Here is a 110,813-nt window from a genome sequence, read left to right on the forward strand (position 1 = left end):
GATCGCCGCCGGATCGCGCAAGGGCCGCGAGATGCGTTCGGCCAGCGCCCGCGCCCCGCCCGAGGTCACGGTGCGGTCGATGGCGTGCAGCAGACTGCCGTCGCGCTCGCCCCGTTGTGTGCGGTCGATCTCTAAGCTGAGGCGCGTCGCCGGATCGATAGCGAGAAAGCCGCTCTCGCCCGAGCGGCGCGGCGGGGTCAGGGCGGGAATCCTGCCCGCCTGCGTCGTCTCCAGATAGGCGGCGATCAGGCCCAGGGCCGAAATCTCGACCTCTTCGAAGGCCCCGAAACCGTCCAGCGCCGAGACGCCGTAGAGCCGCTGCACCCGGTCCTTCGCCCCGACCGGCTCGGCCAGGGCCTGGGGCATGGCCTGGACCACCCCGCCGGAACCGTCCAGCGCCCCTTTCATCGTCTCGTCCGAGAACAGGCGGTCGGGAACCAGCACCTCGGACGGCCGGAACGCCGCCAACGCCGCGCCCAGATCGTTGAGTTCGCAGGCGACCGAATCCACCACGCCCGCCGACAGCTCGACCACCGCCACGGCGGCCCTGCCCTTGCGGATCGCCACGGCCGCCAGCCGGTTGGCGCCGCGCGCGTCCAGCAGCGTGTCCTCGGTCAGTGTGCCGGGCGTCACCACCCGCACGATGTCGCGGTGGACCACGGCCTTGGAGCCGCGCTTCTTCGCCTCGGCCGGGTCTTCCAGCTGTTCGCAGACGGCGACCTTGAAGCCCTGACGGATCAGCCGCGCCAGATAGCCGTCCATGGCGTGGACCGGCACCCCGGCCATGGGGATGTCCTCGCCCTGGTGCTTGCCGCGTTTGGTCAGGGCGATGCCCAGCGCCGCCGCCGCCTTCTGCGCGTCCTCGAAGAACAGTTCGTAGAAGTCGCCCATGCGGAAGAACAGCATGGCGTCGGGCTGTGTAGCCTTGACCGACAGGTATTGGGCCATGACCGGCGTGGTTCCGGCGTCAGGCTTGAGGTCGGTTTTGGCCAAGGTCTTGGGGGGATGGGAAAGCGGCGCGTTCATCTGACCCGCAGGGTGGCGGATCGGGACGGCGGCCTCAAGCGCGGGCGGCGCCCCTCATGCACAGGCGAAGGACCGCCTGTGGACAGCTTTGTGGATCAGGCCGCGCTGACGAGGCGCAGGCGCGGGCGCGAGGCCAGGGCGGCGGGGGTCTCGTCCAGCGCCAGGGCGTCCCAGTCGATGTCGGGGCGCGGGGCGTGGGAGGCGGCGATGATGGCGCGCAGTTCGGCTGATGAGGCCACGCTGGCGATGACCGAGGCCACGCCCGGCAGGGTCAGGGCGTAGGCCAGGGCCGCCTGCATCGGATCGACCCGCGCCTCGGCCAGACGGCGGCGCGTGCGGGACAGGGCTATGCCGTGGGCGGCCAGTTCGGGCGGCAGGCTCTCGCGGTTGGCGAACAGCAGGCCCTGCGCAAAGACCGAGGCCAGATGCACTTCAATCCCTTGGCTGGCCAGAGCGGCGATGACGCCGGAACGCGCCGCGCGCTGATCCAGGATGTTGCAGGTCAGTTGCACCACGTCGGGCTGGAAGCGGCGCGCCAGCAAGGCCGGGCCGTCCTCGACCGTGGCGATGAAGCCGACCTTGCGGAAGACGCCGCGATCCTTCAGCGCCTGCAGCCGGTCCCACAGGACGCGGCCCTCGGCGCCGGCCAGATCGCCAGCGTTCTGCACCAGAACAGCGTCGCCGCGCGGCAAGCCCATACGCTCCAGCGAGCGGCGGGCGCGCGCCTCGACCCGGTCCAGACCGTCGGCCAGGGGCACGGTGCGCACGGTGACGCGGAAGGGCGAGGGGAAGGGCCAGGCCTGGCCCAGCATGCGCTCGACATCGCCTTCGGGCCGGGTGGCCACCAGGCCGATCCCGGCGTCGCCTGCGGTCTGCAGCAGATGGCGCGTCGCCTCCTCCCGCTGGCCGGGCGGCAACGGGCGAGACCGATCAGGCTCGACCACCAGGGCGATGGCGAGTTTGTCGGCCGGAGAGGGCGGAACGGCGAATCTCACGACCCCGATCATCCGTCTCAAAGCTTAAGGGAGATTGACCGAAATCAAGGTCGTTGGTGAACGAAGACGCTTAATCCGCATCCGGCTGGTTTTCCGGCAGGGCGGCGATGAAGGCGGGGTGGACTTCGGCGCGCGCCTCGATCTCCAGCAAGCGGGGGAAGGCCGCCAGATCGACGTGGAACCGCCGCGCCGAATAAAGCTGCGGGATCAGATAGCAGTCCGCCAAAGTCGGCGCCCCGCCGAAGCACCAGCCGTCGCCGTGGCGCACGACCAGGGTCTCGAGCGCCGTGAAGCCGTCGATGATCCACTGACCGGCCCAGGCGTCCACACTCGTCTGATCGGCGCCCATTCCATCGGAGGTCAGGCCTCGCACCGCCTTCAGAACCCGCAGATTGTTGAGCGGATGGATGTCGCAGCCGATCAACGCCGCCATCGCCCGCACCTGCGCCCGGCCCGCCGCGTCCGACGGCAGCAGGGGCGGCTCAGGATGGGTTTCCTCCAGCCACTCCAGGATGGCCGAGCTCTGGGTCAGCACCAGCCCGTCGTCGGTTTCCAGCGCCGGGACCAGCCCCTGCGGATTGAGCCTGAGGTAGGCGTCGGACTTCTGCGCGCCCGTGCGCAGGTCCAGCGGCGCCTGTCGATACTCCAGCTTTTTCAGATTGAGGGCGATGCGGGTGCGGTAGCTGGTGCCCGAGCGCCAGTAGCCATGCAGGATCATGATTGCACCGTGAAGCTGAGCGGGGGCAGGCCCACGATGACCGCCTCGACCCGATCGCCGGGGCTCAGGGGACCGACCCCTTCGGGCGTTCCGGTGAAGATCAGGTCGCCGGGTTTCAGCGTCCACAGTTCGGCCGCCTTGGACAGGACGCCGTCGACGTCCCAGATCATGTCCGACAGCCGACTGGACTGACGCACCGCGCCGTTGACCTTCAGCTCAATGACCGCATCCGGCGCGGGCGGCGTCAGACTTAGGGCGCCGCAGGGCGCCGACTGGTCGAAGGCCTTGCCCGCCTCCCACGGCCGCCCCTTGGCTTTCGCTTCCGCCTGAAGATCGCGCCGGGTCAGATCGACGCCGACGGCCCAGCCGATCGGCCGGGCGTCTTCGCCGAGCGCCACGACCAGTTCGACTTCGTAATGCAGGTTCTGCGTCGCCGGCGGATAGGCCGGGTCCGCCCCGTCCGCGACCAGGGCGTCGCTCGGCTTGGCGAAGAAGAAGGGGGCGGGCTTGGCCGGGTCGGCCCCCATCTCGCGGGCATGGGCGGCGTAGTTTTGGCCGACGCACAGGATGCGCCGCACGGGCAGGCGGCGCGCCTCGCCGTCGATCGGCAAGGAAGGCGTCGGAGCGGGAGGGACCAACCATTGGGTCATGGCGCTGTTCTAGAAGCGTGGCGCGCGGCGCGCCAGATGGGAAGCCGCGCTGCAGGAACCTTGATCGTCGGTGTGGCGTTCCGGGCAGGGCTTCTCTATTTAATCGTCAAGCTTACACAAGGAGCGGAGCGCGCATCATGGCCACGTCCAAGGCTCGTGAAGACATCAAGAACGACCTCAAGACCCTGAAGGAGGACCTCAAGGCCGGCGCCCGTGAGGAAACCCAGCGTCTGAAGGAAAAGGCCTCCGAGGCCGAAGCCCGCCTGCGCGAGCAGGGCGAGGAACTGCGCGAAAAGGCGCGCGGCTACTACGACGACGCCAAGGTGCGCGGTCGTGAATATTACGACGACGCCGCCGAGAAGTTCGACGAGGCCCAACGCTATGTCGTCGAACGGGTGCAGGAGCGTCCGATTCAGTCGACGGCCATCGCGCTGGGCGTCGGCGTCGTGCTGGGCTTGCTGCTGGCCGGGCGTCGGCGCTGATGATCGGCCGGGGGCTCATCAACCGCGCGGTGGCGACGTTCGTCGCCGCCGGCGCGGCCTTCGTGTCCATCGTCGCCTTGGGGGCCACGGTCTACTACCTGCTGTTGCTGGTTGTGATCCCCGTGATCGCCGCTGCCCTGACGGCGTTGCTGTTCGCCCTCATCGCGGCGATCGTCGCCCTGGTGTTCGTGCGCCGCGCCCGCGGCGACGACGATGATGAGGAAGACGCGGAGCCTGAGGGTTTGGGCGCTCGCGCCCTGCATCTGTTCCAGCAGCGTCCGGTTCTGGGCGCCGTCGCGGCCCTGGCCGGCGGCTTCATCTTCCTGCGCAATCCCGCGCTGGCGACAATGGTGGCGGCCGCCTTTACCGAAAAAAGCAGGGTTCGCCGTCGGCGCTAACGGAACAGCCAAGCCTCCGCCGCGTTGTTTCAAGCAAGCGGCGCTGACGACGGGAGTGGTCGAAAGCTCGCTCCCGTCAACATCTTAAGGAGGGTTCGCCTATGCTTCGCTGGGCTATTATTTTCTTCATCATCGCCTTGGTCGCAGCCGTTCTCGGCTTCGGCGGCATCTCGGGCATGTCGTTTGAAATCGCCAAATTCATCGCCATTATTGCGGTGATCCTGTTCGTCGTCTCCCTGGTGGTGGGCGGCATCAGGGGCCGCGGCGGACCGCGCATCTAGCGCCCGCTGCTGCTTAGAAAATCAGGGCCGCGACCTTGGCGTCGCGGCCCTTTTTCGTGGCTGGACCAGCTTCAGGACTAGAGCTTCAGGGGCTAGAACTTCAGGGACGACGACGCGGCAGGCGCCAGGTCTGATGATCGGCGAACCGCCGCCCGTCCCAGGCCACGGCCGACACCGTCACGGCCTCCTCATCCCATTCGATTCGGTTGAAGCTGGGCGGCGCCCCGCGCTCCCGATGCGACAGGGTCCCGCAGCCGACGGCGTAGGAGCAGTTGTCGCCCACGTCGACCGGCAGGGCGAACGGCACATGGACGTGGCCGGTCACGATCAGGTCGACGCCTGCGTCGGCGAAGATGCGGGCCGCCCGCTCGCCGCGCTTGACCTCGCCGGTCATCGGCGCGCCGATCATTTCAATGAGCGGGTGATGACAGGCCAGCACCCGCAGGGCGCCCGGCGACGCCTGGCGCAGGGCGTCCGCCGCTCGGCGCGTCTGGTCCAGGTCGATCACCCCCTTGGACCAGTTAAGACGGGCCTGCCAGCCACGCGCTGTGGTGACCCCGCGGACCATCAGGCGATCCGAGCGGAACTCATGATCGTGCGCAGGGTGGCCCGTCGCCTGTTCAAACGCCCGCCAGGGCCAGAACAGCCGCGCCATCACGTCCCAATAGGGCACGTCGTGATTGCCGACGGTGACGAAGACCGGCTTGGGCAGCGCCCGGATCCATTCCCCGGCCGCCGCGAACTCGGCCGGATAGCCCTTTTGCGTGATGTCGCCGGTGATCAGGGTCAGATCCGGCGCGACAGCGTGGGCGTAATCGGCGGCGGCGGCCACCGCATGTTCATGCTCGCAACCGAAATGAATGTCGGAAAACTGGAGGACGACCCCCACTAGACGCTATCCTCGGCGGCCGCAGGCTTGGGCGCCAGCGCCATGAAGGCGCGCGGCAGGAAGCGCACCGCCGCCTCGCGACCCAACAGCATGGGTTCGCCGTCGATCACCGCCGGGACGCGCGAACGGGCCTCGACCACGATGCGGCGCGCCGGGCGCGTGGTGACGTTGGGATCATGACGCCAGTCGTCGAACAGAGCATGGGCGGCCAGGCGGAAGGCCTGGGCCGCGTCCCCCGTATTCATGGCCGCAGCCTCCAGCCCGTCGTTCTTCTGCATCGCCTTGGAGATCAGCGGACTGATCAGCACCAGCGCCTCGGCCTTTTGTTTCTGGCCGCCGTCCAGGGCATAGCGCACCCGGCCGGAAAAAGCCTTCTTCAGCGCCCGCCGACCATAGGTCCAGGCCATCTTCAGCTTGCCCTCGCGAATGGCCTCGCGCGCCGGGGCCCACAGGGCGGGCGAGCCCAGGATGGCCGCGCAATAGAAGGCCTCGCCCTCGACCTCTCCGCCGGCCACAGCCAAAGGCGCCCCTTCCTCCAGCGCCAGGCGCAGCGCCTTCTTCCAGTCGCCGGTGCCGTACAGAGCCTTGGGCAGCATGTTCATCGTCCCGCCCGGCAGGGGCGCGATCAGGGGGCCGTCGGCGCCGGCTCGGGCGGCGACAGACCGCGCCGTCCCGTCGCCCGCCAGGATGAACAGCACGTCCGGCTTGGCCGCCAGCGCTTCGGCGATCTGCTCGGCGATGCGCGCGCCCTCCAGCACCACCACCTCGGCCTCGAGGGGGTATTCGGCCAGGATGGCGCCGGCTTCTTCGGCCGCCTGACCTCCAACACCGCCCGACAGCGGATTGACCAGGATGACGACCCGCTCCAGCCGGGCCTCCCCCGTCAGCGGCCGCCGCCCCTGCGCCGCATCGCCGGGCGGCGGCGCTCCGGTTTCAACCGCGTTCGGCGCAGGCGAGGCGTCGTTCTGAGCGTCAGTGTTCATGGGCGGCGAACGCCTGCGCACACGGGCGGTTCCCCTTCTGCGAACCCACGCCGCGATTCAAAGTAAAGCTTACGCCGTTCGGCCTCGGAACCGCCTTGTTCGCCCTGCGTTATCGAAGCTTCAGGGGTGCCCCCTAAGGGATGAAGGACAGAACCATGAACAAGGCGATTCTCGCCATTGCCGGCGCCGGTCTTCTGGTGACCGCCTGCGCCAGCGACCCGTATTACGGCGGCGGCGCCGGCTCGAGCCAGGCCGTTCGCCAGGGCGCCGTCGGCGCCGGTCTGGGCGCCGTGGCCGGCGCCATCATCGGCAACAACGTCGGCGGCGGCAACGCAGCGACGGGCGCGGCCATCGGCGCCCTGGCCGGCGGCGCCGCCGGCGCCATCCGCGGCTCCAGCCAGGACCGCAACAACCAGCAGCGCTACCGCGACAATCAGGGCCGCTACTACTACTGCTACGACAACCGCCAGAGCGAGTGCTACTGGGAGAACGGCCAGCGCCGTTACTGATCCCGGCGTATAGCCTCTGGCGCCCGAAGCGTTTTCGGGACAATCTTGAAAGGGCGATCCGCACGGCGCGGGTCGCCCTTTTTTGCTGAAGGCAGCGCACGCCGCACGGCGCGCGCGAGGGGGCTGAGATGAAGCGTGTTTCCGCAGTCGTTATGATGGCCCTGGGCCTGACCGCCGCCGGTTGCGCCGCCACCAGCGGTTATAAGCAGCGCAGCGATCTGGTCAGCGACCCGTCGGCCTGCGCCGACAAACGGTTCGAAGTCTATTTCGTCCCCGATCAAGCCACCCTGACCGACGCCGCCCGCATGGCCATCGGCATGACCGCGACCCAGCTTCAGGGCTGCCAGATCAAGCACGTCAAGGTGACCGGCCTGGCCGACGCCCGCAGCGGCACGGCGGCCGCCAATCAGAGCATTTCCGAACGGCGCGCCCGCGCCGTCGCCGAGGCCCTGGCCGGCGCCGGCCTGCCCGCCCCCGCCTTCGACATTGAGGCCGCCGGGGCGGACGGCGCGGTCGTGGGCGGGGTCAACGACCCCTTGCGCCGCCGCACCGAGGTGCTGATCGAGGTCGTCGCCCCGCGATGAGGCCTTGGGCCGTCCGCTGCGGCCCGCCGTCGCGGGTCGTGGCTAGGCGGGGCTCAAGGGTCTAAGCTCGCGCCTTTCCTTTGATCCTGTTTCTGGCCTCGCCCTTGCGCATCCTGTTTCTGCTCCTGACCTGGCTCGCCCTTGGCCTGACCTCGGCCCTTCCGGCGGCGGCGAGCGTGCCGGCGTCCGAGGCCGCCTTGCGCGACGCCCTGGCGGCCGGGGCCGCGCCAGTCGCCAGGGCCTCCGCTGCGCCGGGCCCGCAGCGCACCGAGCGGATCGAGGCGGAACTGGTCCCCATGAGCGCCTGGGCCGTCCCCGGCTCGACCGCCGTCGTCGCCATCCGCCAACAGATCAAGCCCGGCTGGCACACCTATTGGCGCAATCAGGGCGATTCCGGCGGACCGACGACCCTGAGCTGGTCCCTGCCTGCGGGCGTCGCGCCAGGCGACATCCTGTGGCCCCTGCCCGAGCGTCAGCGGCTGCAGAGCCTGATGAACTACGGCTATTCCGGCGCCGTCTTCCTGCCCGTCCCGATCGAGATTCCGGCCGACGCCGCGCCGGGCCGCAGCCTGCCCTTGCGCGTCACCGCCCACTTCTACGTCTGCAGCGACGAGATGTGCGTGCCCGAAGACCTTGATTTGGCGCTGGACCTGCCGGTGCGCGAGGGCGCCGCGCCGCTGGACCCGCGCTTCGGTCAGGCGATCCAGGATGTCGTCGCCGCCGCTCCGCGTCCCGCCGGGATCGAGGCGCGCGTCGCCCTGGCCGACGGCCGTCTGGTGCTGACGGCCAGCGGCGGCCCGTTGGCGGGCGCCGCGCCCAAGTGGGCCTATTTCCATCCCTTCGAGGGCGGGGTGATCGACCACGCCGCCGCCCAGTCAGGCGAGCGCGGGCCGCAGGGCCTGACCGTCACCGTCGCCGCTGGGCGCGGCCTGGCGTCCAATGGATTGAAGGGGCCGATCAGCGGCGTCCTGTCCACCGATCTGGGCGCCTGGGAGATCACGGCCGAGCCGGGCGCCGCCCTGACCGGCGTTACAGGCGACGGCGCGATCGGCGACGGCGAGGGCGCGCAGACAGCCGCCGTCGCTCCCGCCCTGCCCGACTTCGCCAAGGCGGCCCTGTTCGCCCTGCTGGGGGGGCTGATCCTGAACCTGATGCCCTGCGTCTTCCCCATACTGGCGATGAAGGCGGCCTCGCTCAGCCGCGCCGCCCATCAGCCGGCTGAGGCGCGCCGCGACGGCCTGGCCTTCCTGGCCGGCGTGCTGGCGACCTTCCTGGCGCTGGCGGGCGCCCTGCTGGCCCTGCGCGCGGGCGGTCAGGCCCTGGGCTGGGGCTTTCAGCTGCAGTCGCCGGGCGTGGTGGCCGCGCTGGCCCTGCTGATGCTGGCGGTGGCGCTCAACCTGTCGGGCGTCTTCCACATCGGCGCCGGGCTGCAGGGCGCCGGGCACGGCCCGCTGTCGCGCCTGCCCGGCGTCGCGGGCGCCTTCTTCACCGGCGTGTTGGCCGTGGTCGTGGCCGCCCCCTGCACCGCTCCCTTCATGGCCTTTGCCCTAGGCGCCGCCCTGTTCATGCCCTGGCCGATGGCGCTGGCGGTCTTCCTGATGCTGGGGCTGGGGCTGGCTCTGCCCTATGTGCTGATCAGCCTCAATCCGCGCCTGCTGGCCCGCCTGCCCAAGCCGGGGCCGTGGATGGAGACCCTGCGCAACCTGCTGGCCTTCCCCATGTACGGCGCCGCCCTGTGGCTGGCCTGGGTCTATGGCCGCCAGACCGCCGACGCGCTCGCCGTGCTTTTCGGCGCGGGCCTGATGCTGGCGCTGGCGCTGTGGCTCTATGGCCGGGCGCAGGCCGCATCGGGCAAGGCCCGAACGGCCGCTATCGGCGCTCTTCTGGCCGCGATCGCGGCGCTGGGCCTGGGCGTGCTGGCGGGCAAGGCCCCCGCCGCTTCCTCTGAGAGCGCCGCCGCCGCCTCCCGCCTGTCGTCTCAGCCCTGGTCCGAGCAGGCGGTTCAGGCCGCCCTCGCCGAAGGGCGTCCGGTTCTGGTCAACTTCACCGCCGACTGGTGCGTGACCTGCAAGGTCAATGAGAGCACGGCCCTGTCCTCGGCCCGCACGGCCCAGGCGCTGGAACAGGCCAACGCCGTCTATCTGGTCGGCGACTGGACGCGGCGCGACGACGCCATCACCGCCGAACTGCAGCGCCACGGCCGCTCGGGCGTGCCGCTCTATTTGGTTTATGCGCCGGGCCGGGCCGAGCCGCGCATCCTGCCGCAACTTCTGACCGAAGGCGTCGTCATCGACGCGCTGAAGGACGCCATCGACTGAACTTCATCTCTGGGGAGACCGCCATGTTCCGCCTGCTGACCGCCGCTTCCGCCTCGCTTTTGTTGCTGGCCGCCTGCCAGCAGCCGCCTGCCGCATCGCCCGAGCGCACTGAGAACGCCGCCGTGGCGCCGGAAGCGACCGAGGCGCCGGGCCCCGGCGAAATGGCCCCCGCCTTCACCCTGGTCGACGCGCAGGGGCAGCAGCGGTCCCTGGCCGACTTCCGCGGCAAGACGGTCGTTCTGGAGTGGACCAACGAAGGCTGTCCCTTCGTGAAGAAGCATTACACCGGCGCCATGCAGGCCCTGCAGCGCGAGGCGACGGCCGACGGGGTGGTCTGGCTGACCATCATCTCCTCGGCGCCGGGCACGCAGGGCTTCGTCGAGGGCGAGGAGGCGCAAGCCTGGAAGGCCAAGCACAAGGCCGCCTTCACCCACCTGCTGCTCGATCCGACCGGCGAGGTCGGCAAGCGCTATGACGCCAAGACCACGCCCGACATGCGCATCATCGACCCGGAAGGGCGGCTGATCTACGTCGGCGGCATCGACGACCGGCCGACCAACAAGGTCGAGGACCTGAACGGCGCCAACAACTTCGTCCGCGCCGCCTTGGCCGAGGCCAAGGCCGGACGCCCGGTCCAGACCGCCTACGCCGCGCCCTACGGCTGCGCCATCAAATACCCGGAGACAGTCGAGGGGTGATCGCCCCTCTCCAACTTGGCCTCAAGCAACGCGACGCGCGGTAGGCCCAAAAACCGGCCTCAAGCAGCGCGAAGCGCGGTAGGCCCAAACATCAAGCCTCGGGCTGTGGCGGCGAAGTGATGACCTCGACGTTGTCGTTCAGCAGGTAGGACAGCTCGTCCAGCGCCAGCTTGCGGGCCGAAGCGTCGGCGGCGCTCTCCAGCGCGGCGACCTTCAGCGGAATGTCTTCTGAGATGCCGCGCAGGATGCATTTCAGGTCGTTGTCCGTGCCGCGTTCCTTGAGGATCAGATGACCCTGCATGTCGCGCTGGGCCAGGTCCGCCGCCTGCCCCTTGAACGCCGCCCAGGCCGCGCCGGTGAAGAAGCCCGAGCGGTCCGCCTCGCCCGAGGCCATCCAGCCGTCGACGATCGACTTCAGCGCGCCCGAACGGGCGACCAGATCGGCGAACAGAGGCTCCTGCGCCACCGACACCGGAGCCGCGGGGGCGACGGGCGGCAGGGCGGCGGCTTCGGCGACGGCGGGATCGGCCAGCATCAGGGCGACCGCGAGGGCTATTCCGCAGGACATGGCGTGCCTTTCACAAAGGACTGGGGGACAATCGGCTTCCGGCTGGAAATCCAGCTTGACCCCATCTCGGATTGAACTCTTCTCGGCCTGAGCCGTAAACCAGAGCCTGCAAACCCCGGGCCAGAGCGCGGATCGCTTCCGAGCACGGCCCCCTATGGGAGACCAAGATGCCGCATGTCGCCTGGACTGAACTGGAGGCCGCCGCCCGTCAGGACGCGCAGTCCCGCATCCAGGACCAGTTCGCCGCCGACCCCGACCGGCTATCGCGGATGACGCTGGACGCGGCAGGCCTGCACCTGGACCTGTCCAAGCAGAGCTGGTCCCGGGCCGGGTTCGAGGCCGCCCTGGCGCAGGCGCGGGCCTGCGACGTCGAGGGCCGCCGCGCCGCCCTGTTCGCGGGCGAGGCCGTGAACCTGACCGAAGGGCGGGCGGTGTTGCATCCGGCCCTGCGGGCGCCGGACGGCGCGTCATTCCATGCGCTGGGCGAGCCGGTGTCGGCCGAGGTCGAGGCGGTGCGCGCCGAAATGAAGACCTACGCCCAAGCTTTGCGGTGCGGAAATGAGACAGGCGCCACGGGACGCCGGTTCGAGGCGGTGCTTCATATCGGCATCGGCGGCTCGGACCTGGGGCCGCGCCTGATCTGGGACGCCCTGCGTCCGCTGGACCCGGACATCGACCTGCGCTTCGTCGCCAACATCGACCCGCGCGACATGGCCGAGGCCCTGGTCGGGCTGGACCCAGAAACCACCCTCGTCGTCGTAGTCTCCAAGACCTTCAGCACCCAAGAAACCTTGACCAACGCCGAGGCCGCCAAGGCGTGGCTGGCGGCCTCCCTGCCGGGTGAGGGGCTGGCCAAACACTTCATCGGCGTCACCGCCGCGCCGGAAAAGGCGCAGGCCTTCGGCTGCGGCCGCACCTTCGCGTTCCGAGACTGGGTCGGCGGTCGCTATTCCCTGTGGTCGGCGGTCAGCCTGTCGTGCGTCCTCGCCCTGGGGTGGGAGGTGTTTCAGGCGTTTCTGGACGGCGCCGCCGAAATGGACCGCCACTTCCTCGAGGCCCCGCTAGAGAAGAATGCGCCGGTGCTGCTGGCGCTGGCCGAGATCTACAATGTCGACGGCCTGCATCGCGGGGCCCGCAGCGTCGCGCCCTACGCCCACGCCCTGCGCCGCCTGCCCGCCTTCCTGCAGCAGTTGGAGATGGAGTCGAACGGAAAACAGGTGCGCCGCGACGGATCGGCCGCCGGGCGCCAGACCTGTCCCGTCGTTTTCGGCGAACCCGGCTCCAACGGCCAGCACGCCTTCTTCCAGCAGTTGCATCAGGGACCGCAGGTCGTTCCTATCGACTTCATCGTCGTCCGTCGCACCTGCGAGAAAGCATCGGCGACCGCCCTGTGGGCCAACGCCCTGGCCCAGGCCCAGGCCCTGATGCTGGGCAAGAGCGAGGCTGAGGCGCATGCTGAACTGATCGCCTCGGGCGCCTCGGAAGCAGAGGCCGACCGCCTGGCGCCGCACAAGACCTTTCCCGGAAACCGCCCGTCGACGACAGTTGTGATGGAGCGGCTGACGCCGCAGGCCCTGGGGGCCCTGATCGCCCTTTATGAGCACAAGACCTTCGTCGAGGGCGTGATCTGGGACATCAACAGTTTCGATCAGTGGGGCGTGGAACTGGGCAAGGTTCTGGCCAAGGCCCTGTTGAAGGACGTCGCCAGCGGCGCGCCGTCGGCTGATCTGGACCCGTCCACGGCCGCCCTGCTGAGCCGGCTGGCGCCTGCGCGCTGACCGCGCACAGGCCCAAGGACTGCGTCTCCCAACGAAAAAAGGCCCGGTCGCGAGACCGGGCCTTTCCTTAGCGCGCCGTCCGCTTACCAGCGGCGGTCGTAGCGGTAGTCGCGATCGCGGCGGTTCTGGTAGCTGCGCCACTCGCCGTGGTTCCTCCAGTAGCGGCCATCGCGGTAATAGCGCCCGTTGTTGCGCTCATAGCGACCGTTATTGCGTTCATAGCGATCGTTATAATAGCCGTCGCGGCTATTGATGCCGTGCTCACGCTCCCAATGGCCCTGGTTCCGGTAGCAGCGGCCGCCGCGGTAATATTCACAGCCGTCGCCGCGGTTCGAGGCCGCGCCCAGGGCCGCGCCGGCTAGCGCGCCCCCCGCGACATAGCGTCCATCGCCCTGGCCGATCAGCGCGCCGGCGACGCCGCCGACCACGGCGCCCAGAACGGCGTCACGGCCGGTGTTGTCGCGATCGCGGTCACGATAATTCTGCGCGGCGGCCGGGGTCGTGGCCAGCATCGTCACAACCAGAGCAGGGGCGATAGCGCCGGCGCCGATCTTGAACAGGGTCTTCATGGCGGGCTCCTTTCGAAAGCCGGTTGATCCGTTGTCCCCCTTTTAGCGAAGCCTGTCTGAACGACCCCAGGGGCCTCTGTTCATTTTCGCTTCATCCAGGCGCCTAATTTGGCGCCGCCTCGCCCTTGACGCCTGCGGCTCCCCTGCCTAACTCCCGGGTCGTTAGCACTCGGGGAGGGCGACTGCCAAAAGTCGCGGGCTCCGAGGGCTGAAACCAACATCCTAACGGGAGTTACTCAGATGGCGTTTCGTCCGCTCGGCGACCGCGTGCTGGTCAAGCGCGTTGAAGAAGAATCCAAGACCAAGGGCGGGATCATCATCCCCGACACCGCCAAGGAAAAGCCCCAGGAAGGCGAAGTCGTCGCCGTGGGCCCCGGCGTCCGTGACGAAGACGGCAAGTTCGTCGCCCTGGAGCTGAAGGCCGGCGACCGCGTCCTGTTCGGCAAGTGGTCGGGCAGCGAAGTGAAGATCGACGGCGAAGACCTGATCATCATGAAGGAAACCGACGTCCTGGGCGTGCTGTCGTAAGACGCGTCCTGGTTTCCGGTTTCTCGCGTAAAAACATCTAGATAGGAGCAGCCCGCATGGCCGCTAAAATCGTAAAGTTCAACACCGACGCCCGCGACAAGATGCTCAAGGGCGTCAACATCCTGGCTGACGCCGTCAAGGTGACCCTGGGGCCGAAGGGCCGCCACGTCGTGATCCAGAAGTCCTTCGGCGCCCCGCGCTCGACCAAGGACGGCGTCTCGGTGGCCAAGGAAATCGAGCTGGAAGACGCCTTCGAGAACATGGGCGCCCAGATGATCCGCGAAGTCGCCTCCAAGGCGAACGACAAGGCGGGCGACGGCACCACCACCGCCACCGTCCTGGCCCAGGCCATCGTCCAGGAAGGCCTGAAGGCCGTGGCCGCCGGCATGAACCCGATGGATCTGAAGCGCGGCATCGACAAGGCTGTCGAAGCGGTGCTGGAAGAGGTCAAGTCGAACTCCAAGCCGGTCTCCAACAACTCGGAAATCGCCCAGGTCGGCACCATCTCGGCCAACGGCGACGCTGAAATCGGCGACCTGATCGCCCAGGCCATGGCCAAGGTCGGCAACGAAGGCGTCATCACCGTCGAAGAAGCCAAGACCGCCGAAACCACCGTCGACATCGTCGAGGGCATGCAGTTCGACCGCGGCTACCTGTCGCCCTACTTCATCACCAACCCGGACAAGATGGAGGCCGTCCTCGAGGAGCCGCTCATCCTGCTCCACGAGAAGAAGCTGACCTCGCTGCAGCCGATGCTGCCGGTGCTGGAAGCCGTGGTTCAGTCGGGTCGTCCCCTGCTGATCATCGCCGAGGACATCGAAGGCGAAGCCCTGGCGACCCTGGTCGTCAACAAGCTGCGCGGCGGCCTGCGCGTCGCCGCCGTCAAGGCTCCGGGCTTCGGCGACCGCCGCAAGGCCATGCTGGAAGACATCGCCATCCTGACGGGCGGCCAGGTCATCTCGGAAGACCTCGGCATCAAGCTGGAAACGGTCACGCTCGACATGCTGGGCAAGGCCAAGAAGGTCCAGATCACCAAGGACGACACCACCATCGTCGAAGGCGCTGGCGAGAAGGACGGCATCGAAGCCCGCGTCGGCCAGATCAAGCGTCAGATCGAGGACACCACCTCGGACTACGACCGTGAGAAGCTGCAAGAGCGCCTGGCCAAGCTGGCCGGCGGCGTCGCCGTCCTGCGCGTCGGCGGCTCGACCGAGGTCGAGGTCAAGGAGAAGAAGGACCGCGTCGACGACGCCCTGAACGCAACCCGCGCCGCTGCCGACGAAGGCATCGTCCCGGGCGGCGGCGTGGCCCTGCTGAAGGCCTCCAAGGTGCTGGCCGCGCTGAAGGTGGACAACGCCGACCAGACGGCCGGCGTCAACATCGTCCGTCGCGCCCTGCAGGCTCCGATCCGTCAGATCTCGGAAAACTCGGGCGTCGAAGGCTCGATCGTGGTCGGCAAGGTGCTGGAGTCGGACAAGGCCAACTTCGGCTTCAACGCCCAGACCGAGGAGTACGGCGACCTGGTGGAGATGGGCGTCATCGACCCGGCCAAGGTCGTCCGCTCGGCCCTGGCCTCGGCCGGCTCGGTCGCGGGCATCATGATCACGACCGAAGCCGCCATCGCCGACGCGCCCAAGAAGGCCTCGGCCGGCGCCCCCGACATGGGCGGCATGGGCGGTATGGGCGGCATGGACTTCTAAGGAAGTCCATCGTGACGCCCATCACTCAAAGTGGCTGGACCGACTGACGTCGGTCCAGCGGGCGGCATGGACTTCTAAAGAGGTCCGGCTTCTTAAAGCTCAGACGACGGAAGGGCGGGATCGAAAGGTCCCGCCCTTTCTCTTTGGGCTGCGCCTTCCCGATCGCGCGGACCCGGCGCGACAAGGCGTCGCGCCCTTCCGTCAGCGGAGCGGTTGCTCCCACGCGACGGTCCCGCCCATAAAGGCGCCTTCATCGTCACAGAGGGGGCCCTGATCGATGCGCCGCACCACCCGTATTCCGTCCTTCGCCGCAGCCGCGCTGATCGCCGCCGCCGGTCTGAGCGTCGCCGTCCCGGCCGAGGCGCAATCGCGCCGCGCCGCGCCCGCCGCCGAGCGTTCCGATTGGCCCGCCCGCGCCGCCCCGGCTCAGGCGCGCGCCGTGACCTTCGCCGCCGCTGCTGCGCCGTCTGGCTCTCTGGTCCTGCCTCTGGCGTCGGAGGCTGAGCTCAACGCGCGCGGCGCGTCCCTGGACGCCGCCACGCGTCAGGCCATCGCCTCGGCCATCAGCGCCGCCCGCTTCGACTATAAGCCCCGCCAGACCCTGAACCTGCACGGCGTCGGCGGCTGGGATCGCATCCTGATCGTGGGTCTCGGCGAAGCGCCAAAAGCCGCCGACATCCAGACCGCCGGCATCGTCGCCGGCCGCGCCCTGAACAGCCAGCCCGGCGCCCTGACGGCCCTGGCGACCGGCCTGACGGCGGATATGGCGTCGGAGCTGGCGACGGGGCTGGGCATCGGCCACTACCGATCGGACCTCTATGTCACCACCGGCCGCGACCGCCCGGCGCCCGGCGCCCTGACCGTGGTGGCCGACGACGTTGGCAATGCTCAAGCGCACTATCGTCGCGGCGCGGCTCTGGTCGAGGCCATGGCCTGGACCCGCGACGTGTCCAATGAACCGGCCAACGTCATCTATCCCGAGACCTTCGTCGAGCGCGCCCGCGCCGCCTTCGCCGGCGTGCCGGGGGTCGAGATCACCGTGCTGGACGTGCCGGCGATGCAGCGGCTGGGCATGGGCGCCATCCTCGGCTCGGGTCAGGGATCGGCCCGTCCGCCGCGTATGCTGGCCGTGCATTATCGCGGTCAGGGCGCGCCGTCGGCGGGGCCGGTGGCCCTGTTGGGCAAGGGCATCACCTTCGATTCCGGCGGCATCTCGCTGAAGCCCGGTTCGGGCATGGGCAATATGAAGATGGACATGTCCGGCGCCGCCAGCGTCGTCGGCGCCGTCCTGGCCCTGGCCAAGGGCGGAGCGCCGGTGGATGTGGTCGCCGTCGCGGCCCTGTCGGAAAACATGCCGGGCGGCAACGCCATCCGCCCCGCAGACGTCCTGACCGCCATGAACGGCAAGACCATCGAGATCGTTTCGACCGACGCCGAGGGCCGCCTGGTGCTGGCCGACGCCGTGGTCTGGGCCGACACGACGATGAACCCGGCCGCCATCGTCGACGTGGCCACCCTGACCGGCTCGGTCGGCGGCGCACTAGGGGGCGACTATGCGGGCCTGTTCAGCCGTCACGACGCCCTGGCCGATCAGCTGAAGACGGCGGGCGAGGCGACGGGCGAAACCCTGTGGCAGTTGCCGCTGCACCCGTCCTATGTGCGGGCCACGTCCTCGACCATCGCCGACATCAAGAACTCGGGCGACGGCGGGGCGGGCGCGGGCACCGGCGCCCACTTCATCGGCTACTTCGCCCGGCCCGAGACGCCCTGGGCGCACCTGGACATCGCCAACATGGCCTTCGGCGGCGCCAATGACGTCAAGCCGGCCGGTTCGGCGGGCTACAGCGTCCGTCTGCTGGAGCGCTTCGTGCGCGACTTCCAGCCGGTGGCCAAGGAGAAGGGCACGGGCGGCTACTAAAGCCGCCCCCAGCCTCAGCCTTCCTTGATGGCGACGATCTCGACCGCCTGGCCCGCGACCGTCGCCTCATCCCCCTCGCGCCGGCCCATCAGGGCCTGGGCCAGGGGCGAGACGTGGCTGACGCTGCCCTGGGCCGGATCGGCCTCGTCCTCGCCGACGATGCGCCAGGTCTGGGTGCGGCCGTCCTCGCGCACGATCGTCACCGTATCGCCGAAGCGGACCTGGCCGTCCGGCGGCGCCTCGACCAGCTGGGCCGTGCTGCGCCGCGCCGACCAGTAGCGCAGGTCGCGCGTCGCCCTCGCCATGGCGGTGCGGTCGGCCTCGATGGAGCCTGCCGCCTGCGCCGCCGTATAGGCCGCCCGCGCGGCCGCCAACTCGGCCTCGATCTGGGCCAGCCCTTGCGGGGTGACCAGGTTGGGATGCGGCGAAATCGGCCGGTCCGGCAGGTCCGCCGCCGTGGCTTCCAGATCTTCTTCTCGGGTAAAGGCGACGCTCATGACCATCAACATAGGCCCCGGCGCCCATTCCCGCTAGGAAGACGGCGATGACGCCCTCCCCTTCCACAGTCGCCGTGATCGGCGCCGGTCCCGCCGGGCTGATGGCCGCCGAACGCCTGGCGCAGGCGGGCCTGCGCGTGGTCGTGCACGAGCGCATGCCCTCGGTCGCCCGCAAGCTGCTGATGGCCGGGCGCGGCGGGTTGAACCTGACCCATTCGGAACCGCTCGCGCCCTTCCTGAACCGCTACGACTCCGCCGCGCAGGCCCGCACCAAGGGCTGGCTGGACGCCTTTTCGCCCGCCGACCTGATCGAATGGGTCGAGGGGCTGGGCCAGCCCACCTTCATCGGTTCGTCCGGCCGCGTATTTCCAAGGGCGATGAAGGCCTCGCCCCTGCTGCGCGCCTGGTTGGCGCGGCTGGAGGGTCTGGGCGTCGAGATCCGCACACGCTCGCGCTGGACCGGCTGGCAGGGCGAGGCCCTGACCTTTGACACGCCCGATGGCGAGCGGATCGAGCGCCCGGATGCCGTGATCCTCGCCCTCGGCGGCGCCAGCTGGGCGAAGCTGGGGTCCGACGCCGCATGGGTTCCGACGCTGGAGAACGCGGGCGCTGAGGTGGCCGCCTTCCGTCCCGCCAACGTCGGCTTCGACGTCGCCTGGTCGCCGAACTTCCGCGACCGCTTCGCCGGAACGCCGCTGAAAGGGGTCTCCCTGACGCACGGCGTCCGCACCGTGCGCGGCGAGGCCATGATCGCCGCCTATGGGATCGAAGGCGGCGGAATCTACGCCTTGTCCGCCGGTCTGCGCGAAGCGGTGGAGCGCGACGGATCAAGCGTGCTGACGCTCGACCTGCGGCCCGATCTGAGCGTCGAAGCCCTCGCTCAGCGTCTGTCGAAACCGCGCGGCAAGGACAGCCTGTCGAACTGGCTGCGCAAGGCCGCGCGGCTGGACGCCGCTTCTGTCGCCCTGCTGCGTGAAGGCGGTCCGCTGCCCGCAGACCCGGCCGAACTGGCCGCACGGATCAAGGGCGTCGCCCTGACCTTGACCGGGGTGCAGGGTCTGAGCCGCGCCATCTCGTCGGCCGGGGGCGTGGCGCTGGACGCCGTGGACGACCGGCTGATGCTGAAGGCGCGGCCCGGCGTGTTTCTGGCCGGCGAAATGCTAGACTGGGAGGCGCCGACCGGCGGCTATCTGCTCCAGGCCTCCTTCGCCTCAGGCGTCGTCGCGGCGGACGGCGTGCGCGCCTGGCTGAACGGGCGCTGAGGCCTTTCAGGGTCGACAGCGGCGCCCTCAGGGGGCAGCGTGGCGCAAATCGTTCAAGAGCCGAGCCCGCCCATGACCCTCGCCCGTTCCGCCGCCGTCGGCCTGATCGCCGCCCTGATGTGTGCGACCTCTGCGCTGGCTCAAGCCGGCGCCCCGTCCGGCCGCATCGACCCGGCCCGACTGAACGAAGCGACCCGCGTGCTGGCTTCCGACGCGTTCGAGGGCCGCGCCCCGGTCACGCCCGGCGAGGACCGCACCATCGAATGGCTGAGCCAGCAGTTCCAGGCGCTCGGTCTCGAGCCCGGCGGCCCGAACGGCTCGTGGGTTCAGGTCGCCCAGGTCAGCCGCACCAGCCAGGACGGCCCCGCCGCCATCAGCGTGTCCGCCAAGGGCCGCACGACCGAGCTTCAGCGCGCCAAGGACGTGATCGTCTCGTCCGACCGGCCGGTGGAGCGCATCAGCCTGACCGATGCGCCGCTGGTCTTCGTCGGCTATGGCGTAGATGCGCCCGAGCGCGGCTGGGACGACTACAAGGGCGTCGATCTGACCGGCAAGATCATGCTGGTCCTGGTCAACGACCCGGACTTCGGCGCGCCCGAAGGCCATCCGGTCGCGGGCAAGTTCGACGGTCAGGCCATGACCTTCTATGGCCGCTGGACCTATAAGTTCCAGGTCGCGGCGGCGCATGGGGCGGCGGGCGTCCTGGTCATCCACGACACGCCGGGCGCGGGCTATCCCTGGTCGACGCTGGAGAATTCCTCGACCGCGCCCAAGTTCGACATCGTCCGCGCCGACCCGGACAAGGAGCGCGTGGCGGCTCAAGGGTGGATTCAGGGCGCCGTCGCCGAACAGCTGTTCAAGGACGCCGGGCTGGACTTCGCCGCCCTGAAGGATCAGGCGCGCACGCCGGACTTCCGCCCCGTGGCGCTGGACGGGGTGACCATGTCCATCGACTTCGGCCAGAAGGCCGATCGGGTCGAGACGCGCAACGTCATCGGCCGTCTGCCCGGAACGAAATACCCCGACGAGACGGTCATGTTCGGCGCCCACTGGGACGCCTATGGCCGCGCGACGCCCAAGAACGGCGACGACATCTATAACGGCGCCGTGGACAATGCGACGGGCGTGGCCGGGATCATGGAGATCGCCCGCCTGTTCGCCGAGGGGCCGCGCCCCGAGCGCTCGACCGTCTTCATCAGCTGGGCGGCGGAAGAAACCGGTCTGCTTGGCGCCGAATACTACGCCGCCAATCCGGTCTGGCCGCTGGAGACGACGGTCGCCAACATCAACATGGACAGCCTGCTGCCCGGGACCGAGATCGACCCCAACATCGTCGTCATCGGCGCGGGCAAGAATGATCTGGACGACCGGCTGGCGGTTCTGGCCGCGCGCGAGGGACGCCGCCTGATCCCCGACCCAGCGCCGCACGCGGGGGCCTTCTATCGCTCTGACCACTTCCCGCTGGCGAGGAAGGGCGTGCCCGCGCTGTTCGCCGCCGCCGGCTTCACAGGCCACAACGAAGCCAGCCGCGATTACGTCGCCAACCGCTATCATCAGCCGACGGACGAATGGACGCCGGACTGGAAGATGGACGCCGCCGCCGCCGATGTTCAGCTGCTGTACGAAGTCGGCCGCGACCTGGCCAACTCGCGCGACTGGCCCGCGTGGAAGCCGGGCGACGAGTTCGAAGGCGCCCGCAACGCCTCGGCGTCGTCTCGGAAGTGACCCGCAGCCGCCAAAGCGCTAGACCGCACCCATGACCAGCCTCCCCGACCTCCACGGCGTCTGCCCGCCGCGTTTCAATGCGGTGAAGGACGCCTTCGCCGCCAACTTCACCGACGCGCCCGAAGGGCTGAACGAACTGGCCGCGCGTTTCAGCGTGACCATCGACGGCGAGGTGGCGGTGGACCTGTGGGCCGGGTCGGCCGATCTGGCGGGGACCAGGCCGTTCGCCGCGGACACGCTGGTCCCGGTCTTTTCGACCGGCAAGGCGGTGATGGCCTTGATGATCGCGCGCTGCGTCGACAGGGGGCTGTTGTCCTATGAGGACCGGGTCGCCGACCACTGGCCGGCCTTCGGCGCGGCAGGCAAGGACCAGCTGACCGTCGGCCAGTTGATGAGCCACCAGTCCGGCCTGCCGGGCTTTTCCGACGGCGTGGAGCCGGCCATCTGGTTCGACCGTCAGGCGGTGCTCGACAGACTGGCGGCCCAGACGCCGCTGTGGGCGCCGGGCGCGGCGTCCGGCTATCACCCGATCACCATCGGCTATCTGGCGGGCGAGCTGTTCCGCATCGTCGACGGCCGGACCATGGGGACGGCCCTGCGCGAAGATTTCGCCCAGCCGTTCGATCTGGACCTTTGGATCGGCTTGCCCGAGGCCGAGCACGGCCGCGTGGCCCAACTGCGCAAGCCCGCCGCGGCGCCGGACCTCGGCGCCATCGACGCGGTCAAGAAGGCCGCCTTCCTGGATCGCGGCTCGGCGCCCGGCGGGCGCGGCTCGACCGAGTGGCGGATGGCGGAGATTCCGTCGGCCAATCTGCACGCCACGGCCAAGGATCTGGCGCGCATGATGTCCGTCGTCGCCACCGGCGGCGCGCTCGACCATCGGGCGGTGCTGTCGGAGGCAACGCTCGTCCAGGCCACGCGCGAGCGCATCCACGGACCGGACAAGGTGCTGCCCTTCGACATGAGCTGGGCGGCGGGCTTCACCCGCAATCAGGGCCTGAACATCTTCGGCCCCAACCCCGAAGCGGTCGGCCACTGCGGCTGGGGCGGGTCGATGGCGTTTGCGGATCAGGCGGCGGGCGTCTCGGCCGCCTATGTCATGACGCGCCAGTCGCCGCATCTGATCGGCGACCCGCGCGCGCTGAGGCTGATCGAGGCTCTTTACGGCGCGCTCTGAATCTTGATCCGCTCATCCCGGCGGACGCCGGGATCCAGTGAGAGCCACAGACACACGCTTCCGCATTATCCGGGCGCGCCAAACGCTCTCGGTCGAGAAAGAAGCCAAAGGACTGGATCCCGGCGTCCGCCGGGATGAGCGGGGTATAGGCGCGGCCCTCTAGGCCTCCGGCCCCCACGCCAGCTGGTCGTGCACGATCAGCCAGCCGTCGACCGTGCGGCGCAGGATGCGGGTGAACAGGCCGCGATGGGTCTTGCCGCCGCGCGTCATCACCGCCCGACCTGAAACCACCGCCGTATTGACGTCGAACTGCATGGTCTCGAACCACTCATAGGACAGCGTCCCCAGCCCGCCGGGCTCGGCGGCGCGGGCGTCCAGCGCCGCGCGCACGCTGTCGGGCCCCTTCAGCGGGGTGTCGCCCAGGAAGACCAGCAGCGGCTCGTCGTGGACATAGGTGGCCATGACCGCGTCGACCTGCCCCGAGGTCCAGGCGGCGGCGGCCGCGTCCAGGGCGTCGCTGACAGCATCGAAGGTTTCGGCCGTGGTCGGCGGCGCGGCGACGGTCGCCGGGGCGCCGGGCACGGCGGGCGGGGCGGCCTCGCGGGCGACCCCCGCGCGGGCGGTGCGGATCACGTCGTCGCCGCCGCCAAGGGCGCCGCTGCTTTGAGCGCAGGCGGAGGTCCCCCCGGCGATCAGCACGGACACGGCGAGGGCGGAGAGCAGGCGGGAGCGGATCATCATCCCCCTCTCTTTAGGACGGGACGACGCCAGACCTCAACGCGCGGGCGGCGGATTCTCGCCGATGGCGTCCATCCGGTCCTCGGCCGGGTCGTCCAGCAGACCGGGTTCAGGCGCGACGATGGTCTCGGCCGTGACGGAGGCGCGGCGCACCTTCAGCACGGCGCCGACCGCGAAGACGGCCACGGCGATCCAGATGAAGACGAAGGAGGCGATGCGCAGCGGCCCCAGAGCCTCGCCCTGAAGCGCGCCGATGATGAAGACGATGGTCGGCGCCAAAAACTGGAGGAAGCCCATGCTGGACAGGGGCATCCGCCGCGCGGCCCAGGCGAACAGGGCCAGGGGAATGACCGTCGCCGGTCCAGCGAACAGCAGCCAGAAGACCGAACCGGCCGACTGGGTGAAGTGGCCTGCGCCGCTCGTTTCGATATGGATCAGCCAGATCAGCCCCGGCAGGGCCAGCAGCAGGCATTCCAGGAAGAGGCCCGTCTGGGCGTCGACCGAGACGCGTTTGCGGATGACGCCATAGGCCGCGAACGTCAGCGCGAGGATGATCGACACCCACGGCGCATGACCCAGGGCGATGGTCTGCAGCAGCACCCCGACCGCCGCCAGGGCCATGGCGATCTTTCCGGCCCAGTCGATCTTCTCGCGGAACAGCCAGGCGCCCGCCGCCATGTTCAGCAGCGGGTTCAGATAATAGCCGAGCGAGGCGTCCAGCGTCCGCCCGTTGTTCACGGCGATGATGTAGGTGGTCCAGTTGCCGGCGATCAGCACAGCGGACAGGGCCAGCCATCCCAGCACCTTCGGCTGGCGCAGCACGGCCATGACCTGCGTCCACTGGCGCGACAGCATGACCAGCAGCGCGGCCCAGACCAGACCCCAGACGGCCCGGTGCCCCATGATCTCCCAGGCGTCCGCCCCCTGCTGGCCCATCTGCTGGAAGACCAGGGGCACGAACCCCCAGATCAGGTAGCAGAATACGCCCGCCCCCAGGGCGGCGCGGGCTTCGGACGCAGGAGGAGCAGACGACGCGCTCACGCTGGAAACCTTTCGATCCCCGCCGCATCGCCGAGGCGGCGGGGTCATGGAGTGCTCAAACCGCCCTCAAGCAGCCTCGCGCCGCGCGCAAGGCGTTAGGGCTTCTTAGACCGTCAAAGTGCGATAGCCGCTCGACGGGGTGATGACGCCGGTCTCGTCCAGCAGCTGGGCGATCTGCACGGCGTTCAGGGCCGCGCCCTTGCGCAGGTTGTCGGACACCACCCAGAACGACAGGCCGTGCTCGACGGTCGGGTCCTTGCGGATGCGCGACACATAGACGGCGTGCTCGCCCGCCGCGTCGACCGGGGTGATGTAGCCGTCGTGTTCCTGCTTATCGATGACCTGGACGCCGGGCGCCTCGCGCAGGATTTCGCGCGCCTCGTCCGGCGCGATCGGACGGTCGAACTCGACCGTCACCGCTTCGGAGTGCCCGACGAAGACCGGCACGCGCACGCAGGTGACGGTCAGCTTGATCGAGGGATCGAGCATCTTGTGCGTCTCCTCCCACATCTTGGCCTCTTCGTCGGTATAGCCGTCGTCGCGGAACGAGCCGATGTAGGGGATGACGTTGAAGGCGATCTGCTTGGGGAACTTCTTGGGCGTGGCGTCGCCCAGGCCGTAGATGGCCTTGGTCTGGTTCCACAGCTCGTCCATGCCTTCCTTACCGGCGCCCGACACGGACTGGTAGGTCGAGACGACGACGCGCTTGATCTTGGCCGCGTCGTGCAGCGGCTTGAGCGCCACCACCAGTTGGGCGGTCGAGCAGTTGGGGTTGGCGACGATGTTCTTCTTGCGCGCCAGCTTGGCGTCGTCCGGGTTCACTTCCGGCACGATCAGCGGCACGTCCGGGTCCTGGCGGAAGGCCGAGGAGTTGTCGATGACGATGGGGCCGGCCTTGCCGATCTTCTCGGACCACTCGCGCGACACCGCGCCGCCGGCGCTCATCAGCACCAGGTCGACGCTGGAGAAGTCGAACTGTTCGATGTCCTCGCACTTGATGGTGCGATCGCCGAAGGAGACCTCGACGCCCTTGGATTTTCGGGAGGCGATCGCGTGCATTTTCTCGACGGGAAAGTTCAGTTCTTCGAGAATGGCCAGAATTTCCCGGCCGACATTGCCGGTGGCGCCTACGACGGCGACGCGATAGCCCATGATGAAATCATCCTTTGTACGGGGGCGTTTGGGAGAAACGCTTCTGCATTTGGGTCCTTCGCAGCCGTGAAGCAACCGGAATCCTCCAAATCGACGCCGGAAACGGCGACCGCCTTTCCCCGGCCCTGTCGGGGGGCTATCTGCTGGGCATGACCTCCCGCATCCGCAACGCCTACGACATCCGCGTGGAAGAAGGCGTGATCACGCCCGAGCCGGCCCAGGCCGCCCTGATCGGCGCGCTTGAACGGCTGGAGACCGACCTGTCGAAGAAGGGGCTGTTCGGCGCCCAGCCGGCCGTGCGCGGCATCTACATCTGGGGCCCGCCCGGACGCGGCAAGTCCATGCTGATGGACCTCTTCTATTCCTCGACGCCCGAGCAGAAGAAGGTGCGGGCCCACTTCCACGCCTTCATGGCGCGCATCCACGACCTGGTGAAACAGTGGCGCGACGGCACGGCGCGCAGCCGCAAGGAGGTGTTTGGGACCAGCCGGGGCGACGACCCCATTCCGCCGATCGCCGCCCTGATCGCCTCCGAGGCGCGGCTGCTGTGCTTCGACGAGTTGCAGGTCACGGACATCGCCGACGCCATGATCCTGGGCCGTCTGTTCGAGGCCCTGTTCGAGAAGAAGGTGGTGCTGGCCGTCACCTCGAACCGCGCGCCCGAAGACCTCTACAAGAACGGCATCAACCGCCAGCTCTTCCTGCCCTTCATCGACATCCTCCGTCAGCGCTGCGACGTGGTCGAGACGGCCGGCGCCCGCGACTTCCGCCTGGACCGCATGAGCGGGGCCAAGGTCTGGTTCTCGCCGCTGGACGCCGAGGCGCGGCAGGGCTTCGAGACCCTGTGGTCGGACCTGAAGGGCGGCGAGACGGAGGAGCCCATCGCCCTGCCGGTGCTGGGCCGCGAGGTGAAGCTGGAGCGCACGGTCGGCGCCATGGCGCGCGCGACCTTTGACGAGCTATGCGGCCGCCCGCTGGGGCCGCAGGACTATCTGGCCGTCGCCCGGCGCTTCCACACCCTGTTCCTGGCTGACGTGCCCCTGCTCAGCCCGGCCAACCACCACGAGGCGCGCCGTCTGGTGACGTTGGTGGACGCGCTGTACGAGGCCAAGACCCGGCTTGTGGTTCTGGCCCAGGCCGCGCCGGAGGCCCTCTATGTCGAAGGCGTCGGCGCCTTCGAGTTCGAACGCACGGTGTCGCGCTTCAACGAGATGCAGAGCGAGGACTGGCTGGAGCAGCGCGAAGAGGCTGAGGCTGCCTGAGCCTCCACCTTCCGCTCATCCCGGCGTCCGCCGGGATGAGCGGTTTCTAGGGATCACGCACGAAAAAGGGCCGCACTCGAAAATGCGGCCCTTTCCAATTTAGACGCCTAAGCGCTCAAGCAGCGAGCCGCCGCGCGACTCGCGTTAGCGCCCTCAAGCCAAGGAAGGCTCGATGTCCTTACAGGCCTGGATCAGGCCCTGGACCGAGGCGACCGACTTGGCGAACATCGCCTTTTCGTCGTCGTTGGTGGTGAACTCGACGATCTTCTCGACGCCGTTCGCGCCGATCATCGCCGGGACGCCGACGTAGAGGTCCGACAGGCCGTATTCCCCGCTGAGCCACACGGCGCACGGCAGGACGCGCTTCTGGTCCAGCAGGTAGGACTTGGCCATGGCAATCGCGCTCTCGGCCGGGGCGTAGAAGGCCGAGCCGGTCTTCAGCAGGGCGACGATCTCGCCGCCGCCCTTGCGCGTGCGCTCGACGATGGCGTCCAGGTCGGCCTGGCTCAGGAAGCCGGCGGCGACGGCGTCGGGCAGCGGCAGGCCGCCCACGGTCGAGTGGCGCACCATCGGCACCATGTCGTCGCCGTGACCGCCCAGGGTCCAGGCGTGGATGTCCTGCACCGACACGCCGGTCTTTTCAGCCAGGAAGTAGGCGAAACGCGCCGAGTCCAGCACGCCGGCCATGCCGATGACCTTCTCCTTGGGCAGGCCCGAGAACTTCTGCAGGGCCCAGACCATGGCGTCGAGCGGGTTGGTGATGCAGATGACGAAGGCGTTGGGCGCGTGCTGCTTGATGCCCTCGCCGACGGCCTTCATCACTTTCAGATTGATGCCGATCAGATCGTCGCGGCTCATGCCCGGCTTGCGCGGCACGCCGGCGGTGACGATGCAGACGTCGGCGCCCGCGATGTCGGCGTAGTCGTTGGCGCCCTTCAGGGCCACGTCCTGACCGAAGACGGCCGAGGCTTCAGCGATGTCGAGGGCTTTGCCTTGCGGCGTGCCTTCGGCGATGTCGAACAGGATGACGTCGCCCAGCGCTTCGCGCGCGGCCACATGGGCCAGGGTTCCGCCGATCATTCCGGCGCCGATGAGGGCGATCTTCGCGCGAGCCATTCAGGTCTCTCCAGTCGATATTGCGTGTGCGAAACGGTAGTCGCTGGAACGGCGGTCTAGACCTGTCGGCGGGTCGCGGCAAGCGTTCGGGGATACGGCTTTCGTCGTTGCGCCCCCCGCCGGCGGCTGTCACGGTTCCACATGATCTCGCCTTTAGACTTCCGCGCCGATCCCGCCTTTGAGGCGGCCTCCGTCTTCGCCGCCGACTGGCCGCTGTGCCAGATCCGCTTTCAGGACGACGCCCGTTTCCCGTGGTTGATCCTGCTGCCCCGCGTGGCCGGGGCGGTGGAATTTGAGGATCTGTCGCCGGACCAGCGCGCCCTGCTCACCGAAGAAATCGTGCGGGCCGGGGCCTTGGTGCGCGAACTGGGCGCTCTGCGCGATCAACCGGCGGACAAGCTGAACGTCGCCGCCCTGGGCAATGTCACCGCCCAGCTTCACATTCACGTGGTCGGGCGTCGCCGGGACGATCCGCTGTGGCCTGACCCGGTCTGGGGGCGGCCGGGGGCGGTTCCGTGCACGACGGCGACGCGCCAAACGGCGCTGTCGCATATCGCAGCCTTTTGATTGGCGTTCGCAGGCAGAACTTGACGGGAATCGGCCCGCTTCGTTGACACCCCCCCGTCCGCGTCACTAAAGCCTGTTGCACTGCAATCCGGCCCTGAAATTCCTCGGGTTTTTTGAGAATCATTCGCATGTCGAACACTCCCCCGGCTGCGGGCGAAACTGGCGACCGGACGGGCCGCTACGTCCGTCACCCCAACGGGCACGTCGCACCGATGTCGCCCTTCACCGATATCTGGCGCTGGCACATGACCATGGTCGCGTCGATCCTGTTCCGCGTCACCATCGGCGCGGCCAGCGTGGGCGCGGTCCTGCTGCTGGTCTGGGTCGCCGCCGCCGCCTCGGGGCCGGACGCCTTCGCCTCGGTCGCCGCCGTCTCGGGCTCGCCGTTCGGCCTGTTCATCTGGTTCGGCCTGACGTGGGTGCTGTTCTCCTTCCTGCTGAACGGCGCCCGCCACCTGATCAACGACGCGGGTCGCGGCCTGACCATCAAGTCGGCCAACCTGCTGGCTCAGATCGCCGTCTGGGGCCCGATCGTCCTGGCCGTCCTGTTCTGGGTCGTGCTGTTCGCTGCTGGAAAGGTTTCGCTGTGAGCGCCGCCCCCAAGTTCAAGAACAATGTGAAAATCTCCGAACGCCACGGCGCGTCGGAATGGAAAGTCGAGAAGCTGGCGCTGCTGGCCCTGATGCCGCTGGGCCTGTGGGTCCTGTCGTCGGGCTTCACCCTGGCCGGCGCCGATTACGGCGCGGTCGTCGCCTGGTTCGACAGCACGCTGAACGCCGGGCTTGCGGCCGTGACGGCGGCGGTCTTCTGCCTGTTCGCCAGCCTGGCCTGGAAGGTGATCATCGAGGACTACGTCCCCGCCGGTTCCCGCTCCGGCCTGATCCTGGTTTCGAACCTGGTCTTCCTCGTGCTGGCGGCCGCCAGCATCTTCTTCATCGTGCGTCTGGCGCTGGGCTCGGCCCCGCTGCCGGCCGGAGTCTGATCCGCCATGGCTGCTTACGAGCTTATTGATCACGAATACGACGTCGTCGTCGTCGGCGCCGGCGGCTCGGGCCTGCGCGCGGCCCTCGGCGCCGCCCAGCAGGGCCTGAAGGTCGCCTGCGTCACCAAGGTCTTCCCGACCCGCTCCCACACCGTGGCGGCGCAAGGCGGCATCTCCGCCTCGCTCGGCAACATGGGCGAGGACAGCTGGCAGTGGCACATGTACGACACCGTCAAGGGGTCGGACTGGCTGGGCGACCAGGACGCCATCGAATACCTGGTCCGCAACGCGCCCCAGGCCGTCTATGAGCTGGAACACTGGGGCGTGCCCTTCAGCCGCACCGACGAAGGCAAGATCTATCAGCGCGCCTTCGGCGGCATGACCCGCAACTTCGGCGAAGGCCCGGTGCAGCGCACCTGCGCCGCCGCCGACCGCACCGGCCACGCCATCCTGCACACCCTGTACGGCCAGTCGGTCCGCCGGGAAGTGAAGTTCTTCGTCGAATACTTCGCCCTGGACCTGATCATGCAAGACGGCGCCTGCACCGGCGTCACCGCGCTTCAGCTCGACACCGGCCAGCTGCACCAGTTCCGCGCCAAGATGGTGGTGCTGGCGACCGGCGGTTACGGCCGCGCCTATTTCTCGGCTACCTCGGCCCACACCTGCACCGGCGACGGCAACGCCATGGTGCTGCGCGCCGGTCTGCCGCTGCAGGACATGGAGTTCGTGCAGTTCCACCCGACCGGCATCTACGGCGCGGGCTGCCTGATCACCGAAGGCGCACGCGGCGAGGGCGGCTACCTGACCAACTCTGAAGGCGAGCGCTTCATGGAGCGCTATGCGCCGACCGTGAAGGATCTGGCCCCGCGCGACATGGTCAGTCGCTCCATGACCATCGAGATCCGCGAAGGCCGCGGCGTGGGCCCGAACAAGGACCACATCTTCCTGCACCTGGATCACCTTGATCCGGCCGTGCTGCACGCCCGCCTGCCGGGCATCTCGGAATCGGCCAAGATCTTCGCCGGCGTGGATGTGACCAAGGAGCCGATCCCGGTCATTCCGACCGTCCACTACAACATGGGCGGCATCCCGACGAACTATCACGGCGAGGTGCTGACGCTGCGCGACGGCAACCCCGACAGCGTGGTGCCGGGCCTGATGGCCGTGGGCGAGGCGGGCTGCGTCTCGGTGCACGGCGCCAACCGCCTGGGCTCCAACTCCCTGACCGACCTGGTGGTGTTCGGCCGCGCCGTCGGCCTGCGCTGCGGCGAGGTCGTGGACAAGAACTCGGCCGTGCCGTCGGCCTCCAAGGCCCAGACCGACCAGCACATCGCGCGCCTGGACCGCTTCCGCAACGCCTCGGGTTCGACCCCGACCGCTCACCTGCGTCTAGACATGCAGCGCGCCATGCAGGCCGACGCGGCCGTGTTCCGCACCGGCAAGACCCTTGAAGAAGGCGTGGCCAAGCTGCGCTCGATCGAGGCCGCCGGCGCCGACATCAAGACCACGGATCGCGGCCTGATCTGGAACACCGACCTAGTCGAGACGCTGGAATACGACAACCTGATCTCGCAGGCGCTGGTGACCATCGAAGGCGCGCTGAACCGCACTGAATCGCGCGGCGCCCACGCCCGCGAGGACTTCCCCGACCGCGACGACGAGAACTGGATGAAGCACACCCTGGCGTGGAAGCGTCCGGGCGAGGGCGTCCAGATCGATTATCGCCCGGTGCACAAATACACGATGACCGACGAGGTCTCTTACATCGAGCCCCGGGCTCGGGTGTACTAAGGAGGATTGCAGATGGTTCAGCTCAACCTCCCGCGGGGCTCCAAGCCCACAACCGGCAAGGTCCACAAGGCCCCGGCCGGCGCAAAGAACGTCAAGACCTACAAGGTCTATCGCTACGACCCGGAAACGGACGCCGATCCGCGCTGGGACGTCTATGAGGTCTCGGCCGATGATCACGGCCCGATGCTTCTGGACGCCCTGATCCACATCAAGAACGAGATCGACCCCACCCTGTCGTTCCGCCGTTCGTGCCGTGAAGGCATCTGCGGCTCGTGCTCGATGAATGTCGACGGCCGCAACGCCCTGGCCTGCACCAAGGGCTGGGCCGAGTGCTCGTCGCACAACATCACCATCGCCCCCCTGCCCCACCAGCCGGTGGTGAAGGACCTGGTGACGGACCTGTCGCTGTTCTACGCCCAGTACGACTCCATCCAGCCCTACCTGCAGTCCGACCTTCCGGACCCGGAGAAGGAGCGCCTGCAATCGCCGGAAGACCGCGAAAAGCTGGACGGCCTTTACGAGTGCATCCTGTGCGCCTGCTGCTCGACCTCGTGCCCGAGCTACTGGTGGAACCAGGAAGAGTATCTCGGCCCGGCGGCCCTGCTGCAGTCCTATCGCTGGATCGCCGACAGCCGCGATGACGCCACCCAGAAGCGCCTCGACGACCTCGAGGACCCCTTCAAGCTGTATCGCTGCCACACGATCATGAACTGCGCCCAGGTCTGCCCCAAGGGGCTGAACCCGGCCAAGGCGATCGCCGAGACCAAGAAGCTGATGGTCTCGCCGTCGCGCAAGAAGACCGCCGCCTGATCTTTTCCTCCCCACTTCGTGGGGAGGGGGACCACGTAGTGGTGGAGGGGCTTCGCGACGGCGGAAGCAGATCGCCCCTCCGTCACGTCGGCTGCGCCTCCGCGCCACCTCCCCACTTGCGTGGGGAGGAGAAGGCTTGCCAAGCCTGCATCCAGGGTTAAGACCGCTTCCATGCCCAAGATCACCTACATTGAACACGACGGGACCGAGCATACGGTCGAGGTCAAGAAGGGCCTGTCCGTCATGGAAGGCGCGATCCGCAACAATGTGCCGGGCATCGACGCCGATTGCGGCGGGGCCTGCGCCTGCGCCACCTGCCACGTCTACGTCGACCCCGACTTCGCCGCCGAGACGGGCCGTCCCTCGGCGATGGAGGAGTCCATGCTGGACTTCGCCGAGAACGTCGAGCCGAACAGCCGCCTGTCCTGCCAGATCCGCGTCACCGACGATCTGGACGGCCTGATCGTCCGCCTGCCGCAAAGCCAGCACTGACATGATCGACGCCCGGCTGCTGGACGCGGTCGGGTCTCTGGTCGCGGCCCACGCGCGGCCGGACCACATCCCCCTGATCGGCATCGCGGGGGCGCAGGGCTCCGGCAAGACGACCTTGGCGCGCGCGGCGGCGGAAGGCTTCGGCGCCGCCCATCTGTCGCTGGACGACGTCTATCTGACGAAAACGGAACGCCAGACCCTCGCTCGGGAGGTCCATCCCCTGTTCGCCGTGCGCGGCCCGCCAGGAACGCATGATCTGGCCTTGCTGGACGCCACGGCCGCCGCCCTGCGCGCCGCGAGGCCTGACAGCCGCACGCCCCTGCCCGCCTTCGACAAGCTGACGGACGACCGGGCGCCGGAAGCATCGTGGCCTGTGTTTGCGGGCCGGCCGTCGGCGGTGCTGATCGACGGCTGGTGTCTGGGCGCGACGCCGCAGGCTGAGACCGAGCTGGACCCGCCGATCAATGCTCTGGAAATCGAACGCGATGGCGACGGGACGTGGCGGCGCGCCGTCAACGCCGCCTTGGCCGGCCCCTACGCCGAAACCTTCGCCCGCTTCGACGCCATCCTGTTCCTGAAGGCGCCGTCGTTCGACGCCGTGCTCGACTGGCGCTGCGAACAGGAGGCGGGCCTGATGGGCCTGCCCCCCGCTGAGCTGCCGCCTGCGCGGCGCGCCGACCTGGCCGTCTTCATCCAGCATTTCGAGCGCATCACCCGCCACATGCTGGCGGGCGGGGTGCGGGCGGATGTGACGGTTGCGCTGGATAGGCAGCGTCGTCGCTTCTCCCCTTGAGGGAGAAGGCGGGCGCCGGAGGCGCTCGGATGAGGGGTGTCGGCGCCTAGACGAGCCGTTGAAGCCCGGCAAAAGACCAAACTTCCAGGCCGGGCGCTCACCCCCCTCATCCGTCAGGCTCCGCCTGCCACCTTCTCCCACAAGGGGAGAAGGAAAGAGTCAATCCGCCGGCATGCGGCCGTAGTTGACCGCCATGCGGCCGATCAGGCCCTTGACGATCAGGTCGACCGGCGAGCCTTCGCGATAGTCGCCCGCCGCGACGAAGTTGACACGGTCCTCCGAGATCAGGCGATGGATCTTGTCGTGGTCGCGCGGCGTGCTGTCGGGGTCATAGACGGCGATGGAGAAGCCGCCCTTGGTGTGCATCATCTTCATGGTCGGCACGTCGGTGTCGCCGTCGCCCAGGAAGATCATCCGGTCGAACGGAATGGGGCGCTCCTCGTCGGGGATGAAGCGGTTGATGCGCTCGTCGTCCCAGTGGTTGTGCACGCCCTTGTTGATGCGGAACAGATACTGGGTCTTGGTCGTGTAGTTGACGCCCACGGCGGGCCACACCGCCACGTCGTCCGCGTCATAGGCGTATTTCGAAGCGAACACGTGGGTGAAGGCCTCGGCGATGGGACAGCCCTCGATCATCTCGGTCAGGCCCGCCGAGATGATGTAGTGCTCGATCTCCAGCCCGTACTGGGCCCCGAAGGCGTTCATGCGGTCGAACCAGCTGCGGTCGCGCAGCCCTTCAAACAGCGCCACGTCCCGGCCATGGTCTCGCAGGGCCTGGCGCGTCACCGGCGTGCCCTGTTCGCGCGCCGTCTGCAGCATCATCTGCATATACATCAGAATGCCGTCGCCATCGGCGGCGATGGTCCGGGGACGGACGGTCTCGTTCCAGAACTGGGCCGGCGTCATTCCGATCGAAGGGATGAAGCTGACCTCCTGCATGTTCCCCCGGGCCAGCGTCCCGTCGAAATCATAGATGATGGCGGTCTTGAGCAGGGGGCGGGGCGTGTCGGCCATGGGTTTCCCAAGTGGCGAGTGGCGAGTGGCGAGTGGTTAGTGACAGGAAGGGGACGTGTCAAAAAGGCAGCCTGCAGCCATAGCGTCTCCGCTGTCCAAAACGGTGCCGCCACTCGTCACTCGTCACTGCTCAAGCAGCAGCTCCGGCGCCGCCGTCGGCGCCTCGGCCTCGATCGGCAGGTGCAGGATGAAGGCCGCGCCCTTGCCCGGTTCGGACTGGACCTCGGCCCAGCCGCCGTGCAGTTCGACCAGGGCCTTGACCAGAGCCAGGGCCACGCCCGGCCCGCCGCGCTCGCGCCGCACGAAGCGGTCGAAGACGTGCGCCTGCAGGTGATAGGGGATGCCCCGGCCGGTGTCCTCGACGCGGATGCGCACCTCGTTCGGCCCGGCCTCCGCGCTCAGGCTGACGGCGCCGCCTTCGGACACCGCCCGGCAGGCGTGCTCCAGCAGGTGATCGACCGCCTGGGCGATGCGGCGGGCGTCGGCGCGGATCGGCCGAAGCCCCGCCGGGCAGGCCAGATTCAGCGTCGCCCCGCGCCCCTCGACCTTGGGCCGGATCCGCTCGGCCGCCTCGTCCAGCAGGTCGCAGACCCGCACGTCGCCCAGCGTCAGCTCCATCTCGCCCGCGTCGATCTGGGCCATGTCCAGCACGTCGTCGATGGAGCGGGCCAGATGGCTGGCCGCCACGCGGATGGCCCCGGCGTGCTGGCGGCTGCGCTCGGGCAGGTCGCCCATCGCCTCCAGCAGTTCGGAATAGCCGACGATGGTCGTCAGCGGGGTGCGCAGCTCATAGGAAACGCTGCCCACGAACTCGCGTTTCAGCGCCTGGCTCTCGGCCAGAGCGGCTTCCTTGGCCGCCAGCGCCTGCTCCAGCCCGCGCCGGGCCGTCACGTCCGAGAAGGCGACCAGGGTCGCGCCGTCCGGCAGGGGACGGGTCTGCCAGGCGGCGCTGCGGCCGTCCTCGGTGCGCCCCTCGCCCGCGATCGGCACCCGGCTTTCGGGATCCGGGTCGGCGACCCGCGCCTTCAGCCCCAGCCACAGGGCCGCGTCGGGCAGGACCGGGCGGCACAGAGCGGCCACGGCGTCGAAGTCGCCTGCCTCGTTCAGCCGTTCGCCCGACACCCCCCAGAAGATCTCGAACGCCTCGTTGTGCAGCCGCAGCCGCCCGTCCGAACCGAACACGGCCACGGCGTCGTTCAGCTTGTCCAGCGTCGCGCGCTGGACCTGGATCTGGGCGTTGTAGCGGCTGCGCAGCTGCAGCTCGCCGGTGATGTCCGAAAAGATCAGCAGGATGCCGCCCAGCGGGTGCGGCTGGCGCACCACCCGCAGCGTCCGCCCGTCGGGCAGGGACCAGCTGTCGTCCGGCGAGGCCTGGGCGGCGCCGTAGAAATCCAGCTCATCCGCCTTCCAGCGGGCGTAGTCGACGACCTCGGGCAGCAGCCGCTTCTGGCGCAGCCGGTCCAGCAGCTCGGCGTGGGTCGGCCGCTCGTCCAGCCAGGCCGGATCGACCCCGAACAGCGACTGGAAGGCGGTGTTGTGAAAGGCCAGCCGCTTGGACGGGCCGAAGATGGCCACGGCGTCGGCCAGGTGGTTCAGCGTCTCGTCATGGGCCTCGACGTGGCGGCGCAGGGTGTCCCGCGTCTCCTCGGCCTCGGTCATCTCGATGGCGAAAGCGATCACGGCGCCGCGCCCGCCCGCCAGCGGCTCGGCCAGGATCTTCCACGCCCGGCGCCGTCCGCCCGCCGTGGTCCAGCGAAAGCCGTCCTGACGCGCGTTCAGGCGCAGGGCCTCGGCCACCACCCCGTCGGCGCCGCGGTCGAAACTGAGCCCCCGCTCGCGCGCCTCGGCCAGGGTCTCAGCCCCCGTCTCGGCCAGCCAGGCGCTGTTGGCCCAGACCAGCCGCCCGGCCCCGTCCACGACCCAGGTCGGCGCCGGAGACTGTTCGGCCAGAACCCCCGCCCCCACGGCGCCGTCCAGTCCGCCCTCGCCGCCGACCCCGGTCAGGCGCGACAGCCGCAGCCAGGCCGACCCCCCATGTGGCCGCCCCTCGACCGCCCAGGCGCCCTGCGGCGTCTCCATCAGGGTCTCGAACGCCTCCCCGGCCTGAACCAGCGCCTCCATGCGCCCGGTGTGCAGACCGGTCAGGACCTCGACCACGCCTTGCGCCGCCGCCAGCCCCTCAAGGCCGGGCGCCAGCGCCGACAGGGCCTCGGCCGAACCGAACACCGCCTGCGCCTCGCCCTTCGGGCTCAGGGCCAGCCGCACGTCGTCGAACGCCGTCAGGGCCCCTTCGCTGGCCGCCGCCGAGGCCTGGGCGCCGCCCAGCCAGCGCTCGATCTCGACCTCGCGCGCGCCCAGCCGCGCGCGCAACCGCCAGGTCCAGGCGCTGATCGCCAGCGCCAGACCGGCCGCCCCTGCGGTGGCTGCATAAGCGATGTCGGCCTCGGCCATAGGTCCCCGGATGATGCGTCGCTGCGGCGGCCGCCGAGCGTCAGCGCGCCGACCGATTCGCGTTTACCATAACCCGATTGCGCGATTTGCGATGCGGCGTCGCCGCCGATTGCGGGACCGGCCGCGCCGGGCGATATCCTTAGCCATGAGCCAGACCTGGACCGATCAGACCGCCCCCTCCCTGGACGACTTCGCCCGCCTGGCGGAAGAGGCCTTCGCCGCCCTGCCCGACCTGTTCCGCCAGGCGGCCGGGGACGTCGTCATCCGCATCGACGACTTCGCCGACGAAGAAACCCTGCGCGACCTGGAGATCGAGGACCCGTTCGAACTGACCGGCCTTTATTCCGGCGTCCACATCGGTGAGCGGGACAGCATGGGCCCGGCGCCCGAGCCGTCGCGCGTCTTCCTGTATCGCCGGCCGATCCTCGATGAATGGTGCGAACGCGGCGACGTCGGCCTGGCCGAGATCATCGCCCATGTCCTGATCCACGAGATCGGCCACCACCTGGGCCTGGACGATGATCAGATCCACGCCATCGAAGATGATGATGACTGAGGCGGGGGCGGGACCGCTGATGCAGAGCGGCGGCTGAGCTAGGCGCGGCGGGCTTCGAAGGTGATGACGTCGTCATCGCGACGGGGCGGCCGTCCATGCTCGTAACCGCCCGAGATGATAATGCCGACGAACCCCGTCGCAGCCAAAGCCAGCCGCATTTCCTCGACGCCCCACCAGCGCAGGCCGAACAGCTCCAGCTCCGACGCAGTCAGACGACCATCCGACCATTGATCATAGCGCAGATGCGAGACGACCGTCTGGTTCAGCAGATCGGAATCGACGCGCTCTTCGGTCAGGGTCAAAACGTCGCCGTTCCTGTCGGTCCACCGCCGGGTCGACCCCGGCGGCGCCAGGACGGCGCTGACCGGATCAAGGTCGAGGATCAGACGCCCGCCCGGCGCCAGATGATCGTGAAGACGCTTCAGCACCGCCAGACCTTCCTGCGCCGTGGCGATCAGCTGGAACGATCCGGCAGGCAGGATGGCGGCGCCGAACCGCGTCGCATAGGCGAAGTCGTCAAAACGGGCGACGGACAGGTCCGCCTTCAGGCCGCGTCTGGCGCACGCCGCCCGGCACAGCTCCAGCATGGCTTCGGAAGCGTCAAAGCCGACGACGTCCAACCCGGCTTCCAGCAGGGGAACCAGCACGCGGCCCGCCCCGACGGCGGGCTCCAGCACGGGTCCCTCGCATCCTTTCAGCTGCGCGGCGTAGAACTCCACATCGCCGAAAGATCGGCCGACCGGCTTGTCCAGTTCATAGACCCGGGCGGCCAGACCGGCGTAGCGATTGCTCAGGACGTCCGCCATCGACCTCAGCCTGCGATCCGCTCCAGCTTGGCCGCGAAGAAGCCGTCCAGCCCCCCCTTTTCCGCCCATTGCGACGGCAGGATGCGCAGCCAGCCTTCGGGCGTCAGGGCCTCGTCCGGGGCGCCGACCTCGGCGGGAACGGCGGCGACGGTGCGGAAGGCCGGGTTGCGGCGCAGGAAGGCGATCACCTGGGTCTCGCCCTCTTCGCGCTCCAGCGAGCAGACGCAATAGACCAGACGGCCGCCCGGCTTGACCTTCGCGGCGGCGGCGTCGAGCAGGCGATGCTGCACATCGGCCAGCTTGGCCACGTCGGCGGGGCGGGTGGCGCGCAGGACCTCAGGGTTGCGGCGATAGGTGCCGGTCGCCGTGCACGGCGCGTCCAGCAGGACGGCGTCGAACGTCCGCTCGTCCTCCCAGTCCTCGGCCGGGACGGCGACGACCTCGGCCGTGAGGTTCATGCGCTCGAAATTCTGGCGCAGACGTTTCAGACGCGCCTCGGAACGGTCCAGCGCCACGACTTCAGCCCCGGCGGCGGCCAGTTGCAGCGTCTTGCCGCCCGGCGCGGCGCACAGGTCCAGCGCCGTCTCGCCCGGCTTGACGGCCAGCAGGCGCGCGGGCACGGCGGCGGCGGCATCCTGCACCCACCAGTCGCCCGCCTCGAAACCGGGCCAGGAGGCGACATCGCCGCGCTTGCCGGTGCGGACCGTGCCGCCGGGCAACACCTCGCCCTCGACAGAGGCCGCCAGTTCGGCCGGGTCGACGCCCGGCTTGGCCGTCAGGTCGGTCGCCGGCTCTTCCCGCGTAGCCAGGGCCAGGCCGATCAGGGACGCTTGGCCATAGGTCGCCTTCCAGCGCTGGGCCAGCCAGTCGGGCAGGTTGGACTCAGCGGTCGTCAGGCCCGGACCGTCGCGGCCGACGCCGCGCAGCACGGCGTTGACCAGATTCTTGTAGGGCCGCGTCTTGGGATCGCGCTCGGCCAGCTTCACCGCCGTCGACACGGCCGCGAAGGCGGGCGTCTCCAGCACCAGGGTCTGGGCCAGGGCGATGCGCAGGATCGTCATGACCGCCAGCGGCGGGGCCTTTTGGAGACGGCGCTCAAGGATCTGGTCGATCTCGCCCAGACGGCGCAGGGCCGCCATCGCTACGGCGCGGGCGAAGGCGCGGTCCTGCGGCGGCAGATCGCGCGCGGGCGACTGCGACAGGGCCTCGTCCAGCCCCGTGCGCTTCTCCAGCGCGGCGTTCAACAGGACGCCGGCGACCAGACGCGCCTCGACGCCGACGTCGGCGTGCGGGTCGTCCGCGACCGGGCGCGGCGCCGGTTCACGACGCGGGCCGCGCGCCTTTTCGGCGATGCGGCGGCCGCGCGCGGCGGAGCTCCGGCCCTTGGGCGCGTCCCCGCTCACACCGACACCTGGGTGCCGAGCTCGACCACGCGGCCGGGCGGAATACGGAAGAAGTCGGTCGGATTGGCGGCGTTACGCATCAGGAAGATAAACAGTTTGTCTTGCCACAGAGGCATGCCCTGACGGGCGGTGGGAACGACGGACCGGCGGCCCAGGAAGAAGCTGGTCGACATGATATCGAACTTCAGCCCCTGTTTGCGGCACAGGGCCAGGGCGCGCGGCACGTTCGGCGTCTCCATATAGCCGAAGGTCAGCGTCAGGCGCTTGAAATCATCGCTGATCGGCTCGACCGCCACCCTTTGCAGGTCCGACACGCGTGGTCGGTCGGACGTGTGCACCGTCAGGATGATGTTCTTCTCGTGCAGCACCTTGTTGTGCTTGAGGTTGTGCATCAGGGCCACCGGCGCGACCTCGGCGTCCGAGGTCAAGAAGATGGCCGTGCCCGGCGCCCGGTGCGGCGGGCGGGCGCGCAGCATCTCGATCAGATCGGTCAGCGGCAGGCTGTCCTTGCGCGTCTTGTCGGTCAGGATCTGCGTGCCGCGCACCCAGGTCCACATCAGCATGACCAGACCGCCGCCCAGCACCAGCGGCATCCACGCCCCGGCCGGGATCTTCAGCAGGTTGGAGGTCAGGAAGACCGCGTCGATGAAGCCGAACGGCACCAGGGTCAACAGGATGGCCCACATCGGCCACTTCCACTTATGCCGCACGACGGTGAAGGACATCAGGGTGTTGACCATCATGGTGCCGGTCACCGCCACCCCATAGGCTGCGGTCAGATTGTGCGAGGACTGGAAGGTCACCAGCACGAACAGCACGCCCACCATCAGCAGGCTGTTGATCGCGGGCACATAGATCTGGCCGGCCTGGGTCTCGGAGGTGTTGCGGATGTCCAGGCGCGGCAGCAGGCCCAGCTGCACCGCCTGCTGCGTCACCGAGAAGGCCCCGGTGATGACCGCCTGACTGGCGATCACCGTAGCCGCCGTCGCCAGCAACAGCATGGGCCAGTAGACCAGCTGCGGCACCATGTTCCAGAACGGGTTGTTCGCCGCGCCGGGATGGGACAGCAGGAAGGCGCCCTGCCCCAGATAGTTCAGCGTCAGACACGGCAGGACGATGAACAGCCACCCCTGGCGGATCGGCGACTTGCCGAAATGCCCCATGTCCGCATACAGCGCCTCGGCGCCGGTGACGGCCAGAAAGACGCTGCCCAGGATGACGAAGCCCAGGAAGCCGTCGGCGACCAGCAGCTTGATCCCGTAATAGGGCGACAGGGCCTTCAGGATCGACAGGTCATCGAAGATGTGCGCCACGCCCATCAGGCCCAGCGACAGAAACCACACCAGGGTGATGGGGCCGAAGAACTTCGCCAGCCCCGCCGTGCCGCGCGACTGGACCAGGAACAGGGCGATGAGAATGCCCGCCGCCAACGGCAGGATGAAGGGATCGAGGCGCCCATTCAGGCCCGGAGCCTCCTGCAGCCCCTCGATGGCCGACAGCACGGAAATGGCCGGGGTGATGACGCCGTCGCTGTAGAACAGAGCCGCGCCGCAGACGCCCAGGATGAACAGCCAGGCGCTGCGTCGGCCGATCGCGTGCTGGGCCAGGGCCATCAAGGACAGGGTGCCGCCTTCGCCCTTGTTGTCGGCCCGCATCAGGAACATGACGTATTTGAACGTCACCACCACCATCAGGGCCCAAAAGGCCAGGGAGACGACGCCGATGACGGCCAGATCGCCGTCGACGCCCTTCTGGGCGTGGCCGATGGCTTCGCGCAGGGCGTAGATCGGGCTGGTGCCGATGTCGCCGAACACCACGCCGATGGCGCCCAGGATCAGGGCGCGGCGGCCGGCCTTGCCCCCAGGGCCCGGCGAGCCCCCGGCGGCGGGAGGCGGGGCGTGGGCGGGGGATGAGGCGTTGGCGTTAGGCGCGGCGTCGCCGCGGGGCGTGTCCCCGACCATGCATTGTTCTCCGGGTCGCGCGAGGAGGCGTGCCCATCAAGAGCCGCGGGCCTTTAGACCTTTTCCGTCAGCGCTTCAATCGCGCCCGGGTTCCGGCCGCGCCGCCGAGGACAGGATGCGACGGTCGTCCTTGGCCTGAAGCAGGATCACCACACCCTCGTCCGCCCCCGCCTCGACAGGCAGCGGAAACAGCACCGGGCGTCCGTTCCAGTCGCCCAGACGGCGCACCTCGCGCACGACATTGACGTGGGTCACCGCGCGGCCCCGGTTATCGCCGCCCTTGACCTCGACCGTCTGCTGCCCCGGCCGATAGACCACGGCGACGACCTCGGCCCCGCCCTGCGGCGCCCGGCCGGAGCCGACGCCGACGCGGTCGCCGGTCTCGCGGAACTCGATCTCGGGCGGCCAGCCGCGACCGCGCGCCTCGGCCTCGACGGCGGCCTTCAGCTCCGGCGAGCGGGCGCCCGAGACATGACGGCGCCCGTCGATCACCACCTGGGGCGTCGAGACGTTTCTCAGCTTCAGCGCCTGACGATAGGCGCGCTGGCGTTCGGCGAACTCTGGCCGGGCGAAGGTGTCGGGCCAGCCCAGATAGTCCCAGTAGTCGACGCCATAGGTCAGGACAATCACGCCCGGCTCGGCCGCCACGCTTTCGACGGTGCGGTTGGCGTCGGGGCAGCCGGCGCAGCCCTGGGCGGTGAACAGTTCGACCACTACCGGCTGGACCGGGGCGTCACGCTCGCGCGACGGCGCGGCGGCGACGGCCAGCAGGCCTGCGCCCGCGACCACCGCCGTCATCCCGTACCTGAACAGGCCCCGTGCCATCATGGGCGCGATCCTATCCCTTCGGCCCGAGAACGCCGCTCATAAATGCGTGAGCGGAAAAAGAGGAAACGTCATCCCGGAAACGGCGCAGCCGCTATCCGGGACCGCCCGGGAACGTCGACGTCGCGTCTCCGGCGGTCCCGGCTCTCCGCTCTGCTGCGGCGGGATGACGTGTCGGCGAACAGATTAATCCATCAGCTGTTGGGCCAGATAGACGTAGTGGCGCGCCCAGCGGCGGGCGTTGGCGACCGGATCGGCGTCGTTGGAGTGGCCGCCCGCCGTGTCCTCGAAATAGAGGTGATCGTGGCCCTGGTCCCCCAGACGCGCCGCGAACTTGCGGGCGTGGCCGGGGTGGACCCGGTCGTCGCGCGTATTGGTCGTGATGTAGACGCGCGGGTATTTCACCTCCGGCCGCAGCTGCTGATAGGCCGAATAGCGCGCGATGAATTCGGCGTCGCCCGGAATGCGCGGATCGCCGTACTCGCCCATCCACGACGCGCCCGCCGGCAGTTCCTGATAACGCAGCATGTCGATCAGAGGGCTTTCGATGACCGCCGCATTGAACAGCTCCGGATGCTGGGTGATCGACACGCTGGTCAGCACGCCGCCGTTGGAGCGGCCGTAGATGCCCAGGTGGCGCGGGCTGGTGATGCGGCGCTGCTCCAGATCGCGGGCCACGGCGGCGAAGTCGTCGAAGGCGCGCTGGCGGTTCTCGCGCAAGGCCGCCTGGTGCCAGCCGGGCCCGAACTCGCCGCCGCCACGGATGTTGGCCTGAACGAAGACGCCGCCGTTCTCCAGCCACAGCTTGCCCATCTCGGGCTTGTAGGCGGGCGGGAAGCTGGCCTGGAAGCCGCCGTAACCGAACAGGATGGTCGGCCCGGTCCCGTCCATCGCCAGGTCCTTCGGCCGGGTGACGAAGTAGGGGATCTTCGTCCCGTCGGTCGAGGTCGCCTCGAACTGCTCGACCACATGGGTCGAGGCGTCGAACTTGGCCGGGGCCGACTTCAGCTCGGTCAGGGCGCCGGTGGAGACATCGGCGAGGCTGAGCGTCGGCGGCGTCAGGAAACCCTGCGTCGAGACGAAGACCTGCCCCTTGGCCTTGGAGCTGTCGCCCAGACCCACGGCGCTGTTGGCCGGCACGGCGATCTCGGTCGCGGTCCAGCCCTCGGCGGTCGGGGTGAAACGCTTCAGCGCGCCGACGACGTTGTCGGCGATGACGGCGACGAGGCTGTTCTCGAACACGCTGACGTTCTGCAGCGACTGGCGCGGGCCGGGCGCGAAGATGGTCGCGGCCTTGGCGTCGATGCGCACGTCCTGACGCGGCTGGCCCAGCACGCCCAACGGCAGCGCCAGAAGCGAGCCGGAGGCGTAGTCATGGCCGTCGAAGCTCCAGGGCTGCTCGGGCGAGAAGACCAGCTTGCCGTCCAGCACGCCCTGAACGCCCACGCGCTCAGGCAGGGCCAGCTGATGCGGCTTGCCGTCCGAGCCCAGCATCCAGGTTTCCGAGCGGAAGGTGTCCAGCGGACGGCTGAACAGCACGGCCTCGACCGCGCCCGCCTTGTCGCGGAAGACGCGGGGGCTGACGCCATAGCCCCCGTCGCCCTGCTGGCCGCGATAGACCTCGGTCGCGTGTTCCAGCGGATGACCGCGCTTCAGCGACTTGATGATGAAGGGATAGCCCGACTCCGTCAGGCTGCCGGGGCCGAAGTCGGTGGCGATCAGCAGGGTGTCGCGGTCCAGCCAGGAGATGCGGTGCTTGCCTTCAGGGATGACGAAGCCGCCGTCCACGAAGGTCTTGGTCGTCAGGTCGAACTCGCGCACCGTCACGGCGTCCATGCCGCCGTTGGACAGATTGACCAGGCAACGGGTCTCGTCCGGCGCCAGGCAGTTGGCGCCCTTGAACACCCAGTCCTTGCCCTCGGCCTTGGCCAGGGCGTCGATGTCCAGCAACGTCTCCCACTGCGGCTGGGCGGTGCGATAGGACGCCAGCGTCGTGCGGCGCCAGACCCCCTTCGGGTTGGCCGCGTCCTGCCAGAAATTGCCCAGACCCTCGCCCAGGAAGCTGACGCCGGGGATGCGGTCGGTGGCCGTCAGGATGGCCTCGGCCTGCTGACGGAAGGGCTCGTAGCGACGATCGCCGGTCAGGGCGGCCAGGGCCTTTTCGTTCGAGGCGGCGACGAAGGCTCGGGCCTCGACCCCGTCCACCTCTTCCAGCGCCAAGTGGTCGTCGGCGGCCTTGACCCCCTCGGGCGACAAATCGCGCGGGAAGTGCGGCGGCGGGGTCGCGGCCGAGGCGGCCGTGGGGTCGATAGGCGCGCCCTCGGCCAGGGCGGGGGCGGCGGCCAACATCAAGGCCGGCAAGGCGACGGACAGGAACAGGGTTTTCACAATCTTCTCCGTTCATCCCCGCGGAGGCGGGGACCCAGTGCTTTGGCTCAATCAGCCGCCTTCAGAGTTTTCGCCCGCGCCCAGGCCGAGCGCGGGGCTCAAGCCTGGGTCCCCGCCTCCGCGAGGGTGAGCGGGCATGGTCTTATCGCTGCGCCGGCTGATCCATCAGCCGCCGGGTCAGATAGGTGTATTCCAGCGCGATGCGGCGGGCCGTCTCGCGCAGGTTGGCGCCGGCTGCGTGGCCGCCGTCGGTGTTCTCGTAGAAGAGCACCGGATAGCCCAGCGCCTCCATCCGCGCCGCCGCCTTGCGGGCGTGGCCGGGGTGGACGCGGTCGTCCTTGGTCGAGGTGTGGATAAAGACTTCCGGATAGGGCTGACCCGCCGCCAGCTTCTGATAGGGCGAGTATTGTTCGATCCAGGCGCGCTGCTCCGGGATGTCCGGGTCGCCGTATTCGCCGATCCAGCTGGCGCCCGCCAACAGCTTGTGGAAGCGCAGCATGTCGAACAGGGGCACCTGAATCACGGCCGCATTGATCAGGTCCGGTCGCTGGGTCAGCATGGCGCCCATGAACAGCCCGCCCTGCGAGCCGCCCATGACGCCCAGGTGCGGCTGGCTGGTGATCCCGCGCGTGCTCAGGTCCTGAGCCACCGCCTGGAAGTCCTCATGCGCGCGCTGGCGATTTTCTTGCTGGGCCGCCTGGTGCCATTTGGGGCCGAACTCGCCGCCGCCGCGCGTATTGGCGATGACGTAGACGCCGCCCCGCTCCAGCCACAGCTTGCCCACCGTCGGCGAATAGCCGGGCAGCAGCGACGACTGGAAGCCGCCGTAGCCGTACAGCAGCGTCGGGTTCGACCCGTCCATCGCCATCGCGTCCTTATGGACGACGAAATAGGGGATCATCGTCCCGTCGGTCGAGCGGGCCTCGAACTGATCCACGCGCATGCCGCTGGCGTCGAACTTGTCCGGCAGGGCCTTGGTCAGATCGACGGCCCCGGTCGCCGCATCGGCCAGATAGAGGCTGGACGGGTTCAGATAGCCGGTGACGCTGACGAAGATCTGGTCGTCCTGCTCCGAAGCCGAGCCGACCCCGACCGAGACGTTCTGCGGCAGGTCCAGACGGGTGCGGCTCCAGTCGGCCGGGTCGTAGACATAGACCGAGCCGCGCACGTTTTCATAAAGGGCCACGACCAGCTTGTTGCGGGTGGCGTTGATCCCCTCGACCGCCTCGCGCTCGCCGGGGCGGATGACGAGACGGGCGGGCGCCTTCGGATCGGCCAGCCACGCCCGCAGGTCCCAGGCGATGACGTCGCCGGTCTTGAACTGCTGGCCCGACGGCGCGGTCCAGTCCTGATCCGTCGTCACCACCAGCTGTCCGGCGACCAGGGCGTTGATGTTGGACTTGAGCGGCAACTCCAGCTTCGTCGTCGAGCCGTCGGCGTTCAGGCGCCAGGTCTCGCTCTCATAGAAGTTGATCCCCCGGTTCAGCAGCACCGCCTGCACCACGCCGTCGGCGTCGCGCAGGGTGTAGCCGGACACCGAGACGTCGGTCTTCTGGCCGGCGAAGACCTCGATCGCCTGATCGACCGTCTGGCCGCGCTTCATCAGGCGCACGGTGCGCGGATAGCCGGAGTCGGTCAGCGAGCCCTCGCCGAAATCGCGCGAGATCAGCAGGGTGTCCTTGTCGATCCAGCTGGCGCCGCCCTTGGATTCCGGCAGGCTGAAGCCGCCCTCCACGAAGGTGCGCGTCACGCTGTCGAACTCGCGCAGAGTGACCGCATCCTTGCCGCCGTTCGACAGGGAGATCAGGCAGTAGCGCTCTTCAGGCGACAGGCAGGTCGCGCCCTTATAGACCCAGTTGGCGCCCTCGGCCGCCGACAGGGCGTCGAAGTCCAGGATCGTCTCCCACTGCGGCGCGTCCGTGCGATAGCTGTCCAGCGTCGTGCGGCGCCAGATCCCGCGCACGTGTTCGGCGTCCTGCCAGAAGTTGTCGATATGGCCGTCATGGGTGAAGCCCGGCGAGGGGATGCGGTCGCGCGACTGCACCAGCTCCAGCGCCTGCTGATGCAGAGCGTCATAGCGCGGGTCGCCCTGCAGCACGCCCAGCGAGGTCTCGTTGTGGGCCTTGACCCAGTCCATGGCGCGCTCGCCCTCGACCTCCTCCAGCCACAGATAGGGGTCGGTCGCGTCGCTGGTCGCGAAGCCCGGCGCGGTAGAGGCGACGCTGGTGGAAACGGAAGCTTGGGCCATGGCGACAGGTGCGGCTCCGGCGGCAAGGGAAAGGACGGCGACAGACGCCAGGGTGCGGATGATCATGGGAGTCCCCCAACGGACGAATGTTTCGCCGGGCACCTTGGCGACGCCGACGGCGAGGGGCAAGCGTCAGTCATCTTACAGGCGCGTAATCTTTGGCCGCCGAATCGCGCTCAGTCGCCGTCGTCGGGGATGCACAGGATCTGGCCGCAGGCCTTGCAGTGGACGGCGTCCGGATCATGCTTCTGCAGGCCGCAGGTCGGACAGGGAAACTTCACCTTGTGCGGCCGGATCAGGGTCTGGGCCAGGCGGATGAACAGGGTGATGCCCACCAGCATGACGACGATGGAGATGACCCGGCCCCAGTTGCCCGGCAGGGTGATGTCGCCAAACCCCGTCGTCGTCAGGGTGGCGACGGTGAAGTAGAGCGCGTCCAGATAGCCGTTGATATGCTCGGCCTTGCCCCGGAAATAGGCGTAGACGAAGCCGGTCACGACAAAGACGAAGGTGATCAGGGCGGCCAGGGCGCGGGTGATCTCCTCGACCCGGGTGTCGTCGAACCGGCGGCCGATGGTGCGCCAGAACAGGTCGCTGTTCAGCAGACTCCAGAACCGCAGCAGCCGCAGGAAGCCGAAGTTGGCCAGCCAGGCCGGAAACAGCAGGGTCGCCAGGACGAACAGATCGACCCAGACGATCGGCTTCTTCAACCAGTCGCGGACATCGGAATAGGCATAGGCCCGCGCCGCCAGGTCCAGCCCCAGGATGGCGGCGATGAAATAGTCGGCGACATAGAAGACCCAGCCCGCCTCCTTCAGGATCGGGGCCGCCAGAAAGAAGCCGATGATGATCAGATCGACCAGAATGACCATCAGGCGGAACTTCACCGCCGCCGGCTGGGCGCCGTGATAGAGGTAACGCAGGCGCGCCCTCAGTCTCAGGCCGTCGGGTCTGGCGGTTTGGCTCTGATCGGAAGTCATCGTCGCCAGCGATACATGAACCGGCGCAAAATCCTATATGAAGAGCAACATGAGTGAACCCGCCCGCCCCTACATCCGCATGAACGGCGCCGGAAACGCCTTCATTGTCGTCCAGGCCTTCGAGCAACCCTTCCACCCGACGGCGGATCAGGTGCGCGCCCTGGCCGATCCGGCGGCGGGCCTGGGCGGCTTCGACCAGCTGATCGGCATCGAACCGTCCGAGACGGCCGACGCCTTCATGCGGGTATGGAACGCCGACGGCTCGATGGTCCAGACCTGCGGCAACGCCCTGCGCTGCGTCGGCTGGCTGATGCTGGAGGCGACCGACAAGGAAGAGGTGGTCATCGACACCCTGAGCGGCCCGACCACCGCGCGCCGCGCTTCTCTCCCGTCAGGCCGCGTCGGGTCGGGAAGTCCCCCAGGGCTGACGACCGCGGCCCAGACACAAAGCCGCGTCGGGTCGGGAGATCCCGCAGGGTCGACGACCGCGGCCCAGCATCAAGTCACGGTGGATATGGGCGCGCCGCGTCTGGAGTGGGATCAGGTGCCCCTGTCTGAAGAGATGGACACGCGCGGCATCGAGCTTCAGGTCGGACCGATCGACGCGCCCGTACTGCACACCCCCGGCGCCGTTTCGATGGGCAATCCCCACGTCGTCTTCTTCACCGATCGCCAGGACGACGCCTTCGTGCGCGGCTCGGGCTCGCTGGTCGAGCGCCACCCGCTGTTCCCTGAAGGGGTCAATGTCGGCTTCGCCCATGTGCTGTCGCCCGATCACATTCGGTTGCGGGTCTGGGAGCGCGGGGCGGGCCTGACCCTGGCCTGCGGCACCGGCGCCTGCGCCGCCCTGGTGGCCGCCGCGCGGCGCGGCCTGACCGGGCGAAAGGCCGTGGTGACGGTCGATGGCGGCCAGCTGACCATCGAATGGGACCAGGCTACGAACCACGTCTTCATGACCGGTCCGGTCCAGGTCGAAGGCGCCGGGTTCCTGCCCGAAGCCTGACCATTGCGTCTTGACCCAGCGTCAGCGGTTGTCGGCGACGGCCCCACCCTCTAGGAACGAGACGCGCCTGCCCTTGCCGAGATTAAAATGCCCGAATTGACCGACAAACAGACCTTCTCAGACGACGACGCTCTGGAGTTCCACAGCGATCCGATCCCGGGCAAGATCTCCATGGCCCCGACCAAGCCGATGGCGACCCAGCGCGACCTGTCGCTGGCCTATTCGCCGGGCGTGGCCGTGCCGGTCCTGGCCATCGCCGCCGATGCGGACAAGGCCTACGACTACACCGCCAAGGGCAATCTGGTCGCGGTCATCTCGAACGGCACCGCCATCCTGGGCCTGGGCAACCTGGGCCACATGGCCTCCAAGCCGGTGATGGAAGGCAAGTCGGTCCTGTTCAAGCGCTTCGCCGACGTCGACAGCTTCGACGTCGAGGTGAAGACCACCGACCCGGACGAGTTCGTCACCGTGGTCAAGAACATCGGCGACACCTGGGGCGGCATCAATCTGGAGGACATCAAGTCCCCCGAATGCTTTGAGATCGAAGCCCAGCTGCAGGACCTGCTGGACATTCCCGTCTTCCACGACGACCAGCACGGCACCGCCATCATCTCGACCGCCGGTCTGATCAACGCCTGCCACATCGTCGGCAAGAAGCTGGAAGACGTGAAAGTCGTCCTGTCCGGCGCCGGCGCGGCGGGCCTGTCCTCCATCGCCCTGATGAAGGCCGCCGGGGTCAAGGCTGAGAACACCGTCATCTGCGATCGTCAGGGCGTGATCTACAAGGGCCGGGACAACGTCTCCCAATGGCAGGCGGCGCACGCCACTGACACGCCGCACCGCACCCTGGCCGAGGCCATGGTCGGCGCCGACGTGGTGCTGGGCCTGTCGGCCAAGGGCGCGATCACCAAGGAGATGGTCGCCTCCATGGCGCCCAATCCGATCATCTTCGCCATGGCCAACCCCGACCCCGAAATTACGCCCGAAGACGTCAAGTCCGTGCGTTCGGACGCCATCATGGCGACGGGCCGGTCAGACTACGTCAACCAGATCAACAACGTCCTGGCCTTCCCCTATCTGTTCCGGGGCGCGCTGGACGTGCGCGCGCGGCAGATCAACCACGAGATGAAGATCGCCTGCGCCCACGCCCTGGCGGCGCTGGCGCGCGAAGACGTGCCGGACGAGGTCGCCGCCGCCTATCGCGGCCGCAAGCTGAAGTTCGGTCCGGAATACATCATCCCGACGCCGTTCGATCCGCGCCTGATCTGGTATATCCCGCCTTTCATCGCCCAGACGGCGATGGACACCGGCGTCGCGCGCAAGCCGATCGAGGACATGGACGCCTATCGCATCAGCCTGCGCCAGCGGGTTGATCCGTCGGCCGCCCTGATGCAGAAGATCCAGGCCAGCGTGCGCTCGGGGCCGAAGCAGCGGGTCGTCTTCGCCGAGGGCGAGGAGCAGTCCGTCATCCGCGCCGCCTGGGCCTTCAAACAGGCCGAACTGGGCACGCCCATCCTGGTGGGCCGCGAGGAACTGATCCGTCAGAACGCCGCCGAGGCCGGTCTGAGTTTCGATGAGTTGGGCATTGAGATCATGAACGCCCGGATTTCCGAGCGGAACACCGATTACGTCGACTGGCTCTACGCCCGCCTGCAACGCCGCGGCTATCTGCGCCGCGACGTCCAGCGCATGATCAATCAGGACCGCAACTATTTCGCCGCCGCCATGGTCGCGCGCGGCGAAGCGGACTGCATGGTCACCGGCGTGACCCGCAATTTCAACATGGCCCTGAAAGAGGTCCGCCGCGTCCTGGACGTCAAGGACCGGATGATCGGCCTGTCGATCCTTCTGGCCAAGGGGCGCACCCTGTTCGTGGCCGACACCTCGATCCACGAACTGCCCGACGCCGCCGAACTGGCCGAGATCGCCGTCAAGGCCGCAGCCACGGTCAAGACCCTGGGCCGCAAGCCGCGCGTCGCCTTCCTCAGCTATTCGACCTTCGGCGACCCGCCGGGCGCGCGTGGCGAAAAGGTGCGCGAGGCCATCCGCATCCTGGACGGCATGGGCGTCGATTTCGAATATGAAGGCGAGATGCCCCCGGCCTTGGCGCTGAACTCCGAAGCGCGGGCCAACTATCCCTTCATGCGTCTGACCGGCGACGCCAACGTCCTGGTCATGCCGGCTATCCACTCGGCCGCCATCTCGACCCGCCTGGTTCAGGCTCTGGGCGGCGCCACGGTGATCGGCCCGCTGCTGGTGGGTCTGGAGAAGTCGGTGCAGATCGTGCCCCTGGGCGCTTCGGTCGGCGAGATCATGACCGCCGCCACCTTCGCCGCCTATGCCGAAGGGGTGGAGATCGAGGACTGACCCCCTCGCCATCGCGACACCGTTCAGAGGCGGCCTTCGGGCCGCCTCTTTGCGTTTCAGGCGCCGGGCGCTTCTTCCGGGGCGGCCGCCTTCTTCTGCTCGGCGATCAGGCGCGCATGACGCGGCGCGACGTAGAAGGCCAGCAAAATGGCGAACACGCCGATGACCGTCGAATACAGGAAGAAGGTGACGTAGCCCGCCCCCAGGCCAGCCGGGGACACCCCGCTCTTGGCCGCGCCTGCGACCAGAGATTCCGGCGGCAGGGCGTGAAACAGGCCCTTCAGCGCCCCCAACGGCCCCCCGGCGTCGGCCGCCCGCGCCGAGGCCTCGACGATCTTGCCGGACTGGGACGCGATCAGCTTGCCCGGCAGGGCGTACAGCGAGCTGAACAGGGCGTACTGGGTCGCGGTGAAGCCGATCGACGTCAGGCTGGACATATAGGCGATCAGCGCCGTGCCGGCGTAGCCGGTGGCGAGGTTATCCACGCCGATGGAGACGAACAGGGCGGTCAGGTCATGCCCCTGGGTCGCCAGCCAGGCGAAGACCAGGTTCGACACCGGGCTCATGAAGGCCCCGACCACCATGGTCCGGATCAAGCCGAAGCGGGCGACGGACCAGCCGCCGATGAAGACGCCCAGAGACATGGCGACGACGCCGAACAGCTTTCGCACCTCGCCGATCTCGATCAGGCTGAACCCCAGGTCGATGTAGAAGGGGTTCATGATGTTCAGCACGAAATCCGCCAGGCGATAGAGGCAGATCAGCGCCAGGATCGGCCCGGCCAGCTTGCCGAAGCGGACGAAGAAATCCTTCAACGGCGCGCCGAACGACCCCGCCAGATAGGCGCCCGGACGACTGCGCCAGCCCGGCACCGGCGCGCAGGCGAAGAACAGCAGGCCGAAACCCAGCACGATCCAGGCGAACTGGATCAACACCCCGCCGCCCCCGCTTTCAGCCAGCCCCGCGCTCAGCACGGCCAGAACCGCTTCGGGCAGGACCGCGCCGAAGGCCCAGGCGAAGGCGTCGATCTTGTCGGTCAGTCCTGTGCCGATCAGCACCGCCGCGACGAAGATCAGGCCGAGGCGCACCACCCATTCGATCTTCTCGGCCACGGGACGGGACGGAATGTCGGAGACGGGAATGGCGCGCACGACGTGCTGCTTCTCGCGCGGCGCCAGCAGGACGCCCATCACGCCGACGCCCATCAGGGCGGCCATGATCGCGTAGGACAGGTTCCAGTTGTAGAACTGCGCCAACGCCAGAGGCACGAAGCCGGCGACGATCTGAGCGACGCGATAGCCGAGCTGGTAGGCCGCCGCCATCGCGCCCTGACGGCTGTCGTCCACCGCCTCGATACGCCAGGCGTCGATGGCGATGTCCTGGGTCGCGCCGAAGAAGCCGACCATCACGGCGAAGGCGGCCACGGCGCCCAGGGACGTCTGCGGATTGGAGCCCGAGATCAGCCACAGGCCGGCGATGATCACCACCTGGGTCGCCAGCATCCACGAGCGCCGATGCCCCAGCCAGCGCGTCAGGCCGGGGATATTGGTGCGGTCCAGCAGCGGCGCCCAGACGAACTTCAACGCATAGGTCAGGGTGGCCAGGGCGAAGAAGCCGATCATCTCCAGCGTCACGCCCGCGTCGCGCAGCCAGGCCGACAGGGTGTCGTAGATCAGCAGGTTCGGCAGGCCCGCCGCGAACCCCAGCAGCAGCATGGCCATCGGCCGCCGCTCGCCATAGACGGCCAGCCCCCCGAAACGTCCGGCAGGCGCGTTGGGCGTCTTGGTATCAATCATACGTGGCTCCGGCGGGCGCCGCCGGGCGATACGGACGACGAACTACTGGCAGATCAGGAAGCCGCGACCTTGGCGCGGTTGGCCCCGTTCGTCCAGCGGGCCAGCGCGCTTCGCAGAGCGTCCGCCTCCAGCGGCTTGGACAGGTGGTCGTCCATGCCCGCCGCCAGACAGGCGGCGCGGTCCTCGGCGAAGGCGTTGGCGGTCAGGGCGATGATCGGCGTCTGGTCGCCGCGCGCGCGCAGCGCGCGCGTCGCGCCGGGCCCGTCCAGACGCGGCATCCGCATGTCCATGAAGACCAGATCGAAGCGCGCCGCCTTCATCGCCTCCAGCGCCTCATGCCCATCGGCGGCTGTCTGAACGACGCAGCCCTCGCGACGCAACAGGGTCCTGGCCAGAAGGGCGCCGACCGGATTGTCCTCGACCAGCAGGACCCGCACGCCCTTGAAGGCGACATGGGCGACCCGGTCGTCGTCGCCGGATCGAACCGGCGGCGCGGCAACGCCCCGGCGCGGCGCCAGCGCCCCCAGCACCTGCTCGGACAGCGAGGCCCGGCGCAAGGGCTTGATCAGATAGCCGCAGAAGCCGGCTGCTCGGTAGCGGCTGATCAGATCCCGCTCGTTCGGGCGAAGCAGGATGATGGACTGGCCCTGAACCGGCTTGGCCGCCAGCGCCCCCTCGTCGGCGCCGGCATGATCCACCAGAGTCACCTGCGCCTGACGCGCCACCCTGCCGCCGGAGGCCTCGATCTGGTCGGCCGCCGCGCGTCGCACGAAGGGATCGGGCGTGCGGATCGCCACCGCCAGCTTGGCCAGCGGCTGCGCGCGCGGCGTGGCGCCGGGCGCGAGCGGGAAGACGGCTTCGAAACGGAATCGGGCGCCGGCGCCTTCGGGGCGGTCCTCGACCACGACGGCTCCCTCCATGGCGCGGGCCAGGCGCCGCACCACCGCCAGGCCGAGGCCCGCGCCGTCGAAGCGGGCGGCGTCCGAGGCGTCGGCGTGGCCGAACTCTTCGAAGATGCGGCTGCGCGCCTCTTGCGGCACGCCCGGTCCGGTGTCGTCGACGATGAAGGCCAGCCGCACGGGCGCGCCGTCGCGCGGTTCGCCCACTGCTTCGACCGCCAGACGCACCCCGCCCCGGTCGGTGAACTTCACGGCGTTTCCAGCCAGGTTGAACAGGATCTGCCGCAGACGGCCCTCGTCGGCGACGATGTCGAGCGCGTCGGCGGCCACCGACCAGACGATCTCCAGCCCCTTGTCGTGGGCGCGCGGACTGAGCAGTTCGGCCACGCCCCGCACCAGGCCTTCCAGGTCGACCGGCGCCGGATCGAACTCCAGCGCCTCGGCCTCCAGCCGGGCGTAATCCAACAGGTCGTTGACCAGGCCCAACAGATGCTCAGCCGACTTCTGCGCCGCCTCGGCATAGGCGCGCTGCGCCCCGTCCAGCCGGGTGCGCGACAACAGGCCGAGCATGCCGATCACCCCGTTCAGAGGCGTGCGCATCTCATGGCTCATCAGCCGCAAGAACTGCTGTTCGGGCGAGGCGCCGTCCGCAGGCGCGTCGGACGGCCCCGCTCCCAAGCCGGACATGGCTGGCAGGAGCGCGTTCTGCGACGGTTTGCGGCGGGTCTGTCCCATAAGGCCACGCTAAGCCTCCCGGGGTTAATTCAACACGAACGGCCTCGGCCCGTCTGCGCCCTCCTTCACGGGAAACAAGCCGCGTCGGCTGACCTGGCGGTCGAAATCCTCATGGGCGCCGACGGTGCTGCGTCGGTACATCAGGGCCTCGGCGACATGGCGGCGCAGCACCCCGTCCGCGCCGTCCAGATCGGCGATGGTGCGGGCCAGGCGCAAGGTGCGGGTCCAGCCGCGCGCCGTCAGCCCCCCCGCCTCCCCCGCCTTCATCAGCAGGGCGCGACCAGCCTGGTCCGGGGCGGCGAACCGTTCCAGCGCCTCGCCCGACGCCCGGGCGTTGAGCGCCTGCATTCCTGTCAGCCCGGCCTCGGCCTGACGGGCCTCCTGCATCTGCATGGCGGCGAAGACCCGGGCCGCGGCTTCGGCCGTGCCTTCGGCCGGAGGCGGCAGGATCATGTCGGCGGCCGTGACCGGCGGCGTCTCGACCGTCAGGTCGATGCGGTCGAACATCGGGCCGGAAATACGGTTCTGATAGTCCCTTTGACAGCGCGGAGCCTTGCCGCAGGCGCCCCTGCCCGGTCCGCCCACGCCGCAGCGGCAAGGGTTCATCGCCGCCACCAGCTGGAAGCGCGCGGGATAGCGCACATGGGCGTTGGCCCGCGCCACCACGATCTCGCCGGTCTCCAGCGGTTGACGCAGGCTGTCGAGCGCCTGGGCCGAATATTCCGGCAGTTCATCGAGGAACAGCACGCCGTTGTGCGCCAGCGACGCCTCGCCCGGCTTGGCCTTATGTCCGCCCCCGGTCAGGGCGGCCATCGAGGCCGAGTGATGCGGCGCGCGGAACGGTCGTTCCCGCGTCAGCGCCCCGCGCTCGATCAGGCCCGCCACCGACCAGACCATCGAGGTCTCCAGCCGCTCCAGCGGCGTCAGCGGCGGCAGCAGGCCCGGCAGACGCGCCGCCATCATCGACTTGCCCGAACCCGGCGGGCCGACGAACAGCAGGTTGTGGCCCCCCGCGGCGGCGATCTCCAGCGCCCGTTTGGCGCCCTCCTGCCCCTTGACCTCGCGCAGGTCGGGCACGGCGCCCCCCTCCACCACCGGCCCCGGCTGGGGCGGGCGCAGCACCTGGGTCCCGCGAAAATGATTGATCAGGCCGATCAGGGAACGCGGCGCCAGCAGCCGTACATCTCCCGCCCAGGCCGCCTCCGGCCCGTTCGCCTCCGGGCAGATCAGGCCCAGCCCCATGGCGTTCACCGCCATGGCCGCAGGCAGGGTCCCGCCGACGCCTGCGATCTGGCCGTCCAGCCCCAGTTCTCCGACCGCCGCCCAGCCGTCCAGCGCGTCCGGCCCGATCACGCCCATCGAAGCCAGCACGGCCAGGGCGATCGGCAGATCGAAATGGCTACCCTCCTTGGGCAGGTCGGCCGGGGCCAGATTGGCGATCACCTTCTTGGCGGGCAGCGCCAGGCCGATGCCGGCGAAGGCGCCGCGCACCCGTTCGCGGCTTTCGGCCACCGCTTTGTCCGGCAGGCCGACAATGGCGAAGGCCCCGGCGGGCGAGCCGACCTGCTGCACTTCAACGTCGACCCGGCGCGCATCGACGCCGTCGAACGCCACCGTCACCACTCGAGCCGCCATCGTGTTCTCTCCCTCAGCAAAGAGAACAAATCACGAACTCAAGTAAACTGCAAGAGCGCCGTTCGATCAGGCGCGTGGGCGGCTTTTCAGCCGTCAGGCGGCCGCCGCCTTTCTCTGCTCGATGACCGCCCACATCCGCTCGGTGGCGTCGATCCCGGCGAAGTTCAGCAGTTGCTGTGCGCCGGTGGGCGAGGTCACATTGATCTCGGTCAGATAGTCGCCGATCACGTCGATGCCGACGAAGATCAGGCCGCGTTCCTTCAGATAGGGGCCGATGGCGGCGCAGATCTCCAGGTCGCGCGGGGTGAGCTCGACCGGCGCCGCCGTGCCGCCGACGCGCAGGTTGGAGCGCACCTGATCCTTGGCCGGAATACGGTTGATGGCGCCGACCGGCTCGCCGTCGATCAGGATGATGCGCTTGTCGCCCGCCGCGACGGCCGGGATGAATTTCTGGATCACCAGCGGATCGCGCGACCCGGTCGCGTGGATCTCGATCAGGGCCTCCAGGTTCGGATCGTCCGCCTTCAGCCGCACCACGCCCGACCCGGCCGCGCCATGCAGGGGCTTCAGCACCACATCGCCATGACGGCGGTGGAAGTCGACCAGGGCTTCGGGATCGGACGACACCAGGGTCGGGGGTTGCAGGCCGGGAAACAGGGTGGCGATCAGCTTCTCGGGCGCCGAGCGCACCTCAGCCGGATCATTGACCACCAGGGTCCTGGGATGCACCCGCTCCAGCAGATAGGTGGCGGTGACATAGGCCATGTCGAAGGGCGGGTCCTGACGCATCAGGATGACGTCCACGTCCTCAGCCAGATCCAGCCGCTGCTCGGGGCCGAAGTCGGCGTGGTCGCCCTGCTTGCGCTGCACCGTCACCGGACGGGCGCGGCAGAACAGGCGGCCGTCCTCCAGGGCCAGGGTGCGGAAGTCGTAGACCCACAGCTTGTGGCCGCGCGCCTGGCCGGTCAGGGCCATCAGGAAGGTGGTGTCCGACTCGACGTTGACCGCCTCGAGCGGGTCCATCTGGATGGCGACCTTGAGCATGGGGTGTCCTTTTTGGTGGGCGCTATCGCTCGCGCCGCGGGCGCTGGCTGAATGAGCGCCCGAGCAAGGACGCCGCTGAGCGTTACTTGAGGCCGCGACAGCTCGGCTGCAAGACCGTGCTTCAGTTCAGTTGCAGCCGCATCCGGTCCAGCCGGACGTCGCAGGCGACGAGCGGCTCGCCCAGAGTGCGGGCGCGCGACAGGGCGTGCATGGCGCCGGTCAGGGCGCCCTGCTTCTCGCGGGCGGCGGCGACGTCCAGCCAGGGGCGATGATCCTCGGGGTCCAGCAGGGCGCGGCGCAGGGCCGAACGCTCGGCGCTTTCATAATCGCCGGCGTGAAGCGCGCGGTTGAACAGGATGTTCTGCAGCCGGATCAGGGCCTGACGCTCGCTGACCGGCGCCATCAGCAGGTCCAGCCGGTCGGCCACATGCGGCGTCAATCCGGCCAGAAGGGCGCGGCGCGTCAGCTCCGACGGCAGCACCAGCCGGCCCTGGCTGAACGGGTCCAGCGCCACCGGCCCCTCGGGCGTTTCGACCCGCAACAGGACGTGGCCGGGAAAGTCGACCGGCGCCGCGCTCAGTCCGGCCCGGCGCGCGGCGTCCAGATAGAAGATGACCAGCACCGCCGACAGGCCGCGCCGCCGCTCGGCCACGTCGATCACGTCCGTATTGGCCGGATGGTCGTAGTTCAGCAGGTCGCCGTTCAGCCGCAGGTCGCCGGCAAGCGCCTCGGTCAGGGCCTCATCGGGGCTTTCCTGAGCCGCCCGCTCCTTCAGCCGCTGGGCGGCATGGTCGGCCAGGATGCGCACCCCGTCGGCGTCGCGGAACGGATAGTCGTGGATGGCGCAGGCGATGGCGCAATCCAGCAGGGGAAAGGCCCCGTCCGGCCTCTCGCCCGCCTGCGCCAGCACCGCCTCTGCTTCCTCGCGCGTCAAGGCCGATCCGCTCCCCTGGAGATCACGCCGCGAAGATGACGCGGAAAGCGTCCGGGGGCCAGCGTCACCATGTCGATTCTCAGGTCCAGCCCCGCCAGGGCCGGCCGCCCGCGCGCCGCCGCCTCGGCCGCACGGATCAGACGCTGGTGTTGATCCGGCCCCAAAGCCAGCGCCGCCGCTTCCAGCGTGGCGCGGCGTTTGACCTCGACGGCGGCCAGAACCCGCCCGCGCCGGGCCAGGATGTCGATCTCGCCGCCCCGCCCCTTCAGGCGAAAGGCCAGCACCTGATAGCCCTTGAGCATCAGCCACAGGGCGGCGATCCATTCGGCGTCATGCCCTTGACGGCGCGCCCGTCCGCCGACCGCCTTGCGCCAGCCCGCCTTGGGCCGCTTGGGCGTCGGCGGCGGGCGCGACAGGCGAGAGGGCCGGGCCGGGCTCACCGCGCCTTCAGCTCCAGCGCCCGCTTGTAGAGCGGCTTGCGCGGCAGGTTCAGAGCCTTGGACACCTCGGCCGCCGCCTCGCCGGGCGGCAGGCGGGTCAGGGCTTCGGACAGGGCGGCGTCGGCGTCGGCGGCGCTGGCCGTCTCGGCCTCGCCGGGGCCGACCACCACCACGATCTCGCCCTTGGGCGCGTCGAGACGCGGATCGGCGGCCAGCTCAGCCAGCGTGCCGCGCACGCATTCCTCATAGAGCTTGGTCAGTTCGCGGGCCACGGCGGCGGGGCGCGGCCCCAGCACCTGCGCCATATCGGTCAGGCTGTCCCTCAGGCGCGGCCCGCTTTCAAAGAAGACCAGCGTCTGACGGCCGGTGCGCAGCTCCTCCAGCGCCGTGCGGCGCGCGCCCGACTTGGGCGGCAGGAAGCCCGCGAACAGGATCCGGTAGGCGGGCAGGCCGGCGATGCACAGGGCGGCCAGCAGGCTGGACGGTCCCGGCACGGGATGCACCGGCAGGCCCTCGGCCACGGCCGCCCGCGCCACGACATAGCCGGGGTCGGACACCAGGGGCGTGCCCGCGTCCGACACCAGGGCCACCACCTCGCCCGCCTTCAGCCGTTCGACGGCGATCTCGGCGGCGCGGGCCGAGGCGTGGTCGTCGCAGCGCTCCAGCTTGGCCTTCAGCCCATAGGCGGTCAGCAGCTTGGCCGTCACCCGCGTGTCCTCGGCCAGCACCAGATCGGCCGCCGCCAGCACGTCCAGCGCTCTCAGCGTCATGTCGCGCAGATTCCCGATCGGCGTCGCCACCAGATAGAGGCCCGGCGAAACGGGGCGCGCGGGCGGGGCGGTCGGCGGGAAAAGCGGGGCGTCGGACATCGGCGGGACCCTGCCAGTCCGGCGCGGCGCGGTCTAGGTCAGCAGCGCCTTCAGCACGGCGTCCAGCAACGGCCGCCCCGTCGCCGTGGCGGCGATGCGCCCGTCCTTCAGAGCGACGAAGCCGTCGGCCAGCAGGTCGCCCAACTTCCCTTCATCCGCTGACAGGCCCAGCCGCTGCAGCAGGGACAGGGGCACGCCTTCAACGGTGCGCAGGCCCAGCAGCACCCGCTCCTCGTCGGCGTCGCGGGGGTCCAGAACCTCGCGCTCGGCCCAGGGGTCTCGGGCGGCGACGCCCTGCACATAGTCGCCGATGCGGCGGTGCGCGACGGTGGCGATCCGGCCCTCCGCCAGCGTTATCCGGCCGTGGGCGCCGGGGCCGAGGCCGAGGTAATCCCCGCCGCGCCAGACGTGCAGATTGTGGCTGGAGCGAGCGGCGACGTCGCGGGCGTGGTTGGACACCTCATAGGCCTCGAACCCGGCCGCTTCGAGCGTCCCTTGCGTGGCCTCATAGAGTTCGGCGGCCAGATCCTCGTCGGGCGGCGACCAGGCCCCGCGCGCCACGGCCCGCCCGAACGCCGTCGTCCCTTCAATGGTCAGTTGATAAGGCGAGACGTGCTCGAACCCCAGATCGAGCGCGGTGGACAATTCGGCCTGCCAGTCGGCGACGCTCTGTCCCGGCCGGGCGTAGATCAGGTCGATCGACAGGCGCGAGAAGGCCCGTCCCGCCAAAGCGATGGCCCGGCGCGCCTCGTCGGCGGAATGGTCGCGGCCGAGAAACTTCAGCGCCGCATCGTCGAACGACTGCACCCCCATCGACAGCCGGTTTATCCCCGCCTGCGCCAGGGCGGCGTAGCGCCCGGCCTCGGCGTCGGTCGGATTGGCTTCGAGGCTGACCTCTATGGCGCCGGTCGGCGGGAACAGGGCGTGGGCGCGCTCAACCACCGCCGCCACCGCGTCCGGCGGCATCAGCGACGGCGTGCCTCCGCCGAAGAAGATCGAGGCCAAGGCGCGCGGACCGACCCGCGTCGCCTGCGCCTCCAGGTCGTCAAGAATGGCCTGCGCCAGCCCCGCCTGCTCCCCGGTCCGCCCCCGGTCGCGCACGACGTTGAAGTCGCAATAGGGGCAGATGCGGGCGCAATAAGGCCAGTGGACGTAAAGGGCGATGGAGTCTTTTTGGCCCCTATCGCCGCCTTCGCGGAAGGCGGCTGCTTGAGGGGCGGGCTGAGTTTCGCCCCTACCGCCGCCCTCGCGGAGTGCGGCTGCTTGAGGGGCAGGCGCCTCAATCAATCAGCGCCGCCTTGAGTTTGTCGAACGCCCGGCCGCGATGGCTGACGGCGTCCTTTTCGGCGGCGTCCATCTCGGCGAAGGTCTTGTCCGAGCCTTCCGGCTGGAAGACGGGGTCGTAGCCGTGGCCGCCGTCGCCGCGCGGCGGGAAGACCAGCTGGCCGTCGACCCGGCCCTCGACCACCACGCAGGGCCCGTCCGGCCAGGCCACCGCCAGGGCCGAGGTGAACCAGGCCGAGCGATCGCGCGAACCGGTCTCCTCCAGCCGCTGCTCGACCTTGCGCATGGCCAGGGCGAAGTCCTTGTCCGGCCCGGCCCAGCGCGCGGAATAGATGCCGGGCGCCCCGTCCAGCGCCGCGACCGACAGGCCGGAATCATCGGCCAGGGCGACCTCGCCCGAGGCCTGGGCCGCATGGCGCGCCTTCAGCATGGCGTTGCCGGCGAAGGTGCTCTCGGTCTCGTCCGGCTCGGGCAGACTCAGCTCTCCGGCCGTGACGATCCGGTAATGTCCGTCCAGCAGCGCTTCGATCTCGCGGGCCTTGCCGGGATTGTGGGTGGCGGCGACGAGCCGCATCCCCTTGATGAGCTTGAGATTCATGGCGCGACCTTACTCCCGTCGAATCCATTGCGAAATGGTAACATCGTTAAACGATATGTAAGTTGGATTTCGTCCGGGCATGACCTATCTTCATTATCAGGAACGGAGGCCGCACCGTTCAAATGCGAGAAACAACTCGCAACAATGATCCAGCGGCGCAGCATAAATGCACAAAAAATGTGCTTCGATGGAGAGACCGATATGCAAGCCATGCGAAAGACCAACATGATGGACCGTCTGGCCCACAGCCTGGGCAACGCCTTCCTGCTGGCCGCCCTGCCGGCCGCAGCGATCGCCCTGATCGTTCAGAGCTTCTGATCCTGTCGGGTTGGAGGGGGACTTTGACGATCGCCATGAACGCCGCGAAGAATAACGCCGCGCGCGGGTCGGCCGGACCCGCCGCGGCGACCGCGCCTGTTCCCCCGGCCTGAGACGCCGCCCATGCGCTTCCCGAATCTGAACCCCGCCGGGAAGTCGAAGCCGCGCCGTCGGCGCAACCCCAATCTGCTCACGCCCAATCTGCGCACCCTCGGCCCCGGCTCGATCGCCAGCGTGCTGAAGATCGCCCTGGACGTCGCCTATGTGGTGATGATCCTCGTCACCGGCCTGCTGCTGCTGCTTTGGGTCGCCTCCATCTTCATTCCGCTCGACAATCTGAACGTCACGGTGTCGGACGGAGCGGACGGCCGCGAGATGCCGTTGTCGCGCCCGCTGCTGCTGTTCGGCCTGGGCGCCTTGACCGCCTATTTCAGCGGCTTCCTGCTGATCCTGCGTTATCTGCGCAAGATTTTCCGCACCCTGACCCTTGGCGATCCGTTCCAGCCGGACAACGTCCGCCGCCTGCGCCAGATCGGCCTGATCCTGGCCGTCGTCACCGGCGGCGTCTGGATCGTTCAGGGTCTGGTCGCCGCGCGTCTGGCGCCCGGCGTGATGGAGCCGCAGGGAATCAGCGACCTGCTCACCCCCGTCTTCTCGGTCCTGGTCGTCTTCGTCCTGGCCGAGGTGTTCCGCGAGGGCGCGCGCCTTCGTCGCGAATCCGAACTGACGATCTGACCGGGACACGCTAAAGCTCACCTCATGGCCATCCGCGTCCAACTTGACCGCATCCTCGCCCAGCGCCGCATGTCGCTGACGGAGCTCGCCGACCGCGTCGGCGTGACCGTCGCCAACCTGTCCATCCTCAAGACGGGCAAGGCGCGGGCCGTGCGCTTCACCACCCTGGACGCCCTGTGTCGCGAGCTGGACTGCCAGCCCGGCGACCTGCTGGCCCATGAGCCCGGTCCGCCGGACGCCGTCGACGACGAGGACTGAGCGTGGCCCGCCGCGGCCCGCCGGCCGCCAGCACCGACGCCGCCCCCGACGCCGCCCCTGACGCCGACGACAAACGCCTGTGGGCGCGGGTCGCCAGCACCGTCACCCCGCCCGTGCGGCGCAAGGCGGCCCGCGTCACGCCCGGGGCCGTCGTCCCGCCTGAAGCCGAGCTTGAGACGGCGGCGCCGCCCGTCGCGCGCGGCGCCGCCGGCAAGAAGCGCAACGCCGCCCTCACCCCCGCCTCGGCCGGGCGCTCGACGACCCCGGCCTCAGTGCCCCGCGCCTCCAACGCCGCGTCGCCCCGGCCCGCCCCCCGCGCTCAGCCAACGCCCGAAGAGCTTGAGCCCGGCCGCACGCGCCGCCTGACCCGCGAACGCGATCCGATCGAGGCGCGCATCGACCTGCACGGCTTCGGCCGGTTTGAAGCCGAAGACCAGCTGCGCGGCTTCCTCATCAGTTGCCAGATGCGCGGCCTGCGCTCGGTCCTGGTGATCACCGGCCAGGGCCGCCGCGGCGGCGGCATCATCCGCGCCTCGGTGCATGAATGGCTGACCGGGCCTTATCTGCGCGGCGTCGTCTCCGGCTTCGCCCCCGCTCACCGCCGCCACGGCGGCGACGGGGCGCTGTATGTGACGCTGAAGGGGCGCTAGCCCTGCGCGTTCCTGATCGCCGCCGCGCCCGCGATCGGCGCGATCACCAGGGCGAACAGCACATAGGCGCCCAGCAGAGCCAGCGCCGAGGCCGGGCTCTGACCGCTGGCGGCGCGGGTCAGGGCGCCCGCCCCGAACACCACCGGCGGGATGAACAGCGGCAGCACCACCACGGCGATCAGCAGGCCGCCGCGCCTTGCGCCCAGCGCCAGCGCCGCGCCGAGCGCGCCCGTAAAGGCGAAGCCCAGCCCGCCCAGCGCCGCCGAGGCGCCGGTCAGGCCGATCAGTTCCGGCGGCTGGCCCAGCGCCAGGGCCGCCACCGGCGCCGCGACCGCCAGCGGCAGACCCGTGGCCAGCCACTGCGCCAGCGCCTTGATCGCCACCGTCGCCTCCAGCGGCAGGGGGCCGGTCGCCAGAAGATCCAGCGCCCCGTCTTCCAGATCCCGCTCGAACATCCGCTCCAGCGACAGCAGCGACGCCAGCGCCAGCGCCATCCAGCTGGCTCCCGACGCGGCGGGCGCCAGAACACGCGGATCGCCCCCCGCCGCCAGCGGCAAAATGGCCGTCAGACACAGCAGGAAGCCGCAGGCCAGCAACGGCCCCCCGCCGCCGCCCCATGCCAGCGACAGCTCGCGCGCGAACAGGGCGCGGGCGGCCTTCATCGCACGCCCCCTAAATCCAGCGACCGCGCTACGACCGGCAGCGGATCATGCACGGCGGCCAGGATCATGCCCCCGCCCGCCAGATGCTCGGCCATCAGTTCGGCGGCCACGCTGCGCCAGGCCTCGTCCAGCGGCGCCAGCGGTTCATCCAACAGCCACAGGGCGCGCGGGGCGGCGACCAGACGCGCCAGCGACAGCCGCCGCCTCTGCCCCGCCGACAGCTTGCGCGTCTCCAGATCCAGCAAGGGCGCCAGTTTCAGCCGCGCGACGGCCGCGTCCATCGCTTCGGCCGACCCGCCCAGCCATTCGACCTGAAACCCCAGCTCCTGCCGCGCCGTGCGCTGAGGCTTCAAACCCTCGTGATGGCCCAGCAGATGCAGCGCCGAACGCCGCGCCGTCTCGGCCTCCATCACGCCCTCGGACCCATGAAAAACGACCGCCCCCGCATCCGGGCGGATGAAGCCCGCCACCGCGCGCAGCAGGCTGGTCTTGCCCGCCCCATTGGCCCCCGTCAGGGCCGCCGCCTCGCCCGCCGGCAGGCTGAAACTCAGGCCATGGAACAGCCGCCGCTCGCCCCGCGACAGGCTCAGGGCCTCGATGTCGAGCCGGGTCAGCACTTGCGAATCTCTCTCAATGTCCACGTCGGGGGTGTGGATACATGGACGGCCCACGCGCGCGGGACTATATGCGCAAGCGCCGCAGCAGGCTTTCGCCGCGCGCGCCGGGGACCTGTGCGCCCCGACGTCCAGCGCGCGAAGGCGCAACCGAATTGTCGGGCGGCGTTTGCCAGAGGACTATTCTCCATGCCGTCGATCGACAGCCTCAAAACCCGCCAGGACCTCGCGGTCGGGCGCAAGAAATACGCCTATTACAGCCTTCCCGCCGCCGAGGAAGCCGGTCTGGCCGGGATTTCCCGCCTGCCGCGCTCGATGAAGGTGCTGCTGGAGAACCTGCTGCGCAACGAAGACGGCGTCTCGGTCACCGAGGACGACCTGAAGGCCGTCGCCGCCTGGATCGAGAACAAGGGCGCCGTCGAGCACGAGATCGCCTTCCGTCCGGCCCGCGTGCTGATGCAGGACTTCACCGGCGTTCCGGCCGTCGTCGACCTGGCCGCCATGCGCGACGCGATGGACAAGCTCGGCGCCGACGCCAAGAAGATCAACCCGCTGGTCCCCGTCGATCTGGTCATCGACCACTCGGTCATGGTCGATCATTTCGGCAACGCCGCCGCCTTCGGCCAGAACGTCGAGCGCGAGTATGAGCGCAACATCGAGCGCTACAACTTCCTGCGCTGGGGCTCGTCAGCCTTCAACAACTTCCGCGTCGTGCCGCCGGGCACCGGCATCTGCCACCAGGTCAACCTGGAGCACCTGGCCCAGACCGTCTGGACCGCCGAGGAAGGCCGCAAGACCGTCGCCTATCCCGACACCGTCGTCGGCACCGACAGCCACACCACCATGATCAACGGCCTGGCCGTCCTGGGCTGGGGCGTCGGCGGCATCGAGGCCGAGGCCGCCATGCTGGGCCAGCCGATCCCGATGCTGATCCCCGAAGTCGTCGGCTTCAAGCTGACCGGCAAGCTGCCGGAAGGCGCGACGGCCACCGACCTGGTGCTGACCGTCACCCAGATGCTGCGCAAGAAGGGCGTGGTCGGCAAGTTCGTGGAATTCTTCGGTCCCGCCATCGCCGGCATGACCATCGAGGACCAGGCCACCATCGCCAACATGGCCCCGGAGTACGGCGCCACCTGCGGCTTCTTCCCGGTCTCTCAGGCCACCATCGACTATCTGACGGCCACCGGCCGCGAGAAGGCGCGCGTCGCCCTGGTCGAAGCCTACGCCAAGGCTCAAGGGTTGTGGATCGACGAGACCTCGGAAGACCCGATCTTCACCGACGTGCTGGAGCTGGACATCTCGACGGTCGTGCCGTCGCTGGCCGGTCCCAAGCGTCCGCAGGACCGCGTCGAGCTGACCAGCGCCGCTCCGGCCTTCGCCACGGCCCTGACCGACGTCTTCTCGCGCCCGGCCGACGCCCCGCGCGTCGCGGTCGAGGGTGAAAAGTTCGATCTGGGCGACGGCGACGTGGTCATCGCCGCCATCACCTCGTGCACCAACACCTCCAACCCGTCAGTGCTGATCGCCGCCGGCCTGGTGGCGCGCAAGGCCAATGCGCTCGGCCTCAAGCCCAAGCCCTGGGTCAAGACCTCGCTGGCCCCCGGTTCGCAGGTCGTCACCGATTATCTGACCGACGCCGGCCTGCAGAAGGACCTGGACGCCCTGGGCTTCAACCTGGTGGGCTACGGCTGCACCACCTGCATCGGCAACTCGGGCCCGCTGGACCCGGCCGTGTCCAAGGCGATCAACGACAACGGCCTGGTGGCCACCTCGGTCCTGTCGGGCAACCGCAACTTCGAGGGCCGGGTGAACCCGGACGTCCAGGCCAACTACCTGGCCTCGCCGCCGCTGGTGGTGGCCTACGCCCTGGCCGGCTCCATGCATATCGACATCACCAAGGAGCCGATCGGCCAGGACAAGAAGGGCAATGACGTCTTCCTGAAGGACGTGTGGCCGACCTCGGAAGAGATCGCCGCCATCCAGAAGAAGTCGGTCACGCCCAAGATGTTCGCCAAGCGCTACGCCGACGTCTTCAAGGGCGACGAGCACTGGCAGGCCATCCAGGTCGCCGGCGGCCAGACCTACGAGTGGCAGGACACCTCCACCTACGTCCAGAACCCGCCCTACTTCGAAGGCCTGTCGATGGAGCCGACCCCGGTCAGCGACATCGTCGAGGCGCGCATTCTGGGCATCTTCGGCGACTCGATCACCACCGACCACATCTCTCCGGCCGGTTCGATCAAGAAGGCCTCGCCGGCGGGTCAGTACCTGACCAACCACGGCGTCGACGCCCTGGACTTCAACAGCTACGGCGCACGCCGCGGCAACCACGAAGTCATGATGCGCGGCACCTTCGCCAACATCCGCATCCGCAACAAGATCACCCCGGACATCGAGGGCGGCGTCACCAAGCACTTCCCCTCGGAAGACACGATGTCGATCTACGACGCGGCCATGCGCTACCAGTCGGAAGGCCGTCCGCTGGTCGTCTTCGCCGGCAAGGAATACGGCACCGGCTCGTCGCGCGACTGGGCGGCCAAGGGCACCCGCCTGCTGGGCGTCCGCGCCGTCATCGCCGAAAGCTATGAGCGCATCCACCGCTCAAACCTGGTCGGCATGGGCGTCGTCCCGCTGCAGTTCAAGGAAGACGGCTGGCAGAAGCTGGGCCTGACGGGCGAAGAGATCGTCACCATCCGCGGCCTGACCGACGCCAACGTCGGCAAGCTGAAGCCGCGTCAGGACCTGTGGGTCGAGCTGTTCCGTCCGTCGGACGGCAAGATGGCCCGCTTCCCGGTCCGCTGCCGCATCGATAACCAGACCGAACTGGACTACTTCAAGGCCGGCGGCGTCATGCCCTACGTCCTGCGCAACCTGGCGCGCGGCGACGAGAAGTAAGGTCTCAAGCAGCGCGAAAGCGCGTTAGACCAAACGAGAATAAAGGCCGGCGGAGCGATCCGCCGGCCTTTTTCTTTGGGCCCGCCCCCCCACCCTGCCGTCATCCTCGGGCTGGACCCGAGGATCGAGCGCAGCGGGGCGCTCGCCCTTGCCTACGTCCCGCAAGCGGACACCCCGATCCTCGGGTCCAGCCCGAGGATGACGGCGGAATGGTCAAAGGCGGCGCCTCGCCGCTCGCCCTCATCAGTCCAGTTTCAGCGCCTCGGCCAGCAGGCGCGCCTCGGCCGCGCGGCTGGAGCCGGCGCGCCAGGCGACCACGATCTCGCGGCGCGGCGCGTCTTCGGAAATGGGCCGCACGACGACGCCCGGACTGTCGGCCAGGCCCGCCTTCACCGCCATGTGCGGCAGGAAGCTGACGCCCAGCCCGGAGGACACCATCTGCACCAGCGTATGCAGGGAGGTTGCGGCGAAGACGTCCTCGCCGCGCGGCGCCTCGATATTGACGGCCGCCAGGGCCTGATCGCGCAGGCAGTGTCCGTCTTCCAGCAGGATAAGGTCGTCGGCCTTCAGCATTCCCGCCGGGATCGGCCCGGCGCCCGCCAGGGGATGGCCGACGGGGGCGGCGGCCAAGATCTCGTCGTCGCCGATATGGGCGTGGTCGATCCCCGGCGCGTCGTAAGGCAGGGCGATGACGGCGGCGTCCAGCTGGCCCGCCTTCAGCCCGGCGATCAGGCGCGGCGTCAGGTCTTCGCGGATGAACAGGCGCAGGCCCGGATACAGGGTCTTCAGCCCCGGCAGGGTGCGCGGCAGCAGGAAGGGCGCCACCGTCGGGATGATCCCCAGGCGAAACCGGCCCGACAGCGGCTTGCCCGCGTTCTGGGCCGCCTCGACCATGTCCTCGGCGCGCGCCAGCACGTCCTCGGCCCGGCGCACCGCCTCGGCGCCCACAGCGGTCAGGATCACCGCCCCGCGCGTACGCTCGACCACCGCGGCGCCCAGGACGCGCTCCAGCTCCTGCACCCCGGACGACAGGGCCGGCTGGCTGACATGGGCGGCCTCGGCGGCGCGGCTGAACGAGCCGTGCTCGGCCAGGAGCTTCAGATATTGCAGCTGGCGCAAGGTGGGCAGGACGGACATGGGTCACGCTGGTTGTTGGGGAGGCGGCTCCAGACATAGGCGTCGCCTATGCCGAAATCAAAAGCCATCGATCGTTTCTATGGAGACGACGGCGGATGGCGCGCATCATAAGACAAATCTATTCGCATGAGCAAAATGATCGATTTGACTTAAGCAGCGCCAAGGCCCATCTCATGGCCTCGACGGTTCGCCCTCCCCGGCGAGCCGCGGTCAATATCATTCGTCTCTAGGAGAAGCGCGATGCTCGGCGTCGGTCAAAAACTGCCTGATTTCAAAATTATCGGTGTGAAGCCGGGCTTCAACAGCCACGAAGAAAACGGCGCCTCGGCGTTCGAGCCGATCACCCAGGACAGCTTCGAAGGCAAGTGGAAGGTCATCTTCTTCTACCCGAAGGACTTCACCTTCGTCTGCCCGACCGAAATCGCCGCCTTCGCCAAGCTGGGCAAGGACTTCGAGGACCGCGACACCGTGGTTCTGGGCGGTTCGACCGACAATGAGTTCACCAAGCTGGCCTGGCGCCGCGACCACGCCGACCTGAACAAGCTGCCGATCTGGCAGTTCGCCGACAACGGCGGCAAGCTGGCCCGCGCCCTTGGCGTGCTGGACGAAGAAGAAGGCGTGGCCCTGCGCGCGACGTTCGTCGTCGACCCGCACAACGTCATCCAGCACGTCTATGTCACCAACCTGAACGTCGGCCGTTCGCCGGAAGACACCCTGCGTGTCGTCGACGCCCTGCAGACCGACGAACTGTGCGCCTGCAACCGCCCGGTCGGCGGCGACACCCTGGCCGCCTAAGCACCGGCCCAAAGGTCGAAAACGACCAGGCCCGGACCGCGTGAGTAGGGCCCGGGCCGCCCCTCGACAGAGGCGGCGGCGGGCGACTGTCGCCGCCTTTGTTAGTTTTTAGGGCGCTGTCGTCCTTCGGACTGCTCGAGCGCGCTTGGAGCGCTATCGTCCCTCGGCTTGAGCGCCCCTTCACGCCATTTGCGGCTCAAGCAGCAAGCGACCGCGTCGCGCGCGATAGCCGCTTCCTGAAAGGAACCAAAATGTCCATCGACGCCCTGCGCGACCTGATCCCGGCCTACGGCAAGGACATCTCGCTGAACCTGTCCTCGCTCGCCAATGAGACCGTGCTGAACGACCAGCAGAAGTGGGGCTGCTTCCTGGCCTCAGCCCACGCCATCGGCGTCGGCCCCGTGGTGAAACTGATCGAGGCCCACGCCGCGACCCTTCTGTCGCCCGAGGCGATGAACGCCGCCAAGGCCGCCGCCGCCATCATGGGCATGAACAACATCTACTATCGGTCGCTGCACCTGATGAAAAATCAGGAATACACCACCCTGCCGGCCAAGCTGCGCATGAACGTCATCGGCAATCCCGGCGTCGACAAGCTGGACTTCGAGCTGTGGTCCACCGCCGTGTCGGCCATCAATGGCTGCGGCGCCTGCATGGACGCTCACGAAGGCGAACTGCGCAAGCACGGCACGCCGAACGTCCAGATCCAGGCCGCCCTGCGCATCGGCGCCGTGGTCCACGCCGCCAGCCGGATCATCGCCTCCGAGACGGCGCTGCGCGCCTGATCCCGGTCGGCAGCCCATACGAGAAAGGCGCGGATCGTTTCCCGCGCCTTTTTTCTTGGCCGCCCCTCCCCAGAGGCGCTCAGTCGGCCTCGGCGGCCTCTTCGACCAGTTCGCGCATCAGGTCGACCACCAGCTTCTGCTGACGCGACGACAGGCGCGGCGCCAGACGCCCGATCTCGATCGTCTGACGCGTGGCGGGAAAGTCATGCACGAACGGCTCGGCCTCGTCCTCGGCCATGCCCGGCTGAGCGGCCTTGGTCAGGCCCTCGAAGAAATAGCCGATATCCACGCCGAAGAAGCGGGCGATGTCCCACAGTTTGGACGCCGAGATGCGGTTGGCGCCCTTTTCATACTTCTGCACCTGCTGGAAGGTGACCCCCAGCGCCTGACCCAGATCAGTCTGATTATAGCCCAGGGCGATGCGCTTCTCGCACACGCGCCGCCCGACATGCCGGTCCACCAGATGGGGACCCTCCGTCCCCGAACGCCTGATCATCTCCAGCCCCTTCCCGGTTGTACTGGTATCCACATGCCGCGCGCCCTCTCCCCTGTCATGCGCTTTCGCGTCACAGGGGCGCCGCCGGCATCTTATCATGCTTAACGATCCGCTCCCGCATTTCCGGCGCGACGACGCCCCGCCGTCAGCATGATCATCATCAGGACGGCAAATCCCAGATCGCCCCAGCGACCATAGAGGGTCGGCGGCGCCGGCTGCGGCAGACGCACGTCGATGATCCCCGCCTGGCCTGGGTCCAGTCGCCGCCCCTCGACGATCCGCCCCCATGGATCAATCATGGCCGACACGCCCGTGGGCGTCGCCCGCGCCACCGGCAGACCCGTCTCCAGCGCCCGATAGGAGGCCAGGTTCAGGTGCTGGCGCGGCCCCGACGTCTTGCCGAACCAGGCGTCGTTGGAGACGTTGACGATCCACGCCGGGCGCGTCGCCGCCGTCGCGGGGGTGAAGCCGGGATACAGGGCCTCGTAACAGATCAACGGCTGCACGCTCGGAGCGTTGGCCAGGCTGATCGGCGCGGGCGCCGGTCCGGCGCTGAAGTCGGCCGGCACATGCACCAGGCTGCGCACGCCGATCCGGCCCATCAGATCGCCCAGCGGCAGGTATTCGCCGAACGGCACCAGCCGGTGCTTGTCGTAGATCGGGCCGATGCGCAGCCCCGCCGCCCCTTCGTCATGCAGGGCGAACAGGCTGTTGTAATAGCGGGCGCCGGTTTCAGCGCGCGGGTCCGGCTCGCCCCGGCTCAGCCCCGCCAGCAGGGTCTGTCCGGTCTGCAGCGCCGCCGCCACCGCCTGGGCGTCCGACGAAGAGAACAGGTCGTTGGCCGTGGTCGGCAGGGCGCCCTCGGGCCAGATCACCACGTCGGGCAGGGCCTCGGCCGGGCGCGCGGTCAGCTCCAGATAGCGGCCCAGGATGGCGTGATAGGCTTCGGGGCTCCACTTATAGTCCTGCGGAATATCGGCCTGAACCAGCCGCACCAGGGTCGGCGTCTCGACAACCTGCGCCGAGGACAGGCGCGCGGCTCCGAAGGCGAACAGACCGGCTAGCGTCAACACGCCCAGCCCCGCCGCGATCAGACGCGGGCGACGCGGCCCGGCGTCGGCCAGCGGCGCCAAGGCGCTGACCGCCGCCACCGTGATCAAGCCCAGCCCATAGACCCCAACGACCGAGGCGAACTGCGACATGGCCGATCCGGCCGCCCAGCCCGCGCCCGCCGGATTCCAAGGAAAGCCGGTCAGCACATGGCCGCGCGTCCACTCCAGCAGGGCGAACAGGGCGGCGAACAACAGCACGCGCCGCGCTCCGGCCGGACGGAGCCAGCGATAGGCCATCGTCGCCAGCCCCCAGAACAGCCCCATGCCCGCCGGCAGCAGACTGGCCGCAAACGGCGCCATCCACGCCTGGGCCGGATTGACCAGAAAAGCCTCGGCCACCCACCAGCAGCCGATGAAGAAATAGGCGAAGCCCGCCAGCCAGCCGACCCAGAAACCGCCCTTCATGCCGCCTGAACGATCCGCCAGCAGCAACAGCAGCGGATAGCCCAGCAGCCCCGGCAGGAAACCGAACGGCGGATGGACCAGGGCGGCGCCCGCCCCGGCCAGAAGCGCCAGAGCGATCCGACCCCAGCGGTTGTTCAGAAGGCCTGCGAACCGGGCGGCGAGCGCCCCGCTCACGCGGCGCCCTCATGCTCGACAGCATAAGGATCAGAAACGCCCAGTTCGGCCAGGATCTCGCGCTCCTCGGCCTCCATCTCCTCGGCCTCGGCGTCGTCCTCGTGGTCGCGGCCCAGCAGGTGCAAGACGCCGTGGACGACCAGATGGCTCAGATGGTCCGACAGCGATTTGCCCTGCGCCTGCGCCTCGGCCGCGCAATAGGCGTAGCCCAGCACCACGTCGCCCAGATGGGGAAAGGCGCTCTCGGCCGCCGGGAAGGACAGCACGTTCGTCGGCCGGTCCTTGTCGCGGAACCGCGCGTTCAGATCCTGCACCGCCGCGTCGTCGGCCAGCAGCACCACGACATCGCCCTCGACCGTTCCCAAGGCCGCCGCTGCGGCGCGCTCGACGATCGCCGCCGCCTCGGGCAAAGCCTGCGTCCAGCCGTCGCTGTCGATCTCGACCTCGATCATCAGGCGTCGTCCTCAAGGTCCGGGAAGGGGCGGCTGCGCGCCGCGTCGCTGTCATAGGCGCGCACGATGCGCTCGACCATGGCGTGGCGCACCACGTCCTCGGACTTGAACTGCTGCACGCCGACGCCCTCCACGTCCTTGAGGATGCGCAGGGCGTGGGCCAGGCCGGAATCGCGCGGGTTCAGCAGATCGACCTGTGACGGATCGCCCGTCACCACCATGCGCGCCCCCTCGCCCAGGCGGGTCAGCACCATCTTCATCTGCATGCGCGAGGTGTTCTGCGCCTCATCGACGATGATGAAGGCGTGGCTCAGCGTCCGGCCGCGCATGAAGGCGATGGGGGCGGCTTCGATCTCGCCCTTCTCGCGGCGGCGGCGCACGTCGTCGACGCCCAGGATGTCGTTCAGCGACTCCCAGATCGGCGCCAGATAGGGATCGACCTTCTCGTTCAGATCGCCCGGCAGGAAGCCCAGCTTCTCGCCCGCCTCGACCGCCGGGCGGGTGATGACCAGCCGGTCCACCTGCCCTCGCTTCAGCAGGGAGGCGCCGTAAGCCGCCGCCAGGAAGGTCTTGCCCGTGCCCGCCGGACCGACGCCGAAGGTCAGTTCGCAGCGGCCCAGCATCTCCAGATAGCGCGCCTGCGACGCCGTCTTGGGGGCGATGGCGCCACGACGGCCCACCGGCAGGGCCGCGCCTTCCGGCACGCTTCGTCCCATGCTGCGACCTTGGCTGCGGCCCGCCGGTTCGGCCCGCGGCTGGGTGACGGCGGCGCCCAGGGCGGTGCGCACGTCGGCCTCGGTGATCTCGGCGCCCGCCTCGGCGCGGGTCGACAAGGCCTCGATCACCCGGCGCGCCTGCGCTCGGTCCCGCGTCGAGCCGTTGATCGACACCCCGCCGCCCGGCGTCTCGACCAGCACCTTGAAGGCGTCCTCGATCAGGGCCAGGTGGCGGCTCTGCGGCCCGATCACGGCGCGCAACGCCGCATCGCTGAGGGACAGGAACTCGGACTCGCGCGCCATGAGGCCTCCTTGTTGGGTCCCCTATCGCCTCGCACGCGGTGCGAGGCTGCTTGGGGGGATTGTGAGTGTCCCTAACGCCGCTCGCGCCGCCTGGGTTGAGAAGAATCCGTCAGTTCGTCTGGGTCAGTCGGCCCGACAGGCTGTTCTGCTGGCCGCTGACGATCTCGACCGGAAAGATCCGGCCGATCAGTTGATCTGCGTCCTCGACGTGGACCGATTGCAGATAGGGCGAGCGGCCGATGGCCTGGGCGCCGTGGCGGCCCTTCTTCTCGAACAGCACCGGCAGGACGCGCCCGGCCAGCGACCGGTTGAAGGCGACCTGCTGTTCGGTCAGCAGGGCCTGCAGGGCGTGCAGCCGTTCCTTGGCCACGGCGTCCGGGACCTGCGCCGCCATGGTCGCGGCGGGGGTGCCGGGGCGCGGCGAATACATGAAGGAGAAGGCGCTCGCGTAGTTCACCCGCCGCACCAGATCCATCGTGTCCTCGAAATCGCGATCCGTCTCGCCGGGGAAGCCGACGATGAAGTCGCCCGACAGGGCCATGTCGGGCCGCGCCGCGCGGATGCGGTCGATCAGGTCGAGATACTTCTGGCGCCCGTGCTTGCGGTTCATCAGCCGCAGGATGCGGTCCGAGCCCGCCTGCACCGGCAGGTGCAGATAGGGCATCAGGGCGTCCAGATCGCCATGCGCCGCGATCAGGTCGTCCGACATGTCGTTCGGATGGCTGGTGGTATAGCGGATGCGCTCGATGCCGGGGATGTCGGCCAAGGCGTAGGCCAGCTTGGCCAGCGTAAAGGGATTGCCGTCCGGCCCCTCGCCGTCATAGGCGTTGACGTTCTGGCCCAGCAGGGTGACTTCGCGCACCCCCCGGTCGGCCAGGGCGCGGGCCTCGTCCAGCACCGCCGCGGCCGGCCGCGACCACTCGGCGCCGCGCGTATAGGGCACGACGCAGAAGGTGCAGAACTTGTCGCAGCCTTCCTGCACCGTCAGGAAGGCGGTCACGCCCTCGGTCCCGCGCGTCGCGGGCAGGGCGTCGAACTTCTCATTGGGGGCGAAGTCGGCGCCGATGCGCTCGCCGCGCGCCCGCGCCGTGCGGGTCAGCAGCTCCGGCAGCTGGTGATAGGCCTGCGGCCCGACCACCAGATCGACCGCCGGCTGGCGCTTCATGATCTCCTCGCCCTCGGCCTGGGCGACGCAGCCGGCCACGGCGATGGTCATGCCGCCCTGCCCCGCCGCCGCCTTCTCCTCCTTCATCTGCCGCAGCTTGCCGAGTTCGGAATAGACCTTTTCGGCCGCCTTCTCGCGGATGTGGCAGGTGTTCAGGATGACGAAGTCGGCGCCGTCCGGCGTGTCCGTCGGCGCATAGCCCAGCGGCCGCAGCACGTCGGCCATGCGCTCGGAATCATAGACGTTCATCTGACAGCCGTAGGTCTTGATGAACAGGCGTTTGGGCGCGGCCCCGCCTTCCGGCGCGCCGCCGTCCTCCAGGACGGGCGTTAGGAGCGTATCGGTCATGCCCGGCTTATGATCGCCGAAACCGGCGACGGCAAGCGGCGACCCCGGTCAGGCTCAGGCGGGATCAGTCTTCGACCTCGTCGCGCGGGCGGCGCTTGTAGATCAGGCCCTCGCGCTCGACCGGCTCGGCGCCGGGGATGACGTGGCCGTAGAGCTCCAGCTTGTGGCCGACCAGCTCATAGCCCAGCTTGCGCGCGATCTCGGTCTTCAACCGTTCGATCTCGGCGTCGAAGAACTCGATGACCTCGCCCGTCTTGGTGTCGATCAGGTGGTCGTGGTGGTCGTCGCCGGCCTCTTCATAGCGGCTGCGGCCGTCGCCGAAGTCGTGCTTCTCGACCACGCCTGCCTCTTCGAACAGGCGCACGGTGCGATAGACGGTGGCGATGGAGATGTGCGGGTCGATCGCCGAGGCGCGGCGATACAGTTCTTCCACATCGGGGTGGTCTTCGGCGTTCGACAGGACGCGGGCGATCACCCGACGTTGCTCGGTCATGCGCATGCCGCGCTCGGCGCAGAGTTTTTCGATCCGGTCCATGCGGCGAAGATAGGCCGGACCGTCGCCTTATGGAAGCTATCGAGGAAAGTTCAGGACCAGCGTCAGCGCGTCCTCGCGGCGACCGTCCGTATGCGAATAATAGCCGCGCCTGCGGCCCATCTCGACGAACCCGCAGCGGGCGTAAAGCGCGCGGGCGGCGGCGTTGCCTTCAGCCACCTCCAGGAACATCCGTTCGGCCCCCAGGGCGGCGGCGCGCACCACCGCCGCCTCGACCAGACGCCGGCCCAAGCCCGCGCGGCGCGCCGTCGGCCGCACCGCCAGGGTCAGGATCTCCGCCTCGTCGACCACGACGCGCATCAGGATGAAGCCGTCGTCCTGCGCCACGGCGAACACGCCCGGCGAGGCCAGAAGTTCGGCCAGAGCCGCCGCGTCCCACGGCGTCTCGAAGGCCTCGGCGTGGACGGCGGACAGCCGAACGGGATCGACCGGCGGGACGATCGCCTCGCTCATACAGCGGGCTGGCGCGGCTGGCCCGGCAGGCGGCTGGGCGGGGTGGCGTCGGGGGCGCGAAGATACAGGGGCGACGGCGGCGACCTCGCCGGGTCGGCGGCCATCGTCAGACGCGCCAGCGCCTCCGGGCTCGGCGCGGCCAGAGGCTCAAGCCGGGCGCCCGCCAGGTCAGGGAAGGTCTCGGCCAGAAGCGTCGCCCCGCTGCCGACCAGAAGGACGCCGCCCGCCTGACCCGCCTCGGCCAGAATGCGGTCGCGCGCCGTCTCCAGCGGCCAGGCCTCGGCCTCGCCCACAGGCGCCCCGTCGCGGAACAGCCGCCCATAGACCTGACCCCGACGGGCGTCGATCACCGCGGCGACCAGACCCGGCGCCGCAACCGAAGCTGCCAAGGCGTCCAGCGTGGAGATCCCCACCACCGGCCGATCCAGCGCCGCGCCCAATCCGAGGGCGAAGGCCAGTCCGACCCTCAACCCCGTGAAGGAGCCCGGCCCCACCGTCACCCCGATCCGATCCACGCCGTCGAAACCGCCGGCCTCGGCCGCCGCATCGCGCGCCAGCCCGCCCAGCCGTTCCTGATGGCCCTTGGTCATCAGCTCCCGGCGCAGACCCAGGGCGCGCACCGCGTCGCTCGCCGCCTCGTGCGCGAACACGCCGGCGACGCAGGCGCCCAGCGCCGTATCAATGACCATGACCTTCATGGTCCTGTTCCTAATGCGAAATCGGCGCCGATGCGACCGTTTCGGCCCCGCCGATTCATCAGGCTCCGGCCATAGCCTGGGCCACGCGGGTCAGAGCGCGGCGCGCCTCGGCGTCGCAGATGCGGACAAAGGCCTCGGCCAGGTTTCGCCCCTCGGCGCTGGCCATGACCGGATGCACCAGCGGCTCCGAACCCTCGGCGTCCGGACGCGCGGGAAAGAAATCGGCGACCGAACACCCCATGGCGGCGGCCGCCTGATGCAGACGGGACGCGGAGATCCGGTTGGCCCCGGCCTCATATTTCTGGACCTGCTGAAAACTGACGCCTAGCGCCCGTGCGAGGGCCGACTGAGACCACCCCAGGGCCGACCGCCGCGCGGCGATGCGCAGGCCGACGACCTGGTCGATGTGATGACTGCGACGCGGCATGACCCCTCCGTTTCAACCAGAGCGTTTCACGTCCGCCGATGAAATACAACTATTTCGTTTCACGCATCGTCCAGGCGGCTGATGACCGCTGACACGGACTGGACGTCTGATCGCGCGATGCGCTCGGACCGATCCAGGGCGCCGGCGCCCAAGACCACCATCTCCGCCTCGTCGGCGCGGTCATACAGCCGGACCTTGCGCAGGCCGTCCTGAAGCTGGATCACACAGCCTTGGCCTCGTCTCGGCCAACGTCCCAGAGCGTACTCCAGCACCGTGCCGGCCGACGCCCAGGGCGCCAGTTCGTCCGTCTCCAGCCGCAACCGTCGCACGTCCGAGGCGGCGCCCTCGAACGCCCGACCGCGCGCTGAAAGGCCGTGCGCCGGCGCATTGTCTGGATGGGAGGTCTTCGGGCGGTCGGTCGAGACTGCCGCCCCGCCCGGCGCTTGCAGCATCAAGGCCTCGGGCGTCGCGCCCAGGGCTCCGGTCAGCCGTCGTTGAACATCGGGGCGGAACAGGCTGGACCGTTTGCCGGCTTCATAGAGGCCCCAGCCCTGGCCGGTCATGCCGATTCGCGCGCCGGCTTCGGCCTGACTCAGCCCGCAGTCGCGCCGCAGCGCCGCCAGCGCCTCGCCCAGAGCCCGCGCTTCGGATGTCTCGCCCGAACCTGCCATCGCGCCATCATGCCTCGCCGTCCCGTCGGGCGCGAGCGTTTCATGTGAAACAGAACGGCGAAGGCGTCAGATGACCTGTTCGACGCTGGTCACTTCGGGAACATAGTGACGCATCATCTGCTCGACCCCGGCCTTCAGCGTCGCCGAGGAGGACGGACAACCGGCGCAGGCCCCGCGCATCCGCAGGCGCAGCACCCCCGTGTCTTCGTCGAAGTGGTCGAACAGGATGTCGCCGCCGTCCTGGGCCACGGCCGGACGGATGCGGGTGTCCAGCAGTCCCTTGATCTCGGCCACGATCTCGCTGTCGGGCGTCCCATCATCCGGCGCCGCTTCCGCCCCCGCCCGCACCAGCGGCGCGCCCGAGACGAAGTGATCCATCACCACCGACAGGATCGGCGCCTTCATCGCTGTCCACTCCGGCCCGTCCGCCGCGCGCGTGACCGAGACATAGTCGGCGCCGAAGAAGACGCCCTCGACGCCTTCCAGTTCGAACAAAGCCTCGGCCAGGGGCGAGGCCGCCGCCTCGTCGATGGTGCGGTATTCCAGCGTCTGTTCGCCCGCGACGTCGCGGCCGGGCAGGAACTTCAGGGCGTTCGGGTTGGGGGTGGCTTCGGTCTGGATGAACATGGCCCGCAGATGCGCCCTGTCGCGCACGGGTTCAAGAGGCCGGCCCGCCAGCCTTCACGCGCTTTCCTGCCTCTCGCGCGCTTTCCCGCCCAAAAGCGCTTTCATACAAGGTCACGCTTGCGCTTCGGCGACGGCGCCCTCACCGTGGCGGCCATCTCCGGTCGCTCCCGGCCGGCGAGTTCTTAGTCTTGACGGGCGCCGCGCCCGTCGCCTGCCGGAGCCCCCCACATGTCCCGCCTGACCCTCGCCGCCGCTGCTGCGGCCCTGGCCGTCTGCGCCGCCCCCGCCGTCGTCTCCGCCCAGGAGGCCGCGCCCGCTGCGCCCGCCGCCCAGCCCGCCCCCTCGCCCGAGGAAGCCGCCTTCCAGGCCAAGGGCGAAGCCTTCAACGCCGAGGCCCAGCGCATGAAGGCCGAACTGGACGCCGTGATCGAGGACCCGGCTCTGGACGCGGCGACCAAGCAGACGCGCGCCGACGCCATCATCACGCGCTATGAGCCGACCTTCAACGCCTTCGCCGACGAACTGGCCGCATTCTTCCGCACCTTCGCCGAGAAGCCCGAGAACGCCGAGAACAAGGACCAGATCCTGGCCGCCGCCGAGGCCGCCCCGGCCCAGATCCGCGCCGTTCCGGCCCAGATCCGTCAGGCCGTGGCCCAGGCCGTGACCGCCCCGGCCGCCCCCGACGCCCAGGACTGATCAAACGAGAGAGAGGGCGCCCTTCCCCGGCGCCTTACCGCGATTTCACTTGAGCACGCGCGCCCTTCGGCGGACCCTGCCAGCGTCCGTCGAAGGAGCCTCGTCATGGTCCGCGCCCTCTCTCTTGTTCCCCTGTCCTTGGCCGCCGCCCTGGCGCTGCTGCCGGTGTCGACCGCCGTGGCCGAGACCCAGAAGACCTCCGCCGAACTGAGCCTTGAATCCGCCGCCGCCGTGTTCGAGCGGAAGATGGAGGAGTTCGGCGCTCGGGCGGAACGTATCCAGGCCGACGACAGCCTGAGCGAAACCCAGAAGGGCCTGCGCATCGCCGCCCTGTGGTCGGACTATCAGCCGCACGTCGCCGACTTCACCGCCGAGGCGACGCGCCAGGCGAGCCAGATCGCCCAGGCCGCCCTGGCTGAAATCGACATCGAAGCCGTCGTGCGCGAGGCGACCGCCGGGATCGCCCCGATGGTCGAGGGCCTGTCGACCAACGGCGCCTGGGCCCAGGCCGACCCCGAGCACATGGTCACCTATGGTCTGATCGCCCAGTACGGCATGGATCAGGCCCTGGATGCGATGGACGAGGTCGAAGCCGCCCTGGCCGTCCCGCCCGCGCCGCCCGTCCCGCCGCTTCCCTCTGAAACCTGAGCCGATGACCGCGACGGCTTGACGCAGCGCCCGGCGCGCTCGAAAGGGCCTCATGGCCGCGCTTCCCGTCGATCCGCATCTTTATCTGGCTTTTGTCGGCGTCATGGCCGTGATGGCGGTGACGCCCGGTCCCGCCAACATCTTCGCCGTCGCCACCGGCATGGAGAAGGGCAAGGCCGCCGCCCTGACCGCCGTCGTCGGCATGAACTGCGCCACCCTGGTCTGGTTCGGCGCCGCCGCCCTGGGCCTGGGCGCCCTGGTGATGGCCTTCCCCCAGGTCTTCCGCGTCATCGCCGTCCTGGGTGCCCTCTATGTCGCCTGGCTGGGCGTCAAGGCCCTGCGCGGCGCCTTCGCCACCGCCGCCGAGCCTTCGCACATCGAGGTCAAGCGCGGGCGCAGCGCCCTGATCGACGGCTTCATGGTTCAGATCGCCAACCCCAAGGCCATCCTCTTCTTCACCGCCGTCCTGCCTCCCTTCCTGGACATCAACCGTCCGCTGGCGCCCCAGCTAGCCCTGTTCGCCGTCACCACCGTCGGCATGGATGCGCTGTCGATGAGCGGCTACGGCCTAGGCGGGGCGGCGCTGGCGCGACAGATGACCGCGCCACGTTTCCGCAAAGGGTTCGGCATAGTCGTCGGATGTCTTCTGCTGTTGGCCGCCGTCCTGATCGTCTCGCGTCTGTGAAGCGCGTTTCGGAACTTGGCCGTTCACCCGTCGTTCAGACCGAAGAGCGTTCAGTGAACGCTCAAGGAGAGTTTTCCATGATCAAGCTTCGCAAGACCCCGGTGCTGATCGCCCTGGCGGGCGCGCTCGCCCTCGGCGCGTGCGCAACGGCCACCCCCTACCAGCCTGCCGGCGTGAACGGCCAGCGCGGCGGCTACGCCGAGCAGCGCCTGGAAGCCAACCGCTACGCCGTCAGCTTCTCGGGCAACTCCGTCACCTCGCGCGATCAGGTCGAGATGTCGCTGCTGCTGCGTTCGGCCGAACTGACGGTCGAGAACGGCTATGACTGGTTCGCCACCGTCACCCGCGCCACCGACCGCGACACGCGCTTCTACACGACGCCGGACCCCTTCTACTACGACCGCTACGGTCCCTTCTGGGGTCCGTCCTGGCGCTTCTACCAGCGCGGCTACTGGAGCACCTGGGACCCCTACTGGGGCCGGGACCGCGACATCCGCCAGGTCGACCGCTATGAGGCCACGGCCGAGATCGTCATGGGCCGCGGTCCCAAGCCCGCCGGCGACGTCAACGCCTTCGACGCCCGCGAGGTCATCAACAACCTCGGCCCGCGCGTAATCCGGCCGGTTTCTTAAGTAGGCCGCTAACGCTCGCGACGGGGTCGCTCGCTGCTTGAGCGGCATGAAAGACCGCTATCGCTCACCGCACGGCGGCTCGCTGCTTGAGCGGCGAAGGGCGCGAAAAATGACAACGCCCTCTTCCGTCACCGGAGGCGGGCGTTTCTTTTCCTCCCCATGCAATGGGGAGGGGGACCGCGTAGCGGTGGAGGGGCTGACGACCGCGCCGACAGACGAAGGCGCCGAGAGCTGCGGCCCCCAGCAGCCCCTCCGTCACGTCGCCTTCGGCTCCGCGCCGCCTCCCCATTGGCATGGGGAGGAGAAACGCGCCTCACCCCACGCGCGGGTTCTTCAGACGGCGCTTATTGGCGTGGGTGGCCGGCGCCTTGCCCAGGGCCTCGGGCACCTCGCCCTTGAAGTAGAAGCGCTGCCACGCCTCCTTGGCCGCATCCGGATCGCCCGAGGCCAAGCGGGTGTTGAAGTCCGTCCGCGACCGGTTCCAGGCGTCGAACTGACCCTTCATGCCGGGATTGGATTCCAGCGAACGGATCACCGGCTCGAACGCCTCCACCTTGCGGTGCTCGACCGGCAGGATGAAGCAGAAAGGCTCGCCCTTATCGAAGCGGATCCGGCCCGGCCGCGTGAAGATCCAGTTCATGGTGAAGGGGAACGGCAGCCAATCCGTCTCGATCAGGCCGCTCAGCGGCTGGATGCCGTCCTTGACGTGATTGGGCGACCCCTGCGCGATCAGGCCCCAGCCCGGCGGGGTGCGGAACAGATATTGCGGGTGCATGGTCAGCACCCCGCGCGAGAAGTGCGACGTGACGAAGTGGTCCAGCTCCGGCTGCGGCCGGTCGGGCGTGATGGTGATGTCGTTCTGCGACGGCCCGCCGTTCCACTCGGCGGTGAAGCCGAACGGACACAGGATCTCCCACCCCGTGGTGTTGGCCATGGTCAGCGGCAGACAGCGATAGGGGTGCCGACTGGCGAAGGCGTCCATCCAGTTGCGCGACTGGCGGCCCGGCGCCAGGTCGCACGGACGCGCATTCATCGGATAGCATTCCAGTTCCAAGACGCGGCTCCCCAAGCTTGACGAATGAAGTGACGACCCTGAGGGTCGCCCCTCTCCCCTATCGCCCTCGCCGCCCGCCCGACAAGACCGAGATGACCGCCAACACCGACGCCGCCGCGGAAACCCTGACGCCGTCCGCCCCCGATCCCGCACCCGAGCCCGCTTACGACCGCGCTCAGCTGCTGGCCTGGATGGCCGAGCACGGGATCGCGCAGACCACCCACGACCACCCCGCCGTCTTCCGCGTCGAGGAAGGGCTGGAGCTGAAGGCCGCCCTGCCCGGCGTCCACACCAAGAACCTGTTCCTCAAGGACAAGAAGGGCCGCCTGTGGCTGATCTCGGCGGCCCAGGACACGGTCATCGACCTGAAGCGGGCGCACCGGGCGATGGGCTCGGACCGGCTGTCCTTCGGCAATGAGACCCTGCTGTGGGAGACGCTGGGCGTGCGCCCCGGCTCGGTCACGGCCCTGGGCCTGATCAACGACCTGGAGCGCCGCGTGACCTTCGTGCTGGACCGGCGCCTGTGGGAGGCGGCTGTCGTCAACTTCCATCCCTTGATCAACACCGCGACCACCGCGCTCGATCAGGACAGCTTCCGCCAGGTCCTGACGCAGCTGGGCCGCGACCCGATCGTGGTGGACTTTGGCGCCCTGGATTGAGTGGAGGCGGGCGTCCGTTTCAAGGATTGGGGCCTATGCCGACTTTCGATCCGTTGCGGACCTTTAAAAGACGCCCGCTGGCTGCGCATGGACCGGCTATAGTTTCCTTCTCCCCTTGTGGGAGAAGGTGGGCGCCGTCAGGCGCTCGGATGAGGGGTGTGAACGCCGCCGTGGCGCGTTTTCGTCACAAACCAGCCTGAGCGGACGACGGAGCGCCGACACCCCTCATCCGTCTCGCTACGCGAGCCACCTTCTCCCACAAGGGGAGAAGGATGCGGCAGGGCAATCAACCATCCCCCCTCTGCGCCTGTGCTAGACTGTCTCTCCCGTTGAAGGAGATTTCAGACGATTCAGACGAATTGGACTCTGTTTTTTCCGATCCTCTCGCCTTCCCATGCGGCAAGGCGCGCTTGCGGCTTGATGCGCACGCATCCCGACGCCATCTGATCCGTTATCTTCCTTCGTCTTGCCTTGCGGACCCGACCATGACCTTCGCCGACCCGTCGCTGACCACCCCGCCCGACCTGATCAAGGACGGCACGGACGCCTCCTTCATGCAGGACGTGGTCGAGGCCTCGAAGCATCAGCCGGTCATCGTCGACTTCTGGGCGACCTGGTGCGGTCCGTGCCGCACGCTGGGCCCGGCGCTGGAAAAGGCCGTGCGCGCCGCCAAGGGGGCGGTGAAGATGGTCAAGATCGATGTCGACGCCAACCCGGCCTATGCGGGCCAGCTGCGGGTGCAGTCGATCCCGACCGTCTACGCCTTCGTCAACGGCCAGCCGGTGGACGGCTTCCAGGGCGCCGTGCCCGACAGCCAGATCAAGGCCTTCATCGACAAGCTGACCGGCGGCAAAGGCGTCCACACCGACGTCGAACAGCTGCTGTCGCTGGGCGAGGAGTCGCTGACCCTCAATGATCTGGGCGGCGCCGCTCAGGCCTTCGCTCATGTGCTGACCATGGAGCCGGGCAACCAGAAGGCCATCGCCGGCATGGCCCGCGTCTATCTGGCCGAGGGCGACGCCGAACAGGCCGCCCAGACCATCGCCATGGCGCCCGCCGATTCCGCCGATCCGGCGGTCCAGGCCGTGCGCGCCCAGCTGTCGCTCGCCTCGGCCGCGCCCACCGGCGCGACCGCCGAACTCGAAGCCCGGCTGACCGCCGACAAGAACGACCACGAAGCCCGCTTCGACCTGGCCCAGGCCCTGGCCTCGGCGGGCGACCTGAAAGGGGCGGTCGACCACCTGCTGGCCATCGTTCAGGCCGACCGCGACTGGAACGAACAGGCCGCCCGCAAGCAGCTGCTGACGGTGTTCGAGGCCGCCGGCCCCAACAGCGAAGTCGCCCGCGACGGCCGACGACGCCTGTCCTCCATCCTGTTCTCCTAACGGCGCGATCATGGCTCAGGGCTACGTCAAGGCCAGCGAACTTCCCCAGGTGATCCCGGTCTTTCCGCTGCCGGGATCCATCCTTCTGGCGCGGGGCCAGCTGCCGCTGAACGTGTTCGAGCCGCGCTATCTGAACATGGTGGACGACGCCATGGCGGGGGACCGGATGATCGGCCTGATCCAGCCGGTCGGCGCCGCGGGCGAGAACCCGCCCCTGACCCGCGTCGGCTGCGCCGGGCGGATCACCAGCTTCGCCGAGACGTCGGACGGGCGCTATCTGATCACCCTGACCGGGGTGTGCCGCTTCGCCGTGGCCACCGAGATGCAGGTGCGCACCCCCTATCGTCAGGTGCGCGCCGACTTCCAGCCCTATGAGGCCGACCTGCGCGCGCCCGATCCCGACGAGGCCTTCGATCGCGAGCCCTTCCTGTCGGCCCTGGCGCCCTATCTGTCCGGGCGCGGTCTGGACATCGACTGGGACACCGCCCGCGCCGCCCCGCAGGAGGCGCTGGTCAACAGCCTGGCCATGGGCCTGCCTTTTGATCCGCCCGAAAAACAGGCTCTGCTGGAGGCCCTGACCCTGACCGACCGCGAAGCCGCCCTGACCGCCCTGCTCCGCATCGAAGCCGTCGCCCCCGACGACGACGAGCCGGGTCCGGCGATGCAGTAGTCTCAGCAAGCTCCAGACGCTAAAACGCCACCAACACAGCCGCTCCGTGCGGCAGCAATCCGGGCGCCCGGCGCCCTCAAGCAGCAAGCGCCCGCGGCGCGAGCGATAGGGCACTTAAATTATGAGCGACGCCTTCAACACCCCCGTCTCGGTCGATCCCCGCCTGCTGGAGGTGCTGGTCTGCCCGGTCACGCGCGGCCGCCTGACCTATGACCGCGAGCGCAACGAACTGGTCTCGGCGGGCGCCAAACTGGCCTTCCCCATCCGCGACGGCGTGCCGATCATGCTGGCCGAAGACGCCCGCCCGCTGGATTGAGCCCCATCTCTCCTCCCCATGCAATGGGGAGGGGGACCGCGAAGCGGTGGAGGGGCTAGGCCGGGCGGAACCCAGCGGCCCCTCCGTCACGACGCTACGCGACGCGCCACCTCCCCATTGCATGGGGAGGAGAAGCGGCGAGCGATAGGGCCTCCCTTACAGAGCTTCTCCTCGGAGAAGCCGTGGCAGATCCCCCGTCGCTCCGCCCGCCTCATGCATGAAGGCGCGGCGCAGAGGAGCGATGCGGTTGACCGCCGCCATGCCCAGATCGCGGGCCAGCCGCACCGGGGCGATGTCATTGGAGAACAGGCGCACGAAGCCGTCGAACCCCGCCGCCAGCGCCGCCGTGTCGAACCGGCGCCAGCGGGCGTAGCGCTCCAGCACCAGCTCCGAGCCGATGTCCTCGCCGATGCGCGCGGCCTCGGTCAGCACCTCGGACAGGGCGGCGACATCCTTCAGGCCCATGTTCAAGCCCTGCCCCGCCACCGGGTGCACCCCGTGGGCGGCGTCGCCGATGATGGCAATCCGCGGCGCCGTCAGCCCCTCGGCCAGCTGCAGCGACAGCGGATAGACGAAGCGCGGCCCCTCGATCGTCAGCTCGCCCAGAAAATCGCCGAAGCGGCGCGTCAGATGGGCGTGGAAGGCCTCGTCCGAGGCCGAACGCAGCGCCTCGCCCCGGCGGGTGCTTTCGGTCCAGACCAGATTGGCCCGGTTCTCCGTCAGCGGCAGGATGGCGAAGGGCCCGTCGGGCAGGAAATACTCATGGGCGACGTTGCCGTGCGGCTTGTCCATGCGCACGGTGCAGACGACGCCGCTCTGCTGATAGGTCCAGCCGAAAACGTCGATGCCCGCCGCGCGGCGCACGGTCGAGTTGCGGCCCTCGGCGCCGATCACAAGCGGCGCGGACAGGGTCGACCCGTCCTTTAGCGTCACCCTCGCCCGACCGGGCCCGACCGCCACATCGGCCACGGCGGCGGGGGCGCGGACCTCCAGCCCCTGAGCGTTCACCAGCTCGGCCAGCGCCGAACGCAGGCGGCGGTTCTCAACCATATAGCCCAGCGGCTCGCCGCCATTGCGGTCGCCGATCTCGTCCGCATCGAAGCGGATATAGGACGCCGACGGCTTGCGGCTGGCGGCGCCGGGACGGCGGCCGTCCGTCACCAGGATGCGGTCCATGCGGCAGGCGTGCGGCTCCAGCGCCTCGCCCAGCCCCAGCGCCTTCAACATGCGGAAGTTGGCGTAGGAGATGGCCGTCGCCCGCCCATCGAAGGTCGGGGCCATCTGGGCGTCAAAGGGCTGAGGGTCCACCATGACGGGGCGCAGGCCGCCCTGCGCCGCCGCCAGCGCAAAGGTCGCCCCGACCAGCCCTGCGCCGGCGATGATGATGTCGTAGTCGTCCGATCCGCTCATGACGATGTTCTAGGCCCCTATCGCGCGTCACGCCACCGCAAGCCCGCGCGCTTGCTGGGACATAAGGGCTCATCGCGGCTTGCAAAGGCCAAGCTGGTAAATGCCGCTTTAACCTTCTGGACGGCACAAGGGGTCGGAGTCCCGTTTTCGGAGGTCCGCCTTCATGTCCGCCGCCCTCGCGCTCGGTCAACGCGTCTGGAGCACCGCCCGCATCGTCTGGGCGGCGCCTTTCGCCGTGCGGTTCAGGGGGGTGCTGCAGGCCATGCTGGCCGCGCTGCTGCTGGTGGCCCTGATCTCGTGGAACCCGGCGGACCCCAGCTGGAACGCCGCATCAGCCCAGGCGCCGACCAACTGGCTGGGCGGGGCGGGCGCGACCTTCGCCGATCTGATCATGCAGTCGCTGGGGCTGGCGGCCTGGCCCGCCGTCCTGTTGCTGATCGCCTTCGGGCTGGCCGTGGCCATCGGCGACGCCCTGCAGCACCGCCTGCAGCCGACGCCGTTCAAGATCTTCTGCGCCATAGCCGGCGTTCTGCTGCTGTCGGCCGCCCTGTCGGCCCCGGCGGCGCCCGCCAGATGGCCGCTGGCGGCGGGCATGGGCGGACTGTGGGGCGACGCCGTCACGGGCCTCGCCACCAACGGTCTGGGCGCGCTGAAGGTCCCCGGCGCGCGCATCATCCTGGGCCTGCTGTTCCTGGCGCTGGCGCTGTGGAGCCTGGCCTACACCGTGGGCCTGCGCCTGCGCGACTTCACCGACACCGCCGGCTGGGCCGCCCAGAAGGGCGCCGAAGCCCGCGCCGCCAAGAAGCCGAAACCCGCCAAGCCCGGCAAGACCCCGCGCGCCGTCGCCGAAGCCGCCGCCCCAGCCCGCAAGCCGCGCCATCGCCCGCCCGAGGCGGACGAGATGGAGACCGACGGTCCTCTGTCCGCCCCCGCCCCGGCGGCTTCGGTCGCCGCCGCCTATGACGAGGCCGACGACGCGGACGCCTACACCCCGCCGTGGGAGGACCCGGCGCCCGCGCCGATCGCCCCGCCCTCGGCCCGCCAGAACCGTCCGGCCGAGCCCAAGGTCGCAGCGGTCAAGGCGCCCAAGCCCGTGCGCAGCGACGCCGATCAGCAGGCCTTCGACTTCGCCAATGAGGGCGGCTTCGAGCTGCCGCCGCTGGGCATTCTGGCCAAGCCGGGCCAGCGCGGCGGCGCCGTCGACGAGGAGTCGCTGAAGGCCAACGCCAAGATGCTGGAGGGCGTGCTTCAGGAATTCGGCGTGCGCGGCCAGATCGACCAGATCCGCCCCGGCCCCGTCGTCACTCTGTATGAACTGGTGCCCGCGCCCGGCGTGAAGCACGGCCGCGTCGTGGCCCTGGCGGACGACATCGCCCGCTCCATGTCGGCCCGCGCCTGCCGCATCAGCGTGGTCCAGGGCAGGAACGCCATCGGCATCGAACTGCCCAACGCCAAGCGCGAGACCGTCTTCCTGCGCGACCTGCTGGCCTCGGGCGAATACGACAAGAAGAGCCATCTGCTGCCGCTGGCGCTGGGCGAAACCATCGGCGGCGAGCCCTATGTCGCCGATCTGGCGCGGATGCCCCACCTGCTGATCGCGGGCACCACCGGCTCGGGCAAGTCGGTCGGGGTCAACGCCATGATCCTGTCGATCCTGTATCGCCACTCGCCCGCCGAGTGCCGCTTCATCATGATCGACCCCAAGATGCTGGAGCTGTCGGTCTATGACGGCATCCCGCACCTGCTGGCGCCGGTCGTGACCGATCCCAAGAAGGCGGTCGTGGCCCTGAAGTGGACCGTGCGCGAGATGGAGGACCGCTATCGCCGGATGTCCAAGCTCGGCGTCCGCAACGTCGCCAGCTACAACGAGCGCGCCCGCGAGGCCCAGGACAAGGGCGAGCATTTCGAACGCACCGTTCAGACCGGCTTCGACGAACAGGGCCGCCCGGTCTACGAGAGCGAGAAGATCCGTCCCGAGCCCATGCCCTATCTGGTCGTGGTCATGGACGAGATGGCCGACCTGATGCTGGTCGCCGGCAAGGACGTGGAAGGCGCCGTCCAGCGTCTGGCCCAGATGGCGCGCGCGGCGGGCATCCACCTGATCATGGCCACGCAACGCCCGTCGGTGGACGTCATCACCGGCACCATCAAGGCCAACTTCCCGACCCGGATCTCCTTCCAGGTCACGTCGAAGATCGACAGCCGCACCATCCTGGGCGAACAGGGCGGCGAGCAGCTGCTGGGCCAGGGCGACATGCTCTATATGGCGGGCGGCGGACGCATCACCCGCCTGCACGGCCCCTTCGTCGGCGACCAGGAAGTCGAAGAGGTCTGCAAGCATCTGCGCGCCCAGGCCGAGCCGGAATACCTCGACCTGATCACCGACGAGCCGGACGGCGACGGCGACGGCGCCATGGGCGATGAAGGCGGCGGCACCGGCGACGACCTGTATGACCGCGCCGTGGCTGTGGTCACGCGCGACCGCAAGGCCTCAACTTCTTACGTCCAGCGCCGTCTTCAGATCGGCTACAACCGCGCCGCCACCCTGATCGAACGCATGGAGCAGGAAGGCGTCGTCAGCCCCGCCAACCACGCCGGCAAGCGCGAGGTGCTGGCCGGGCCGCCGCCTATGGTGTGATCGGCTTGGCCGCCGGGCGCTATCGCTCGCCGCGTGGCGGCTCGCTGCTTCAGCGCCAATCACGCGCGCACGCCTGGGAACCCCGCGGTTCAGTCGACGCTTAAACGCCTCGCGTCCTCAAGCAGCGAGCGACCGCGTCGCGAGCGCTAGGACACTAAATCAATGAACGCCGCTTCATCGGAGCGCCGGAATATGGTCAGGCTGGCGTCATCAGCCTGCCGGATGCAGCGCTCAACCTGATCGGGTCCAAGACCGTTCAGAACGGGAGAAGAAAAGACATGAGCATTTCCCGCCGCGCCTTCGGCCTCGGCTCCGCCGCCGTAGTGGCGCTCGCCGCCGCGCCCGCCGCCGTCCTGGCGCAGGCCGGGCTGTCCGCCGAGGATCAGGCCGTGCTGCGTCAGGCCCAGACCTATCTGACCGCCATGACGACGGCTCAAGGGACCTTTGTCGAGACCGGGCCGAACAATCAGCGCCGCACCGGCCGCTACTATCTGCAACGCCCCGGCAAGATGCGGTTTGAATACACCGAGCCCGCAGGCCTGCTGGTGGTGGCCGACGGGAACAACGTCAGTCGCTGGGACCCGCGCCTGAACGTCTTCCGCCAGGCGCCGCTGGGCCAGACGCCGCTATCGACCTTCCTGGCGCGCGAGGTCCGGCTGGATCAGGGCGTCAAGATCGACCGCGTGACGCGCATGGACTCCGGCGCCTTCGCCATCACCGCCCGCGACGCGCGTCGTCCCAACGAAGGATCGGTCATCCTGGCCTTCGCCGGGTCGCCCGTGCGCCTGCAAGAGTGGACCATCACCGACGCCCAAGGCTCGCGCACGCGCGTGCAGCTGACGACGCTGCAGCCCGCGCCCGGCCTGGCCTCCAGCCTTTTCCAGCTGCGCGACCCCACCCGGCGAAACCGGCGCAACTGATCCGGAGGCGAGAGGGAAGCAGGGCGAATTTGTGACAGTTTGACCTTTTTCTCTCGGCGTGACACTTTGGGCACAGGACGGCGGCGGCCGTCCCGCCCGCCACGGATTCATCCCCGCCTGGCGGCGAGAGAGACGAACTTCATGCGCCCGGACGCTGTTCCGGGCGCTTTTTTCGTGGCGTTTAGACCCCGGCGGCATGACCTGCTAAGGCCCCCGGTCATGAGCCTTCGCATCGTCACCTGGAACATCAACTCGGTCCGCCTGCGCATCGATCAGGTCGCCCGTTTCGTCGCCGAACACGCCCCGGACGTCCTGTGTCTGCAGGAGATCAAATGCACCGAGGACCAGTTTCCGCGGCAAGCTTTCATCGACATGGGCCTGCCCTACCTGCGGATCGGCGGCCAGAAGGGCTGGCACGGGGTGGCCATCGCAAGCCGCCTGCCCATCCTTGACAGCCCGAAGCTGGACGTCTGCCGCGAGGGCCACGCCCGCTGCGTCTCGGCCGTGGTCGAAGGGGTGGAGGTGCAGAACTTCTACATTCCAGCGGGCGGGGATCTGCCGGACCGGGCGCTGAACCCCAAGTTCGATCACAAGATGGACTTCTATGAACGGCTGACCGCCGAGATGAAGACCCGCGACCGCCAGCGGCCTCTGGTTCTGGCCGGCGACTTCAACATCGCGCCGGGCGAGAACGACGTCTGGAACCACCGCTTCATGTCCAAGGTGGTCAGCCACACCCCCGGCGAGGTCGAGACCCTGTACCGGCTTCAGGACGCGGGCGGTTTCACCGACGTTCTACGCGATCAGATCCCAGACCCGGTTAAGCTGGCCAGCTGGTGGAGCTATCGCGCCAAGGATTTCCGCAAGTCAAACCGGGGCCTGCGCCTCGATCACCTATGGACCTCGCCGGGCCTGACTCCGGCCGTGGTCAAGGGCAGCGCCCGCATCCTCGACACGGTGCGCGAATGGGAACGGCCCAGCGACCACGCCCCGGTCGTGATGGACCTGGACATCTAAGGCCGCCTCAGAACGGGAAGAAGATCGGGATCGCCGCCATGCCCGTGGCCCAGGTGATCAGGTTCAGCGGCAGGCCGACCTTCACGAAGTCCATGTAGCTGTAATTGCCCATTTGATAGACGAGCACGTTCGTCTGATAGCTGAAGGGCGTGGCGAAGGCGGCCGAGGCCGCCATCATCACCGCCACCAGAAACGGCCGCGCATCCACCCCCAGCGCCGCCGCTATGGCCACGGCTATGGGCGAGAACAGCACCGCCACCGTGGCGTTCGACAGGATGTCCGTCGCGAACAGCGTCACGCCGTAAAACACGAACAGCGCCGCCCACGGCCCATAGGGGCGGATCACGTCGATCAGGGCGTCGGCGCCCGCCTGGGCTAGGCCCGTCACCTCCAGCGACGAGCCGATGACCACCATGCCCGCGACCAACAACAGGATTTCAGGCCTCAGCCCGGCATAGGCCTCCTCGGCGGTGATCACCCGCATCAGGATCAGGGCCACCGCCCCGGCGAAGGCCGAGGCCGCAATGGGCGCCAGGCCAAAGGCCGAGGTGCCGACCACGGCGGCGAAAACGGCCAGAGACGCCAGGGCGCGCTTGAGCTCCAGCGGACGCTCAGCGCCTTTTTCATACAGATCGATATTGCCCAGCACCGCATCGCCCGACCCGCCGGGGCTGGCGCGCTGCTCCATCAGCCACGGCAGACGGAAGGACGACAGCAGGCTGCGCTTGCCCTTACCGGCCTCCTCGGCTTCCCGGCGCGCCGCCATTTCGGCCTCGTCGCGCGCGGCGGTCTTCTCCAGCACGCGCGAGCCGATGAAATACAGATAAAGGCCGCCGACCGTGGCGATGCACAGACCCACGCCCGTGATTTCAAACAGGGAGAAGACCGGCTGACCCGTATTGCGGGCCATGTCGCTGACCAGCAGATTGGTCGAGGTGCCGATCAGGGTCAGCAGCCCCCCCATGATGACCGCATAGCTGAGCGGCATCAGGAATCGCTTGGGCGACAGGCCCAGCGACAGGGCCATATCGCGGACCACCGGCGCCGCCAGCACCACCACCGGCGTATTGTTCAGAAAGCCGCCGACCGCCCCGCACAGGCCGATCACGATCCAAACGGCGTGTCGCCCGAACAGGCGGGTCATGCCCTTGGCCTTGCGGATCAGCCAGGCCAGCAGGCCCGACAGCTCCATGGCATAGGCGATGACGAACAGCCCCGCCAAGGCCATGATGGCCGGGCTGGCGAAGGCGCCCTGAACCTCGACCGGGCGCACCACGCCGAACAGCAGCAGCGCCGCCGCGCCGCTGAGCGCCACCACATCGGAGCGCAGACGTCCATGGATCATCACCCCGACCACGACGACCAGGACGACGAGAGCGATAATCTGGTCCAGCGTCACCCGCGCAAGAGCCCCTGTTCCGCCAGACGCCGGACCCGTTCACGGGCCGGGGCGCCAATCCGTCATTCCCGTGTTAGGCTGCTTCCATGTCGATCACAACGACCCGTCTCGCCGCGCCGATCGCCCTGGCGGCCGCCCTGCCCCTTCTGGCGTCGTGCCAGAAGCCGTCCGAGCCCGCCGCGCCCGAAGCTCCGGCGCCTGCCCCGCCCACGGTCGTGCTGGACTCAACCCTGAACCGCGCCGCCCTGCTGGCCGCCCTGACCGAAGCGAGAACCGCCACGGCCGACGGCCGCGTCCGCGACGCGGCCCTCAGCGGACGGACCGTGTCGGTGCGCCTTCCATTCGGATGCGAGGGCGCAGCACCGGCCGAACGGACGCAGCCGGGCCTGCCGGCGCTGGTGCGCGGCGACGACGGCAGCCTGATGCTGAGAGTTCTGCCCGAGGATCTCGCCACGTCCGGCCTGGTCGTCACTGCGGGCGCGGACGACGCGGCGCCTCCCAGTGCCTGGGAAGCGGTCGAAGGCTTCTGGATCGCCCGTCCCTGGAGCGGGCTGGAAACCTGTCGCCCCGGCGAGACCGCGCCGACGGCGCGCCAGCCAGCGCAAGACGCTGAAGCAGAAAGCAGGTCCGAGGCCGACGGTGTCGTTTCGCCTGCGGCTCAGCCGTCCGTTCAGACGGAACGCACCTCAGGGCTGGCCGCTGTGTTCGAGACGGACGGCTCGCGCCTGGGCCGCCGTCAGGGTCAGGCCTATGTCCACGTCATTCGGGGAGACAAGGGCGTCGCTCCGACGCCGGCGCCGGGCGGCTATGCGCTGCGGCTGGAAGGGCGGCTGACCGCCTTTGCGGACGGAAAGGCCGTCCACTGCGTCCAGAAGGACGCCGAAAGCCGTCCGGTCTGCGTCGCCGCCCTGCGGCTGGACCGGCTGGCCTTCGAGGATGGAGCCACGGGCGCCCTTCTCAGCGAATGGCGCCCGCGTTGAGCTGATGTCAGGCAGCGCCCAAAAGGGCGGCGCCGGCCAGGACGCCCAGCAGGATCAGGGTGACGCTGCCGGTGAAGACGACGACGCCTTCGAACGAGAAGCCCGAAGCGCGGGGATGCACGAGTTTCATGATTGAGTTCCTTTCGGCGGGGGAGATCCGAACGGTCTCAAGATAGGAAGCACGACCGCGAACGACAAACCACGGTTCGGCTGCATCGCGTGAGCTTAACTCACCTGATCCGGCTCTGCGTCCCGATCTGGCCGCGATTCCGCCACGATCCAGTTGAGGAAGCGGCGCAGCTTCGGCTCATCGGCGCGTTCGGGCAGGACCACGGCCCAATAGGCCAGATCATTGGTCAGGGCGTGGTCGACCGGCTGGATCAGCCGCCCTTCGCGGAGCTCCTCCGCCGCCAGGGGCGCCGAGGTCAGGGCCACGCCCCGCCCCGACAGGGCGGCCTCCAGCGCCAGGTGACTGTGGCTGAAGTGGGGGCCGCGCAGATGGTTCACGCGCGGATCCTCGACCCCGGCGCTTTCGAACCAGGCCTTCCAGCCCAGTCGGTTCGCATAGGGCATGTCGTGCCAGGTCTCGTGAATCAGCACCACGTCCAGCAGATCGGACGGCTGGTTCAACCGCCGCGCGGCGGCGAAGGACGGGGCGCAGACCGGGATCAGGCGCTCATTGACCAGCCGCCGCGCCACCTTGCCCGGATAAGGGCCTTCGCCATAGCGCAGCGCCACGTCCGCCTCGCCGTTCGACAGGTCGGCGATGCGGTCCTCGGCGAAGACGATCAGGTCGAGGTCGGGATTGTCTTCGCTGAACCGGTGCAGACGCGGCGACAGCCATTTGCTGGCCAGGGACGGCAGGGCGCTGATCCGCAACTGGCGCGAACGGCCGGGCCGCACGGCGTCCAAGGCGCTTTCCAGCCGCTCGAAGGCGTCGGCGACGCCCTGGGCCAGGCGCACGCCGTCGGCGGTCAGCCGCACCGAGCGGTTGAAGCGGTCGAACAGGCGCAGGCCCAGCCGCATCTCCAGCGCCTTCACATGGCGGCTGACGGCGCCGGGGGTGACGCCCAGCTCCTCGGCCGCCTCACGGAAGCTGCCGTGGCGCGCCGCCGCGTCGAACGCCCGAAGCGCCACCAGCGGCGGGGTCGGGCGACGCTCGCTCATGCGTGGATCAAGGCTGGAGGCGGTAGCCGCCGGCGTCGGTCAACAGCAGCCGCGCCTGACCCGGCTCGGCCTCGATCTTCTGACGCAGGCGGTAGATATGGGTTTCCAGCGTGTGGGTGGTGACCCCGGCGTTGTAGCCCCACACCTCGGTCAGCAGCTCTTCGCGCGACACCGGCTTGGCCCCGGCGCGATAGAGGTACTTCAGGATGTTGGTTTCCTTTTCCGTCAGTCGGACCTTCTTGCCCTTGTCGTCCACCATCAGCTTGGAGGCCGGACGGAACTCATAGGGGCCGACCTGGAAGACGGCGTCCTCGGACTGTTCGTGGCTGCGCAGATGGGCGCGGATGCGCGCCAGCAGGACGGCGAACCGGAAGGGCTTGGTGACGTAGTCGTTGGCGCCGGAGTCGAGGCCCAGAATGGCGTCGGAGTCCGACGACTGCGCCGTCAGCATGATGACCGGGGTCGAGATCCCCGCCTTGCGGATCAGGCGACAGGCCTCGCGGCCGTCCATGTCGGGCAGGTCGACGTCCAGCAGGATGAGGTCGGCGCGCGCCTCCTTGGCCTGACGCACGCCGTCGGTCGCCGTCGCGGCCTGGGCCGGGCGGAATTCCTCGTGAAGCGCCAGCTGCTCGGCCAAGGCCTCGCGCAGGTCGTCGTCGTCGTCGATGATCAGAATGGTCTTGGGCGTGCGCATGGTCTCTTTAGAATGGCGAGGCTTGAGCCGAACGCCAAGGGCGCCGGACAGGATATTGCGTCCTAAGAGGGCGCCGGCGCTTTATTTCGTTCCCCGAACAGAGCCGAACCGACCCGAACATGGGTCGCGCCCGCCGCGATGGCTGCAAGATAATCGCCGCTCATGCCCATCGACAGCACGCCCAGGCCGTTGCGCGCTGCGATCGCGGCCAGCAGGGCGAAATGCGGAGCGGGGTCTTCATCAACAGGGGGAATGCACATCAGCCCCTCGACCTTCAGGCCGTATCGGTCGCGGGCGACGGCGATCAGGGCGTCGGCGTCGTCGGGCAGAACCCCGGCCTTCTGCGGCTCGGCGCCGGTGTTGACCTGAACCAGCACGCTGGGGCGCCGCCCCGCCCGCGTCATGGCGGCCGCTAAAGCGGCGGCGAGCCGTTCGCGGTCCAGCGTCTCGATGACGTCGAACAGTTCGACCGCTTCCAGCGCCTTATTGGTCTGCAAAGGGCCGATCAGGCGCAGCTCCAGATCCGGCAGGGCGGCGCGCCGGGCCGCCCAGTGGCCTTGCGCCTCCTGCACCCGGTTCTCGCCGAACACGCGCTGGCCGGCGTCCAGCGCCGCCTGCAGCGCCTCGGGCCCTTGGGTCTTGGACACGGCGGTCAGCCCCACCGAGGCCGGGTCGCGGCCGGCCGCCTTGGCCGCCTCGGCGATGCGGCCCCGCACCTGGGCGAAGCGGTCAGCGATGGACGAAACGGCGGCGGCGGGATTAGGGACGGTCATGATGCCCCTGTCTGACACCCTGTCCGAAGAAGCGCAAAGCCTGTGGGACGCCGCTTGCGCCCTGGCGCGCACGGCGCCGCAGGGCGGCCGCCCCCTGCCCCCTCTGCTGTTCTTCACCGACCCGGCGCGCACGCCCCGACCGTGGGAGACGGCCGCCCGCCTGCCTGCCGGCGCAGGCGTGGTCTTCCGTCACTTCGGCGCCGCGGATCGACTGGAGACCGGACGGCGCCTGCGCGAGGCGACGCACAGGGCGGCGGTTCGGCTGCTGGTAGGACTGGACGCCGACCTGGCAGAGCAGATCGAAGCGGACGGCGTGCACCTGCCCGAGCGGGCGCTGTCGGCCGCCTGGTCCCTGTCGGGACGACGGCCGGACTGGCTGCTGACCGGGGCGGCCCATTCCCCGGCAGCGGTGCGGGGGGCGCGCGATCTGCACGCCCTTGTGCTCTCGCCGGTCTTTCCGGCGGGCGGCGCTTCTTCAGTCAAAGCGCCGCTGGGCGTAGAGGGATTTTCGGCTCTTGCCGCCCTAGCCCTCTGCCCGGTCTACGCCCTGGGCGGGATCACGGCGCTCAATGCGCCGCTATTGGCGGCGTCGGGGGCATCCGGCCTGGCGGGCGTAGAGGCGATCCAGACGGCTTTCGCCGGTTAGGGCTTAGAACTTGAAGATGGTCTCGAGCCGCACGCGCGGCGCGGCGCGGCGGTCGGCGGCGCTTTCGGGCGCGCGGGCCGGGTCGACTTCAGGCGAGGCCAGGTTGGCGGCGGCGCCGACGCGCAGGCGCGGGCTGAGGCGGTAATAGGCCCCGGCCTCGACATCGCCCCAGTCGGCTTCGCGGCCGACCGGCTGGTTCAGGTTGAAGTTCAGGCCCCAGCGGCCGTTCTCGTTGAAGCGCAGGCCGCGGCGCTGGGCCGGGGTCGCAGGCGTGGTCGAGGACTGGGCGGCGATATCGCTGAGATTGACGGAAGGCGTGCGGGCGCGCGTCTGCGCCGAGGCGTCGTCCGCCATCCCGGCCAAGGCCAGGGCGCCCGCGCATGCAGCGATGACGGCGACGAAACGCATTCCACCTACCCAAAAAGACCGACTTGAGCCGTCGATCCGTTATTGACGAGCCGGAACCGTCCGACCTGGGGATAACATATGGACTCGCGCCCCGGGGTCAACGCATGGAAGCCCCGCGATCACGGTTCGGGGCGACTCCGCCGGCCCCTGTGGCGCCTGCGTCACGCCGTTCCGGCCTTTTGCCGTCGATATTGGCGGCCAGGAACGCCGGTTCGCCTTGTCATAGCCCCTTTTGAGCGTGTTATAGAGCGTCGCTGCGGCGCGTGCGCGCGCGGTCTCTTTCGATGATCGCCCCTCGGGGGCCTTTCGGAAGCGCCCGGCGTACGTCGTCCACCCCTTTACGGAGACTATGGAATGGCTCTTGTTCGCGGCGCTGCGGTCGCCCTGATCGCCTCGGGACTGCTGCTCGGCGGCTGCTCCAGCCTGCCCTTCGTCGGCGGCGGCTCCAAGGCCAAGACGCCCAGCATGGAAGCCCAGCTGGGCATCGGCGTGAACGCCTATCTGTGGCGCGCCACCCTGGACACCCTGTCCTTCATGCCGCTGGCCAGCGCCGACCCCTGGGGCGGGGTGGTGAACTATGACTGGTACGTCAATCCGCAGACGCCGAACGAGCGTTTCAAGGCCACCGTCTTCATCCTGGACCGCCGTCTGCGCGCCGACGCCCTGAACGTCGCCGTGACCAAGGAAGTCAAGGACGCCTCGGGCGGCTGGGTTTCGGCCCCGGTCGCGGCCCAGACCGAAACCGATCTGGAAAACGCCATCCTGACCAAGGCGCGCCAGCTCAACCTCGCCAACGCGGCCCGTCGCTAAGGCGCCGCCTCTCCTCCCCTTCGCCGTTCAACGCAGACCTCAGGGCCGCCTCAAGCTTCGCGCCTGAGGCGAGACCTCAGGATACGCCGTGGCCCGCTACGAGCCCAAGACAGCCGAACCCCGCCAGCAGGCCCGATGGGCCGAGGCCGACGCCTTCTCGGTGTCCAACGCCGACACCGGCCGTCCGAAATACTATGTGCTGGAGATGTTCCCCTATCCGTCGGGCAACATCCACATGGGCCACGCCCGCAACTACGTCATGGGCGACGTCGTGGCGCGCTGGAAGCGGGCGCAGGGCTTCGACGTGCTGCACCCGATGGGCTGGGACGCCTTCGGCATGCCGGCCGAGAACGCGGCCATGGAGCGCGGCGTCCACCCCGGCGACTGGACCTGGTCCAACATCGCCACGATGCGCGGCCAACTCAAGCTTCTGGGCCTGTCGCTGGACTGGTCGCGCGAGTTCGCCACCTGCGACCCCGAATACTATGGCAAGCAGCAGGCCTGGTTCCTGGAGCTTTTCAAGCGCGGCCTGGTCTATCGCAAGGACGGCGTGGTCAACTGGGACCCGGTCGACAACACCGTCCTGGCCAATGAGCAGGTCATCGACGGGCGCGGCTGGCGCTCGGGCGCCGTGATCGAGAAGCGCAAGCTGAACCAGTGGTTCCTGCGCATTACTCAGTATGCGGACGATCTGATCGACGGCCTGGCCGAGCTGGAAGGCCGCTGGCCGGAAAAAGTCCGCCTGATGCAGGAAAACTGGATCGGCCGGTCCAAGGGCCTGCAGATGAAGTGGGCCTGGGCGGGCGCCGCCCCGGCTGGTTTCGATGACGGACTGGAGATCTACACCACCCGCCCCGACACATTGTTCGGCGCCAGCTTCATGGGTCTGGCCCCCGATCATCCGATCTCGAAGCAACTGGCCGAGGCCGACCCCAAGGTCGCCGCCTTCGTCGCAGAATGCCGCAAGGGCGGCGCCAGCCAGGCCGACATCGAACAGGCCGAGAAGATCGGCTGGGATACGGGGCTGAAGGTCATCCACCCCTTCACCGGCGCCGAGGTCTCGGTGTGGATCGCCAACTTCATCCTGTCCGACTACGGCACCGGCGCCATCTTCGCCTGTCCGGCGCATGACCAGCGCGACCTGGACTTCGCCCGCAAATACGATCTGCCGGTGATCCCGGTCGTCCGTCCCGAGGGCGCGGGCGACGACTTCGCCGTGGGCGACGAGGCCTATACCGGCCCGGGCGTCATCTTCCATTCCGACTTCCTGAACGGCCTGGACATCGAGGCCGCCAAGGCCGAGGCCATCCGCCGGATCGAGGCCGCCGGAACCGGCCAGGGCGCGACCATCTATCGTCTGCGCGACTGGGGCGTCAGCCGTCAGCGCTACTGGGGCTGCCCCATCCCGGTCATCCACTGCGAGGCCTGCGGCGTCGTGCCGGTCCCGGCCGACCAGCTGCCGGTCGAACTGCCCAAGGACGTCACCTTCGACGTGCCCGGCAACCCGCTGGACCGTCACCCGACCTGGAAGCATGTCGACTGTCCGTCGTGCGGCGCCGCCGCCCGGCGCGAGACCGACACGCTGGACACCTTCGTGGACTCCAGTTGGTATTTCGCCCGCTTCGCCGATCCCAAGGCGGCCGAGCCGATCAATAAGGCCGCCGCCGCCAAATGGCTGCCGGTCGATCAGTACATCGGCGGCGTCGAGCACGCGGTCCTGCACCTGCTCTACGCCCGCTTCATCACCCGCGCCCTGTCGGACGCCGGCCTGATGGACGTGAAGGAGCCGTTCGCGGGCCTGTTCACGCAAGGCATGGTGGTCCACGAGACCTATTTCGACGGCCATGAAGACAGCGGCAAGCCGCGCTGGGTCGAGCCTTCGGACGTGCGCATCGAGACCGTGGACGGCCAGCGCGTCGCCACCCGCCTGTCGACCGGCGCCGCCCTGACGATCGGCGACATCGAAAAGATGTCCAAGTCCAAGAAGAACGTGGTCGCGCCCCAGGACATCATCACCGCCTATGGGGTGGACGCCGGCCGCCTGTTCATCCTGTCTGACAGCCCGCCCGAGCGCGACATCCAGTGGTCGACCGGCGGGGTCGAGGGCGCCGCCCGCTTCGTGCAGCGCGTCTGGGGCGAATACGCCTCATACGACGCCGCCGCTCCGGCCAACGCCGATGTAGACGCCACCCTGATCCGCGAGACGCACAAGGCCATCAAGGCCGTCAGCGAGGGCGTCGAGCACTTCCGCTTCAACTCGGCCGTGGCCAAGCTCTACGCCTTCCTGGCCACCATCCGCCAGCACGACAAGGCGGGCGCCGAGGCGAAGAAGACCGCCCTGTCCGCCCTGGCGCGGCTGATGGCGCCCTTCACCCCGCACCTGGCCGAGGAATGCTGGACCCAGTTGGGCGAGGCCGGAATGGTTCTGGACGCGCCCTGGCCCGTCTATGACCCGGCCCTGGCCGCCGACGACCAGGTCACCCTGCCCGTCCAGATCGGCGGCAAGCGTCGCGGCGAGGTCGTCCTGCCGCGCGGTTCGGACAATGCGACGGTCGAGGCCGCCGCTCTCGCCAATCCGACGGTTCAGGCCTACCTTGCCGCCAACAACCTCAGCATCCGCAAGGTGGTCGTCGTGCCTGACCGTATCGTCAATCTGGTGGCCGGCTGATGCGCAGCGGGCGTCGTCTCCTGCTGGCGCTGGCCGGGACGGTTCTGCTGTCCGGCTGCGGCTTTACGCCCCTGTATGGCGAAGCGGGGGTCAGCGGCGCCCTGTCGCGCATCGCCGTAACGACGCCCGACGACCGGCTGGGCTATCGCCTGCGCGAACAGCTGGAGGACGCCTTCGGACGCGACGGCGCCCAGGCGCCGCTCTATCGCCTGGCCACCGACGTCGAGCACAAGCGCCGCCCGCTGGGCCGCCGCATCGACGACACCGCCAGCCGCTATGAACTGACCGTCAGGGCCGCCTGGTCCCTGACCCCCGTCGCGGGCGGCGAAACCCTCAAGGGCGTGCAGACCACCACGATCACCTACGCCGCCGCCGACCAGCCCTACGCCGCCATCGCCGCCCAGCAGGACGGCGAGGACCGCGCCGCCGCCGATCTGGCCCGACTGATCCGCCTGGACATGATGCGCGTCCTGGCGGGGCGTTGAAGGCCGGCGCATGATCCTGTCCCGGCGGCCTGACGTCGACCGCTTTCTGAAGGCGCCGGACGCCGGCGTTCGCGCCGCCGTCATCCACGGCAAGGACCGGTCGGGCGTGACCGAACGCGCCCTGAGGCTGTGCAAGACGATCACGCCGGATCTGAACGACCCGTTCAACGTCACCCTGCTGACCGAAGCCGATATCGACGGCGACCCGGTTCGGCTGGAAGAGGCCCTGACGGCGCTGAGCATGATCGGCGGGCGGCGTCTGGTGCGGGTGCGCATGGGAGACGCCAAGGGCGGCGTCGACAAGGCCGTGGCCGCCGCCCTGAGCGCCCACGCCGAGGGCGCCTACAACCCCGACGCCATGCTGGTGATCGAGGCCGGAGCGCTGGGTCGCGAATCGGCCCTGCGCAAGGCCGCCGAAAAGGCTCAGGGCGCGGTCGCCATCGCCTGCTACGAGGACGAGGTCGGCGACGTCGCCCGCATGACGCGCGAGGCCCTCGGCGCCGACAAGGTGGGCCTGACCTCGGACGCGCTGGATCGCTTCGTCGCCCGCCTGCCCCGCGAACGCGGCCTGATGCGCCAGGAGATCGAACGGCTGATCCTCTACATCGGCCCCGGCTCCGGCCGCACCATCGACGTGGAAGAAATGGACGCCCACCTCGGGGTCGAACCCGACGCCTCCCTGTCCGACGCCGCCCTACAGGCGTTCGGCGGCCGCCCCGGCCCTGCGCAGGCGGGCCTGCGCCGCGCCCTGGCCGAGGGCGAAAGCGCCGTCATGGCCGTGCGCATGGCCTCGCTTCATCTCGGAAAGCTGCGCCGGATCAATATCCTGCAGGCCAACGGCGCCGGCGCCAAGGAGGCCGCCAAGGCCGCCGGCGTCTTCTGGAAACAGGAGGCCGAACTGCTGCGCCAGGCGCGCGGCTGGCGCCTCGAACTGCTCGACGAGGTGCAGGACAGCGTCAACACCGCCGACGTCATGACCAAGACCACAGGCATGCCCGAGGCCCTGATCGCCGAACGCCTGCTGCTGGAAATCGCCGCCCGCGCCAAGCGCATGGGGCTTTAAGCGCCGCCCTAACGCGCTTCGCGCTGTTTGAGGGCTAGGCTTTCCTCCCCATGCAATGAGGAGGGGGACCGCGTAGCGGTGGAGGCGCTTCTCCGGCGGACCCAAGCGGCCCCTCCGTCTCGTCGCCTTCGGCGTCGATCCGCCTCCCCACAAGGTGGGGAGGAGACGCCGCGTCAGCCGCGCTTCGATGCGCGCCGGAAGGCCGGCTTGTTCTGCGCCACAGACTGGCGCTGCATGGATTTCTCGGTCGTGGCGGCGCCGGCCGCCCCGCCGAAGGCGCCCGTATTGCGGCTCGTCGCCTGCTTGGCCGCCAGGGCGCGTTTCAGCGCATCTGCGGCGCTCGGTTTTTCAGTTTTCTCAGTCATGGCGCCACCCTAACACGAACGGCGCCGGAAAGAGCCTCTTAGCCGCGCATCAGGCGGCGGCACAGGTCGTCCAACTGCTCCAGGGTGCCGTATTTGACGGTGATCTCGCCTTTGCCGCCCTTGTCGGCCAGCGAAACCTTCAGGCCCAGGGCGTCGGACAGATCCTGCTCCAGGGCGGCGATGTCGGCGGCGCCCTCCCCGTTCGGCGCGGGTCGGACCTTGGGCGTCTTCGGGCCCTCGGCCGCACGACGAGCCAGGGCCTCGGTCTGGCGCACGTTCAGGCCCTTGGCGATGACCTCCGCCGCCAGGTGTTCGGCGTTCGGGGCCGTGATCAGGGCGCGCGCGTGGCCGGCCGACAGCTCGCCGCGCACCACATGCTCGCGCACCGACTCGGGCAGTTGCAGCAGGCGCAGGGTGTTGGCCACGTGGCTGCGGCTCTTGCCCACCACGCCCGCCAGGGCGTCCTGGGTGCGGCCGAAACGCTCCATCAGCACGGCGTAGGCGTTGGCCTCTTCCATGGGGTTCAGGTCGGCGCGCTGGACGTTTTCGATGACGCCGACTTCCAGCACCTCGATGTCGTCCATCTCGCGCACGACGATCGGCACCTGGGTCAGGCGGGCGGCTTGGGCGGCGCGCCAGCGGCGTTCGCCGGCGATGATCTGCCACACGCCCGCTTCGCCCGGCTGCGACCGCACGAGGATCGGCTGCAGCACGCCCTTGTCGCGGATGGAGGCCGTCAGTTCGTCCAGATCGGTCTTGGCGAAGATCTTGCGCGGCTGATCGGGATTGGGCTTCAGCGCCTCGATGGGCGCGCGCTGCACGCCCGCGGGCGCCGGGCCGGCCGCATCGACGGCGACCGCTTCCTGCGCGTTTTCACCCAAAAGCGCCGAGAGACCCCGGCCCAGACCACGCTGACGTTCGGACAAGATGCTGTTTCCGTTTACTTATCAGGTTGATCAGGCCGCGATGGCCTGACGACGTTGGCGCTCGCGCGCGACCAGTTCACGCGCCAGCTTCAGATAGGCCTGACTGCCCGCGCACTTCAGATCGTAGATCAAGGCCGGCTTGCCGAACGACGGCGCCTCGGACACCCGCACGTTTCGGGGAATGACGCTGTCATAGACCTTGTCGCCGAAATGGGCGCGCACATCGGCCGCCACCTGGCCGGACAGGGCATTGCGGCGGTCATACATGGTCAGGACAAGGCCCTGGATCTCCAGCGCCGGGTTCAGGCTCTGACGCACCATCTCGATGGTCCGCATCAGCTGGGTCAGACCCTCAAGGGCGAAGAATTCGCATTGCAGCGGCACCAGAACGGCGTCGGCCGCGGCCATCGCATTCAGCGTCAGCAGGTTCAGGGACGGCGGGCAATCAATCAGGACATAGTCATACCGGGAATGACCGTTGCCGCCCTGCTTCGCCAGGGCGTCGCGCAGCCGATAGGAGCGGCGATCCGACTGGCTCAGCTCGATCTCGACGCCCGACATGTCTGGGTCGGCGGTGACGATGAACAGGCCAGGCACGGCGGTTTCGATCGCCGCCTCGTCGACGGGGCGGCCGTCGACGATGACGTCATAGATGGTCACCCGCCGTGTTTCACGTGGAACACCCAGGCCGGTAGAGGCATTGCCCTGCGGGTCCATGTCCACGATCAGCACCTTCTCGCCGATCGCGGCCAGCGCCGTGCCGAGGTTGATGGCGGTCGTGGTCTTGCCTACGCCGCCCTTCTGGTTGGAAACCGCCAGAACGCGGGTGCCATGAACCGAGGACGGCTTAACGGACTCAACGGACACGGCGAAGACCCCTCAGTGAAACGATGCGGCCGCGCGGATCGCTGCGCGAGACAGCGAGCTCGGCTTCAAACTGCCAGACCCGACGGGCCTCTTTCAACTCAGCCTCGGCCTTCTCTCCCTTGAGGAACAGGCCTTTTGCACCGCGTTGGAAGTAGGGCTGTGCATAACCCAACAGCTTCTCCATCGCCGCCACAGCCCGCGCCGTGACGACATCAACCGCGATCGCCTGCTCCTCGGCCCGGCCGTTGACCACGGTGGCGGGCAATTGCAGGGCGTCGACAATGGTCTGCAGGAAACGGCAGCGCTTTCCGAGGCTGTCGACCAGCCAGACGTGGGCGCCTGGCCTGCCCTTCAGCAAGATCGCCAAGACCACGCCCGGAAAGCCCGCCCCGGCGCCCAGATCGGCCCAGGTCTTTGCCTCTGGCGCCAGATCCAGAAGCTGGGCGCTGTCCCAGGCGTGGCGGTTCCAAAAGTCCGGCAGGGTGTCCGGCCCGACCAGGTTCATGACCTCGTTCGCCTCGGTCAGCATGGCCAAAAAGGTCGTCAGGTCGGCGATGTTGGCGTCGCTGGCCCCGGTCTGGGCGCGAAAGGCGTCGATAGCGTCCGACATCAGCCGACGACCGCCGCGAGATCTGCTTCCACGTCCTTCACCTTCTTCACGTGAGCCAGAAGCGCCGTCAGCGCGCCCGGCGTCATGCCTTCGATCCGGCCGGCCTGCCCCAGCGTCAGGGGACGGATCATAGCCAGCTTCTCGCGCACCTCATTCGACAGGGCGCCGATGGCGGCATAGTCAAGCTCGCGTGGCAGGGCGAGCCCCTCCTCCCGCCTCAGCGCCTCGGCGTCCTGGGCCTGACGGTCGAGATAGCCGGCATAGACGGCGTCGATCTCGACCTGCTCGCGCACCGCGGCGGGCCAGTCGGCGATTTCGGGGTGGATCGCAGTGAAGTGATCCAGGGTCACGTTCGGGAAGGCCAGCAGGTCGCGGATCGAGCGACGCTGACCATCGGCGTTGACCGTGATCCCCAGCGCCCCCGCCTCCTTGGGCGTGAACAGCGTTTCACGTGAAACACGATTGGCTGCGCCCAGAAGGTCCGCCTTCTCCCGCCAAATCTTCGCCCGCTCTGCGCCGACGATACCCGCTTCCATTCCAATCGGCGTCAGCCGCTGATCGGCATTGTCGGCGCGCAAGGTCAGACGATACTCGGCCCGGCTGGTGAACATGCGATAGGGCTCGGTCACGCCGCGCGTCACCAGGTCGTCGATCATCACGCCGATATAGGCCTGATCGCGGCCGAGGATCAGCGGATCAGAACCGGCGGCTGCGCGGGCGGCGTTCAGGCCGGCGATCAGCCCTTGCGCGCCCGCCTCCTCATAGCCGGTCGTACCGTTGATCTGGCCCGCCAGATACAGGCCGGGTCGCTTCTTGACCTCCAGCGCCGGGGTGAGCTCACGCGGATCGACATAGTCGTATTCGATGGCGTAGCCGAAACGGAAAACCTCGACCTTCTCCAGACCCGGCATGGTGTGAAGGAAGGCCAGCTGCGTCGCATCGGACACCGAGGTCGAAATCCCGTTCGGATAGACGCTGGGATCATCCAGACCTTCCGGCTCCAGGAAGACCTGATGGCTGGTCTTGTCGGCGAACCGCACAACCTTGTCCTCGATCGAGGGGCAGTAGCGTGGGCCGCGCCCGGACAGGCGGCCGCCATAGACCGCGCTTTCGCCGAGGTTATCAGCGATGATGCGGTGCGTCTCTTGGGTCGTGTGGGTCACGCCGCAGGCGATCTGGGGCACCTCAATGCAGTCGGTCAGGAAACTGAAGGGCACGGGCTGGTCGTCGGCGGCCTGCATCTCCAGTCGCTCCCAGGCGATGGTGCGACCGTCCAGGCGCGCGGGCGTCCCGGTCTTCAGCCGGCCCATCATCAGCGCCGCGGCGTGCAGGTCGCCGGCCAGGCCCGTCGAGGGATCCTCCCCATAACGGCCCGCCGGAATGCGCAGGTCGCCGCGATGGATGACGCCGTTGAGGAAGGTGCCGGTCGTCAACACCACTGCGCCGGCGCGGATGGTCTCCCCCGCCCCGGTCGTGACGCCGACCACCCGGTCGCCGTTCAGGATCAGCCCCTCGGCCGTGCCCGCCATCAAGGTCAGGTTGGGATAGTCCGCCAGCTCGGCCTGCATAGCCTCACGATAGAGACGGCGGTCGATCTGGCTGCGTGGGCCGCGCACGGCGGCGCCCTTGGACCGGTTCAACATGCGGAACTGAATGCCCGACACGTCAGCGAGCCGGCCCATCACCCCGTCGAGCGCGTCGATCTCGCGCACCAGATGGCCCTTGCCCAGGCCGCCGATCGCCGGGTTGCAGCTCATCTCGCCGATGGTCTCCAGCTTCTGGGTCAGAAGCAGGGTGCGGGCGCCCGCACGGGCAGCGGCCGTCGCGGCCTCGCAACCGGCGTGACCGCCGCCGATGACGACGACGTCGAAGGTGTGATCGCAGCTCGAGCTCATGGCGTTCACATAGTCCATCTGGACCGAAATCGCCACCGGCTGAGGAACCGTTGTTTCACGTGAAACAGGCGAAAGCCGGGCCTATTTGCCGATGCAGAAGGAGGAGAAGACCTCGCCCAGGATATCCTCGACACCGATGGCGCCGGTGACCCGAGCCAGGGCGTCAGCGGCGCGGCGCAGGTCGTCGCCGGCCATTTCCGGCGCCAGATCGAGCGCCCGGCGGCCCTCCTCGACAGCGGCCAAAGCCTCGGCCAGGCGGCGGCGATGGCGTTCGCGCGTGACGGCGGGGAAGTCAGCGCCGGACAGGTCGCGCGCCAGCCGGGCGGCGATCCACTGATGCAGTTCGGCCAGCCCCTGCCCGGTCGCCGTGCTGACGCTCAGGGCTTCGAGGTCCGGCGCCGGCGCCACGGCGCCCAGATCGGCCTTGTTCAGCACCTGAAGATCGGAGGCGCGCACGAAGGCGGCGGCCGGATCCTCGGCGCCGTCGGTGGAGGGCGAGCGGACCCACAGGCGCAGATCGGCGCCCTCGGCGCGCGCACGGGCGCGGCGGATGCCCTCAGCCTCGACCGGATCGTCGCTGTCGCGCAGACCGGCCGTGTCGGACAGGGTGACGGCGTAACCGCCGATCATGATGTCGGCGTCCAGCACGTCGCGCGTCGTCCCGGCGATGGGGGTGACGATGGCCGCTTCGCGCGCGACCAGGGCGTTGAACAGGGACGACTTGCCCGCATTGGTCTCGCCGATCAGGACAATGCGATAGCCCTCGCGCACCCGCCGCCCGCGATCGGAATCGGCCAGGGCTGCGCGAAGATCGGTCGCCAGAGCGTCCAGAACCGGTCCGGCCGTGCGCGCCAGATTGTCAGGCACTTCCTCGTCGGGGAAGTCAATCTCGGCCTCGACCAGCGACAGGGCCTTCAACAGGTCGCGGCGGAATCCGGCGTAGGCAGCGGACAGGGCGCCGTCGAGCTGGCCCAGGGCCTGAGATTTCTGGGCTTCCGTTTCAGCGTCAATGAGGTCAGCGACCGCCTCAGCCTGGGCCAGATCCATGCGGCCGTTCTGAAAGGCGCGACGGGTGAACTCGCCCGGCTCAGCGGGACGCAGGCCAAGCGCGATCAGGGCGGTGCTGGCCGCCTCGACGACGGCGCGGCCGCCGTGCAGGTGCAGCTCGGCCGAGTCCTCGCCGGTATAGGAGCGCGGGGCGACGAAGCGCAGGATGAGGGCCTCGTCGATCAGACGGCCGTCGTGGCGCAGGCTGCGTACCGAGGCCAGCCTCGGCGTCAGCCCCCCTGCCCCCAGCGCGGCCAGGGCGGTCTCCGTGCCTGGGCCCGACAGGCGCAGGATGGCGACGGCGCCGCGGCCCGGCGGCGTGGCGAGGGCGAAGATGGTGTGGGTCATAGCTTCTCCTCCCCATTCCATGGGGAGGGGGACCACGAAGTGGTGGAGGGGCCAGCGCGGAAGGAAACAGCGCCTCCGTCTCGTCGGCTGCGCCGCCGACCCACCTCCCCACTTCGTAGGGAGGAGAACATGGGACTCACGGCTTGGGCGCGCCCGTGACGGCGGCTTCCATCAGGCGGCGGAACTGGTCCTGTGCCTGAACGCCGAAGCTGGTCCAGGTTTTCATCAATTCGTCCGGCTGCATGGCGGCCATGTTGGCGTCCATGCGCTTCTGCATTTCCCCGACCAAATGGTCGTTGAGCGGCGTCACGTCCGGAAGGCCCAGGAAGGCGCGAGCCTCGGCCGGAGTGCATTCGATCTCAATGTTCAGCTTCATGACCCGCGCTCCTGTTTCACGTGAAACAGGCCCTCAAGCAGCCGCCCGCCGCGCGGGCGGCGCTAGGGCCAGTATCAGGTGTTCATGGACTGGAAGAAGTCGCCGTTGTTCTTGGACTGGCGCAGCTTGTCGAGCAGGAACTCGATCGCGTCCTGCGGACCCATCGGGTTGAGGATGCGGCGCAGGACATAGGTCTTGGCCAGCTGGTCCTTCGGCGTGATGAGGTCTTCCTTGCGGGTGCCCGACTTGAGCACGTCGATGGCCGGGAAGATGCGCTTGTCGGCGACCTTGCGGTCCAGCACGATTTCCGAGTTGCCGGTGCCCTTGAACTCTTCGAAGATCACCTCGTCCATGCGGCTGCCCGTGTCGATCAGGGCCGTGGCGATGATGGTCAGCGACCCGCCCTGCTCCACGTTGCGCGCGGCGCCGAAGAAGCGTTTGGGCCGCTGCAGGGCGTTGGCGTCGACGCCGCCGGTCAGCACCTTGCCCGACGAGGGAACCGTGGCGTTGTAGGCGCGGCCCAGGCGGGTGATGGAGTCCAGCAGGATCACCACGTCCTTCTTATGCTCGACAAGGCGCTTGGCCTTTTCGATCACCATCTCGGCCACGGCGACGTGGCGGGTGGCCGGCTCGTCGAAGGTCGAGGCGACGACCTCCCCCTTCACCGTGCGCTGCATGTCGGTGACTTCTTCGGGGCGTTCGTCGATCAACAGGACGATCAGAAAGACTTCCGGGTGGTTGCGCTCGATCGACTTGGCGATGTTCTGCAGCATCATCGTCTTGCCGACGCGCGGCGGGGCGACGATCAGGCAGCGTTGCCCCTTGCCCAGGGGCGCGACGATGTCGATGACCCGGCCCGAGCGATCCTTCAGCGTCGGGTCCTGGATCTCCATGTTGAGCCGCTCTTCGGGATAGAGCGGGGTCAGGTTGTCGAACAGGACCTTGGTCTTGACCATCTCCGGATCTTCGAAGTTGATCGTATCGACCTTGAGCAGGGCGAAATAGCGCTCGCCCTCGCGCGGGCCGCGCACGGCGCCGTGCACCGTGTCGCCCGAACGTAGGCCGAAGCGGCGGATCTGCGACGGCGAGACATAGACGTCGTCCGGACCCGGCAGGTAGTTGGCGTCGGGGCTGCGCAGGAAGCCGAAGCCGTCCGGCAGGATCTCCAGCACGCCCGAGGCGATGATCTCGACCTCTTCGTCGGCCAGGGTCTTCAGGATGGCGAACAGCAGGTCCTGCTTGCGCAGGTTGCCGGCGTTCTCGATGTCCAGGCCCTCGGCGAAGGCGACCAGGTCTTCCGGTGTCTTCTCGTTCAGTTCCTGAAGCGTGATGCGGCCGTTGGGGACGATGGGCTCGCCGTCGTCGTCCTCATCGTCGTCTTCAGCCGTGGTGTCGACGCCGTGGTCGTCGTCGTCAGAGATAGGCTGAACCGGGACTTCGGGCTCGGCCTCCTCGACCGGCGCCGCCGCGCGGCTGCCGCCCAGGCTAAGGGTGCGACGCGGCCGCTCAACCGGCGTTTCCGTTGCATTTTCAGCGACTTCGGTGTCCGGAGTTTCAGGCGTATCGGTCATGATGGCGTGCTCGTTCGCGCGCCCGGACGCGGCGAGGCGGCCAGGAGCAGAAAGGTCGTAATGGCTTCAGCCGCAGGGGCTGGGAGGGAGGGCGACGGGTTCCCGCAGGCTCAAACCGGCAGGCGTCGCAAAAGAGAGGGACCGCGCTGCACGGATCGGCCGCACGGTTCACCGCAGCGGAACCACGAAAGACCCCTGCAGGTCAAGGCCTTCAAGCAGCGCGCGACCGCGTCGCTCGCGTCAGGGCGCTTAGAAACTCCATTCCATCGTCACCGACAACACCATGATGATGGCCAGGACGAA

The 110,813-nt window shown here is 69.0% G+C and carries 110 protein-coding genes (2 of these 110 running past the window's edge); 48 read left to right on the forward strand and 62 right to left on the reverse strand.

The features are described from left to right. From mutS to DA69_RS11765, 4 genes are all read right to left on the reverse strand, one after another. Positions 1 to 948: the beginning of a DNA mismatch repair protein MutS gene (mutS, locus tag DA69_RS11750; RefSeq protein ID WP_419177572.1), read on the reverse strand. Its footprint begins 1,683 nt before the window's first position; 948 of the gene's 2,631 nt are visible here — the first part of the coding sequence; its start codon is at positions 946 to 948; its stop codon lies beyond the left edge, outside the window. A gap of 173 nt (positions 949 to 1,121) precedes the next feature. Beyond that, entirely contained in the window at positions 1,122 to 2,021 is a 900-nt protein-coding gene (locus tag DA69_RS11755) for an aldo/keto reductase (protein ID WP_235599156.1), read from the reverse strand. Between the two features lie 70 nt (positions 2,022 to 2,091). Beyond that, positions 2,092 to 2,739, reverse strand: a complete 648-nt coding sequence (maiA, locus tag DA69_RS11760) for a maleylacetoacetate isomerase (protein ID WP_025976526.1) — start codon at positions 2,737 to 2,739, stop codon at positions 2,092 to 2,094. Beyond that, a complete protein-coding gene (locus tag DA69_RS11765; RefSeq protein WP_025976525.1) occupies positions 2,736 to 3,389 on the reverse strand; it encodes a fumarylacetoacetate hydrolase family protein in 654 nt (217 codons plus the stop codon). The genes maiA and DA69_RS11765 overlap by 4 nt, the downstream gene beginning before the upstream one ends. Positions 3,390 to 3,526: 137 nt before the next feature. Between DA69_RS11765 and DA69_RS11770 the strand changes: the two genes are divergently transcribed. The 3 genes from DA69_RS11770 to DA69_RS11780 all read left to right on the forward strand — a co-directional run bounded on the left by DA69_RS11770 (position 3,527) and on the right by DA69_RS11780 (position 4,550). Next, complete coding sequence (locus DA69_RS11770; RefSeq protein ID WP_003167924.1) at positions 3,527 to 3,871, forward strand: glycine zipper domain-containing protein; 345 nt, start codon at positions 3,527 to 3,529, stop codon at positions 3,869 to 3,871. Then, positions 3,871 to 4,269, forward strand: a complete 399-nt coding sequence (locus DA69_RS11775) for a hypothetical protein (RefSeq protein ID WP_025976524.1) — start codon at positions 3,871 to 3,873, stop codon at positions 4,267 to 4,269. Before DA69_RS11770 ends, DA69_RS11775 begins: the two co-directional genes overlap by 1 nt. Positions 4,270 to 4,370: 101 nt before the next feature. Next, positions 4,371 to 4,550, forward strand: coding sequence for a DUF1328 domain-containing protein (locus tag DA69_RS11780; RefSeq protein WP_025976523.1), 180 nt, complete (start codon positions 4,371 to 4,373; stop codon positions 4,548 to 4,550). A 100-nt stretch (positions 4,551 to 4,650) separates the two neighbouring features. On the opposite strand, the gene DA69_RS11785 is transcribed toward DA69_RS11780, so the two are convergent. Together DA69_RS11785 and DA69_RS11790 are read right to left on the reverse strand one after the other, a co-directional pair. After that, positions 4,651 to 5,439 (reverse strand): metallophosphoesterase family protein, encoded by a 789-nt coding sequence (locus tag DA69_RS11785; protein ID WP_025976522.1) that lies wholly within the window; start codon positions 5,437 to 5,439, stop codon positions 4,651 to 4,653. After that, positions 5,439 to 6,422: a diacylglycerol/lipid kinase family protein gene (locus DA69_RS11790; protein WP_029972349.1), complete on the reverse strand. Its 984-nt coding sequence runs from the start codon at positions 6,420 to 6,422 to the stop codon at positions 5,439 to 5,441. The genes DA69_RS11785 and DA69_RS11790 overlap by 1 nt, the downstream gene beginning before the upstream one ends. Before the next feature lie 155 nt (positions 6,423 to 6,577). Between DA69_RS11790 and DA69_RS11795 the strand changes: the two genes are divergently transcribed. The 4 genes from DA69_RS11795 to DA69_RS11810 all read left to right on the forward strand — a co-directional run bounded on the left by DA69_RS11795 (position 6,578) and on the right by DA69_RS11810 (position 10,531). Continuing rightward, positions 6,578 to 6,931 (forward strand): YMGG-like glycine zipper-containing protein, encoded by a 354-nt coding sequence (locus DA69_RS11795; RefSeq protein WP_025976520.1) that lies wholly within the window; start codon positions 6,578 to 6,580, stop codon positions 6,929 to 6,931. Between the two features lie 128 nt (positions 6,932 to 7,059). Beyond that, positions 7,060 to 7,515, forward strand: a complete 456-nt coding sequence (locus tag DA69_RS11800) for an OmpA family protein (RefSeq protein ID WP_235599157.1) — start codon at positions 7,060 to 7,062, stop codon at positions 7,513 to 7,515. 104 nt (positions 7,516 to 7,619) lie between these two features. Continuing rightward, on the forward strand, positions 7,620 to 9,833 hold the full coding sequence (locus DA69_RS11805; RefSeq protein WP_029972348.1) for a protein-disulfide reductase DsbD domain-containing protein: 2,214 nt from the start codon (positions 7,620 to 7,622) through the stop codon (positions 9,831 to 9,833). A gap of 23 nt (positions 9,834 to 9,856) precedes the next feature. Next, on the forward strand, positions 9,857 to 10,531 hold the full coding sequence (locus DA69_RS11810; RefSeq protein WP_025976517.1) for a thioredoxin family protein: 675 nt from the start codon (positions 9,857 to 9,859) through the stop codon (positions 10,529 to 10,531). 91 nt (positions 10,532 to 10,622) lie between these two features. Here the strand turns inward: DA69_RS11810 and DA69_RS11815 are convergent, their stop codons facing one another. Beyond that, the gene (locus tag DA69_RS11815) at positions 10,623 to 11,099 is read right to left on the reverse strand and encodes a hypothetical protein (RefSeq protein ID WP_025976516.1); all 477 of its coding nucleotides are present in this window, start codon (positions 11,097 to 11,099) and stop codon (positions 10,623 to 10,625) included. Positions 11,100 to 11,266: 167 nt separating this feature from the next. On the opposite strand from DA69_RS11815, the gene pgi reads away from it, so the two are divergent. Continuing rightward, the gene (pgi, locus tag DA69_RS11820) at positions 11,267 to 12,877 is read left to right on the forward strand and encodes a glucose-6-phosphate isomerase (RefSeq protein WP_025976515.1); all 1,611 of its coding nucleotides are present in this window, start codon (positions 11,267 to 11,269) and stop codon (positions 12,875 to 12,877) included. Between the two features lie 83 nt (positions 12,878 to 12,960). Here pgi and DA69_RS11825 read toward each other — a convergent pair whose 3' ends face one another. Continuing rightward, positions 12,961 to 13,446: a hypothetical protein gene (locus tag DA69_RS11825; protein WP_025976514.1), complete on the reverse strand. Its 486-nt coding sequence runs from the start codon at positions 13,444 to 13,446 to the stop codon at positions 12,961 to 12,963. A gap of 240 nt (positions 13,447 to 13,686) precedes the next feature. Here DA69_RS11825 and groES point away from each other — a divergent pair, with 240 nt between their 5' ends. From groES to DA69_RS11840, 3 genes are all read left to right on the forward strand, one after another. After that, on the forward strand, positions 13,687 to 13,974 hold the full coding sequence (gene groES / locus DA69_RS11830; protein ID WP_024354450.1) for a co-chaperone GroES: 288 nt from the start codon (positions 13,687 to 13,689) through the stop codon (positions 13,972 to 13,974). A 56-nt stretch (positions 13,975 to 14,030) separates the two neighbouring features. Next, positions 14,031 to 15,674, forward strand: coding sequence for a chaperonin GroEL (gene groL, locus DA69_RS11835; protein ID WP_025976513.1), 1,644 nt, complete (start codon positions 14,031 to 14,033; stop codon positions 15,672 to 15,674). Positions 15,675 to 15,951: 277 nt separating this feature from the next. Beyond that, positions 15,952 to 17,592, forward strand: coding sequence for a leucyl aminopeptidase family protein (locus tag DA69_RS11840; RefSeq protein ID WP_025976512.1), 1,641 nt, complete (start codon positions 15,952 to 15,954; stop codon positions 17,590 to 17,592). A 14-nt stretch (positions 17,593 to 17,606) separates the two neighbouring features. On the opposite strand, the gene greA is transcribed toward DA69_RS11840, so the two are convergent. Beyond that, on the reverse strand, positions 17,607 to 18,089 hold the full coding sequence (gene greA / locus DA69_RS11845; RefSeq protein WP_025976511.1) for a transcription elongation factor GreA: 483 nt from the start codon (positions 18,087 to 18,089) through the stop codon (positions 17,607 to 17,609). A 47-nt stretch (positions 18,090 to 18,136) separates the two neighbouring features. Between greA and DA69_RS11850 the strand changes: the two genes are divergently transcribed. From DA69_RS11850 to DA69_RS11860, 3 genes are all read left to right on the forward strand, one after another. Further along, positions 18,137 to 19,351, forward strand: coding sequence for a TIGR03862 family flavoprotein (locus DA69_RS11850; RefSeq protein WP_025976510.1), 1,215 nt, complete (start codon positions 18,137 to 18,139; stop codon positions 19,349 to 19,351). 72 nt (positions 19,352 to 19,423) lie between these two features. Further along, on the forward strand, positions 19,424 to 21,076 hold the full coding sequence (locus DA69_RS11855; RefSeq protein ID WP_025976509.1) for a M28 family metallopeptidase: 1,653 nt from the start codon (positions 19,424 to 19,426) through the stop codon (positions 21,074 to 21,076). Positions 21,077 to 21,107: 31 nt separating this feature from the next. Next, a complete protein-coding gene (locus DA69_RS11860) occupies positions 21,108 to 22,253 on the forward strand; it encodes a serine hydrolase domain-containing protein (RefSeq protein ID WP_025976508.1) in 1,146 nt (381 codons plus the stop codon). 159 nt (positions 22,254 to 22,412) lie between these two features. On the opposite strand, the gene DA69_RS11865 is transcribed toward DA69_RS11860, so the two are convergent. The 3 genes from DA69_RS11865 to DA69_RS11875 all read right to left on the reverse strand — a co-directional run bounded on the left by DA69_RS11865 (position 22,413) and on the right by DA69_RS11875 (position 25,184). Beyond that, positions 22,413 to 22,994 (reverse strand): YybH family protein, encoded by a 582-nt coding sequence (locus DA69_RS11865; RefSeq protein WP_025976507.1) that lies wholly within the window; start codon positions 22,992 to 22,994, stop codon positions 22,413 to 22,415. Between the two features lie 33 nt (positions 22,995 to 23,027). After that, positions 23,028 to 24,032 carry an EamA family transporter RarD gene (gene rarD / locus DA69_RS11870; protein WP_025976506.1) on the reverse strand — a complete coding sequence of 335 codons (1,005 nt, stop codon included), beginning with the start codon at positions 24,030 to 24,032 and terminating at the stop codon, positions 23,028 to 23,030. A 105-nt stretch (positions 24,033 to 24,137) separates the two neighbouring features. Continuing rightward, complete coding sequence (locus DA69_RS11875; RefSeq protein ID WP_025976505.1) at positions 24,138 to 25,184, reverse strand: aspartate-semialdehyde dehydrogenase; 1,047 nt, start codon at positions 25,182 to 25,184, stop codon at positions 24,138 to 24,140. Positions 25,185 to 25,333: 149 nt separating this feature from the next. Here DA69_RS11875 and zapE point away from each other — a divergent pair, with 149 nt between their 5' ends. After that, a complete protein-coding gene (gene zapE / locus DA69_RS11880; protein ID WP_025976504.1) occupies positions 25,334 to 26,446 on the forward strand; it encodes a cell division protein ZapE in 1,113 nt (370 codons plus the stop codon). A 153-nt stretch (positions 26,447 to 26,599) separates the two neighbouring features. On the opposite strand, the gene mdh is transcribed toward zapE, so the two are convergent. Continuing rightward, entirely contained in the window at positions 26,600 to 27,562 is a 963-nt protein-coding gene (mdh, locus tag DA69_RS11885) for a malate dehydrogenase (protein ID WP_025976503.1), read from the reverse strand. A gap of 141 nt (positions 27,563 to 27,703) precedes the next feature. Between mdh and DA69_RS11890 the strand changes: the two genes are divergently transcribed. From DA69_RS11890 to DA69_RS11920, 7 genes are all read left to right on the forward strand, one after another. Continuing rightward, positions 27,704 to 28,129, forward strand: a complete 426-nt coding sequence (locus DA69_RS11890) for an HIT domain-containing protein (RefSeq protein WP_025976502.1) — start codon at positions 27,704 to 27,706, stop codon at positions 28,127 to 28,129. 128 nt (positions 28,130 to 28,257) lie between these two features. Further along, positions 28,258 to 28,719, forward strand: coding sequence for a succinate dehydrogenase, cytochrome b556 subunit (gene sdhC / locus DA69_RS11895; protein WP_235599158.1), 462 nt, complete (start codon positions 28,258 to 28,260; stop codon positions 28,717 to 28,719). Further along, on the forward strand, positions 28,716 to 29,111 hold the full coding sequence (locus tag DA69_RS11900; protein ID WP_025976500.1) for a succinate dehydrogenase, hydrophobic membrane anchor protein: 396 nt from the start codon (positions 28,716 to 28,718) through the stop codon (positions 29,109 to 29,111). Before sdhC ends, DA69_RS11900 begins: the two co-directional genes overlap by 4 nt. Positions 29,112 to 29,117: 6 nt before the next feature. Further along, on the forward strand, positions 29,118 to 30,902 hold the full coding sequence (gene sdhA / locus DA69_RS11905) for a succinate dehydrogenase flavoprotein subunit (RefSeq protein WP_025976499.1): 1,785 nt from the start codon (positions 29,118 to 29,120) through the stop codon (positions 30,900 to 30,902). Positions 30,903 to 30,914: 12 nt separating this feature from the next. Next, positions 30,915 to 31,712 carry a succinate dehydrogenase iron-sulfur subunit gene (locus DA69_RS11910; protein ID WP_024354433.1) on the forward strand — a complete coding sequence of 266 codons (798 nt, stop codon included), beginning with the start codon at positions 30,915 to 30,917 and terminating at the stop codon, positions 31,710 to 31,712. A 171-nt stretch (positions 31,713 to 31,883) separates the two neighbouring features. Beyond that, a complete protein-coding gene (locus tag DA69_RS11915; RefSeq protein ID WP_024354432.1) occupies positions 31,884 to 32,204 on the forward strand; it encodes a 2Fe-2S iron-sulfur cluster-binding protein in 321 nt (106 codons plus the stop codon). Between the two features lies 1 nt (position 32,205). Next, positions 32,206 to 32,997, forward strand: coding sequence for a kinase (locus DA69_RS11920; protein WP_029972343.1), 792 nt, complete (start codon positions 32,206 to 32,208; stop codon positions 32,995 to 32,997). A 159-nt stretch (positions 32,998 to 33,156) separates the two neighbouring features. Here the strand turns inward: DA69_RS11920 and DA69_RS11925 are convergent, their stop codons facing one another. Further along, a complete protein-coding gene (locus DA69_RS11925) occupies positions 33,157 to 34,011 on the reverse strand; it encodes an HAD family hydrolase (protein WP_025976497.1) in 855 nt (284 codons plus the stop codon). Between the two features lie 123 nt (positions 34,012 to 34,134). Continuing rightward, the gene (locus DA69_RS11930) at positions 34,135 to 36,462 is read right to left on the reverse strand and encodes a PAS domain-containing sensor histidine kinase (protein ID WP_025976496.1); all 2,328 of its coding nucleotides are present in this window, start codon (positions 36,460 to 36,462) and stop codon (positions 34,135 to 34,137) included. Positions 36,463 to 36,607: 145 nt separating this feature from the next. Here DA69_RS11930 and DA69_RS11935 point away from each other — a divergent pair, with 145 nt between their 5' ends. Beyond that, positions 36,608 to 37,018: a metallopeptidase family protein gene (locus tag DA69_RS11935; protein WP_025976495.1), complete on the forward strand. Its 411-nt coding sequence runs from the start codon at positions 36,608 to 36,610 to the stop codon at positions 37,016 to 37,018. A gap of 38 nt (positions 37,019 to 37,056) precedes the next feature. Here DA69_RS11935 and DA69_RS11940 read toward each other — a convergent pair whose 3' ends face one another. From DA69_RS11940 to DA69_RS11970, 7 genes are all read right to left on the reverse strand, one after another. Beyond that, on the reverse strand, positions 37,057 to 37,824 hold the full coding sequence (locus tag DA69_RS11940; RefSeq protein ID WP_029972341.1) for a class I SAM-dependent methyltransferase: 768 nt from the start codon (positions 37,822 to 37,824) through the stop codon (positions 37,057 to 37,059). A gap of 5 nt (positions 37,825 to 37,829) precedes the next feature. Further along, complete coding sequence (locus DA69_RS11945) at positions 37,830 to 39,227, reverse strand: RsmB/NOP family class I SAM-dependent RNA methyltransferase (RefSeq protein ID WP_025976493.1); 1,398 nt, start codon at positions 39,225 to 39,227, stop codon at positions 37,830 to 37,832. Continuing rightward, a complete protein-coding gene (locus tag DA69_RS11950) occupies positions 39,224 to 41,188 on the reverse strand; it encodes a potassium transporter Kup (RefSeq protein WP_025976492.1) in 1,965 nt (654 codons plus the stop codon). Before DA69_RS11950 ends, DA69_RS11945 begins: the two co-directional genes overlap by 4 nt. A 75-nt stretch (positions 41,189 to 41,263) precedes the next feature. After that, positions 41,264 to 42,016 (reverse strand): DUF1223 domain-containing protein, encoded by a 753-nt coding sequence (locus tag DA69_RS11955; protein WP_025976491.1) that lies wholly within the window; start codon positions 42,014 to 42,016, stop codon positions 41,264 to 41,266. A gap of 183 nt (positions 42,017 to 42,199) precedes the next feature. Then, positions 42,200 to 44,362, reverse strand: a complete 2,163-nt coding sequence (locus DA69_RS11960; protein WP_419177573.1) for a prolyl oligopeptidase family serine peptidase — start codon at positions 44,360 to 44,362, stop codon at positions 42,200 to 42,202. Between the two features lie 181 nt (positions 44,363 to 44,543). Continuing rightward, a complete protein-coding gene (locus DA69_RS11965; RefSeq protein ID WP_025976489.1) occupies positions 44,544 to 46,715 on the reverse strand; it encodes a prolyl oligopeptidase family serine peptidase in 2,172 nt (723 codons plus the stop codon). Between the two features lie 110 nt (positions 46,716 to 46,825). Then, positions 46,826 to 47,629: a potassium channel family protein gene (locus DA69_RS11970; RefSeq protein WP_025976488.1), complete on the reverse strand. Its 804-nt coding sequence runs from the start codon at positions 47,627 to 47,629 to the stop codon at positions 46,826 to 46,828. A 49-nt stretch (positions 47,630 to 47,678) separates the two neighbouring features. On the opposite strand from DA69_RS11970, the gene dapF reads away from it, so the two are divergent. Both dapF and DA69_RS11980 read left to right on the forward strand, forming a co-directional pair. Continuing rightward, entirely contained in the window at positions 47,679 to 48,632 is a 954-nt protein-coding gene (gene dapF / locus DA69_RS11975; RefSeq protein WP_025976487.1) for a diaminopimelate epimerase, read from the forward strand. Positions 48,633 to 48,719: 87 nt separating this feature from the next. Then, positions 48,720 to 50,999, forward strand: a complete 2,280-nt coding sequence (locus tag DA69_RS11980; RefSeq protein ID WP_025976486.1) for an NADP-dependent malic enzyme — start codon at positions 48,720 to 48,722, stop codon at positions 50,997 to 50,999. Positions 51,000 to 51,055: 56 nt separating this feature from the next. On the opposite strand, the gene DA69_RS11985 is transcribed toward DA69_RS11980, so the two are convergent. From DA69_RS11985 to rdgB, 9 genes are all read right to left on the reverse strand, one after another. Further along, positions 51,056 to 52,795, reverse strand: coding sequence for an AmpG family muropeptide MFS transporter (locus tag DA69_RS11985; protein ID WP_025976485.1), 1,740 nt, complete (start codon positions 52,793 to 52,795; stop codon positions 51,056 to 51,058). Positions 52,796 to 52,848: 53 nt separating this feature from the next. After that, positions 52,849 to 54,381 (reverse strand): response regulator, encoded by a 1,533-nt coding sequence (locus DA69_RS11990; RefSeq protein WP_025976484.1) that lies wholly within the window; start codon positions 54,379 to 54,381, stop codon positions 52,849 to 52,851. Between the two features lie 72 nt (positions 54,382 to 54,453). Beyond that, on the reverse strand, positions 54,454 to 56,064 hold the full coding sequence (locus DA69_RS11995; protein WP_025976483.1) for a YifB family Mg chelatase-like AAA ATPase: 1,611 nt from the start codon (positions 56,062 to 56,064) through the stop codon (positions 54,454 to 54,456). Between the two features lie 93 nt (positions 56,065 to 56,157). Continuing rightward, positions 56,158 to 57,108 (reverse strand): glutathione synthase, encoded by a 951-nt coding sequence (gene gshB / locus DA69_RS12000; protein ID WP_025976482.1) that lies wholly within the window; start codon positions 57,106 to 57,108, stop codon positions 56,158 to 56,160. A 121-nt stretch (positions 57,109 to 57,229) separates the two neighbouring features. Further along, a complete protein-coding gene (locus DA69_RS12005) occupies positions 57,230 to 58,042 on the reverse strand; it encodes a SirB1 family protein (RefSeq protein WP_025976481.1) in 813 nt (270 codons plus the stop codon). Beyond that, positions 58,039 to 58,482, reverse strand: a complete 444-nt coding sequence (locus DA69_RS12010; RefSeq protein ID WP_025976480.1) for a YraN family protein — start codon at positions 58,480 to 58,482, stop codon at positions 58,039 to 58,041. The genes DA69_RS12005 and DA69_RS12010 overlap by 4 nt, the downstream gene beginning before the upstream one ends. Continuing rightward, entirely contained in the window at positions 58,479 to 59,351 is an 873-nt protein-coding gene (gene rsmI, locus DA69_RS12015; RefSeq protein ID WP_025976479.1) for a 16S rRNA (cytidine(1402)-2'-O)-methyltransferase, read from the reverse strand. The genes DA69_RS12010 and rsmI overlap by 4 nt, the downstream gene beginning before the upstream one ends. Positions 59,352 to 59,384: 33 nt before the next feature. Then, complete coding sequence (hemW, locus tag DA69_RS12020; protein ID WP_029972337.1) at positions 59,385 to 60,515, reverse strand: radical SAM family heme chaperone HemW; 1,131 nt, start codon at positions 60,513 to 60,515, stop codon at positions 59,385 to 59,387. Between the two features lie 115 nt (positions 60,516 to 60,630). Further along, a complete protein-coding gene (rdgB, locus tag DA69_RS12025) occupies positions 60,631 to 61,233 on the reverse strand; it encodes an RdgB/HAM1 family non-canonical purine NTP pyrophosphatase (RefSeq protein WP_025976477.1) in 603 nt (200 codons plus the stop codon). A gap of 441 nt (positions 61,234 to 61,674) precedes the next feature. Here rdgB and DA69_RS12030 point away from each other — a divergent pair, with 441 nt between their 5' ends. Genes DA69_RS12030 through DA69_RS12040 form a run of 3 tightly spaced genes read left to right on the forward strand, consistent with a single transcriptional unit; the run spans position 61,675 to position 63,194 of the window. Continuing rightward, positions 61,675 to 62,286 carry a DUF2975 domain-containing protein gene (locus tag DA69_RS12030; RefSeq protein ID WP_235599159.1) on the forward strand — a complete coding sequence of 204 codons (612 nt, stop codon included), beginning with the start codon at positions 61,675 to 61,677 and terminating at the stop codon, positions 62,284 to 62,286. Between the two features lie 24 nt (positions 62,287 to 62,310). Then, the gene (locus tag DA69_RS12035) at positions 62,311 to 62,544 is read left to right on the forward strand and encodes a helix-turn-helix domain-containing protein (protein WP_024354407.1); all 234 of its coding nucleotides are present in this window, start codon (positions 62,311 to 62,313) and stop codon (positions 62,542 to 62,544) included. Between the two features lie 2 nt (positions 62,545 to 62,546). Then, entirely contained in the window at positions 62,547 to 63,194 is a 648-nt protein-coding gene (locus tag DA69_RS12040) for a Smr/MutS family protein (protein ID WP_025976475.1), read from the forward strand. Here the strand turns inward: DA69_RS12040 and ccmB are convergent. Both ccmB and ccmA read right to left on the reverse strand, forming a co-directional pair. Then, complete coding sequence (ccmB, locus tag DA69_RS12045; protein WP_025976474.1) at positions 63,191 to 63,856, reverse strand: heme exporter protein CcmB; 666 nt, start codon at positions 63,854 to 63,856, stop codon at positions 63,191 to 63,193. The genes DA69_RS12040 and ccmB overlap by 4 nt on opposite strands. Continuing rightward, positions 63,853 to 64,473, reverse strand: a complete 621-nt coding sequence (gene ccmA / locus DA69_RS12050; RefSeq protein ID WP_025976473.1) for a heme ABC exporter ATP-binding protein CcmA — start codon at positions 64,471 to 64,473, stop codon at positions 63,853 to 63,855. The genes ccmB and ccmA overlap by 4 nt, the downstream gene beginning before the upstream one ends. A 186-nt stretch (positions 64,474 to 64,659) precedes the next feature. Between ccmA and acnA the strand changes: the two genes are divergently transcribed. Further along, positions 64,660 to 67,365 (forward strand): aconitate hydratase AcnA, encoded by a 2,706-nt coding sequence (acnA, locus tag DA69_RS12055; RefSeq protein WP_025976472.1) that lies wholly within the window; start codon positions 64,660 to 64,662, stop codon positions 67,363 to 67,365. 243 nt (positions 67,366 to 67,608) lie between these two features. On the opposite strand, the gene DA69_RS12060 is transcribed toward acnA, so the two are convergent. Next, complete coding sequence (locus tag DA69_RS12060) at positions 67,609 to 68,502, reverse strand: hydrogen peroxide-inducible genes activator (protein ID WP_025976471.1); 894 nt, start codon at positions 68,500 to 68,502, stop codon at positions 67,609 to 67,611. 240 nt (positions 68,503 to 68,742) lie between these two features. Between DA69_RS12060 and DA69_RS12065 the strand changes: the two genes are divergently transcribed. Next, on the forward strand, positions 68,743 to 69,297 hold the full coding sequence (locus DA69_RS12065; RefSeq protein ID WP_025976470.1) for a peroxiredoxin: 555 nt from the start codon (positions 68,743 to 68,745) through the stop codon (positions 69,295 to 69,297). 251 nt (positions 69,298 to 69,548) lie between these two features. After that, positions 69,549 to 70,082: a carboxymuconolactone decarboxylase family protein gene (locus DA69_RS12070; protein ID WP_025976469.1), complete on the forward strand. Its 534-nt coding sequence runs from the start codon at positions 69,549 to 69,551 to the stop codon at positions 70,080 to 70,082. 79 nt (positions 70,083 to 70,161) lie between these two features. On the opposite strand, the gene DA69_RS12075 is transcribed toward DA69_RS12070, so the two are convergent. The 11 genes from DA69_RS12075 to DA69_RS12125 all read right to left on the reverse strand — a co-directional run bounded on the left by DA69_RS12075 (position 70,162) and on the right by DA69_RS12125 (position 78,682). Further along, positions 70,162 to 70,578 (reverse strand): helix-turn-helix domain-containing protein, encoded by a 417-nt coding sequence (locus tag DA69_RS12075; RefSeq protein WP_025976468.1) that lies wholly within the window; start codon positions 70,576 to 70,578, stop codon positions 70,162 to 70,164. Positions 70,579 to 70,679: 101 nt separating this feature from the next. Continuing rightward, positions 70,680 to 72,269, reverse strand: coding sequence for an apolipoprotein N-acyltransferase (gene lnt / locus DA69_RS12080; protein ID WP_082891493.1), 1,590 nt, complete (start codon positions 72,267 to 72,269; stop codon positions 70,680 to 70,682). Continuing rightward, complete coding sequence (ybeY, locus tag DA69_RS12085) at positions 72,266 to 72,721, reverse strand: rRNA maturation RNase YbeY (protein WP_025976466.1); 456 nt, start codon at positions 72,719 to 72,721, stop codon at positions 72,266 to 72,268. The genes lnt and ybeY overlap by 4 nt, the downstream gene beginning before the upstream one ends. Next, positions 72,721 to 73,740, reverse strand: a complete 1,020-nt coding sequence (locus tag DA69_RS12090; protein WP_025976465.1) for a PhoH family protein — start codon at positions 73,738 to 73,740, stop codon at positions 72,721 to 72,723. Before DA69_RS12090 ends, ybeY begins: the two co-directional genes overlap by 1 nt. Positions 73,741 to 73,849: 109 nt before the next feature. Further along, positions 73,850 to 75,253: a tRNA (N6-isopentenyl adenosine(37)-C2)-methylthiotransferase MiaB gene (gene miaB, locus DA69_RS12095; RefSeq protein ID WP_025976464.1), complete on the reverse strand. Its 1,404-nt coding sequence runs from the start codon at positions 75,251 to 75,253 to the stop codon at positions 73,850 to 73,852. Between the two features lie 64 nt (positions 75,254 to 75,317). Then, positions 75,318 to 75,788, reverse strand: a complete 471-nt coding sequence (locus DA69_RS12100) for a Fur family transcriptional regulator (RefSeq protein ID WP_025976463.1) — start codon at positions 75,786 to 75,788, stop codon at positions 75,318 to 75,320. A gap of 36 nt (positions 75,789 to 75,824) precedes the next feature. Continuing rightward, a complete protein-coding gene (gene rimI / locus DA69_RS12105) occupies positions 75,825 to 76,259 on the reverse strand; it encodes a ribosomal protein S18-alanine N-acetyltransferase (RefSeq protein ID WP_025976462.1) in 435 nt (144 codons plus the stop codon). Then, positions 76,256 to 76,957, reverse strand: coding sequence for a tRNA (adenosine(37)-N6)-threonylcarbamoyltransferase complex dimerization subunit type 1 TsaB (gene tsaB / locus DA69_RS12110; protein WP_025976461.1), 702 nt, complete (start codon positions 76,955 to 76,957; stop codon positions 76,256 to 76,258). Before tsaB ends, rimI begins: the two co-directional genes overlap by 4 nt. Before the next feature lie 58 nt (positions 76,958 to 77,015). Further along, a complete protein-coding gene (locus DA69_RS12115) occupies positions 77,016 to 77,384 on the reverse strand; it encodes a helix-turn-helix domain-containing protein (protein ID WP_025976460.1) in 369 nt (122 codons plus the stop codon). Positions 77,385 to 77,443: 59 nt separating this feature from the next. After that, on the reverse strand, positions 77,444 to 78,055 hold the full coding sequence (locus tag DA69_RS12120; protein ID WP_025976459.1) for a helix-turn-helix domain-containing protein: 612 nt from the start codon (positions 78,053 to 78,055) through the stop codon (positions 77,444 to 77,446). A gap of 66 nt (positions 78,056 to 78,121) precedes the next feature. Then, a complete protein-coding gene (locus DA69_RS12125) occupies positions 78,122 to 78,682 on the reverse strand; it encodes a NifU family protein (protein ID WP_025976458.1) in 561 nt (186 codons plus the stop codon). Positions 78,683 to 78,910: 228 nt separating this feature from the next. Between DA69_RS12125 and DA69_RS12130 the strand changes: the two genes are divergently transcribed. From DA69_RS12130 to DA69_RS12145, 4 genes are all read left to right on the forward strand, one after another. Continuing rightward, positions 78,911 to 79,378 carry a hypothetical protein gene (locus tag DA69_RS12130; RefSeq protein ID WP_025976457.1) on the forward strand — a complete coding sequence of 156 codons (468 nt, stop codon included), beginning with the start codon at positions 78,911 to 78,913 and terminating at the stop codon, positions 79,376 to 79,378. A gap of 105 nt (positions 79,379 to 79,483) precedes the next feature. Continuing rightward, positions 79,484 to 80,026, forward strand: a complete 543-nt coding sequence (locus DA69_RS12135; RefSeq protein WP_025976456.1) for a hypothetical protein — start codon at positions 79,484 to 79,486, stop codon at positions 80,024 to 80,026. Between the two features lie 52 nt (positions 80,027 to 80,078). Then, positions 80,079 to 80,711, forward strand: a complete 633-nt coding sequence (locus DA69_RS12140; RefSeq protein WP_025976455.1) for a LysE family translocator — start codon at positions 80,079 to 80,081, stop codon at positions 80,709 to 80,711. A gap of 77 nt (positions 80,712 to 80,788) precedes the next feature. Continuing rightward, a complete protein-coding gene (locus DA69_RS12145) occupies positions 80,789 to 81,343 on the forward strand; it encodes a CC0125/CC1285 family lipoprotein (protein ID WP_025976454.1) in 555 nt (184 codons plus the stop codon). A 313-nt stretch (positions 81,344 to 81,656) separates the two neighbouring features. On the opposite strand, the gene DA69_RS12150 is transcribed toward DA69_RS12145, so the two are convergent. Next, positions 81,657 to 82,397 carry a DUF6065 family protein gene (locus DA69_RS12150; protein ID WP_025976453.1) on the reverse strand — a complete coding sequence of 247 codons (741 nt, stop codon included), beginning with the start codon at positions 82,395 to 82,397 and terminating at the stop codon, positions 81,657 to 81,659. Between the two features lie 191 nt (positions 82,398 to 82,588). On the opposite strand from DA69_RS12150, the gene DA69_RS12155 reads away from it, so the two are divergent. The 4 genes from DA69_RS12155 (at position 82,589) to DA69_RS12170 (ending at position 85,427) form a co-directional block, all read left to right on the forward strand. Next, positions 82,589 to 83,056 carry a prolyl-tRNA synthetase associated domain-containing protein gene (locus tag DA69_RS12155; RefSeq protein ID WP_029972333.1) on the forward strand — a complete coding sequence of 156 codons (468 nt, stop codon included), beginning with the start codon at positions 82,589 to 82,591 and terminating at the stop codon, positions 83,054 to 83,056. Between the two features lie 485 nt (positions 83,057 to 83,541). After that, the gene (trxA, locus tag DA69_RS12160) at positions 83,542 to 84,441 is read left to right on the forward strand and encodes a thioredoxin (RefSeq protein WP_025976451.1); all 900 of its coding nucleotides are present in this window, start codon (positions 83,542 to 83,544) and stop codon (positions 84,439 to 84,441) included. 10 nt (positions 84,442 to 84,451) lie between these two features. Continuing rightward, positions 84,452 to 85,111, forward strand: a complete 660-nt coding sequence (locus DA69_RS12165; RefSeq protein WP_025976450.1) for an LON peptidase substrate-binding domain-containing protein — start codon at positions 84,452 to 84,454, stop codon at positions 85,109 to 85,111. Positions 85,112 to 85,232: 121 nt separating this feature from the next. After that, on the forward strand, positions 85,233 to 85,427 hold the full coding sequence (locus tag DA69_RS12170; protein ID WP_003166576.1) for a Trm112 family protein: 195 nt from the start codon (positions 85,233 to 85,235) through the stop codon (positions 85,425 to 85,427). Positions 85,428 to 85,583: 156 nt separating this feature from the next. On the opposite strand, the gene DA69_RS12175 is transcribed toward DA69_RS12170, so the two are convergent. Then, entirely contained in the window at positions 85,584 to 86,837 is a 1,254-nt protein-coding gene (locus tag DA69_RS12175) for a UbiH/UbiF/VisC/COQ6 family ubiquinone biosynthesis hydroxylase (protein ID WP_025976449.1), read from the reverse strand. Positions 86,838 to 87,000: 163 nt separating this feature from the next. Between DA69_RS12175 and DA69_RS12180 the strand changes: the two genes are divergently transcribed. The 3 genes from DA69_RS12180 to xth all read left to right on the forward strand — a co-directional run bounded on the left by DA69_RS12180 (position 87,001) and on the right by xth (position 91,412). Next, on the forward strand, positions 87,001 to 89,475 hold the full coding sequence (locus DA69_RS12180; protein ID WP_025976448.1) for an FtsK/SpoIIIE family DNA translocase: 2,475 nt from the start codon (positions 87,001 to 87,003) through the stop codon (positions 89,473 to 89,475). 278 nt (positions 89,476 to 89,753) lie between these two features. Beyond that, a complete protein-coding gene (locus DA69_RS12185) occupies positions 89,754 to 90,395 on the forward strand; it encodes a LolA family protein (protein WP_025976447.1) in 642 nt (213 codons plus the stop codon). A gap of 219 nt (positions 90,396 to 90,614) precedes the next feature. After that, positions 90,615 to 91,412 carry an exodeoxyribonuclease III gene (gene xth / locus DA69_RS12190; protein ID WP_025976446.1) on the forward strand — a complete coding sequence of 266 codons (798 nt, stop codon included), beginning with the start codon at positions 90,615 to 90,617 and terminating at the stop codon, positions 91,410 to 91,412. A gap of 7 nt (positions 91,413 to 91,419) precedes the next feature. Here xth and DA69_RS12195 read toward each other — a convergent pair whose 3' ends face one another. After that, positions 91,420 to 92,811, reverse strand: a complete 1,392-nt coding sequence (locus DA69_RS12195; protein ID WP_025976445.1) for an SLC13 family permease — start codon at positions 92,809 to 92,811, stop codon at positions 91,420 to 91,422. 86 nt (positions 92,812 to 92,897) lie between these two features. Between DA69_RS12195 and DA69_RS12200 the strand changes: the two genes are divergently transcribed. Beyond that, a complete protein-coding gene (locus tag DA69_RS12200; protein ID WP_025976444.1) occupies positions 92,898 to 93,791 on the forward strand; it encodes a hypothetical protein in 894 nt (297 codons plus the stop codon). 7 nt (positions 93,792 to 93,798) lie between these two features. On the opposite strand, the gene DA69_RS15035 is transcribed toward DA69_RS12200, so the two are convergent. From DA69_RS15035 to DA69_RS12215, 4 genes are all read right to left on the reverse strand, one after another. Beyond that, positions 93,799 to 93,921: a hypothetical protein gene (locus DA69_RS15035; protein WP_003168275.1), complete on the reverse strand. Its 123-nt coding sequence runs from the start codon at positions 93,919 to 93,921 to the stop codon at positions 93,799 to 93,801. A 95-nt stretch (positions 93,922 to 94,016) separates the two neighbouring features. Then, positions 94,017 to 94,958, reverse strand: a complete 942-nt coding sequence (gcvA, locus tag DA69_RS12205; RefSeq protein WP_025976443.1) for a transcriptional regulator GcvA — start codon at positions 94,956 to 94,958, stop codon at positions 94,017 to 94,019. A gap of 7 nt (positions 94,959 to 94,965) precedes the next feature. After that, positions 94,966 to 95,652, reverse strand: coding sequence for a response regulator transcription factor (locus tag DA69_RS12210; RefSeq protein WP_003168277.1), 687 nt, complete (start codon positions 95,650 to 95,652; stop codon positions 94,966 to 94,968). Between the two features lie 62 nt (positions 95,653 to 95,714). Next, the gene (locus DA69_RS12215; protein WP_025976442.1) at positions 95,715 to 96,425 is read right to left on the reverse strand and encodes a YggS family pyridoxal phosphate-dependent enzyme; all 711 of its coding nucleotides are present in this window, start codon (positions 96,423 to 96,425) and stop codon (positions 95,715 to 95,717) included. Here DA69_RS12215 and DA69_RS12220 point away from each other — a divergent pair. Then, positions 96,424 to 97,071, forward strand: a complete 648-nt coding sequence (locus tag DA69_RS12220) for a thiamine phosphate synthase (RefSeq protein WP_235599160.1) — start codon at positions 96,424 to 96,426, stop codon at positions 97,069 to 97,071. The two genes, DA69_RS12215 and DA69_RS12220, sit on opposite strands and share 2 nt — an antisense overlap. Positions 97,072 to 97,074: 3 nt before the next feature. On the opposite strand, the gene DA69_RS12225 is transcribed toward DA69_RS12220, so the two are convergent. Further along, positions 97,075 to 97,479 (reverse strand): NtrZ family periplasmic regulatory protein, encoded by a 405-nt coding sequence (locus tag DA69_RS12225; RefSeq protein WP_025976440.1) that lies wholly within the window; start codon positions 97,477 to 97,479, stop codon positions 97,075 to 97,077. 354 nt (positions 97,480 to 97,833) lie between these two features. On the opposite strand from DA69_RS12225, the gene DA69_RS12230 reads away from it, so the two are divergent. The 4 genes from DA69_RS12230 (at position 97,834) to holA (ending at position 102,505) form a co-directional block, all read left to right on the forward strand. Beyond that, on the forward strand, positions 97,834 to 98,289 hold the full coding sequence (locus DA69_RS12230; protein WP_025976439.1) for a DUF3576 domain-containing protein: 456 nt from the start codon (positions 97,834 to 97,836) through the stop codon (positions 98,287 to 98,289). Positions 98,290 to 98,377: 88 nt separating this feature from the next. After that, complete coding sequence (gene leuS / locus DA69_RS12235) at positions 98,378 to 100,957, forward strand: leucine--tRNA ligase (protein WP_025976438.1); 2,580 nt, start codon at positions 98,378 to 98,380, stop codon at positions 100,955 to 100,957. Then, positions 100,957 to 101,442, forward strand: coding sequence for an LPS assembly lipoprotein LptE (gene lptE, locus DA69_RS12240; protein ID WP_029972332.1), 486 nt, complete (start codon positions 100,957 to 100,959; stop codon positions 101,440 to 101,442). The genes leuS and lptE overlap by 1 nt, the downstream gene beginning before the upstream one ends. Before the next feature lie 10 nt (positions 101,443 to 101,452). Beyond that, on the forward strand, positions 101,453 to 102,505 hold the full coding sequence (holA, locus tag DA69_RS12245) for a DNA polymerase III subunit delta (protein WP_025976436.1): 1,053 nt from the start codon (positions 101,453 to 101,455) through the stop codon (positions 102,503 to 102,505). Between the two features lie 173 nt (positions 102,506 to 102,678). On the opposite strand, the gene DA69_RS12250 is transcribed toward holA, so the two are convergent. The 9 genes from DA69_RS12250 to DA69_RS12290 form a co-directional block, all read right to left on the reverse strand. Then, positions 102,679 to 102,870 carry a hypothetical protein gene (locus DA69_RS12250; protein WP_025976435.1) on the reverse strand — a complete coding sequence of 64 codons (192 nt, stop codon included), beginning with the start codon at positions 102,868 to 102,870 and terminating at the stop codon, positions 102,679 to 102,681. A 38-nt stretch (positions 102,871 to 102,908) separates the two neighbouring features. Beyond that, positions 102,909 to 103,796 carry a ParB/RepB/Spo0J family partition protein gene (locus DA69_RS12255; RefSeq protein ID WP_029972331.1) on the reverse strand — a complete coding sequence of 296 codons (888 nt, stop codon included), beginning with the start codon at positions 103,794 to 103,796 and terminating at the stop codon, positions 102,909 to 102,911. A gap of 30 nt (positions 103,797 to 103,826) precedes the next feature. Continuing rightward, positions 103,827 to 104,663 carry a ParA family protein gene (locus DA69_RS12260; protein WP_025976433.1) on the reverse strand — a complete coding sequence of 279 codons (837 nt, stop codon included), beginning with the start codon at positions 104,661 to 104,663 and terminating at the stop codon, positions 103,827 to 103,829. Beyond that, positions 104,653 to 105,273, reverse strand: a complete 621-nt coding sequence (gene rsmG, locus DA69_RS12265; protein ID WP_025976432.1) for a 16S rRNA (guanine(527)-N(7))-methyltransferase RsmG — start codon at positions 105,271 to 105,273, stop codon at positions 104,653 to 104,655. The genes DA69_RS12260 and rsmG overlap by 11 nt, the downstream gene beginning before the upstream one ends. Beyond that, complete coding sequence (mnmG, locus tag DA69_RS12270) at positions 105,273 to 107,186, reverse strand: tRNA uridine-5-carboxymethylaminomethyl(34) synthesis enzyme MnmG (RefSeq protein WP_029972330.1); 1,914 nt, start codon at positions 107,184 to 107,186, stop codon at positions 105,273 to 105,275. Before mnmG ends, rsmG begins: the two co-directional genes overlap by 1 nt. Before the next feature lie 63 nt (positions 107,187 to 107,249). Next, complete coding sequence (gene mnmE / locus DA69_RS12275; protein WP_025976430.1) at positions 107,250 to 108,563, reverse strand: tRNA uridine-5-carboxymethylaminomethyl(34) synthesis GTPase MnmE; 1,314 nt, start codon at positions 108,561 to 108,563, stop codon at positions 107,250 to 107,252. A gap of 136 nt (positions 108,564 to 108,699) precedes the next feature. Continuing rightward, positions 108,700 to 108,939: a DUF6489 family protein gene (locus DA69_RS12280; protein ID WP_025976429.1), complete on the reverse strand. Its 240-nt coding sequence runs from the start codon at positions 108,937 to 108,939 to the stop codon at positions 108,700 to 108,702. Positions 108,940 to 109,013: 74 nt separating this feature from the next. Then, positions 109,014 to 110,510 carry a transcription termination factor Rho gene (gene rho / locus DA69_RS12285; protein WP_025976428.1) on the reverse strand — a complete coding sequence of 499 codons (1,497 nt, stop codon included), beginning with the start codon at positions 110,508 to 110,510 and terminating at the stop codon, positions 109,014 to 109,016. 249 nt (positions 110,511 to 110,759) lie between these two features. Then, positions 110,760 to 110,813: the end of a CopD family protein gene (locus DA69_RS12290; protein WP_025976427.1), read on the reverse strand. It continues 414 nt past the right edge of the window; the window shows 54 of its 468 coding nt (coding positions 415-468); its start codon lies beyond the right edge, outside the window; the stop codon is at positions 110,760 to 110,762.

It is taken from the genome of Brevundimonas naejangsanensis (assembly GCF_000635915.2).
Lineage (GTDB): Bacteria > Pseudomonadota > Alphaproteobacteria > Caulobacterales > Caulobacteraceae > Brevundimonas > Brevundimonas sanguinis.

What these genes read in the sequence shown, in the direction of transcription:
- greA (WP_025976511.1), bottom strand. Translation starts at nt 18,089, where the DNA reads ATGAGCGTCGCCTTTACCCGAGAAGAAGATCTGGAAGCCACGGCGGCG.
- DA69_RS12130 (WP_025976457.1), top strand. Translation starts at nt 78,911, where the DNA reads ATGTCCCGCCTGACCCTCGCCGCCGCTGCTGCGGCCCTGGCCGTCTGC.
- DA69_RS12090 (WP_025976465.1), bottom strand. Translation starts at nt 73,740, where the DNA reads ATGGCGCGCGAGTCCGAGTTCCTGTCCCTCAGCGATGCGGCGTTGCGC.
- lptE (WP_029972332.1), top strand. Translation starts at nt 100,957, where the DNA reads ATGCGCAGCGGGCGTCGTCTCCTGCTGGCGCTGGCCGGGACGGTTCTG.
- DA69_RS11965 (WP_025976489.1), bottom strand. Translation starts at nt 46,715, where the DNA reads ATGATCATCCGCACCCTGGCGTCTGTCGCCGTCCTTTCCCTTGCCGCC.
- DA69_RS11930 (WP_025976496.1), bottom strand. Translation starts at nt 36,462, where the DNA reads ATGGCCGAGGCCGACATCGCTTATGCAGCCACCGCAGGGGCGGCCGGT.
- DA69_RS12280 (WP_025976429.1), bottom strand. Translation starts at nt 108,939, where the DNA reads ATGAAGCTGAACATTGAGATCGAATGCACTCCGGCCGAGGCTCGCGCC.
- DA69_RS12125 (WP_025976458.1), bottom strand. Translation starts at nt 78,682, where the DNA reads ATGTTCATCCAGACCGAAGCCACCCCCAACCCGAACGCCCTGAAGTTC.
- DA69_RS11795 (WP_025976520.1), top strand. Translation starts at nt 6,578, where the DNA reads ATGAACAAGGCGATTCTCGCCATTGCCGGCGCCGGTCTTCTGGTGACC.
- DA69_RS11910 (WP_024354433.1), top strand. Translation starts at nt 30,915, where the DNA reads ATGGTTCAGCTCAACCTCCCGCGGGGCTCCAAGCCCACAACCGGCAAG.
- DA69_RS12135 (WP_025976456.1), top strand. Translation starts at nt 79,484, where the DNA reads ATGGTCCGCGCCCTCTCTCTTGTTCCCCTGTCCTTGGCCGCCGCCCTG.
- rdgB (WP_025976477.1), bottom strand. Translation starts at nt 61,233, where the DNA reads ATGAATCTCAAGCTCATCAAGGGGATGCGGCTCGTCGCCGCCACCCAC.
- gshB (WP_025976482.1), bottom strand. Translation starts at nt 57,108, where the DNA reads ATGCTCAAGGTCGCCATCCAGATGGACCCGCTCGAGGCGGTCAACGTC.
- DA69_RS11860 (WP_025976508.1), top strand. Translation starts at nt 21,108, where the DNA reads ATGACCAGCCTCCCCGACCTCCACGGCGTCTGCCCGCCGCGTTTCAAT.
- DA69_RS11875 (WP_025976505.1), bottom strand. Translation starts at nt 25,184, where the DNA reads ATGGGCTATCGCGTCGCCGTCGTAGGCGCCACCGGCAATGTCGGCCGG.
- gcvA (WP_025976443.1), bottom strand. Translation starts at nt 94,958, where the DNA reads ATGAGCGAGCGTCGCCCGACCCCGCCGCTGGTGGCGCTTCGGGCGTTC.
- tsaB (WP_025976461.1), bottom strand. Translation starts at nt 76,957, where the DNA reads ATGAAGGTCATGGTCATTGATACGGCGCTGGGCGCCTGCGTCGCCGGC.
- DA69_RS11970 (WP_025976488.1), bottom strand. Translation starts at nt 47,629, where the DNA reads ATGACTTCCGATCAGAGCCAAACCGCCAGACCCGACGGCCTGAGACTG.
- rimI (WP_025976462.1), bottom strand. Translation starts at nt 76,259, where the DNA reads ATGAGCGAGGCGATCGTCCCGCCGGTCGATCCCGTTCGGCTGTCCGCC.
- holA (WP_025976436.1), top strand. Translation starts at nt 101,453, where the DNA reads ATGATCCTGTCCCGGCGGCCTGACGTCGACCGCTTTCTGAAGGCGCCG.
- DA69_RS12145 (WP_025976454.1), top strand. Translation starts at nt 80,789, where the DNA reads ATGATCAAGCTTCGCAAGACCCCGGTGCTGATCGCCCTGGCGGGCGCG.
- DA69_RS11855 (WP_025976509.1), top strand. Translation starts at nt 19,424, where the DNA reads ATGACCCTCGCCCGTTCCGCCGCCGTCGGCCTGATCGCCGCCCTGATG.
- pgi (WP_025976515.1), top strand. Translation starts at nt 11,267, where the DNA reads ATGCCGCATGTCGCCTGGACTGAACTGGAGGCCGCCGCCCGTCAGGAC.
- DA69_RS11865 (WP_025976507.1), bottom strand. Translation starts at nt 22,994, where the DNA reads ATGATGATCCGCTCCCGCCTGCTCTCCGCCCTCGCCGTGTCCGTGCTG.
- DA69_RS11810 (WP_025976517.1), top strand. Translation starts at nt 9,857, where the DNA reads ATGTTCCGCCTGCTGACCGCCGCTTCCGCCTCGCTTTTGTTGCTGGCC.
- DA69_RS11850 (WP_025976510.1), top strand. Translation starts at nt 18,137, where the DNA reads ATGACGCCCTCCCCTTCCACAGTCGCCGTGATCGGCGCCGGTCCCGCC.
- DA69_RS12220 (WP_235599160.1), top strand. Translation starts at nt 96,424, where the DNA reads ATGATGCCCCTGTCTGACACCCTGTCCGAAGAAGCGCAAAGCCTGTGG.
- DA69_RS11825 (WP_025976514.1), bottom strand. Translation starts at nt 13,446, where the DNA reads ATGAAGACCCTGTTCAAGATCGGCGCCGGCGCTATCGCCCCTGCTCTG.
- DA69_RS11940 (WP_029972341.1), bottom strand. Translation starts at nt 37,824, where the DNA reads ATGGCGGACGTCCTGAGCAATCGCTACGCCGGTCTGGCCGCCCGGGTC.
- DA69_RS12200 (WP_025976444.1), top strand. Translation starts at nt 92,898, where the DNA reads ATGTCGATCACAACGACCCGTCTCGCCGCGCCGATCGCCCTGGCGGCC.
- DA69_RS11775 (WP_025976524.1), top strand. Translation starts at nt 3,871, where the DNA reads ATGATCGGCCGGGGGCTCATCAACCGCGCGGTGGCGACGTTCGTCGCC.
- groL (WP_025976513.1), top strand. Translation starts at nt 14,031, where the DNA reads ATGGCCGCTAAAATCGTAAAGTTCAACACCGACGCCCGCGACAAGATG.
- DA69_RS12165 (WP_025976450.1), top strand. Translation starts at nt 84,452, where the DNA reads ATGGCTCAGGGCTACGTCAAGGCCAGCGAACTTCCCCAGGTGATCCCG.
- DA69_RS12180 (WP_025976448.1), top strand. Translation starts at nt 87,001, where the DNA reads ATGTCCGCCGCCCTCGCGCTCGGTCAACGCGTCTGGAGCACCGCCCGC.
- DA69_RS12075 (WP_025976468.1), bottom strand. Translation starts at nt 70,578, where the DNA reads ATGATCAGGCGTTCGGGGACGGAGGGTCCCCATCTGGTGGACCGGCAT.
- mnmG (WP_029972330.1), bottom strand. Translation starts at nt 107,186, where the DNA reads ATGGACTATGTGAACGCCATGAGCTCGAGCTGCGATCACACCTTCGAC.
- miaB (WP_025976464.1), bottom strand. Translation starts at nt 75,253, where the DNA reads ATGACCGATACGCTCCTAACGCCCGTCCTGGAGGACGGCGGCGCGCCG.
- DA69_RS12115 (WP_025976460.1), bottom strand. Translation starts at nt 77,384, where the DNA reads ATGCCGCGTCGCAGTCATCACATCGACCAGGTCGTCGGCCTGCGCATC.
- DA69_RS11935 (WP_025976495.1), top strand. Translation starts at nt 36,608, where the DNA reads ATGAGCCAGACCTGGACCGATCAGACCGCCCCCTCCCTGGACGACTTC.
- DA69_RS12120 (WP_025976459.1), bottom strand. Translation starts at nt 78,055, where the DNA reads ATGGCAGGTTCGGGCGAGACATCCGAAGCGCGGGCTCTGGGCGAGGCG.
- DA69_RS11980 (WP_025976486.1), top strand. Translation starts at nt 48,720, where the DNA reads ATGCCCGAATTGACCGACAAACAGACCTTCTCAGACGACGACGCTCTG.
- DA69_RS11765 (WP_025976525.1), bottom strand. Translation starts at nt 3,389, where the DNA reads ATGACCCAATGGTTGGTCCCTCCCGCTCCGACGCCTTCCTTGCCGATC.
- DA69_RS12215 (WP_025976442.1), bottom strand. Translation starts at nt 96,425, where the DNA reads ATGACCGTCCCTAATCCCGCCGCCGCCGTTTCGTCCATCGCTGACCGC.
- DA69_RS12030 (WP_235599159.1), top strand. Translation starts at nt 61,675, where the DNA reads ATGCGCTTCCCGAATCTGAACCCCGCCGGGAAGTCGAAGCCGCGCCGT.
- DA69_RS15035 (WP_003168275.1), bottom strand. Translation starts at nt 93,921, where the DNA reads ATGAAACTCGTGCATCCCCGCGCTTCGGGCTTCTCGTTCGAAGGCGTC.
- ybeY (WP_025976466.1), bottom strand. Translation starts at nt 72,721, where the DNA reads ATGATCGAGGTCGAGATCGACAGCGACGGCTGGACGCAGGCTTTGCCC.
- ccmB (WP_025976474.1), bottom strand. Translation starts at nt 63,856, where the DNA reads ATGAAGGCCGCCCGCGCCCTGTTCGCGCGCGAGCTGTCGCTGGCATGG.
- groES (WP_024354450.1), top strand. Translation starts at nt 13,687, where the DNA reads ATGGCGTTTCGTCCGCTCGGCGACCGCGTGCTGGTCAAGCGCGTTGAA.
- rho (WP_025976428.1), bottom strand. Translation starts at nt 110,510, where the DNA reads ATGACCGATACGCCTGAAACTCCGGACACCGAAGTCGCTGAAAATGCA.
- rsmG (WP_025976432.1), bottom strand. Translation starts at nt 105,273, where the DNA reads ATGTCGGACGCTATCGACGCCTTTCGCGCCCAGACCGGGGCCAGCGAC.
- DA69_RS11780 (WP_025976523.1), top strand. Translation starts at nt 4,371, where the DNA reads ATGCTTCGCTGGGCTATTATTTTCTTCATCATCGCCTTGGTCGCAGCC.
- sdhC (WP_235599158.1), top strand. Translation starts at nt 28,258, where the DNA reads ATGTCGAACACTCCCCCGGCTGCGGGCGAAACTGGCGACCGGACGGGC.
- sdhA (WP_025976499.1), top strand. Translation starts at nt 29,118, where the DNA reads ATGGCTGCTTACGAGCTTATTGATCACGAATACGACGTCGTCGTCGTC.
- DA69_RS11890 (WP_025976502.1), top strand. Translation starts at nt 27,704, where the DNA reads ATGATCTCGCCTTTAGACTTCCGCGCCGATCCCGCCTTTGAGGCGGCC.
- xth (WP_025976446.1), top strand. Translation starts at nt 90,615, where the DNA reads ATGAGCCTTCGCATCGTCACCTGGAACATCAACTCGGTCCGCCTGCGC.
- DA69_RS12155 (WP_029972333.1), top strand. Translation starts at nt 82,589, where the DNA reads ATGGCCGAGCACGGGATCGCGCAGACCACCCACGACCACCCCGCCGTC.
- DA69_RS12170 (WP_003166576.1), top strand. Translation starts at nt 85,233, where the DNA reads ATGAGCGACGCCTTCAACACCCCCGTCTCGGTCGATCCCCGCCTGCTG.
- DA69_RS12225 (WP_025976440.1), bottom strand. Translation starts at nt 97,479, where the DNA reads ATGCGTTTCGTCGCCGTCATCGCTGCATGCGCGGGCGCCCTGGCCTTG.
- DA69_RS12210 (WP_003168277.1), bottom strand. Translation starts at nt 95,652, where the DNA reads ATGCGCACGCCCAAGACCATTCTGATCATCGACGACGACGACGACCTG.
- acnA (WP_025976472.1), top strand. Translation starts at nt 64,660, where the DNA reads ATGCCGTCGATCGACAGCCTCAAAACCCGCCAGGACCTCGCGGTCGGG.
- DA69_RS11915 (WP_024354432.1), top strand. Translation starts at nt 31,884, where the DNA reads ATGCCCAAGATCACCTACATTGAACACGACGGGACCGAGCATACGGTC.
- DA69_RS11925 (WP_025976497.1), bottom strand. Translation starts at nt 34,011, where the DNA reads ATGGCCGACACGCCCCGCCCCCTGCTCAAGACCGCCATCATCTATGAT.
- DA69_RS11950 (WP_025976492.1), bottom strand. Translation starts at nt 41,188, where the DNA reads ATGGTCGGGGACACGCCCCGCGGCGACGCCGCGCCTAACGCCAACGCC.
- maiA (WP_025976526.1), bottom strand. Translation starts at nt 2,739, where the DNA reads ATGATCCTGCATGGCTACTGGCGCTCGGGCACCAGCTACCGCACCCGC.
- DA69_RS12185 (WP_025976447.1), top strand. Translation starts at nt 89,754, where the DNA reads ATGAGCATTTCCCGCCGCGCCTTCGGCCTCGGCTCCGCCGCCGTAGTG.
- DA69_RS11815 (WP_025976516.1), bottom strand. Translation starts at nt 11,099, where the DNA reads ATGTCCTGCGGAATAGCCCTCGCGGTCGCCCTGATGCTGGCCGATCCC.
- DA69_RS12060 (WP_025976471.1), bottom strand. Translation starts at nt 68,502, where the DNA reads ATGTCCGTCCTGCCCACCTTGCGCCAGCTGCAATATCTGAAGCTCCTG.
- DA69_RS11840 (WP_025976512.1), top strand. Translation starts at nt 15,952, where the DNA reads ATGCGCCGCACCACCCGTATTCCGTCCTTCGCCGCAGCCGCGCTGATC.
- DA69_RS11800 (WP_235599157.1), top strand. Translation starts at nt 7,060, where the DNA reads ATGAAGCGTGTTTCCGCAGTCGTTATGATGGCCCTGGGCCTGACCGCC.
- DA69_RS11920 (WP_029972343.1), top strand. Translation starts at nt 32,206, where the DNA reads ATGATCGACGCCCGGCTGCTGGACGCGGTCGGGTCTCTGGTCGCGGCC.
- DA69_RS12140 (WP_025976455.1), top strand. Translation starts at nt 80,079, where the DNA reads ATGGCCGCGCTTCCCGTCGATCCGCATCTTTATCTGGCTTTTGTCGGC.
- rsmI (WP_025976479.1), bottom strand. Translation starts at nt 59,351, where the DNA reads ATGTCCGACGCCCCGCTTTTCCCGCCGACCGCCCCGCCCGCGCGCCCC.
- DA69_RS11770 (WP_003167924.1), top strand. Translation starts at nt 3,527, where the DNA reads ATGGCCACGTCCAAGGCTCGTGAAGACATCAAGAACGACCTCAAGACC.
- DA69_RS11995 (WP_025976483.1), bottom strand. Translation starts at nt 56,064, where the DNA reads ATGGCGGCTCGAGTGGTGACGGTGGCGTTCGACGGCGTCGATGCGCGC.
- DA69_RS12175 (WP_025976449.1), bottom strand. Translation starts at nt 86,837, where the DNA reads ATGAGCGGATCGGACGACTACGACATCATCATCGCCGGCGCAGGGCTG.
- dapF (WP_025976487.1), top strand. Translation starts at nt 47,679, where the DNA reads ATGAGTGAACCCGCCCGCCCCTACATCCGCATGAACGGCGCCGGAAAC.
- DA69_RS11985 (WP_025976485.1), bottom strand. Translation starts at nt 52,795, where the DNA reads ATGATTGATACCAAGACGCCCAACGCGCCTGCCGGACGTTTCGGGGGG.
- DA69_RS11990 (WP_025976484.1), bottom strand. Translation starts at nt 54,381, where the DNA reads ATGTCCGGCTTGGGAGCGGGGCCGTCCGACGCGCCTGCGGACGGCGCC.
- DA69_RS12070 (WP_025976469.1), top strand. Translation starts at nt 69,549, where the DNA reads ATGTCCATCGACGCCCTGCGCGACCTGATCCCGGCCTACGGCAAGGAC.
- DA69_RS12035 (WP_024354407.1), top strand. Translation starts at nt 62,311, where the DNA reads ATGGCCATCCGCGTCCAACTTGACCGCATCCTCGCCCAGCGCCGCATG.
- DA69_RS12230 (WP_025976439.1), top strand. Translation starts at nt 97,834, where the DNA reads ATGGCTCTTGTTCGCGGCGCTGCGGTCGCCCTGATCGCCTCGGGACTG.
- trxA (WP_025976451.1), top strand. Translation starts at nt 83,542, where the DNA reads ATGACCTTCGCCGACCCGTCGCTGACCACCCCGCCCGACCTGATCAAG.
- DA69_RS12250 (WP_025976435.1), bottom strand. Translation starts at nt 102,870, where the DNA reads ATGACTGAGAAAACTGAAAAACCGAGCGCCGCAGATGCGCTGAAACGC.
- mdh (WP_025976503.1), bottom strand. Translation starts at nt 27,562, where the DNA reads ATGGCTCGCGCGAAGATCGCCCTCATCGGCGCCGGAATGATCGGCGGA.
- DA69_RS11955 (WP_025976491.1), bottom strand. Translation starts at nt 42,016, where the DNA reads ATGATGGCACGGGGCCTGTTCAGGTACGGGATGACGGCGGTGGTCGCG.
- mnmE (WP_025976430.1), bottom strand. Translation starts at nt 108,563, where the DNA reads ATGACCCACACCATCTTCGCCCTCGCCACGCCGCCGGGCCGCGGCGCC.
- DA69_RS11960 (WP_419177573.1), bottom strand. Translation starts at nt 44,362, where the DNA reads ATGTTGGCCGCCGCCCCCGCCCTGGCCGAGGGCGCGCCTATCGACCCC.
- DA69_RS12065 (WP_025976470.1), top strand. Translation starts at nt 68,743, where the DNA reads ATGCTCGGCGTCGGTCAAAAACTGCCTGATTTCAAAATTATCGGTGTG.
- DA69_RS11790 (WP_029972349.1), bottom strand. Translation starts at nt 6,422, where the DNA reads ATGAACACTGACGCTCAGAACGACGCCTCGCCTGCGCCGAACGCGGTT.
- zapE (WP_025976504.1), top strand. Translation starts at nt 25,334, where the DNA reads ATGACCTCCCGCATCCGCAACGCCTACGACATCCGCGTGGAAGAAGGC.
- DA69_RS12100 (WP_025976463.1), bottom strand. Translation starts at nt 75,788, where the DNA reads ATGGACCGGATCGAAAAACTCTGCGCCGAGCGCGGCATGCGCATGACC.